109 protein-coding genes, 3 tRNA genes, 1 other RNA gene and 1 pseudogene (1 of these 114 only partly in view) are annotated in these 113,133 nt (G+C 53.6%); 52 read left to right on the top strand and 62 right to left on the bottom strand.

The window, feature by feature from the left end; translation table 11 throughout:
* The 3 genes in view from rapZ to AC9UEO_RS00880 are tightly spaced (each overlapping or abutting the next) and all read right to left on the bottom strand, a layout consistent with a single transcriptional unit that may run on beyond the window.
* Positions 1–466 carry the 5' portion of an RNase adapter RapZ gene (gene rapZ / locus AC9UEO_RS00890; protein WP_509528672.1) on the bottom strand. 404 nt of this gene lie to the left of the window's left edge, so 466 of the gene's 870 nt are visible here — the first part of the coding sequence; the start codon lies at positions 464–466; the stop codon falls past the left edge of the window.
* The gene (gene recN / locus AC9UEO_RS00885; protein ID WP_509528670.1) at positions 463–2,142 is read right to left on the bottom strand and encodes a DNA repair protein RecN; all 1,680 of its coding nucleotides are present in this window, start codon (positions 2,140–2,142) and stop codon (positions 463–465) included. Before recN ends, rapZ begins: the two co-directional genes overlap by 4 nt.
* Positions 2,139–3,038, bottom strand: coding sequence for an NAD kinase (locus AC9UEO_RS00880; RefSeq protein ID WP_509528668.1), 900 nt, complete (start codon positions 3,036–3,038; stop codon positions 2,139–2,141). The genes recN and AC9UEO_RS00880 overlap by 4 nt, the downstream gene beginning before the upstream one ends.
* A gap of 40 nt (positions 3,039–3,078) precedes the next feature.
* Here AC9UEO_RS00880 and hrcA point away from each other — a divergent pair, with 40 nt between their 5' ends.
* From hrcA to AC9UEO_RS00860, 4 genes are all read left to right on the top strand, one after another.
* Entirely contained in the window at positions 3,079–4,086 is a 1,008-nt protein-coding gene (hrcA, locus tag AC9UEO_RS00875) for a heat-inducible transcriptional repressor HrcA (protein ID WP_509528666.1), read from the top strand.
* 148 nt (positions 4,087–4,234) lie between these two features.
* Positions 4,235–6,619 (top strand): TerB family tellurite resistance protein, encoded by a 2,385-nt coding sequence (locus AC9UEO_RS00870; RefSeq protein WP_509528663.1) that lies wholly within the window; start codon positions 4,235–4,237, stop codon positions 6,617–6,619.
* Between the two features lie 4 nt (positions 6,620–6,623).
* Positions 6,624–7,109, top strand: coding sequence for a hypothetical protein (locus AC9UEO_RS00865; protein ID WP_509528661.1), 486 nt, complete (start codon positions 6,624–6,626; stop codon positions 7,107–7,109).
* 51 nt (positions 7,110–7,160) lie between these two features.
* Positions 7,161–7,237: transfer RNA gene (locus AC9UEO_RS00860), tRNA-Ile, on the top strand.
* 57 nt (positions 7,238–7,294) lie between these two features.
* Here the strand turns inward: AC9UEO_RS00860 and AC9UEO_RS00855 are convergent.
* Positions 7,295–7,882: a Fic/DOC family protein gene (locus AC9UEO_RS00855; RefSeq protein ID WP_509528659.1), complete on the bottom strand. Its 588-nt coding sequence runs from the start codon at positions 7,880–7,882 to the stop codon at positions 7,295–7,297.
* Positions 7,860–8,054 carry an antitoxin VbhA family protein gene (locus tag AC9UEO_RS00850; RefSeq protein ID WP_509528657.1) on the bottom strand — a complete coding sequence of 65 codons (195 nt, stop codon included), beginning with the start codon at positions 8,052–8,054 and terminating at the stop codon, positions 7,860–7,862. Before AC9UEO_RS00850 ends, AC9UEO_RS00855 begins: the two co-directional genes overlap by 23 nt.
* Before the next feature lie 268 nt (positions 8,055–8,322).
* On the opposite strand from AC9UEO_RS00850, the gene AC9UEO_RS00845 reads away from it, so the two are divergent.
* The 3 genes from AC9UEO_RS00845 to greB all read left to right on the top strand — a co-directional run bounded on the left by AC9UEO_RS00845 (position 8,323) and on the right by greB (position 9,320).
* Complete coding sequence (locus AC9UEO_RS00845; RefSeq protein WP_509528655.1) at positions 8,323–8,628, top strand: hypothetical protein; 306 nt, start codon at positions 8,323–8,325, stop codon at positions 8,626–8,628.
* 40 nt (positions 8,629–8,668) lie between these two features.
* Positions 8,669–8,745 (top strand) — tRNA-Arg (locus tag AC9UEO_RS00840).
* Positions 8,746–8,756: 11 nt separating this feature from the next.
* Positions 8,757–9,320, top strand: a complete 564-nt coding sequence (gene greB, locus AC9UEO_RS00835; protein WP_509528653.1) for a transcription elongation factor GreB — start codon at positions 8,757–8,759, stop codon at positions 9,318–9,320.
* Between the two features lie 17 nt (positions 9,321–9,337).
* Here the strand turns inward: greB and AC9UEO_RS00830 are convergent, their stop codons facing one another.
* The 4 genes from AC9UEO_RS00830 to AC9UEO_RS00815 form a co-directional block, all read right to left on the bottom strand.
* Positions 9,338–11,581 (bottom strand): RelA/SpoT family protein, encoded by a 2,244-nt coding sequence (locus AC9UEO_RS00830; RefSeq protein WP_509528651.1) that lies wholly within the window; start codon positions 11,579–11,581, stop codon positions 9,338–9,340.
* A 108-nt stretch (positions 11,582–11,689) separates the two neighbouring features.
* Positions 11,690–11,893: a DNA-directed RNA polymerase subunit omega gene (gene rpoZ, locus AC9UEO_RS00825; protein ID WP_509528649.1), complete on the bottom strand. Its 204-nt coding sequence runs from the start codon at positions 11,891–11,893 to the stop codon at positions 11,690–11,692.
* A gap of 16 nt (positions 11,894–11,909) precedes the next feature.
* On the bottom strand, positions 11,910–12,536 hold the full coding sequence (gmk, locus tag AC9UEO_RS00820; protein ID WP_509528647.1) for a guanylate kinase: 627 nt from the start codon (positions 12,534–12,536) through the stop codon (positions 11,910–11,912).
* Positions 12,533–13,441 (bottom strand): YicC/YloC family endoribonuclease, encoded by a 909-nt coding sequence (locus tag AC9UEO_RS00815; RefSeq protein ID WP_509528645.1) that lies wholly within the window; start codon positions 13,439–13,441, stop codon positions 12,533–12,535. The genes gmk and AC9UEO_RS00815 overlap by 4 nt, the downstream gene beginning before the upstream one ends.
* A 152-nt stretch (positions 13,442–13,593) precedes the next feature.
* On the opposite strand from AC9UEO_RS00815, the gene rph reads away from it, so the two are divergent.
* The 4 genes from rph to AC9UEO_RS00795 all read left to right on the top strand — a co-directional run bounded on the left by rph (position 13,594) and on the right by AC9UEO_RS00795 (position 16,227).
* The gene (rph, locus tag AC9UEO_RS00810) at positions 13,594–14,265 is read left to right on the top strand and encodes a ribonuclease PH (RefSeq protein ID WP_509529082.1); all 672 of its coding nucleotides are present in this window, start codon (positions 13,594–13,596) and stop codon (positions 14,263–14,265) included.
* Complete coding sequence (gene rdgB, locus AC9UEO_RS00805; protein ID WP_509528643.1) at positions 14,262–14,879, top strand: RdgB/HAM1 family non-canonical purine NTP pyrophosphatase; 618 nt, start codon at positions 14,262–14,264, stop codon at positions 14,877–14,879. The genes rph and rdgB overlap by 4 nt, the downstream gene beginning before the upstream one ends.
* Complete coding sequence (gene hemW / locus AC9UEO_RS00800) at positions 14,876–16,084, top strand: radical SAM family heme chaperone HemW (protein WP_509528641.1); 1,209 nt, start codon at positions 14,876–14,878, stop codon at positions 16,082–16,084. The genes rdgB and hemW overlap by 4 nt, the downstream gene beginning before the upstream one ends.
* A gap of 55 nt (positions 16,085–16,139) precedes the next feature.
* A tRNA-Ser gene (locus AC9UEO_RS00795) sits at positions 16,140–16,227 on the top strand.
* A gap of 83 nt (positions 16,228–16,310) precedes the next feature.
* Here AC9UEO_RS00795 and AC9UEO_RS00790 read toward each other — a convergent pair.
* Positions 16,311–17,084 (bottom strand): SDR family NAD(P)-dependent oxidoreductase, encoded by a 774-nt coding sequence (locus AC9UEO_RS00790; RefSeq protein WP_509528639.1) that lies wholly within the window; start codon positions 17,082–17,084, stop codon positions 16,311–16,313.
* A 176-nt stretch (positions 17,085–17,260) separates the two neighbouring features.
* Here AC9UEO_RS00790 and AC9UEO_RS00785 point away from each other — a divergent pair, with 176 nt between their 5' ends.
* From AC9UEO_RS00785 to AC9UEO_RS00690, 20 genes are all read left to right on the top strand, one after another.
* The gene (locus AC9UEO_RS00785; RefSeq protein ID WP_509528637.1) at positions 17,261–18,910 is read left to right on the top strand and encodes a class I adenylate-forming enzyme family protein; all 1,650 of its coding nucleotides are present in this window, start codon (positions 17,261–17,263) and stop codon (positions 18,908–18,910) included.
* 35 nt (positions 18,911–18,945) lie between these two features.
* Complete coding sequence (locus AC9UEO_RS00780) at positions 18,946–19,392, top strand: MaoC family dehydratase (RefSeq protein ID WP_509528635.1); 447 nt, start codon at positions 18,946–18,948, stop codon at positions 19,390–19,392.
* Between the two features lie 39 nt (positions 19,393–19,431).
* Positions 19,432–19,965, top strand: a complete 534-nt coding sequence (locus tag AC9UEO_RS00775) for a hypothetical protein (protein WP_509528633.1) — start codon at positions 19,432–19,434, stop codon at positions 19,963–19,965.
* 30 nt (positions 19,966–19,995) lie between these two features.
* Positions 19,996–20,787, top strand: coding sequence for an enoyl-CoA hydratase/isomerase family protein (locus tag AC9UEO_RS00770; protein ID WP_509528631.1), 792 nt, complete (start codon positions 19,996–19,998; stop codon positions 20,785–20,787).
* A 214-nt stretch (positions 20,788–21,001) separates the two neighbouring features.
* Positions 21,002–22,636: a flavin-containing monooxygenase gene (locus AC9UEO_RS00765; RefSeq protein WP_509528628.1), complete on the top strand. Its 1,635-nt coding sequence runs from the start codon at positions 21,002–21,004 to the stop codon at positions 22,634–22,636.
* Positions 22,637–22,647: 11 nt separating this feature from the next.
* On the top strand, positions 22,648–23,283 hold the full coding sequence (locus AC9UEO_RS00760; protein ID WP_509528626.1) for a TetR/AcrR family transcriptional regulator: 636 nt from the start codon (positions 22,648–22,650) through the stop codon (positions 23,281–23,283).
* A complete protein-coding gene (locus AC9UEO_RS00755; protein ID WP_509528624.1) occupies positions 23,273–24,145 on the top strand; it encodes a 3-hydroxyacyl-CoA dehydrogenase family protein in 873 nt (290 codons plus the stop codon). Before AC9UEO_RS00760 ends, AC9UEO_RS00755 begins: the two co-directional genes overlap by 11 nt.
* Positions 24,146–24,182: 37 nt before the next feature.
* Positions 24,183–25,358: an acyl-CoA dehydrogenase family protein gene (locus AC9UEO_RS00750; RefSeq protein ID WP_509528621.1), complete on the top strand. Its 1,176-nt coding sequence runs from the start codon at positions 24,183–24,185 to the stop codon at positions 25,356–25,358.
* 10 nt (positions 25,359–25,368) lie between these two features.
* Entirely contained in the window at positions 25,369–26,904 is a 1,536-nt protein-coding gene (locus AC9UEO_RS00745) for a long-chain-fatty-acid--CoA ligase (protein ID WP_509528620.1), read from the top strand.
* Positions 26,901–27,701: an ester cyclase gene (locus AC9UEO_RS00740; RefSeq protein WP_509528618.1), complete on the top strand. Its 801-nt coding sequence runs from the start codon at positions 26,901–26,903 to the stop codon at positions 27,699–27,701. Before AC9UEO_RS00745 ends, AC9UEO_RS00740 begins: the two co-directional genes overlap by 4 nt.
* Positions 27,698–28,468, top strand: coding sequence for a crotonase/enoyl-CoA hydratase family protein (locus tag AC9UEO_RS00735; protein WP_509528616.1), 771 nt, complete (start codon positions 27,698–27,700; stop codon positions 28,466–28,468). Before AC9UEO_RS00740 ends, AC9UEO_RS00735 begins: the two co-directional genes overlap by 4 nt.
* Complete coding sequence (locus AC9UEO_RS00730; protein ID WP_509528614.1) at positions 28,468–29,445, top strand: alpha/beta hydrolase; 978 nt, start codon at positions 28,468–28,470, stop codon at positions 29,443–29,445. The genes AC9UEO_RS00735 and AC9UEO_RS00730 overlap by 1 nt, the downstream gene beginning before the upstream one ends.
* Entirely contained in the window at positions 29,442–30,671 is a 1,230-nt protein-coding gene (locus AC9UEO_RS00725; protein ID WP_509528612.1) for an ABC transporter substrate-binding protein, read from the top strand. The genes AC9UEO_RS00730 and AC9UEO_RS00725 overlap by 4 nt, the downstream gene beginning before the upstream one ends.
* A 31-nt stretch (positions 30,672–30,702) precedes the next feature.
* Positions 30,703–31,569, top strand: a complete 867-nt coding sequence (locus tag AC9UEO_RS00720; RefSeq protein ID WP_509528609.1) for a branched-chain amino acid ABC transporter permease — start codon at positions 30,703–30,705, stop codon at positions 31,567–31,569.
* A 15-nt stretch (positions 31,570–31,584) separates the two neighbouring features.
* Positions 31,585–32,664 carry a branched-chain amino acid ABC transporter permease gene (locus AC9UEO_RS00715; protein WP_509528606.1) on the top strand — a complete coding sequence of 360 codons (1,080 nt, stop codon included), beginning with the start codon at positions 31,585–31,587 and terminating at the stop codon, positions 32,662–32,664.
* Positions 32,661–33,419: an ABC transporter ATP-binding protein gene (locus tag AC9UEO_RS00710; RefSeq protein WP_509528603.1), complete on the top strand. Its 759-nt coding sequence runs from the start codon at positions 32,661–32,663 to the stop codon at positions 33,417–33,419. The genes AC9UEO_RS00715 and AC9UEO_RS00710 overlap by 4 nt, the downstream gene beginning before the upstream one ends.
* Positions 33,420–33,427: 8 nt before the next feature.
* Positions 33,428–34,186, top strand: coding sequence for an ABC transporter ATP-binding protein (locus AC9UEO_RS00705; RefSeq protein ID WP_509528601.1), 759 nt, complete (start codon positions 33,428–33,430; stop codon positions 34,184–34,186).
* Positions 34,187–34,230: 44 nt separating this feature from the next.
* Positions 34,231–35,415, top strand: coding sequence for an acetyl-CoA C-acyltransferase (locus tag AC9UEO_RS00700; protein WP_509528599.1), 1,185 nt, complete (start codon positions 34,231–34,233; stop codon positions 35,413–35,415).
* Positions 35,416–35,446: 31 nt separating this feature from the next.
* Positions 35,447–36,241: a cyclase family protein gene (locus AC9UEO_RS00695; protein ID WP_509528597.1), complete on the top strand. Its 795-nt coding sequence runs from the start codon at positions 35,447–35,449 to the stop codon at positions 36,239–36,241.
* Between the two features lie 23 nt (positions 36,242–36,264).
* On the top strand, positions 36,265–36,687 hold the full coding sequence (locus AC9UEO_RS00690; protein ID WP_509528594.1) for a hypothetical protein: 423 nt from the start codon (positions 36,265–36,267) through the stop codon (positions 36,685–36,687).
* Here AC9UEO_RS00690 and AC9UEO_RS00685 read toward each other — a convergent pair.
* From AC9UEO_RS00685 to gyrA, 23 genes are all read right to left on the bottom strand, one after another.
* Positions 36,684–37,700, bottom strand: a complete 1,017-nt coding sequence (locus tag AC9UEO_RS00685; protein ID WP_509528592.1) for a pirin family protein — start codon at positions 37,698–37,700, stop codon at positions 36,684–36,686. The genes AC9UEO_RS00690 and AC9UEO_RS00685 overlap by 4 nt on opposite strands.
* The gene (locus AC9UEO_RS00680) at positions 37,697–38,071 is read right to left on the bottom strand and encodes a surface-adhesin E family protein (RefSeq protein WP_509528590.1); all 375 of its coding nucleotides are present in this window, start codon (positions 38,069–38,071) and stop codon (positions 37,697–37,699) included. The genes AC9UEO_RS00685 and AC9UEO_RS00680 overlap by 4 nt, the downstream gene beginning before the upstream one ends.
* Positions 38,068–38,934 carry an SDR family NAD(P)-dependent oxidoreductase gene (locus tag AC9UEO_RS00675; protein WP_509528588.1) on the bottom strand — a complete coding sequence of 289 codons (867 nt, stop codon included), beginning with the start codon at positions 38,932–38,934 and terminating at the stop codon, positions 38,068–38,070. Before AC9UEO_RS00675 ends, AC9UEO_RS00680 begins: the two co-directional genes overlap by 4 nt.
* Positions 38,931–39,578, bottom strand: a complete 648-nt coding sequence (locus AC9UEO_RS00670) for a response regulator (RefSeq protein WP_509528586.1) — start codon at positions 39,576–39,578, stop codon at positions 38,931–38,933. The genes AC9UEO_RS00675 and AC9UEO_RS00670 overlap by 4 nt, the downstream gene beginning before the upstream one ends.
* On the bottom strand, positions 39,571–40,929 hold the full coding sequence (locus AC9UEO_RS00665) for an ATP-binding protein (RefSeq protein ID WP_509528584.1): 1,359 nt from the start codon (positions 40,927–40,929) through the stop codon (positions 39,571–39,573). Before AC9UEO_RS00665 ends, AC9UEO_RS00670 begins: the two co-directional genes overlap by 8 nt.
* 8 nt (positions 40,930–40,937) lie before the next feature.
* The gene (locus AC9UEO_RS00660; RefSeq protein WP_509528582.1) at positions 40,938–41,276 is read right to left on the bottom strand and encodes a protein tyrosine phosphatase family protein; all 339 of its coding nucleotides are present in this window, start codon (positions 41,274–41,276) and stop codon (positions 40,938–40,940) included.
* Between the two features lie 18 nt (positions 41,277–41,294).
* Entirely contained in the window at positions 41,295–41,753 is a 459-nt protein-coding gene (locus AC9UEO_RS00655; RefSeq protein WP_509528580.1) for a surface-adhesin E family protein, read from the bottom strand.
* Between the two features lie 73 nt (positions 41,754–41,826).
* Positions 41,827–43,566: an exodeoxyribonuclease V subunit alpha gene (gene recD, locus AC9UEO_RS00650; protein ID WP_509528578.1), complete on the bottom strand. Its 1,740-nt coding sequence runs from the start codon at positions 43,564–43,566 to the stop codon at positions 41,827–41,829.
* Positions 43,563–47,165, bottom strand: a complete 3,603-nt coding sequence (recB, locus tag AC9UEO_RS00645; protein WP_509528576.1) for an exodeoxyribonuclease V subunit beta — start codon at positions 47,163–47,165, stop codon at positions 43,563–43,565. Before recB ends, recD begins: the two co-directional genes overlap by 4 nt.
* Entirely contained in the window at positions 47,162–50,623 is a 3,462-nt protein-coding gene (recC, locus tag AC9UEO_RS00640) for an exodeoxyribonuclease V subunit gamma (RefSeq protein WP_509528574.1), read from the bottom strand. Before recC ends, recB begins: the two co-directional genes overlap by 4 nt.
* A gap of 23 nt (positions 50,624–50,646) precedes the next feature.
* A complete protein-coding gene (locus AC9UEO_RS00635) occupies positions 50,647–50,937 on the bottom strand; it encodes a ComEA family DNA-binding protein (protein WP_509528572.1) in 291 nt (96 codons plus the stop codon).
* A gap of 86 nt (positions 50,938–51,023) precedes the next feature.
* Positions 51,024–52,028 carry an ADP-glyceromanno-heptose 6-epimerase gene (rfaD, locus tag AC9UEO_RS00630; protein WP_509528570.1) on the bottom strand — a complete coding sequence of 335 codons (1,005 nt, stop codon included), beginning with the start codon at positions 52,026–52,028 and terminating at the stop codon, positions 51,024–51,026.
* The gene (gene rfaE1, locus AC9UEO_RS00625; protein ID WP_509528568.1) at positions 52,025–52,957 is read right to left on the bottom strand and encodes a D-glycero-beta-D-manno-heptose-7-phosphate kinase; all 933 of its coding nucleotides are present in this window, start codon (positions 52,955–52,957) and stop codon (positions 52,025–52,027) included. The genes rfaD and rfaE1 overlap by 4 nt, the downstream gene beginning before the upstream one ends.
* Positions 52,957–54,099, bottom strand: a complete 1,143-nt coding sequence (gene lapB, locus AC9UEO_RS00620) for a lipopolysaccharide assembly protein LapB (protein WP_509528566.1) — start codon at positions 54,097–54,099, stop codon at positions 52,957–52,959. Before lapB ends, rfaE1 begins: the two co-directional genes overlap by 1 nt.
* Positions 54,100–54,104: 5 nt before the next feature.
* On the bottom strand, positions 54,105–54,419 hold the full coding sequence (locus AC9UEO_RS00615) for a LapA family protein (RefSeq protein ID WP_509528563.1): 315 nt from the start codon (positions 54,417–54,419) through the stop codon (positions 54,105–54,107).
* Between the two features lie 33 nt (positions 54,420–54,452).
* Positions 54,453–54,764 carry an integration host factor subunit beta gene (locus AC9UEO_RS00610; RefSeq protein WP_509528561.1) on the bottom strand — a complete coding sequence of 104 codons (312 nt, stop codon included), beginning with the start codon at positions 54,762–54,764 and terminating at the stop codon, positions 54,453–54,455.
* A gap of 103 nt (positions 54,765–54,867) precedes the next feature.
* A complete protein-coding gene (gene rpsA / locus AC9UEO_RS00605; RefSeq protein WP_509528559.1) occupies positions 54,868–56,547 on the bottom strand; it encodes a 30S ribosomal protein S1 in 1,680 nt (559 codons plus the stop codon).
* A 149-nt stretch (positions 56,548–56,696) separates the two neighbouring features.
* Entirely contained in the window at positions 56,697–58,685 is a 1,989-nt protein-coding gene (locus AC9UEO_RS00600) for a bifunctional 3-phosphoshikimate 1-carboxyvinyltransferase/cytidylate kinase (RefSeq protein WP_509528557.1), read from the bottom strand.
* A gap of 6 nt (positions 58,686–58,691) precedes the next feature.
* Positions 58,692–59,060 (bottom strand): type II toxin-antitoxin system PemK/MazF family toxin, encoded by a 369-nt coding sequence (locus AC9UEO_RS00595; RefSeq protein ID WP_509528555.1) that lies wholly within the window; start codon positions 59,058–59,060, stop codon positions 58,692–58,694.
* Complete coding sequence (locus AC9UEO_RS00590; protein WP_509528553.1) at positions 59,047–59,277, bottom strand: antitoxin of toxin-antitoxin stability system; 231 nt, start codon at positions 59,275–59,277, stop codon at positions 59,047–59,049. Before AC9UEO_RS00590 ends, AC9UEO_RS00595 begins: the two co-directional genes overlap by 14 nt.
* A 72-nt stretch (positions 59,278–59,349) precedes the next feature.
* Complete coding sequence (locus tag AC9UEO_RS00585) at positions 59,350–60,228, bottom strand: prephenate dehydrogenase (protein WP_509528551.1); 879 nt, start codon at positions 60,226–60,228, stop codon at positions 59,350–59,352.
* Positions 60,225–61,325, bottom strand: coding sequence for a prephenate dehydratase (pheA, locus tag AC9UEO_RS00580; RefSeq protein ID WP_509528549.1), 1,101 nt, complete (start codon positions 61,323–61,325; stop codon positions 60,225–60,227). Before pheA ends, AC9UEO_RS00585 begins: the two co-directional genes overlap by 4 nt.
* Positions 61,322–64,018 (bottom strand): DNA gyrase subunit A, encoded by a 2,697-nt coding sequence (gyrA, locus tag AC9UEO_RS00575; protein WP_509528547.1) that lies wholly within the window; start codon positions 64,016–64,018, stop codon positions 61,322–61,324. Before gyrA ends, pheA begins: the two co-directional genes overlap by 4 nt.
* Before the next feature lie 158 nt (positions 64,019–64,176).
* Here gyrA and ompA point away from each other — a divergent pair, with 158 nt between their 5' ends.
* The 6 genes from ompA to AC9UEO_RS00545 all read left to right on the top strand — a co-directional run bounded on the left by ompA (position 64,177) and on the right by AC9UEO_RS00545 (position 73,569).
* Positions 64,177–64,887 carry an outer membrane protein OmpA gene (gene ompA, locus AC9UEO_RS00570; protein WP_509528544.1) on the top strand — a complete coding sequence of 237 codons (711 nt, stop codon included), beginning with the start codon at positions 64,177–64,179 and terminating at the stop codon, positions 64,885–64,887.
* Between the two features lie 73 nt (positions 64,888–64,960).
* Positions 64,961–65,668 (top strand): bifunctional 2-polyprenyl-6-hydroxyphenol methylase/3-demethylubiquinol 3-O-methyltransferase UbiG, encoded by a 708-nt coding sequence (gene ubiG / locus AC9UEO_RS00565; protein WP_509528542.1) that lies wholly within the window; start codon positions 64,961–64,963, stop codon positions 65,666–65,668.
* A 1-nt stretch (position 65,669) separates the two neighbouring features.
* Positions 65,670–66,332 carry an HAD family hydrolase gene (locus AC9UEO_RS00560; RefSeq protein ID WP_509528540.1) on the top strand — a complete coding sequence of 221 codons (663 nt, stop codon included), beginning with the start codon at positions 65,670–65,672 and terminating at the stop codon, positions 66,330–66,332.
* 14 nt (positions 66,333–66,346) lie between these two features.
* Positions 66,347–66,735: a transfer-messenger RNA gene (gene ssrA, locus AC9UEO_RS00555) on the top strand.
* A gap of 265 nt (positions 66,736–67,000) precedes the next feature.
* Entirely contained in the window at positions 67,001–72,649 is a 5,649-nt protein-coding gene (locus tag AC9UEO_RS00550; RefSeq protein WP_509528538.1) for a beta strand repeat-containing protein, read from the top strand.
* Between the two features lie 305 nt (positions 72,650–72,954).
* A complete protein-coding gene (locus AC9UEO_RS00545) occupies positions 72,955–73,569 on the top strand; it encodes a twin-arginine translocation signal domain-containing protein (RefSeq protein WP_509528536.1) in 615 nt (204 codons plus the stop codon).
* Here AC9UEO_RS00545 and AC9UEO_RS00540 read toward each other — a convergent pair.
* Together AC9UEO_RS00540 and AC9UEO_RS00535 are read right to left on the bottom strand one after the other, a co-directional pair.
* Positions 73,566–74,714 (bottom strand): alpha/beta fold hydrolase, encoded by a 1,149-nt coding sequence (locus tag AC9UEO_RS00540; protein WP_509528534.1) that lies wholly within the window; start codon positions 74,712–74,714, stop codon positions 73,566–73,568. The genes AC9UEO_RS00545 and AC9UEO_RS00540 overlap by 4 nt on opposite strands.
* A gap of 25 nt (positions 74,715–74,739) precedes the next feature.
* Entirely contained in the window at positions 74,740–77,037 is a 2,298-nt protein-coding gene (locus AC9UEO_RS00535) for a xanthine dehydrogenase family protein molybdopterin-binding subunit (RefSeq protein WP_509528532.1), read from the bottom strand.
* Positions 77,038–77,093: 56 nt separating this feature from the next.
* Here AC9UEO_RS00535 and AC9UEO_RS00530 point away from each other — a divergent pair, with 56 nt between their 5' ends.
* From AC9UEO_RS00530 to ntrC, 4 genes are all read left to right on the top strand, one after another.
* Complete coding sequence (locus AC9UEO_RS00530) at positions 77,094–77,924, top strand: competence/damage-inducible protein A (protein ID WP_509528530.1); 831 nt, start codon at positions 77,094–77,096, stop codon at positions 77,922–77,924.
* A gap of 196 nt (positions 77,925–78,120) precedes the next feature.
* Positions 78,121–79,536: a type I glutamate--ammonia ligase gene (glnA, locus tag AC9UEO_RS00525; protein WP_509528528.1), complete on the top strand. Its 1,416-nt coding sequence runs from the start codon at positions 78,121–78,123 to the stop codon at positions 79,534–79,536.
* A gap of 114 nt (positions 79,537–79,650) precedes the next feature.
* On the top strand, positions 79,651–80,706 hold the full coding sequence (gene glnL, locus AC9UEO_RS00520) for a nitrogen regulation protein NR(II) (RefSeq protein WP_509528526.1): 1,056 nt from the start codon (positions 79,651–79,653) through the stop codon (positions 80,704–80,706).
* A 45-nt stretch (positions 80,707–80,751) separates the two neighbouring features.
* Positions 80,752–82,269 (top strand): nitrogen regulation protein NR(I), encoded by a 1,518-nt coding sequence (gene ntrC / locus AC9UEO_RS00515; RefSeq protein ID WP_509528524.1) that lies wholly within the window; start codon positions 80,752–80,754, stop codon positions 82,267–82,269.
* 10 nt (positions 82,270–82,279) lie between these two features.
* On the opposite strand, the gene AC9UEO_RS00510 is transcribed toward ntrC, so the two are convergent.
* From AC9UEO_RS00510 to AC9UEO_RS00490, 5 genes are read right to left on the bottom strand one after another with little or no spacing between them, the layout of a single operon-like run.
* The gene (locus AC9UEO_RS00510) at positions 82,280–82,675 is read right to left on the bottom strand and encodes a hypothetical protein (protein ID WP_509528522.1); all 396 of its coding nucleotides are present in this window, start codon (positions 82,673–82,675) and stop codon (positions 82,280–82,282) included.
* A complete protein-coding gene (gene xth / locus AC9UEO_RS00505; protein ID WP_509528520.1) occupies positions 82,672–83,445 on the bottom strand; it encodes an exodeoxyribonuclease III in 774 nt (257 codons plus the stop codon). The genes AC9UEO_RS00510 and xth overlap by 4 nt, the downstream gene beginning before the upstream one ends.
* Positions 83,445–83,930 carry a dihydrofolate reductase gene (locus AC9UEO_RS00500; RefSeq protein WP_509528517.1) on the bottom strand — a complete coding sequence of 162 codons (486 nt, stop codon included), beginning with the start codon at positions 83,928–83,930 and terminating at the stop codon, positions 83,445–83,447. Before AC9UEO_RS00500 ends, xth begins: the two co-directional genes overlap by 1 nt.
* Before the next feature lie 52 nt (positions 83,931–83,982).
* Positions 83,983–84,927 (bottom strand): DMT family transporter, encoded by a 945-nt coding sequence (locus AC9UEO_RS00495; RefSeq protein ID WP_509528515.1) that lies wholly within the window; start codon positions 84,925–84,927, stop codon positions 83,983–83,985.
* Positions 84,891–85,733, bottom strand: a complete 843-nt coding sequence (locus AC9UEO_RS00490; protein ID WP_509528513.1) for a thymidylate synthase — start codon at positions 85,731–85,733, stop codon at positions 84,891–84,893. The genes AC9UEO_RS00495 and AC9UEO_RS00490 overlap by 37 nt, the downstream gene beginning before the upstream one ends.
* Before the next feature lie 171 nt (positions 85,734–85,904).
* Here AC9UEO_RS00490 and AC9UEO_RS00485 point away from each other — a divergent pair, with 171 nt between their 5' ends.
* From AC9UEO_RS00485 to AC9UEO_RS00475, 3 genes are read left to right on the top strand one after another with little or no spacing between them, the layout of a single operon-like run.
* Positions 85,905–86,345, top strand: coding sequence for a hypothetical protein (locus AC9UEO_RS00485; RefSeq protein ID WP_509528511.1), 441 nt, complete (start codon positions 85,905–85,907; stop codon positions 86,343–86,345).
* A gap of 34 nt (positions 86,346–86,379) precedes the next feature.
* A complete protein-coding gene (locus tag AC9UEO_RS00480; RefSeq protein ID WP_509528508.1) occupies positions 86,380–86,682 on the top strand; it encodes a type II toxin-antitoxin system RelE/ParE family toxin in 303 nt (100 codons plus the stop codon).
* The gene (locus tag AC9UEO_RS00475) at positions 86,679–86,972 is read left to right on the top strand and encodes an addiction module antidote protein (RefSeq protein WP_509528506.1); all 294 of its coding nucleotides are present in this window, start codon (positions 86,679–86,681) and stop codon (positions 86,970–86,972) included. The genes AC9UEO_RS00480 and AC9UEO_RS00475 overlap by 4 nt, the downstream gene beginning before the upstream one ends.
* A 20-nt stretch (positions 86,973–86,992) precedes the next feature.
* On the opposite strand, the gene AC9UEO_RS00470 is transcribed toward AC9UEO_RS00475, so the two are convergent.
* Complete coding sequence (locus AC9UEO_RS00470; RefSeq protein WP_509528504.1) at positions 86,993–88,492, bottom strand: FAD-binding oxidoreductase; 1,500 nt, start codon at positions 88,490–88,492, stop codon at positions 86,993–86,995.
* Complete coding sequence (locus AC9UEO_RS00465; RefSeq protein ID WP_509529079.1) at positions 88,489–88,914, bottom strand: DUF2069 domain-containing protein; 426 nt, start codon at positions 88,912–88,914, stop codon at positions 88,489–88,491. Before AC9UEO_RS00465 ends, AC9UEO_RS00470 begins: the two co-directional genes overlap by 4 nt.
* 85 nt (positions 88,915–88,999) lie before the next feature.
* Here AC9UEO_RS00465 and AC9UEO_RS00460 point away from each other — a divergent pair, with 85 nt between their 5' ends.
* Together AC9UEO_RS00460 and AC9UEO_RS00455 are read left to right on the top strand one after the other, a co-directional pair.
* Complete coding sequence (locus tag AC9UEO_RS00460; protein ID WP_509528501.1) at positions 89,000–90,124, top strand: YihY family inner membrane protein; 1,125 nt, start codon at positions 89,000–89,002, stop codon at positions 90,122–90,124.
* Between the two features lie 26 nt (positions 90,125–90,150).
* On the top strand, positions 90,151–91,401 hold the full coding sequence (locus tag AC9UEO_RS00455) for an NAD(P)/FAD-dependent oxidoreductase (protein WP_509528499.1): 1,251 nt from the start codon (positions 90,151–90,153) through the stop codon (positions 91,399–91,401).
* On the opposite strand, the gene AC9UEO_RS00450 is transcribed toward AC9UEO_RS00455, so the two are convergent.
* Positions 91,398–92,204 carry an alpha/beta fold hydrolase gene (locus AC9UEO_RS00450; protein ID WP_509528497.1) on the bottom strand — a complete coding sequence of 269 codons (807 nt, stop codon included), beginning with the start codon at positions 92,202–92,204 and terminating at the stop codon, positions 91,398–91,400. The genes AC9UEO_RS00455 and AC9UEO_RS00450 overlap by 4 nt on opposite strands.
* A 10-nt stretch (positions 92,205–92,214) precedes the next feature.
* The gene (locus AC9UEO_RS00445) at positions 92,215–93,534 is read right to left on the bottom strand and encodes an O-acetylhomoserine aminocarboxypropyltransferase (RefSeq protein WP_509528494.1); all 1,320 of its coding nucleotides are present in this window, start codon (positions 93,532–93,534) and stop codon (positions 92,215–92,217) included.
* A gap of 87 nt (positions 93,535–93,621) precedes the next feature.
* Here AC9UEO_RS00445 and AC9UEO_RS00440 point away from each other — a divergent pair, with 87 nt between their 5' ends.
* The 5 genes from AC9UEO_RS00440 (at position 93,622) to AC9UEO_RS00420 (ending at position 99,020) form a co-directional block, all read left to right on the top strand.
* Entirely contained in the window at positions 93,622–94,080 is a 459-nt protein-coding gene (locus AC9UEO_RS00440) for a CBS domain-containing protein (protein ID WP_509528491.1), read from the top strand.
* A 78-nt stretch (positions 94,081–94,158) separates the two neighbouring features.
* Positions 94,159–95,259, top strand: coding sequence for a chorismate synthase (gene aroC / locus AC9UEO_RS00435; RefSeq protein WP_509528489.1), 1,101 nt, complete (start codon positions 94,159–94,161; stop codon positions 95,257–95,259).
* A 4-nt stretch (positions 95,260–95,263) separates the two neighbouring features.
* On the top strand, positions 95,264–96,457 hold the full coding sequence (locus AC9UEO_RS00430) for an MFS transporter (protein ID WP_509528487.1): 1,194 nt from the start codon (positions 95,264–95,266) through the stop codon (positions 96,455–96,457).
* 78 nt (positions 96,458–96,535) lie between these two features.
* A complete protein-coding gene (locus AC9UEO_RS00425) occupies positions 96,536–97,171 on the top strand; it encodes a response regulator transcription factor (protein WP_509528484.1) in 636 nt (211 codons plus the stop codon).
* Between the two features lie 4 nt (positions 97,172–97,175).
* Positions 97,176–99,020, top strand: a complete 1,845-nt coding sequence (locus AC9UEO_RS00420; protein WP_509528482.1) for a sensor histidine kinase — start codon at positions 97,176–97,178, stop codon at positions 99,018–99,020.
* Here AC9UEO_RS00420 and AC9UEO_RS00415 read toward each other — a convergent pair.
* The 18 genes from AC9UEO_RS00415 to AC9UEO_RS00330 form a co-directional block, all read right to left on the bottom strand.
* On the bottom strand, positions 99,017–99,856 hold the full coding sequence (locus AC9UEO_RS00415; RefSeq protein WP_509528481.1) for an energy transducer TonB: 840 nt from the start codon (positions 99,854–99,856) through the stop codon (positions 99,017–99,019). The two genes, AC9UEO_RS00420 and AC9UEO_RS00415, sit on opposite strands and share 4 nt — an antisense overlap.
* A gap of 10 nt (positions 99,857–99,866) precedes the next feature.
* Positions 99,867–100,310, bottom strand: coding sequence for a biopolymer transporter ExbD (locus tag AC9UEO_RS00410; protein WP_509528479.1), 444 nt, complete (start codon positions 100,308–100,310; stop codon positions 99,867–99,869).
* A 15-nt stretch (positions 100,311–100,325) separates the two neighbouring features.
* Positions 100,326–101,021, bottom strand: coding sequence for a protein TolQ (tolQ, locus tag AC9UEO_RS00405; protein ID WP_509528477.1), 696 nt, complete (start codon positions 101,019–101,021; stop codon positions 100,326–100,328).
* Positions 101,018–101,419, bottom strand: a complete 402-nt coding sequence (gene ybgC, locus AC9UEO_RS00400) for a tol-pal system-associated acyl-CoA thioesterase (protein ID WP_509528475.1) — start codon at positions 101,417–101,419, stop codon at positions 101,018–101,020. Before ybgC ends, tolQ begins: the two co-directional genes overlap by 4 nt.
* Positions 101,416–102,606, bottom strand: coding sequence for a pyridoxal phosphate-dependent aminotransferase (locus AC9UEO_RS00395; RefSeq protein ID WP_509528473.1), 1,191 nt, complete (start codon positions 102,604–102,606; stop codon positions 101,416–101,418). The genes ybgC and AC9UEO_RS00395 overlap by 4 nt, the downstream gene beginning before the upstream one ends.
* A 2-nt stretch (positions 102,607–102,608) precedes the next feature.
* Positions 102,609–103,106 carry a transcription antitermination factor NusB gene (nusB, locus tag AC9UEO_RS00390; protein ID WP_509528470.1) on the bottom strand — a complete coding sequence of 166 codons (498 nt, stop codon included), beginning with the start codon at positions 103,104–103,106 and terminating at the stop codon, positions 102,609–102,611.
* Positions 103,103–103,570 carry a 6,7-dimethyl-8-ribityllumazine synthase gene (gene ribH / locus AC9UEO_RS00385; protein WP_509528468.1) on the bottom strand — a complete coding sequence of 156 codons (468 nt, stop codon included), beginning with the start codon at positions 103,568–103,570 and terminating at the stop codon, positions 103,103–103,105. The genes nusB and ribH overlap by 4 nt, the downstream gene beginning before the upstream one ends.
* A gap of 1 nt (position 103,571) precedes the next feature.
* On the bottom strand, positions 103,572–104,693 hold the full coding sequence (gene ribBA / locus AC9UEO_RS00380) for a bifunctional 3,4-dihydroxy-2-butanone-4-phosphate synthase/GTP cyclohydrolase II (protein ID WP_509528466.1): 1,122 nt from the start codon (positions 104,691–104,693) through the stop codon (positions 103,572–103,574).
* Positions 104,690–105,331, bottom strand: a complete 642-nt coding sequence (locus AC9UEO_RS00375) for a riboflavin synthase (protein WP_509528464.1) — start codon at positions 105,329–105,331, stop codon at positions 104,690–104,692. Before AC9UEO_RS00375 ends, ribBA begins: the two co-directional genes overlap by 4 nt.
* Positions 105,332–105,348: 17 nt before the next feature.
* Positions 105,349–106,452: a bifunctional diaminohydroxyphosphoribosylaminopyrimidine deaminase/5-amino-6-(5-phosphoribosylamino)uracil reductase RibD gene (gene ribD / locus AC9UEO_RS00370; RefSeq protein ID WP_509528462.1), complete on the bottom strand. Its 1,104-nt coding sequence runs from the start codon at positions 106,450–106,452 to the stop codon at positions 105,349–105,351.
* A 31-nt stretch (positions 106,453–106,483) separates the two neighbouring features.
* On the bottom strand, positions 106,484–106,882 hold the full coding sequence (locus tag AC9UEO_RS00365) for a type IV pilin protein (protein ID WP_509528460.1): 399 nt from the start codon (positions 106,880–106,882) through the stop codon (positions 106,484–106,486).
* Complete coding sequence (locus tag AC9UEO_RS00360) at positions 106,879–107,502, bottom strand: hypothetical protein (protein WP_509528458.1); 624 nt, start codon at positions 107,500–107,502, stop codon at positions 106,879–106,881. Before AC9UEO_RS00360 ends, AC9UEO_RS00365 begins: the two co-directional genes overlap by 4 nt.
* A complete protein-coding gene (locus AC9UEO_RS00355; protein WP_509528456.1) occupies positions 107,499–108,197 on the bottom strand; it encodes a PilW family protein in 699 nt (232 codons plus the stop codon). The genes AC9UEO_RS00360 and AC9UEO_RS00355 overlap by 4 nt, the downstream gene beginning before the upstream one ends.
* Complete coding sequence (pilV, locus tag AC9UEO_RS00350) at positions 108,194–108,676, bottom strand: type IV pilus modification protein PilV (protein ID WP_509528454.1); 483 nt, start codon at positions 108,674–108,676, stop codon at positions 108,194–108,196. Before pilV ends, AC9UEO_RS00355 begins: the two co-directional genes overlap by 4 nt.
* Entirely contained in the window at positions 108,673–109,149 is a 477-nt protein-coding gene (locus AC9UEO_RS00345) for a GspH/FimT family pseudopilin (RefSeq protein ID WP_509528452.1), read from the bottom strand. The genes pilV and AC9UEO_RS00345 overlap by 4 nt, the downstream gene beginning before the upstream one ends.
* Before the next feature lie 135 nt (positions 109,150–109,284).
* The gene (gene nrdR, locus AC9UEO_RS00340; RefSeq protein ID WP_509528450.1) at positions 109,285–109,734 is read right to left on the bottom strand and encodes a transcriptional regulator NrdR; all 450 of its coding nucleotides are present in this window, start codon (positions 109,732–109,734) and stop codon (positions 109,285–109,287) included.
* 6 nt (positions 109,735–109,740) lie between these two features.
* Positions 109,741–110,985: a serine hydroxymethyltransferase gene (glyA, locus tag AC9UEO_RS00335; RefSeq protein ID WP_509528447.1), complete on the bottom strand. Its 1,245-nt coding sequence runs from the start codon at positions 110,983–110,985 to the stop codon at positions 109,741–109,743.
* Between the two features lie 60 nt (positions 110,986–111,045).
* Complete coding sequence (locus tag AC9UEO_RS00330; protein WP_509528445.1) at positions 111,046–111,870, bottom strand: lytic transglycosylase domain-containing protein; 825 nt, start codon at positions 111,868–111,870, stop codon at positions 111,046–111,048.
* An 87-nt stretch (positions 111,871–111,957) separates the two neighbouring features.
* Between AC9UEO_RS00330 and AC9UEO_RS00325 the strand changes: the two are divergent.
* Positions 111,958–113,133, top strand: a pseudogene (locus AC9UEO_RS00325) (DUF349 domain-containing protein); the annotation flags it as partial.

Below are 113,133 nucleotides of genomic sequence, written 5' to 3'. Positions count from 1 at the left end.
AGTCTTGCAGCTTTACTGCACGTAACAAACTGGTGTCGATGATGTGCGACTCTTCGCGCAAATCAGACAAAAGTTTGCGCTCGAGTTCAATTGCCGCGATTAAATCGCGGGTTGATACCGCCGCACCTTTATCGGCGCGTGAGAGGGGGTGGTTGCGTCGTGTTTCAGAAAAACGGTGTACCAGTGTGTCGGTGTTCGAGTCTAGGAACAGCAACCTGACATGCACCTGTTCATCGCGCAGTTGGGCCAACTGCGCGGGTACCAAATGCAAGGCGTGTGCGCTACGTACATCCATGGCAATGGCCATCTTGTCTTGGTGTGTTTGGTCTTCTAGGTGCACCAAAGACAGCAGCAACTCGGGCGGGAGGTTGTCAATGCAGTAGTAGCCTGCATCTTCAAGTGCGTGAAGAGCAATTGATTTGCCCGAGCCCGACATACCCGTGATCAAAATGAGTTCGCGGCTCATGTGCGTGTAGCCTTAGGTTTTGCAGAGGTCTTGGTCATCGCTTGCAGCATTTCACGTGCATGTGCATGGGTGGTGTCTGACAAGCGCTCACCCCCCAGCATGCGGGCAATTTCAGCCACTCTCTGTTCACCTGTAGCTGGGGTTACTTGACTGGCAACACCTTCTTTGTCAGCGTGTTTGGAGACCACCCAATGCTGGTCGGCGCAAGCGGCTACTTGGGGTAAGTGCGTCACAGCTAGCACTTGGCGGTCTTTGCCAAGTTGTTTCATGAGGCGCCCCACAGTTTCGGCGACTGCGCCGCCAACACCAGCGTCTACTTCATCAAAAATAAGTGTTTGCGCTGTGCCTAGCTGGCTGGTTGTCACTGCGATAGCCAAGGCGATGCGAGAGAGCTCACCCCCTGAGGCAACCTTGCCCACTGGTTTGGGGGTACTGCTGGCATGACCTGCCACTAAAAACTGCACTTCCTCTAAGCCATGGCTGGCGGGTTCGTCCAAGGCTTGCAGCTGTACTTGGAATTGACCGCCTTGCATACCCAAATTTTGCATGGCTTGGGTGATGCTGGTGGCTAATTTAGGTGCGGCTTTTTGGCGGGATTGAGTGCGTTTGCGCGCCTCAGCCATGAATGCGCTTTTGGCTTTTTGTTCGGCTGCTTCCAGTGATGCCAAATCGACTGCGGCATCTAGCTTCACAAGTTCTTGCTGCCAACCGAGGTAGAGAGACGGCAACTCCTGGGGCGTGCGTTTGTAGCGCCGTGACAAAGCTACCCAAAGCCCCATGCGCGCATCAATATCCGCCAAGCCTTGTGGGTCAAGGTCGGCTCGGCGCAACCACGCTTGCAGGCTGTGCGCCGCGTCCTCGGCTTGGGCCAGCGCAGAGCCAAGTTGGTCAGACAACTGTTGGAACTCGGCTTCAATATTGGCTTGCTCTTGCAATGCCTTGACTGCTTGAGCCAAGTGGCTGTGCGCGGCGTCTTCCTCTTGGAGGTGTGTGAGAGCGTTTTGTGCAGCATCCAAGAGGGTCTGCGCATGGGACAAGCGGGTGTGTTGGGCGTTCAACTCCTCCCACTCGTCTGCGCCTGGGGCGAGTTTGTCTACCTCTCCAATTTGCCAGCTCAGTCGCTCGCGTTCTTGTTGCAGTTGGTCTTGCGCCGAGCGAGCGTGTTCCAAAGTTTGCAAACTTTGTCGCCAATCGTTCCATAGCGTTTGCAAAGCTTGTGCAGGAAGTTGAGCGTAGGCGTCGAGTAAGTCACGCACCGCACTCGGGCGTGTCAGGCTTTGCCAAGCGTGTTGGCCATGAATATCGAGCAGTTGGTCGCCAATTTCACGCAACTGCGTGGCAGTGGCTGGGCTGCCATTGATCCATGCGCGACTTTTGCCCTGTACATCGATGCTGCGTTTGAGCAGCAGTTCATCGGTGGCATCAAAACCGTTGTCATGCAGCCAAGGGAATAGGTGGACAGGGGTGGAAAACTCAGCGCACAACTCGGTTCGCGCAGCCCCTTCACGTACCACGCTGGCATCTGCTCTGGCGCCCAATACCAGTTGAAGTGCGTCTATCAATATAGATTTGCCAGCCCCTGTTTCCCCGCTGAGTACGGTAAACCCAGCGCTGAACTCCAGCTCGAGTTGGCGAACAATGACAAAGTCACGCAGGCTGATGCGTTGCAAGCTCATGAACCACCCTCATTCCAATGAAGTTTATGGCGCAGTGTGTCAAAGTAATTCCATCCTTTGGGGTGAAGAAAGACCGCATGGTGTGGTGATTTGCGCACCAAAACCTTGTCCCCAATCAGCACAGAGGCCATGGATTGCATATCGAAATTGGCGCTGGCTTCACGTCCCCCCACCAATTCGATCGTCACCTCTGCGTGGTCCGCCAACACCAAAGGCCGATTGGAAAAAGTGTGCGGGGCAATTGGCACCATCAACAAGCCGCCCAAAGAAGGTTGCAACAGTGGGCCACCAGCCGACAAAGAATAGGCAGTAGAGCCTGTAGGGGTGGAGATGATCAGGCCATCGGCTCTTTGGTTGGCCACAAAATGTCCATCTACCGATACGCGCAACTCCACCATGCCCGATGAGGCCCCACGGTTGATCACCACATCGTTCAAAGCCAGCGCATCAAAGACACAGTCGCTGCCCCGCCAGACTTGGGCGTGCAACATACTTCGCTGGTCCTCTTCATAGTGACCCTGCAGCATGGGCTGCAAAGTGGCTTCCATGTGTTCCAGTGGGATGTCAGTGATGAAACCCAAACGGCCTTGGTTGATACCGATTAATGGAATACCATGCGGCGCGAGTTGCCTGCCAAAACCCAGCATGGTGCCATCGCCTCCCACGACCAAAGCAAGATCGCATTTCTTGGCAATACCTTCGATGTCCATGACTGGGCAATCCTGTGCACCTAAGTGCGCTGCGGTGTCTTTTTCTAGCACTACTTCGCAGCCTTGGCTGTGCAAAAAAGCCACCAAAGAGGCCAGTATGGGTTGAGCTGTTGGCGCAGCCGCACCATGGCTGGAAGAGGCGTGGGATTTGCCGATAAGCGCTATTTGGCCAAACTTAGGGTTCATAGGCCAAATTACATCATTAAAATGCCTCAAAAGGATGACCATGCTGGACGATCGCGCCAAGTTGTTGCTTAAGACCCTTGTAGAGCGCTATATCGCTGACGGACAGCCTGTGGGTTCGCGCACACTCTCCCGCGCCAACGGCATCGAGTTATCCCCTGCCACTGTAAGAAATGTCATGGCCGACTTGGAAGAAATGGGCTTGATTGTCAGCCCTCATACCTCTGCGGGACGTATTCCTACAGCGCGTGGCTACCGATTATTTGTTGACACCATGTTGACGTTTGATCGCCAACATTTGCAAGCGCCCAGTTTGGTGGCGGAGCAGCCGCAAAAAGTCATCACCAGTGCGGCCCAGTTGTTGTCCAATTTGTCCAATTTTGTGGGCGTGGTCATGGCGCCCAAGCGCAGTTCGGTGTTTCACCACATTGAGTTTTTACGGCTTTCCGATAAACGCGTTTTGGTCATCATCGTCACGCCTGAAGGCGATGTACAAAACCGCGTCATCTTTACTGACACTGATTTTTTGCAAAGCCAATTGGTTGAAGCTTCCAATTACCTCAATGCCAACTTTGCTGGCATGGGTATCGATCAGGTGCGTGAGCGTTTGCAAGCCGAGGTCGATAGTTTGCGAAGCGAGATTGCTGCTTTGATGCAAGCGGCGGTGAATTTCAGCTCTGAAGCTATGGTGCAAGGCGAAGACGAGGTGGTCATCAGCGGCGAGCGTAATTTGTTGTCGGTATCGGATTTTTCCAGTGACATGGGCCAATTACGCCGTGCTTTCGAGTTGTTTGAAGAAAAAGCGCAACTCATGCGTTTACTCGATATTTCTTCTCAAGCCGAGGGTGTGCGAATTTACATAGGCGGTGAAAGCCAAATTGTGCCCTTCGAAGAATTGTCTGTGGTGAGTGCCAATTACGAAGTAGACGGGCAAGTGGTGGGTACCTTGGGTGTCATTGGCCCCACCCGAATGCCTTACGAACGAATGATTCAAATTGTGGACATTACATCCAAGTTGCTTAGTAATGCCTTGAGTCACAAACCATCTTAATGATAACTATCTGAATATTGATAGCTGTAAACATAGTTTTTTTAAAATAGCACTTAAGGCCATGGGTTTGTATGTGTTTTGGTGTGAGGACGTGTGTTGACAACTCTATTTAGGGTGCAAACTAAGAAATCATTATTCTTAGACACCCATGAACGCCTCAATGTCATCGCTTGCTACGGTCGACGATGCCCTCAATCAAGTTAATTCTGTCGACGCTGGTGAGGCTGAGCCTGATGAACCTATAGAACTTACGCCATTTTTATCTTTGGCGGTGGCCTTGCTTTACATGCTCATGGCTGATGGGGAAATTGATGACCATGAAAGTAGTCAGCTGCAAGCTGTCATTGGCGGCAACCAAGATGTGCTGGAGTTGGCGTTTGAATATGTAGAAACCATCTCCTTGGATCAATTTCTCAAAGATGCACCTGCCGTTCTAAGCAACGAAGACAAGCTGTGTATTTTGTGCAATTTGTGCGATTGCTTGCTGGCAGACGGTGTGTGTCAGCAAGTAGAAGAAGAATTGTTTCAAAAAATTTGTATTTCATTCGGTTACAGCGCCAAATCTTTCACCACCTACTACAGCGCCATAGCGCTAAAAAACGAAAAATCTCTGCTAGGCCCCTACGATCCGGAGCTTTTGGACCAGGAAGTGGTTACGCCGCATTTGGCGATGGCAGCCTCTTTGCTTTACATGATGTCAGCTGACGGCGATATCGCAAAAGAGGAAATTGGACAGTTGCAAGTGGTTATTGGTGAATTTGAAAACTTGCAAGCCTTTGCGATGCAATATGTGCGCAATATCAAAATGAACCAATTCTGTAGAGAAGCGGCCTCTGCGTTAAATGCCGATCAAAAATTGCTGATATTGGCCAATGTATGTGATTGCATGATGTCTGATGGCAAAGTAGTAGAAATTGAAAAACGGTTATTCGGTAACTTGTTGGCAGCCTTTGATGTCTCAGATAAACAATTCAGTTCCTACTACGCCCCCTTAGAGATCAAGAACTTCAAGCCCTTTGGGACGGATGAAGAAATCAAGTCTTTGCATACCCGCAGAAGAACCCGAAGAAAGGGCAGGGGCCAATCATTTGGAATGAAGCTGAGCCATAAGCACAGCAATGCAGTGCATGGCAAAAGAGAAGTCAATGGAGCGGCCAATCAAGGCGAATGGCAAAGTGAGGAGTTGCAAGGCAGTTTGAGCGATCTGGTCACCCGCACCATGCAAGAAAATATCCAGCAGGTGAGCGAAACTTTCCAAGATGAAAATGACGTTGATCGAGTCTCTAACAATGCCACAGAGAAAATTCGAGAGGCTGTGATTGGCCAAGCAAGCGTCGATGGCAATTTGCAAAAAGTTCAAGAAACCGCTGCACTGTCCAATGTTCAAAAAATTGGTGCTAACGGATTCCGTAAACAACAGCAAGGCATAGGCGAGGGCGGATATGCTGACAACTTTCAGGGTTTGGATTTTTCTGGGTTCAATCTAACCCCGCCCAATTTAGTATCTGAAATCCGCATAGATGATTTGCAGAAAAATATCGGGCAAGTGCATGAAAAATTAAACCAATTTTTCCCTAAGCGAAATGAAAAATCTGCTTTTGCAGCACAACCTAAAGAGAAGTTTACAAGTAATCGCGCGTCCAAAGAAGTTGATAAGAGCCTGTCCAATATTGCGCCTGTGCCAGCAACGACACCAACCCGAAATGGCTATCCTTCTGTAGAGTTAACGCCTGACTCTTTGCCCTTGAATCTATCGGTTTCTGAAGTTGATCGACAAAACAAGGTCAACTTGAAAAACACTTGGCCAGAGCTAAATTTTCAAACAGTGGAAGTACCTCCGTCTGTGCGCCTATCTAGAAAGCCTGTTCCCTCTGATGGACTGGGCTTGCAAGGCGCTAAGGAAGCTAACCAAGCAACAGAAGTCAGTGTCAGCGGCAATTCCAGCGAATCAGTCCAGATGGACGAGTCACTCGCATTACTGAATAGATCGTTGGAATATACAAATGGTCAAAGCCAAACCAAAACCGCTTCAGGCAGTGTGCCTGTCAAGTCAGCAAGATCACTAAAGTATTTTGCAATGGCGACAGCGCTTGTTATTTCGATGCCCATGGGAGTTTATGGGTACGGCCAACTTTACCCCTCCCTCAGTTGTCAGGGCCAAACCCAGCAATCACGTTTTTGGACTACGCAAGGAGAGCCCAGTTCGACATCGGTTTTGCAAGAAAACAAAATACCCGAAATGCATAAGATTGAAATTCGGCGTGGTGAGGTGTACCTAGACAATCACCGCTTTCCCTTGTACAAAGAACTTAACAGAGAAAACCATTTCGCCGCTCAGACCTCTGTTGGCTTTGATGGAAGCTACACCTCCCATGCTGTAGAAAACACATCTTATGCATTCGAATTCAATGCAACTACTCAGGCTTTGCAAGTCTTCAGTCAATCTTCAGGTATGCGATTTATGGATGGTGAAGTTGGGCAGATGAGGGTGGTCACCGTTTTTACGGGTCAATGCGCCAAACCTTGGTTTTGATACTGTGACATTTAGAAGCATCATTGCAGTTTTATTTTTAGGTTTTTTATCTGCTTGTACCCCCCAAAAAGGGCAAGAATTTTTTTGTGAAAGTTATGCGCAAGAGAGCATGACCAATGTATACAAACAACAAATTGTTCGGCTCACAGAGCAAGACTTTTGTGTAATTTGGCCGGTTGACTCCTCTCAATGTGGGACCCCCAGACAACCAACCATGACCCAGTGGTTTGAAGCTAAAGAAGCCACGAACCAAGTTCGTGGTCATTTACAAGCCAGTTTTTCTCTTAACCAAGCTGCCTTGGATATTCTTCCTTTTGTCCGTGAAAAAGGAAACCTTACTAATGGCGAAGCAGTTCCAACCGAGCAAATGCATTTTGTTTTTCGACCTTCAGATGCCATTTTGCAATTGACAACAGGCAATTCAGATAGTCAAACCATAGAGTTTGTTTGCAAACCATGGGTTAAGCAAAAATGGTGGGACATCTATTGATTTTTGAAACGGCATTAGACTTCAAAGTCTAGCAATTACAATGTTTCCCAAGGGCCTATAGCTCAGTTGGTTAGAGCAGAGGACTCATAATCCTTTGGTCCCTGGTTCGAGTCCAGGTGGGCCCACCAAATTGATAAGCCACTGATTTTTAAAGTCAGTGGCTTTTTTACTGTTTGCCATTTCATCTAGCAAGTGATTATTTTCAAAATCAAATCAGCCAGTGGTTTTTCATTTCCAAGAAAAGAAGACTGCATCACTGAGTAGATCTCTTCTTGACCTAAAGCTGAATAATCTAATTTGTATCCTGCTTGCTCTGCAAGTTGCGAAATGAAAAGTCGCTGAACACGCCCATTACCTTCGCGAAAAGGGTGGATGGCATTGATTTCAGATAAGTAATGAGCCAATCGGCGGGCTAATGCTGTGGACTCAAGATTGTTTAAATATTCCTCAGCAGCAAGGGCGCTAAAAACCGTATTTGAATACGATTGAATTTGCCTTACATTGCAAAAACGGCTGTCGCCTCTAATGATATCGACGCTTCTAATTTCGCCTGCCCATTCATAAACATCCTGAAAAAGATATTCGTGAATTTTGCAGAGGTGAGTTAAGTCAAAATTGCCTTCAACAGGCGTGTGTGCGAGCTCAAGAATACGAACAGCAGTGAAGTCTGCTTCGTATTCGTCTAGGAGATCTTGATTTGTAATGCCTGCTTTGTTCTTCAGAACAGCAGTGCCTGGGATGCAGTAGACGTCATCCGCCTCGTAACGAGACATACTTTGCTTTGACTTCGTTGAGCAAATCGGCTGTCGTTTTTTGCCCGTCTACATAGGCTTGAAGTGCAGGTTTGAGACTGTCGCTAGGTTCCAACTTTTCAATGCGCAACGTGGCCAACATATTGGCGACGTTTCTTTCACGTGCGGACTGATTGAGGGGCGGCGTTGGCATAGAAATATCGGTTTAATTAATGGTCAATTTTAGCGGTCGAGGGTGCGTTTGTCACCCATTAAATGCATTGATTTGAAGTTCCACATTTGTTTCTACACCTCTGTAGACTACTTTTAACTATTGATTCCATTGGGGTTTTATTTCTTGAAGCTGCTCATAATCCTTTGGTCCCTTGTTCGAGTCTAGGTGGGCCCACCATTAATCTCCGCTACTTTCTGTAGTAATTTAATTCAAATAGCTGATTCTGCTATTCCTCGATAATGCATTCATGGAATACACACTACCTGTTTGGTTGCTTGATTTGGTTATTGTATTTTTTCTATTGGAATGGGCCTATTTTTATTTTCATTTCGAGCGGCATCAACTAGGCCTGAACCTATCAGAAATGAGTTTTTCTCTGGCACCCGGTTTTTTTCTGGTGTTGGGATTTCGATTCACCGCTGAAGAATCCATATCAATTTACTCACTCATTTGTCTATTTTTGGCAGGTGTGTTGCATGGATTTGATTTGTATTTGCGTCACCAAAAAGTCAAATCCAAAGAAAATTTCAACGATAACCAAGGCTCAGTATGACTTGGGCCTTGGTTCGTACATGTTATGATCTGCGCCCAGTGCGGCTGTAGCTCAGTTGGATAGAGTACTTGGCTACGAACCAAGGGGTCGTGGGTTCGAATCCTGCCAGCCGCACCATTTATTCATATATGAGCAAAGCCTTTACCCGCGAGTCTGACAAAGACGACGAAGACGAAGACGCATCACCGGCTTTGCCTAATGGCAGCAAAAACTACATTACCCCTCAGGGCTATGCCCGTATGCGTCAAGAGTTGCTGGGGCTTATTGACGATGAGCGCCCTAAGGTTGTTGAGATCGTGCATTGGGCAGCCAGCAATGGCGACCGCTCTGAAAACGGTGACTATATTTACGGAAAAAAGCGTTTGCGTGAAATTGACAAACGCATCCGCTTTTTAACCAAGCGCCTTGAAATAGCGGTAGTGTCAGACCCTAGCGTTCATTTCAGCGGTAACCAGGTTTTTTTTGGTGCCACGGTCGACTATGAGGATCAGCACGGCGCTACCAATACCATCACTATTTTGGGTGTCGATGAGGCTGATAGTTTGAACGGACAGGTCAGTTGGGTGTCTCCCATTGCGCAAGCTTTGCTTAAAGCGCATGTCGGTGATGTTGTGAAGTTGCAAACACCCAAAGGTTTACTTGAAATCGAAGTTCTCAATGTGGCTTATCCCTCTCCTAATGGCCAGCCATAGCAGCTTGGTTTGGCCTATCAGGATTGTGCGCGCTGTGAAAAAGACCGACTGGCTTTGCTGACAGAGGGAAGTCGCTGCAAACTGCCCAGTACCGACTGCAGATGCGCCGCATCCTGCACGGCGATCAAGAACCGCAAATCGGTAGCCTCTTTGCCGCTGACTTCATCGATCATGCTGACCAGTTTGATGTCTGCTTCAGCAGACGTGATGGACGAGGCCACACTGGCTAGTACACCTTTGCCATTTAAAACTGTGACCACAATGCTTGCTTCAAAACTGCGCACGGGTTCATCAGACCATTCAACCGCAATAAAACGTTCGCTGTCTTTGGTTTTAAGGCGTTGTGCGACATGGCAGGTGTCTAAATGAACGACCAAGCCTTCTCCATGGCCCAAGTAACCCAAAATGGCGTCGCCTGGTAAGGGGTGGCAGCACTGGGCATATTGCACTGAAGCATTCGCGCTGCCATCCACCACCACACTGCCTTGCGATAAAGTTTCGTGAGCAGTAAAGCGCTCAAGGCTTAACAACAAGGGGTCTGGGCGTTCACCCAAATCAGCCAGCAGTTTTACCAAGCGTTTGGCCACGATGGTAGCCACGCGCTTTCCAAGGCCAATATCGGTTAACAACTCAGTGAGAGTTTTGCTGCCCGTGAAGCGCAAGAGTTTCTCCCACAAAATGCGGTGGGCCTGATCTGAGGCTGGTAACTGTGCAAACCCCTCTGCTCGCAAGGCTTGCGTCAAAAGTTTTTCCCCTAAGTCTTGCGATTCAGACTGTGCACGGGTTTTCAAGTAGTGGCGAATTTTTGATCTTGCGCGCCCCGTTTTGACAAACCCTAGCCAAGCAGGGTTAGGCGTTGTTTCTGGTGAGGTGATGATTTCCACCACGTCACCATTGCTGAGTTCGCTGCGCAGTGACACGGGTTGCCCATTGACATTGGCGCCCAGTGTTCGTTCGCCAACATTGGTATGCACTGCATAAGCAAAGTCAACCACAGTAGCCCCACGAGGTAAGGCCATGATATGACTTTTAGGGGTAAAAACATAAACTGCATCAGGGAATAAATCAACTTTGACATGATCCCAAAACTCAGCGGCATCGCGTGTTTCATCTTGTATGTCAAGCAAGGACTGCAACCATTGTGTTCCCAAGCGCTCAGCGCGTTCATGCAGGGGGTCGCTGGTCTTATACATCCAGTGCGCAGCAACCCCAGACTCAGCGACCACATGCATAGCATCTGTGCGCAATTGGAACTCGACGTTGATACCTGCTGGCCCCACCAAAGTGGTGTGTAAAGACTGATAGCCATTAACCTTGGAAATAGCGATATGGTCTTTGAATTTGCCTGGCACGGGTTTGTAGAGTTGGTGCAAGATTCCTAAGCCGGTATAGCAATCGATGATGTTGGGAACCAAGATACGCATGCCATAAATATCTGTGACCTGCGCAAAACTCAAGTGCTTTTGCCCCATCTTCTGGTAAATGGAGTAAAGGGTTTTCTCTCGACCAAAAATATGGATAGAGAGATTGGCATTTTTAAAAGCGCCCTCTACATCGCGTTGCAATTTTTGTAATAAGTCACGCCTTCGACTGCGGGCCTTCATGACAGCTTTTTCTAGCACTTGGTAGCGCCAAGGTCTAAGGTAACGAAATGCTAAGTCTTGTAACTCGCGGTACGTTTGGTTCAGACCTAAACGATGTGCGATAGGTGCATAAATTTCCAAAGTCTCGCTGCTGATGGATTTCCAACGTGTTCGAGGCATTGCCTCCATGGTGCGCATATTGTGCGTACGGTCTGCCAACTTGACCAAAATCACCCGAACATCACGCGCCATGGCAAGCAGCATCTTGCGAAACGATTCAACCTGTCCTTCTTCTTTGGTTTCAAAGCTCAGTTTGTCGAGCTTGGTCAAACCGTCTACCAATTCGGCCACATGAGGACCAAATTTTTCGATCAAGTCGATCTTGGTGACACCACAGTCTTCCATCACATCGTGCAAAAGTGCTGCCATCAGCGCTTGGCTATCGAGCTTCCATTCAGTACATTGCAAGGCCACAGCAATGGGGTGGGTGATATAGGGTTCGCCACTGCGCCGCGTCACGCCCAAATGGGCTTCATCAGCAAAACGATAAGCACGCTTGACGTGTTCAATACCATCAGTTCCTAGGTATTCAAGTTTGGCTTCAAGCAAAGCAAAGCTTGCTGCTGCCGCATTGCTAGCAGGAGTAGGAGTTGTCAGGGTTTTTTCCGCATAAACCATAGGCTTAACTGTAGCGTTTTGTCAGCATGATGGCTCAAAGGGCGAAAAAAAAGCATTGCAAGGGCAATGCTTTGGTGTGTTTTGAGGCCCAAACCTCGTAAAAACAACTTAGCCAGGTACTTTTTTCAGCATTTCGATGCCGATTTTGCCTGCGGCAATTTCTCGTAATGCAGTCACACCTGGCTTATTTTTGCTTTCAATTTTGGGCGTGTGGCCTTGCGCCAGCATACGTGCGCGGTAGGTGGCGGCTAAAACCAACTGAAAGCGGTTGGGGATTTTTTCGAGACAGTCTTCAACAGTGATGCGTGCCATGGTGGTGCTCCGGTGATCAGATGAGTTTCAAGGCTTGGAAAATATCGCTTCTGAATCTGCGTTGCGACGCGTACTTGAGGCGCTGCGCATGAACAATAGCTTTAAGATCGAATAAGGCTTTGTCAAAAAGTTGATTGATTATAACGAAGTCGAACTCATGGGCCTGAGCCATCTCAGAGGCAGCGTTGGCCAAGCGAATTTCAATGACTTCAGCGGTGTCTTCACCGCGGCGCTGTAAGCGAGCGCGCAACTCTTGCCAACTGGGTGGCAATATGAAAATCAACACCGCATTGGCAAACAGGCGCTTGATTTGAACCGCGCCCTGAAAGTCAATTTCCAAAATGACGTCAAGGCCTTGCGAGATACGTTCCTCGATGGTCGATTTGCTGGTGCCGTAGCGGTTACCGTGGACATGGGCCCACTCTAAAAATGCATTGTTAGCTACCATGGCGTCGAATTCAGCATCGTCGATGAAGAAATATTCACGGCCATGAAACTCTTGTCCTCGTGGGGCGCGGGTGGTGTGCGAGACCGATGGCTGCACACCTGCATCTAACTCCATCAAGGCTTTGACCAAACTCGATTTGCCTGCCCCACTCGGCGCGGCCACTACGAAGAGGTTTCCTGGGTAGATCGTCATCATTCAAGGTTTTGAACTTGTTCGCGCATTTGCTCAATCAGCACTTTCATATCCAAAGAGATACGCGTCATCTCGATAGCGCTGGCTTTAGAGCCAAGTGTATTTGCTTCACGGTGCAATTCTTGAATCAGGAAGTCCAACCTTTTGCCTACCCCTTCTTTGTGGGTAGAAAGTTGTAGCAATCGGGTAATTTCATCTAAATGGGTTTTCAGACGGGTGACTTCTTCTGCAACATCCGCGCGAACCGCAAAACTGGCAGCTTCAGCCAAGGCGCGCTCGTGAATGGTGTCTGGCAAGGCCTGTGTATCAACCAAAGCCATGGCTTCACGCCAGCGCTCTAAAAAGCGCAGTCGCTGGTTTTCAACGGTTTTGGGCACCATCGGCAGGGCAAGGTCTGCCAAGTCTTGAAGTTGCTGAGCACGCTCAAGCAAATCGACTGCCAGACGCTCACCTTCACGCTGTCTGGCTTCGCAAAGTTGGGTAACCACCTGCTGACCTAAAGCCATGACTTGTGGCAACCAATCTTGGCTTGGTGTGAAGGGGCCATGGCTTAGGCGAATAACCTCGGCAACAGAAAGCAATGGCGCATCGTGCATGGTGCTGCGCACCAGTTGTTGAATCTCCATGAGGTTGCGCAGCAGGGCTTTGTCAGGCATGGCCAGTGAGCTGGCTTGAGAGGCTTCTAAGTGAGCGCGTAGTTCGACTTTGCCGCGTTTGATGTGCTGACCTATCAGTTCGCGCAAAGTTGGTTCGTGCTGGCGCAATTCATCTGGTAAGCGAAAGCTCACATCTAAGAAGCGGCTATTGACGCAGCGAATTTCTAAGCCCAAACGCGCACCTTCAGAGGTGCCCTCTGTTGCCAGCGTGGCTTGGGCGCTGGCATAACCGGTCATACTTTGTAAGGACATAGGTGGCTTTTCTGTAAAGACTCATTATCTCTGCCTAGCTTGGCTGGCTTGAAGGACAATAGCCTTTATCTAAACACAAGGTTTGTTCCCCTTCCATGAGCACTATTTCTTCTCGTCTAAAGCGTGCCAACGATGCATTACGCCCAGTACGCATTACCCGCAACTACACAATTCATGCTGAGGGTTCAGTATTGATTGCCTTTGGCAACACACAAGTCTTATGCACCGCTTCTGTGGAAGAAAAAGTGCCGCCCCATAAACGTGGCAGTGGTGAGGGTTGGGTTACAGCCGAGTACGGCATGTTGCCGCGTGCCACCCACACCCGAAGTGACAGGGAAGCTGCCAAGGGTAAGCAAAGTGGCCGCACCCAAGAGATACAGCGCCTCATTGGTCGTTCAATGAGGGCGGTATTCGATTTAAAGAAACTGGGTGAGCGCACGATTCAGCTCGATTGCGATGTGTTGCAAGCTGATGGCGGCACCCGAACTGCTGCCATCACTGGTGCGTTTGTGGCAGCGCAAGATGCAATCAATGGCTTGATTGCCAAAGGTCTCATTACATCAAGTCCTATTACCCACCATGTCGCAGCCATTTCAGTGGGACTGCTGCATGGCCAAGCATTACTAGACTTGGAATACACCGAAGACTCTGTGTGCGACACCGATATGAATGTGGTGATGACCAGCGATGGCGGTTTTGTTGAAGTGCAGGGTACAGCTGAAGGCGTGGCCTTCACCAGAAGTGAAATGGATGGCCTGCTGTCTTTGGCAGACAAGGGCATTCGTGAATTGATTCTTTTGCAAAAAGCGGCTCTTGGCGCATGACTATGTCCCCCACTCGCTTGGTACTTGCGTCAAACAATGCGGGCAAGCTTGCAGAACTTCAAGCGCTATTTGCCCCTTTGGGGGTGGCGTTGGTGGCGCAATCGTCTTTGAATATCCCCGAGGCCGAAGAGCCATTCCACACCTTCGTTGAAAACGCTTTAGCCAAGGCTCGTCATGCCAGTTTGCACAGCGGTTTACCCGCTGTTGCCGATGACGCAGGTTTGTGTGTGGATGCCTTTGGTGGCTTGCCTGGCGTGCAAACGGCTTTTTACTGCATCCAATTTGGCTACCCCAAAAGCGACGACAACAACCGCAAGGCATTGCTTGAGCAAATGGTGGGCGTGACACAACGACGTGCTGCCTTGGTCAGTACCTTGGTGGCTGTTCGCAGTCCGCTAGACCCGGAACCGCTGATCGCCACGGGCCGTGCGGTCGGCGAAATTGCCACTGAACCCATGGGTGACAAGGGTTTTGGCTTTGATCCCGTGATGTGGATTTCTTCTGTAGGTAAAACTTTCGCCCAAATGCCAGACGAAGAAAAAAATGCTTTAAGCCATCGGGGGCAAGCTGCAAGGGCTATGCTGGAATTGATGCATGCACGTTGGTTTGCATGAGCCTTGATATTCAGCATTTGATGCGTGCAGGCACCTTGTCCCTGCCGTCTTTGCCGCCTTTGTCTGTCTATGTGCACCTGCCTTGGTGCTTGAAAAAATGTCCCTATTGTGATTTCAATTCCCATGAAATGCGCAAAGCCGAGTTGCCAGAGTCTGCTTACCTTGACGCACTGTGTGCCGATATTGAAGCCAGTTTGCCTTTGGTGTGGGGACGGCAAGTGCACAGCGTGTTCATTGGTGGTGGTACCCCCAGCTTGTTTTCAAGCCAAGGCATAGCGCGATTGGTCAGCGATTTGCGTGCACGTTTGAATATGGTTGCAGACTGCGAAATTACTTTGGAAGCTAACCCTGGCACGTTTGAGAAAGAGCGTTTTCATGCCTTCAGACAAGCAGGTGTAAATCGCTTGTCTGTGGGGGTGCAAAGTTTTAACGACCAGCATTTACAGGGCTTAGGGCGTGTACATAACGCCGATCAAGCAATCGCTGCAGTAGAGGAAGCTGCACTAGCTTTTGAGACCTTCAATATTGATTTGATGTACGCCTTGCCCAGTCAAACCATGGCGCAATTGGATGAAGACTTAACGGTTGCCTTAGCGCTCAAGCCTCCTCATCTTTCTATTTACCATCTGACGATAGAGCCCAACACCCTGTTTGCCAAGTACCCACCAACAGACCTTCCCGTTGAGGATTTGGCTTATGACATGCTCGATCGCATTACCGAGCAAACACAAGCAATTGGTATGCAACGCTATGAAGTGTCAGCCTATGCCAAGTCGGGACATCGCTGTTGGCACAACACCAATTACTGGCAATTTGGCGACTACCTGGGTGTGGGTGCAGGTGCGCACACCAAGCTGAGCTTTGCCCACCGAGTGGTTCGTATGGTTAAGCACCGCGAACCTAAGTTGTACATGGAAAAAGCTATGGGCGAGGGTGCAACCGCGTCGTTTGAAGAGGTTTCACGCGAGAACCTGCCCTTTGAGTTCATGCTGAATGCCACTCGATTAAAGGACGGTTTTGAATTGCAGTGGTTCACCGAGCGAACCGGACTCCCCGTTAATGCAATTGCCCCGGCTTTGGACAAGGCGCAGTCCTTGGGATTGATTGAGCGCGATTTGCAAAAGGTACGCCCAACTGAACGTGGTTTTGATATGTTGAGTGATTTGCAGGCTTTGTTTCTGCCGCATGAATCGTTGAGCGCCTAGGCTTTGCTAACGGCAAAGCTGGTTAGAATCTTGTTCGCTAAGACACACACGACAAGGAAGCGTGGCAGAGTGGTCGATTGCACCGGTCTTGAAAACCGGCAACGGGCAACCGTTCGTGAGTTCGAATCTCACCGCTTCCGCCAATATCACAAGTAAAAAAACATTTAACTCTCTAATTTAGCCACGTTGACAAAGTCTGAGGTGTGGCAGACAAAGATGATGGTCATCAGTAGTTGCTGCCACCATTGATTTGAATGCCCTGGCCAGTGATATGGCTTGACAAATCAGAGGCAAGGTAAAGCATCAAATTCGCTACCTCAGCAGGATTCGCATACCGTCCATCAGGTATGGATGCCATTCGTTGATCACGCAGTTGTGCGGTAGAACCCGTCGCTTGTGAGGCTTCAATTTCGCGCAACATCTCTGTGTCGACAGGCCCAGGGCACACAGCATTGACGCGGATACCTTTGCGAGCAACTTCAAGCGCAGCAGTTTTTGTCAGTCCCATAACTGCGTGTTTGCTGGCAGTGTATGGACCCAGTTTGCGGGTAGCCAAGAAAGATCCCAGCGAAGCGGTATTGACGATAGCTCCTTTGCCTTGTTTAAGCATGACGGGCAAAACATATTTAAGTCCTAAAAATACGCCTCTTACATTGATATTCATGACTTTTTCAAAAACCTCTAAGGGGTAGTCCACCAAGGAATGGATTTCTCCTTGCCATGCTGCATTGTTCATAAAGATATCAATTCGTCCCCATTTTTGTAATGCAGTATCGACATAGTTTTGAACCTGCCCCGGATCGCTGACATCGGCTTGGACAAACAAGGCATCCCCACCGCCACTCTTTAAAAGTGATTCGGTTTCAAGTCCGGCTTCTTTGGCGATATCAATCAGCACCACTTTTGCGCCAACCTGACCTAATGCCAAAGCTACTGCGCGACCAATGCCACCCGATGCGCCTGTTACCAAGGCGACCTGATCCGAGAAATCAATTTTCATTTGATGTACCCAAAGGGAAAACCCCTAAATTCAAAATATATTTACAGGTAGATAATTCTACTAGTCAGTAAATATATCAGAGAAATGCTTTGACAACCAATTTAAGCGTCCCAATCTGGCCTTCGCTCAGCGATAGGCAGGAGACGATACGTCAAAGGTTTCCAATATGGCACCCTATGACATTAAGTGATTTGCTAGAAAAAAACGCCCAAGAATTTCCGAATAGGCCTTTTGTTATGACCAATAACCAAAATTGGACATATTCAGAGTTGTATTCATGGGTCAAGCGATTGGCCGCAGGTTTAACCAGCAGTGGTGTGAAACCTGGTGACCACGTAGCGATGTTGATGGCCAATTTCCCAGAATTTATCGCCATTAAGTTTGCTATAGCAATGGTAGGTGCCGTTGCAGTACCCATCAATTTTTTAAACAAGCGAGATGAATTGGGCTATGTGCTCAAGCAGTCAGACGCTGTTATGTTGATCACCATGGACAGGTTCAGAGACTTGCCATATTTAAAATTCTTGGATGAACTAGCACCTAATTGGGAAGTTCAAGGCGGTGGTAATGCATTTCCGTTATTGAAAAGGGTAGTTGTTTTTCATACAGGAGAGTGTGGCGAATCAGAAAATAGAAAAGGTCTGGTCAATCTTCATCAATTTGGTTCGCATGCTGAACTTCTTAATGTTGATCACCCTGGACCCTCAACACCAAGTGACATCATTTACACCTCTGGGACCACAGGTTTTCCAAAAGGAGTGATTCTGACGCATGACATGATGTTGCGAACTGCGTTTGGTAGCGCATGGGCACGTGGTTTTCAAGATGGCCGACGAATTTTATTTTCACTTCCTCTCTACCATGTGTACGGCTATGTTGAAGGTTTGCTTGCTTGTATGTTTGTGGGCGGCGCCATCATTGCCCAAACCAAATTTGATGCTGCGGACACTTTGGCTGCCATTGACACCCATCAAGCCAGCGATATCTTGCTGATTCCTGCGATGACATTGGCCTTGATTGAAGCGCAGAAAAAGCTCAACTGTCCATTGCATTCATTGCGTTCGGTTATCTCTTCGGGTGGAAGAGCCCCATCCACAATTTGGCAGCAAATCATGGACCATTTGCATCCGATCGAAATCACCACAGGCTATGGCATGACCGAAGTGACTGCATCCAGTACGGTTACTCGGCCAACGGATGGAATAGAGCGGTGGCTTAATTCCAATGGTCGCTTGCGAGAAGTCGGACCCGCAGGCGATCCAGCGCTGGGTGACCGGTTGGTGATTTACCGCGTTGTAGATCCTGATTCAGGCCTGATATTGCCAAGAGGCATGGTTGGTGAATTGCAAGCCAAGGGGCCTGGTGTGACAAGTGGCTACTACAACAAGCCAGAAGACACAGCAGCTGCTTTCACCAGCGACGGATGGTTACACACGGGTGACTTAGGGCGACTGGATGAAGACGATTACCTTAGCTTGGTGGGCAGGCTTAAGGAGTCTTACCGATGTGGTGGCGAACAAGTCATGCCTAGCGAAGCAGAGGACCTGCTAATGACACACCCATCGGTGCTGCAAGCCCATGTTGTGCCTGTGCCTGATGAGCGAATGGGCGAAATCGGTGTGGCATTTTTAGTACTGCGTATAAAGTCAACATGCCAAATATCTGAACTGCAGTTACTTTGTAATGAGCGTCTGGCAAGGTTCAAAATACCAAAGCATTTTTTAGTTATTGATGCGACAGAAATTCCTGTGACGCCGTCTGGTCGTGCTCGCAAATTTCTACTCTCCAAAATTGCTTGTGAATCCTTAGGTTTGACCTCGCATTAAAAAAATCTCTCTCACTTCAATATAAAAGGTTTTCTATGTCTAATCAAGCGAATACAGCCAACAGTCAAGGTCTGATAACCATTGACACACCTGTGGGTTTTGAGCTCGAAGGCGTTAAAAAGAAGGCAGCCATTCAACTTATGGGATCTAGATTGTGGGGACGTTTCAACCCCAATCACTGGGATCCTGTATACGCCCATCAAACCGGGCTTGCAGCACCCATTCAAACTGGCGAAATGTCTTCTGCCTACATTTCTGAAATGTGTGTGAATTATTTTGGTTCGAATTTTTTCAAAAATGCACGTTTCGTTTGTAAATATGTGGCTTCAACTTTGGCAAATGAAGTCATCACGACCTATGGTGTCGTGAAAGAAAAAACGCCCAAAGGAAATGGTTTTCGTTTCAAGGTTGAATTTTGGGCCTCTAACGAAGAAGGACAAACCAAAACTATAGGCTGGACAGAGGTTGATGTTGGCGTTTAAAGCATGAATAAAACTGAATCACAAAAATAAAGGAATACGATGTCACAAGAAATTCGCACTGACAGTTTGCGTCCTATGACCAATATTCAAATACAACAAACAAGAGAGTTTGTGAAAAGTTTGGATGAGGTGTGCCAAACCTATTGGGACATGGTGAATGTGGGTGATGTGCTGTCAAGAGAATTGCACATTACGCCCGAGTTGGTGATTCTTTATGCAGATGCAGTTGAAGACTACAACTCTTGGTATGAGGGTTGGCGCATGAACACTTGGTATATCCTTGGTGAATCGCCTTTTGGAACCGCAATCGTGCCGCCATTGATGGTGTCGCATTTTGTGTTGTCTGTTCAATTCGATCACACCAAACCTTTTGCCATTGGATCTATTCATACTTATCACGATACTGAAATTTTTGAGCCCATACCTGTTGGTGCCAAAGTTCGCATAAGTGCAAAAGCCATTGATAAATTTATCAAACGTGAGCGGCGCTATGTTCGACATGAAGTCACCGTTGAAGACGTGACATCAGGCTTGCTTTACTTGCGTGAAACCAGAGATATTTTGTCTCTTTGATGGATGTTGATGTAATCTTTAGAAACGACCATGGACTTCAGTAATTACAAAACAATTAAGTTTGAAAGACAAGGCAAAGTCCTTGAAGTGATTTTTAATCGCCCAGATAAATTAAATGCAGTTGATGAGCAAATGCATGGTGAGCTTGCCTGTTTATTTGCTGATATTTCTAATGACTCTGGATGTGAAGTTATTATTCTGACGGGTGCCGGTCGTGCTTTCTCTGCTGGATGCGATATCGATTGGATGCAAAAAATGATCGATATCCCAAATTCATTTGAAAAAACGGCCCGCGAGGCCAAACAAATTATCAATACGCTTTTGGATTGTCAAAAACCAATCATTGCCAAAATCAATGGTCATGCCACTGGCTTGGGCGCTACGATCGCCCTGTTTTGCGATGTTATTTTTGCAAGTGAGGCCGCAAAGATTGGCGACCCCCATGTCAGCGTAGGACTTGTCGCTGGAGATGGAGGGGCTGTCATTTGGCCTCAGTTAATCGGATATGCCCGTGCAAAGGAATACCTGCTAACTGGAGATTTGATATCAGCATCTGAGGCAAGTCGAATCGGACTCATCAACTATGCAGTCCCTACGACAGATCTTGACGCTAAGGTGAAGGAATTCGCCGATCGACTAGCTGCAGGCGCTACTAAATCGATTAGCTGGACAAAGGCATCTATCAATATTGGATTAAAACAACTGGTGCAGTCTGTACTGGAAACTTCTCTTGCTTACGAAGCCATGTCAAGCAGAACCGCTGATCACCAAGAAGCCGTCAATGCTTTTCGTGAGAAGCGAACAGCTCAATTTAATGTCTGAAAGTTATTGTCTGATCATTAGGCAATGACCGTGTATTGTTTAAGCCGATTAAATTTTGACTCGGGGCTATCGATGTCGCGGTGTCAGTGGTCATGCAACTAAATCTAGGGTTTTTACTAATAAAAAACCACACACTTATATATTTCAAAGCATTAGACTATCCAAAATACTGATCAGTATTTAAATTTACCAATTAGAAAGAGCAGTGATTTGCATGGATCAAGTTGATGTTTTGGTCGTTGGGGCAGGTTTTGCCGGTTTGCGGGCCCTGTACCGGTTTCGTTCTCAAGGTCATAAGGTTTTGGTGATTGAGGCCAGCGCAGATATTGGCGGCGTTTGGTACCACAACGGTTACCCAGGCGCTCGTTGCGACGTGGAAAGCTATGACTACTCTTACAGCTTCTCTGCAGAATTAGAGCAAGACTGGCGGTGGAGCGAGCGCTACGCCACACAGCCCGAAATTCTTCGCTATATCAATCACGTGGCAGATCGTTTTGACTTGCGCAAGGATATTCAGTTCAACACCCGCATGATGAATGCAACGTATGAGGAAGCGTCCGCGACATGGGTCATTGCGACCGGAGGTGGCCACTCGGTTCGCGCCAAGTACCTGATGATGTGTGTAGGGCAGTTATCGGCCACGAAGTCACCCGACTACCCAGGCCTATCAAGTTTTAAAGGCGAGGTGATTCACAGCGGTGTTTGGCCCAAACACAAAGTGGACTATGCCGGCAAACGAGTCGCCATCATTGGCACGGGTTCCTCTGGAATGCAAATGACACCCGTCATTGCAAAAGAAGCCAAGCATCTGACGGTGTTTCAACGGACTGCAAATTTCAGCATTCCTGCAGCAAATGCGCCTGTGTCTGATGAAGAAGACCGCACGGTCAAGGCGAATTACCGCGAGCGACGTGAGCGAGCTTGGAATTCAGCAACAGGCTTAGGTTTCATGCCCAATAAAACTTCCGCATTAGATGTGTCTGCTGAGGAAAGAGAAAAAGCCTATGAGGCTGCATGGAACCGATTGGGCTTTGGTTTTGCGCTGACCTATTTCGACATCTTGCTGAAAAAGGAAGCCAACGACACCGCTGCTGAATTCATACGCAAAAAAATTGCCTCTGTGGTGCAAGACCCTGTGCTGCGTGAGAAGCTCACGCCCAAGGGTCATCCCTTTGCTTCGCGCAGGCCGTCAGTCGACAGTGGCTACTTTCAAGCCTTCAACCGCGATAACGTAGAACTGGCGGATGTACGTGAATCACCCATTGTTGAGTTCACCCCTGAAGGTATTCGTACACAGGCGAAGTTACATGCCTTTGACATGATTATTTTTGCAACTGGTTTCGATGTATTCACGGGTTCATTGTTCAAGCCTGACATTATTGGGCGCCATGGCATGACGTTGAAGAAAAAATGGGCCGATGGGCCTGTAACGCACTTAGGCGTTGGTGTTTCTGACTTTCCCAATATGTTCATCGTTGTTGGCCCTGGGAGTCCGTCATTGCTGAGTAATGTGATGGTGTCTACCGAAGAGCAAATCGACTGGATGGCAGCGCTGGTGCAAAAAATGCAAATTGAGGGTTTGGTGGAAGTAGAGGTTCAAGCTGAGGCCGAAAAAATGTGGGGTCAGCACATCAATGACCGCGTGAAAGAAACGCTTTACCTCAGTACCGATTCCTATTACAACGGCGCCGAAGTCAAAGGTAAACCTCGCGTTTTTATGCCTTACTCGGGAGGTGTCCGCGGCTATCGACGTATTCTTCATCGCTGTGCTGAGGAAGGGTATTCAGGATTTACTTTCTACAAAACACCTGCGGCGCTTGAAGTCAGCGCTCTGTTTGACAAAGTCTAAGGGCAGCTCCAATGGTAAGCACCACAGAACCCCACGATATGCGTGAAGCGATTTCACACCTCAAGCGTGAGCGTATTTTGGCGGCGGCCGTCGACCTTTTCTACCGCCAAGGCTATGGCAAAACCACCTTGGAGCAAGTCGCTAATGAGTTGCAAGTTACCAAGCCTTTTATCTATGCACACTTTGCATCGAAAAATGAGTTGTTGGTGGAAATTTGCTCTCGAGCTATTCTTCTGGCCCATGAGTCTCTGAACCGTGCCATGGGGCAAGATGCATCGGCCACCGAGCGTTTGCAAACCGTGGTGCAGGACTTTCTGACCGCCGTATTGACGCATCAGCCGCACGCCATGATTTACAGCCGAGAAGAAAAAGAGTTAGAGCAAAAAGACCGTGATGCGATCAACCAACTGCGCCGTGGATTTGACCGGCGTTTGGTGGAGTTGATTGAACTGGGCGTGAAATCTGGCGAGTTCCATGCTGACGATGTGCAACTCACCGCTTTGGCGATAGGCGGTATTGTGGGTTGGGCACCTGTGTGGTTCCGTGCCAATGGGCGATTGAGTCTTGAGCAAGTCACTTCTTATTTGGCCTCCTTAGCCTTGGCGATGGTGCGTGTCAAACCCATTGCAAATTCCCATGTCAATTGATTCCTCGACACCTACTTTAACCATGGCCGTCGTTGGCGGCGGCACCATGGGCGTGGGCATTGCGTATGTGTTTGCTGTTGCAGGTTGGTCAGTGAGGGTTGTTGAACCCGATGACAAGCGAAGCATCGTGATGCGGCAAACCTTGAAGGATGCAGCTGCAGGGGGGGTGAAGCGTGGCAAGTTGACTTCGCAACAAGCGCTGGCCGCCTCCGAAGGGGTGCAAAGCGTCAGAGCTATTGACCTATTACCCATGGGTTTAGATTTGGTGATCGAGTCGGTGCCTGAGCGACTGGAATTGAAACTGAAAGTCTTGGCCGATATTGCTTTGCGCAAACCTCGCTTAATAGCCAGCAATACCAGTTCCATGTCGATTGATGAACTTGCCTCAGCCGTACCTGATGCCAGCAAGTTTTTGGGAATGCATTTCTTTAACCCTGTGTGGTCTTTGCCCATGGTGGAATTGATCCGTGGCAAAGACACCAGCGAAGACTGCTTGGCACTGGCCAAGTTGTGGGCGCAAAGCACCGGCAAGACCACCATCACAGTGCGTGATGTGCCAGGCTTTGCCACCAGTCGCTTGGATTTGATTGCCTCCTTAGAGGCCATGCGTATGTTGGAAGACGGTGTGGCAAGTGCACAGGATATAGATCACGCCATGGTGACCGCATACCGCCACCCTATGGGACCTTTGCGTTTGAGCGACATCGTCGGGCTGGATGTTCGTTTGGACATTGCTCGACAGCTTAGTCAGTCCCTTGGGCCTCGCTATTGCCCCCCGCGCCTGCTTGAAGAAATGGTGGCCAAAGGTCACTTAGGGCAAAAGTCGGGGCAAGGTTTTTTTGAGTGGCCCATCAGTCGTTGATGAACTTTTTTTTCACTACATCACTTTCATAAACACCATGTCAAATATATTTGGTTCTACTCTGGTTGATACCGCTGAACACCACCCCATGCTGCGTGACAGTGTGGGGAAATTGGTCGGTAGTTTTGGCCGTGCCTACTTTCAAGATGTTGTCAAACGAAAAACCAAGCCCACAGAGCTTTGGAACGCCATGGGAGAGGCAGGTTTTTTGGGTGTCCATATTGCAGAGGAGTATGGCGGTGGTGGCAGCGGTTTGGCCGACTACAACGTCATCGTGGAAGAAACGGCTGCACAAGGTTGCCCTATGTTGTCGCTGGTGATTGGTTCTATTTGTGCGCCCATCATTCAAGCCCATTGCAGTGAGGCTTTAAAAAATGAATGGTTGCCTGGTTTGGCGTCTGGTAAAAAACGCATGTCCTTCGCCATCACCGAACCGAATGCGGGAACCAATACCCATAAGGTCACAACGACAGCGAAAAAGCATGGCAACGGTTGGTTGCTCAACGGCACCAAATATTGGACTTCGGGGGTAGATGAAGCCGATGCCATCATGGTGGTGTGCCGCAGCGAGATGGTTGATGCACAAGGGCGGCATCAACTGTCTTTGTTCATTATTCCCGCCAATGCACCTGGCATCACCAGCACACCGATTGAAACCACTTTGCATGTACCCGAAGTTTCGTTCACCATGTTTTTTGACAATGTGGAAATGGGCCCTGAGTGTTTGGTGGGTGAAGAAGGCAAGGGCTTGCGCAATGTTTTTGCAGGCTTGAATCCTGAGCGTGTCTGTGCTGCTGCCATCAACAACGGTATTTCTCGCTTTGCAATTGAAAAAGGGGCGCAACAATCCAAAGACCGTTCGGTGTGGAGCACACCCATTGGCGCACACCAAGGCATTGCCCATCCATTGGCCAAAGCCTATATCGCGGTTCAGCAAGCACGCTTGATGACCGCACGTGCTGCGGCCTTGTCCGATGCCGGTTCGCCTGATGCGGGCGAAATCGCCAATATGGCAAAGTTTGCTGCTGCTGATGCATCCTTGGAGGCGCTTGACCAAGCGATTCAAATTCATGGTGGTAACGGACTGGCCATGGAATATGGCTTAGCCGATTTGTGGTTCATTGCACGTTTGCACAAAACCGCACCGGTTAGCCGTGAAATGATTCTCAACTTTGTGGCACAGCACAGCTTGGGCTTGCCTAAGAGCTATTGAGCCTGAACCCATGAAGACCAGCTTTGCCGATATTCTTCGACAACTAGCAACAAGCCGCGGGTCGTTGCCTGTCTTGACTTTTGAAGACCAGACTTGGTCGTTTGCGCAATTGCACGAAATGAGTTCTCGCTCGGCCAATGCCTTGAAGGCGGCGGGTGTGGGTGTGGGCGACCGAGTGGCTTTGCTAACCAAAAATTGCGCCGAATGTTTTGAGTTGATGTATGCCTGTAACAAGATTGGGGCAATATTTACTGGTTTGAATTGGCGCTTGGCTCCCGCGGAGATTCAAGCGATTGTGCAAGACGCGCAACCCAAGGTCATCATCGTCGCAGCAGGTGAAGAAGCTTTGCTGACAGACACCAGTCGCAACCTTGCTTTCATACAGCGTATTGTTGTATTGGGTGAAGACTTTGATGGCTGGCGTAATGCGGCCCCTGACAGCGACCCCGGTCATTCGGGTGCGCCAGATGAAGTGGCTTTATTACTCTATACCTCCGGCACCACTGGTTTACCCAAAGGCGTCATGCTGACCAACCAAGGCATGTCATTCACGCCGCGTTTGGCGGCAGAGTCGTGGGGCATGGATGCGGACAGCGTGAATTTGGTGGCCATGCCCATGTTTCACATAGGTGGTTGTGGTTACGGTTCAGGCACCATGACCGTGGGCGGACACACCATTTTGCTGCGCGAGGTCAACCCATCTCGCATCATTGATGTGATCGCCAAGCATAAGGTTACTCACACTTTTTTGGTGCCCACCGTGGTTCAAGCCTTGCTGGAAGTACCGAATGTCAAAGAGGCTGAACTTGGTAGCTTGGCCTTGTTGATGTATGGCGCAGCACCCATGGGGGACGTGTTGTTGCGCAGGGCGATGGATGTGTTGGGATGCCAATTTATGCAAGCCTATGGCATGACCGAAACTGCGGGCACAGTCGTGGTACTGCCACCCGCAGACCATGAACCCGAAGGCTCACGTGCATCCCTTCTCAGTTCTGTTGGTCGTGCATTGCCTTGGGTGGACTTGCGGGTGGTGGACCCTCACACCATGAGCGATATGCCCATAGGGCAGGTGGGAGAGATTTGGTTGCGTAGCGAGATGCTCATGCAAGGCTATTGGAACAAACCCCAAGAAACCGCTGAAACATTGCTTGAAGGCGGTTGGTTGCGCTCGGGCGACGCGGCTTATCTGGATGCCGATGGCTACATCTACCTCTTTGACCGTTACAAAGACCTGATCATTTCAGGGGGTGAAAATATTTACCCAGCGGAAGTTGAAAACGTTTTGAATGGACACCCCGCTGTTTTGGAGGTGGCCGTCATTGGCATACCTCACGCACGTTGGGGCGAGTCACCGCGAGCGGTGGTGGTATTGCGTCAAAGCATGCAAACCACCGAGCAAGCATTGATCAGCTACACCCGCGAGCATTTGGCGCATTACAAATGCCCCACCTCCGTGGTGTTCATCAATCAATTACCGCGCAATGCCTCGGGCAAATTGCTCAAGCGTGAACTCAGGCGTATTTACTTGGAAGAGTCGTCGACATGAGCGGCGTATCCCTTGTCAACAGCACGCCCGTGCAATTGATGCGGCGCTGGGTAGTTGACTATTTCAATAGCCATGATGCTTCGGTCGCCCATGAATTCATTGTGCCTAGCTATACCTTGGAGATTGGCGACTACACCTTTGCAGGCCGCGATGAGCAGTGGTTGCCCGCGGTGCAACAGCAAATGCAAGCATTCCCCGGCATGGGTATGACGGTGCATCAAGTGGTTTGCTCGCATGACCGCGTGGCTACCTATTTCAGCGAACACGGCACCTCTGGTGGACGTACAGCGGTTTGGTCGGGTGTGGGCATTTACCGCAGTAACGGCAACCAACTCACCGCTTGTGTGGCGCAAGAAGACTATATGACGCGGCAGCGTCAACTCAAAAGCGGGGTAACAGATCCTGTGGAGTCGCCTTCTCCCAATCCGTGGGATACCGAGGCACTAGCGCCCAACCCTGCAGCTGAAGATGCGGTGAGACAGTACTTGCTGCACCCTTGGCCAAGTAGCTTGCCTTGTTTGCGATGCGACGATGAACACATCATCGGCACCCCATTGAAGTTTGAAGTCACAGGGGTTGAATTCACTGAGCTTTTTTCTTCGGGTGAGCACGTGGCTTTTCATGTGCGACAAACAGGTCTTTACCGTGGCGGTTTTACTGGTTTGGCTGCTGACGAAAAGCCCATGCTGCTCAATACCAACGGCATTTTGCAAGTGCAAAACGGACGCGTGGTATCGGGGCGTGTGGTTAGGGACAGGTTGGGTTTGAAGGCCCGTTTACAAAAGGCTGCAACATGAGCGTTGAACCTAGTGTGCGTGTAGAGCAAGAAGGCAAGCTGCTTGTCATCACACTTTGCCGCCCCGCAGTGCGCAATGCGATTGACCGCGCCACCTCGCAAGCCTTGGCAGACGCCATGGACAGACTCGACAGCGATGACACTGTCACTGTTGGCATTTTGACGGGTGAGGGTGGGCATTTTTGTTCTGGTATGGACCTTAAAGCATTTGTCAAGGGCGAGCGCATAGAACTGCCTGGGCGTGGTTTGGGCGGCATCATTGAAACACCGCCTCAAAAGCCAGTCATTGCTGCTGTCGAAGGTTTTGCTTTGGCTGGTGGTTTTGAAATTGCGCTGGCCTGCGACCTGATCGTCGCAGCAGACAACGCGCAGTTTGGCTTGCCTGAAGTCAAGCGTGGCTTGATCGCAGGGTCAGGTGGGCTGATACGGTTACCCCAGCGCATCCCCCGACAAATCGCCATGCAATACGCTCTTACAGGTGACATGATGTCGGCCAATGAAGCCCGTCAATGGGGTTTGGTTAATCTGCTGACTTTGCCTGGAGAAGCTCTCAGTGGTGCCAAGACCTTGGCCCACAAAATTGCGGCCAACGCCCCTATGGCAGTCAGTGTCAGCAAGCAAGTGGTGAGCGATTCCTTGCATTGGCCCACTGATGAGCGTTGGCAACGGCAAAACGCCTTGCTTGAAAGCATCATCCATTCCAACGACGCAAGAGAGGGTGCCACTGCCTTCAGTGAGAAGCGTTCTCCCATTTGGACAGGGACCTGATGTACACCGCGCTTGACCCTGACGCCCAAGCACTGTTGGTTCGTGCCAAGGAGGCTGCGTATCCCCCCTTTGAGGCCTTGACACCTGCTCAATGCCGCAAAGCCTATGCTGCCAGTTGGGACATCATGCAGTCACCAGGTGGCGAGGTGGCTTCTGTGCGCGATATACAAATCGAAGCTGAGGCGACCCTGACGCTGCGGGTTTACCGAGGTGCTCAAACACAAGACACTGAAGTTTTACCTTGCATGGTGTTCCTGCATGGCGGCGGTTGGGTGATTGGCAATTTAGAAAGCCACGACCGCATGTGCCGACAACTGGCCAACACAGCGGGTATTTGCGTGGTGGCAGTGGACTACCGTTTGGCGCCAGAGCACCCTTATCCCGCCGCTTTGCAAGACGCGGCTGCTGCCTTGCAATGGGTAGTGGCCAATGCAAACGAGTTGCAGATTGACCCGCATGCAGTGGGTGTGGGTGGTGACAGTGCGGGGGGCAACTTGGCTGCTGTCTTGGCATTGATGTCGCGGGACGGCGATGTGCCAAAACTTTGTTTTCAAGCCTTGCTCTACCCAGTGACGGATTTGACTTGCCGATTTCCCTCTTATGAGCGTGTTCGAAGTGACTTGCCCTTGACCTCATCGACCATGCGGTATTTTATTGACCATTACATTCCGTTTGGCGTCGATAAAACCAATTGGCGCGTCTCGCCGCTGAATGCTTCTACATTGGCTGGCGTGGCCCCTGCCTTGGTGTTGACCGTGGCGCATGACCCCTTGTGTGATGAGGGCCGTGCCTATGCCCATCGATTGGACGAAGCGGGGGTGCGTGTGGCTGCATTGCATTTCAACGACCAGATGCATGGATTGCTCAGCCAAGGTCGGTTTATTTCCATGGCCAACACCGTTGCCCATCATGTTTTCAGCTTGGTGGGTCATGCCCTTCATCAATCCTTAAAAATACATTCACAGGAGACACCATGACAATTCAATCTAAACCACAAAAAACCTACTTAGCCCAACTGAGTTTGTTGCTTGCTGCAACTTGTATGAGTTTGACCGCTTGGTCACAAGATGCGCCGCAAGACGGCGTTTACAAAGACCGTATCGATTGGGGCGTGCTCATGGACATGAGCGGCCCAACATCCGCATCACAAGGTATCTGGGTCAATGGTTTTCGCGACTACATGCGCCGTGTCAACGAAGGTGGGGGTGTCTTTGGTCGCAAGATCAACGTCTTGGCTGAAGACAACCGTTTCAATGCAGCCACCGACAAAATTGCGTTTGAAAAATTGGTCAGTCAAACCCCTGTGATTGCCATTTCTGGCATGGGCACTTCCGTGTCGCAAGTGGCTTTGGCTCCCACCATCAAGGCGGGCAAAGTGCCGATTGTGGGCACCTACACGACCACCAAGGCGCTGTCTGAGCCGGTCACGCCCATGGTCTACAACGGTTTTTGCGGCTACAAGTCCATGGCCCAAGCAGGTGTGGGCTACCACGTCGATACGCTCAAACTCAAAGCCCCCAAAGTGGTGACTTTGGCGATTGAAACCGCTGGCGGCAAGGAATACCACGACTATGTGGCCGAAGCTGTGACCAAGTTGGGTGGTACTGCTAGCCATCTGACCGTGAAAGTCACTGCGGTGGATGTCACGCCGCAAATTTTGGAAATCATGAACCTCAAGCCCGACTTCATCACGATTTATGGCGTTTCCAATACGGCTATTTTGACCATGAAAGCCTTGGCTCAATATGGCTTGAACATCCCCACCTTTGGTATCACCTACTTGGGCGCACCGCAAATGTTTCAAAGCATGGGCGCACAGGCAGCAGCGAACTACAAGTTCATCAGTTGCTTTACCCCAGGTGGCGTTGACCAGTCGGCTGGCAACAAAGCCATGTCGGCTTATGCCGACAGCATCGGTCGTGGCGACATGAAGCAAGACATCAACTACGTAGCGGGTTGGGTAACAGGACAAATGGCGACAGAGGCCTTGACCAAGTTGGGCAAGAACCCCACACGTGCTCGTTTGATTGAATCCCTGTCCAAAGGCTTTACCGTTAACAGCCAAGGCTTGGCTGCACCCTTTACCTATTCTGTTTCCAACAACACCGGACCGGTGGTGTTCAAGTTGTTCGGCTTCGATTTTGCTGCTAACAAATTCAAGTCTTACGGTGACTTTGCTGACTACGAAAAATACACCCGCTGAACCGATTCACATAACTTAAGCGAACCCAACCATGTTTGAACAAGTTTTTTTCAGCGGCCTGGCCTTGGGCAGTATTTATGGCCTAGTAGCGTTGGGTTTTGCTGTTATTTTCAAAGCCACGGATGTCTTCAATTTTGCACAGGGCATGTTTGTGGTGTGTGGGGCTTATTTGGCAGTAACAGCCATTTCCGTTTTGCAACTGCCTTTTCCGCTGGCCATTGTGTTCATCGTCGGTGCAGCAGCCTTGTTAGGTGTCTTGATCCATATGGCGCTAATCCAACCCTTGTTGGGCAGGCCCATGTTGTCGGTCATCATGCTGACCATTGCGTTGTCGATCGCTTTACGCTCTTTGATTGAAATGATGTTTGGCCCACAGGGGCGTTCTTTAACCACGCCCATGCCCATGGGTGTGCTTATGCTGGGCAGTGTGCGTATCTCTTATTTACATCTGACAGCTGCTTTGGTCAGTTGGGCTTGCATGGCTGGGTTTGGTTTGTTTTTCCGCTTTACCTCGGTGGGTTTGCTCATGCGGGCATCTGCTGACAGCCATGAAGCAGCCGTGGTCTCTGGAGTGAATGTCAACACCATGAACCGCTTGGCTTGGGCCATTGGCAGTACCTTGGCAGCCGTAGGCGGATTGTTCTTAGGGCAATTACAAATAGCCTCAACCGAGCTTGAGGGCATTGGTTTGTTGGCGTTGCCTGCGGTGGTGATTGGTGGCATGCAAAGCATTCCTGGCGCCATTGTGGGGGGCTTGTTGGTAGGCATCATCGAGCAGATGGCCTCTACCTATATATCCCCCAAGTCCAGCGACATCATTATTTATGTTTTGTTGTTGCTCATACTCATGGTGCGTCCTTGGGGTTTGTTTGGACAGCGAGAGCTTGGACGCGTTTAAGCGACTACAGCGTATATGAACACGACAAGTACCAAACAATCCACCACCCACTTCAGCGCTTGGGTGTGGTTAATTTTTTGGGCCAGTGCACTGGCTTATTTGCCCACACTACTCACTGAACGTGCGTTGTTTGGCGTGGCTTTGTCCAACACGCAATTATTGAATTTAGGACTCACCCAAATCAACCTGATGCTGATCTCTATGCTGGGTGCACTGTCTTTGAACTACTTGACGGGTTGCGCAGGTTTGATCTCTATAGGGCATGCTGCTTTTTTTGCGACCGGCGCATTGGCGGCGGCCATTTTTGACAACCAACTCGGCTTACCTTTCCCATTGGTGTTGTTGGCTTGCGCAATGGCCGGCGCGTTGGTGGGCACTTTGGCTGGCTTGCCTTCTTTGCGGGTAAGGGGTTTGTATTTCGTACTCTCGACATTGGCAGTGCACTATGTGGTGACGTATGTGTTTTTAGAGTACCAGTTCAAGTTCTTTGATGTGGTCGGCATTCCGTATGCCGCGCCTCGCATTGCAGGTTTCGAGTTAAACACGCCATCTCGCTGGTACGCCTTCTTGTTGCCCTTGGTAGTCTTGGTCTATATGGGGTTGAAGGTCAGTTTGCAAAGCCGTGAAGGCTTGGCCATGCGGGCCATGCGTGACCATGAGTTGGCCGCCACCTCTGTGGGCGTTGACGTTCGCATCCTGCGATTGAAGGCCTTTGGTTTGAGTTCGGCCATCGCATCTGTGGCTGGTGCGTTGTTCGCCTATTACCTGACCAATGTCACCTCGGAAGCTTTTAATATCCAATTTGCCATTCAGTTCATCGCCATGATCATCATTGGCGGCATGGGTTCGTTGTCGGGTTCCTTGGTGGGTGCAGCCATTTGGTTGTTATTGCCCTCCATCATCGGTGGTCTGTCGCCTCAGTCCAGTGAGGATGGCGGCTTCATAGGCAAGCTGCTGGTGGAAAACCGCGCCCAGTTGGTGCAACTGATTTTCAGTCTGTTAGTCATCGTGTTTTTGATTTTTGCGCCAGACGGTGTCGCCGGTTTGGTGCGCAATTTGAAAAACCGACTCGCTGCGTGGAGGCAAAGTCAATGAGCTTGGTTTTAGACATTCAGGGTTTGAGTGTGGCCTACAACCGAAAAGGCTTGGCCTTGGAAGACGTCAGTATGCGTGTACCCAGGGGCGGAATTGTTGCTTTGTTGGGCGCCAATGGCGCTGGAAAAACCACGCTCATTCGAGCAGTGACGGGATTGCTGGATTTGCACCATGGTCATGTCACTGCAGGACAGGTTCGACTGTCTGGAGAAATTGTTTCGGGTTTGCCTGCACACCGTTTGGTGCGTTTGGGCATGGGGCAAGTACCGGAAGGGCGTTTGGTTTTCAAGCACCTGAGTGTTGAAGACAACTTGCGTGTGGGGGCAGCTGTGTTGCCACGTGCGCAGGTGCAAGACGGCTTGGATGCTGTCTACCATTTGTTCCCACGTTTGTTGGAGAGACGCCAGCAGGCAGCAGGTTGGATGTCAGGCGGAGAGCAACAAATGCTGGCCTTGGGCCGCGCCATGATCGCCAAGCCTAAATTGTTGTTGGTGGACGAGTTGTCGCTTGGATTGGCACCTCTTATCGTGCGCGAAATTTACAAGCAGTTGCTGGTGATTGGTGAAACCTTGGGGACCGCCATGTTGGTGGTAGAACAAAACGCTAATCTGGCTTTGTCTTTCGCACAGTCTGCTTATTTGCTCAAGCAAGGGCGGGTTGTACTGTCTGGCTCAGCTGCCGAGGTATCTGCCAATCCTTTGATGAAATCGTCCTATTTAGGTGAAGCCAAAGTAGCAGGGGAGTCTTCACTATGAAGCCTGCCATGTTGAGCATCTCCCATTTGGCCATGCGTTTTGGTGGCATCACCGCCTTGGACGACGTGTCGTTTTCCTTGAAGCAAGGTGAAATTACCTCGCTCATTGGTCCCAATGGCGCTGGCAAAACCACTTTGTTCAACTGCATCACGGGCATGTACACACCTAGTCATGGACAGGTGTTCTTCAAAGGCACAGACATTACTGGCATGGCCGCGCACCAGATCGCTCAGCAGGGCATGGCCAGAACATTTCAAAACTTGGCTTTGTTCGGTGGACTTACTGTGATTGAAAACCTCATGACGGGTGCTTATCTGCAAGGCTCAAGCGGTTTGTTACAAGGTTTTTTCACCTCTCCAAAGGCAAGACGTGAAAAACGTGAAGCCCATGCAGCAGCTTTGAAGATGCTGTCTTTTCTGGACATGCAAGCAGATGCAAATGCTTTGCCTGCAGAGCTGTCCTATGGGCGGCAAAAGCAGGTGGAGTTTGCCCGCGCCTTGATGCAAAAGTCCTCGTTGGTGTTGTTGGACGAACCCATGGCCGGCATGAGTTCTGCAGAAAAAGACAGCATGTCTGCGCTGATTCAAAAAGTGCGTCTTGACTTGGGCGTCAGTTTCCTGATCGTCGAGCATGACATTCCTGTGGTGATGGATTTGTCCGACAAAATTGTGGTGCTGGATTTCGGTCGAAAAATTGCCGAGGGTCCGCCCCAACAAATCCAAAACGACCCCGCTGTGATCGCCGCCTATTTGGGCGCTGAGCACTGATTTTTTCCCTTTCCTTTTATTCAATTCAGAACGGATATATACCCATGAGAGAAGCTGTCATCGTGTCTACCGCCCGCACAGGTATTGGCCGAGCCTTCAAAGGCTCTTTGAACCACACCAAGTCGCCCAGTCTGTTGGGTCACGTCATTGCCCAAGCTGTACTGCGTGCTGGCATTGAAGGCTCTGAAGTGGAAGACGTGGTCATGGGTACCGTGCTCACTTCAGGCACTGCTGGCATGAACTTGGCGCGAAACGCTGCTTTGGCTGCAGGTTTGCCTGTCACGGCCCCAGGTCAAACCATGGATCGCCAATGCGCTTCTGGCTTGATGGCAATTGCCACTGCGGCCAAACAAGTGATGGTCGACGGCATGGACGTGGTGGTGGCCGGTGGTCAAGAAAACATCACCGCTGAGCAAAAAGCCTATTTTGAAAGCGCCATGGCGGGAAAAGACGCAGCACTTGAAAAACGTGTTCCCCATGTGTATATGCCCATGTTGCAAACCGCTGAGTTTGTTTCTCGCAAGTACAACATCAGCCGTGAAGCACAAGACCTGTACGCATTGGAGTCGCAGCAGCGTACTGCAGCAGCACAACAAGCGGGTCGGTTTGACCAAGAGATTGTGCATTTTTCAACTCAGATGGCCGTGGCTGACAAAGCCACCGGCGTCATCAGTTACAAAGATGTGGTGCTGAATAAAGATGAGAGCAACCGTCCTGACACATTGCTAGAAGGTTTGACTTCACTCAAGCCTGTGATCGAGGGTGGTGTGGTGACTGCAGGCAACGCCAGCCAGTTGTCCGATGGCGCCAGTGCTTGCGTGGTGATGGAAGCAGGTTTGGCGCAGCGCCGTGGCTTGCAAGCCTTGGGTATTTACCGCGGCATGACAGTGGCGGGTTGTGCGCCTGAAGAAATGGGCATAGGCCCCATTTACGCAGTGCCTAAATTGCTCAAGCAGCATGGCTTAAAGATTGACGACATTGGCCTATGGGAATTGAACGAAGCCTTTGCCTGCCAAGCTATTTACTGCCGCGATCAATTGGGCATCAACCCCGATATTTACAACGTCAACGGCGGCAGTATCTCCATTGGACACCCCTATGGCATGACTGGCGCACGTTTGGTGGGCCATGCCTTGATTGAGGGCAAGCGCCGCGGTGTTAAATACGTGGTGGTCACCATGTGCGTAGGCGGCGGTATGGGTGCGGCAGGTTTGTTTGAGGTTGCTTGAATACGTCAGCGTTTGAATAAAGGGGTTTGCCATGCCACGACGTTTTGTTGATATCTCCATCTACCTTGAAAACGATGTGGTGAGCGACCCTCCTGCGTATGCGCCGCAGATCGAATACCTCACTCACCAAAATACGGTGTCACAAATCGAACCATTTTTCCCTGGTTTGAAAAAAGAAGACCTGCCCGACGGCGAAGGCTGGGCCGTGGAGTTCGTCAAACTGTGTACCCACAACGGCACGCATTTGGATGCACCCTACCATTACCACTCGACCATGGACAAGGCCAGTGGTCAAGCCAAGCCTGCCATCACCATCGACGAGGTACCGCTGGAGTGGTGTTTCCAGCCGGGGGTCAAGCTCGACTTTCGTCATCTGCCCAATGGCCATGTGGTGACGGCCAAGGAAGTAGAAGCTGAACTTCAACGCATACAGCACACACTCAGCCCATTGGAAATTGTGGTGGTCAACACCGCAGCAGGCAAGCGTTATGGCCAAGCCGACTATGTGGCGACTGGTTGCGGCATGGGCTACGAGGCCACCATGTATTTGCTCGAGCGAGGAGTGCGTCTCACCGGCACCGACGCGTGGAGTTGGGATGCGCCGTTTGTGCACACTGCGCAAAAATATGCCGAGACGGGCAACGCCGCTTTGATATGGGAAGGTCACAAGGCGGGGCGCGATATTGGCTATTGCCACTTAGAAAAGCTGCACAACTTGGAAGCTTTGCCGCCAAGTGGTTTTTACATCAGCTGCTTTCCCCACAAGATACGTGGTGCTTCAGCGGGATGGACCCGTGCGGTGGCAATATTTGATGAACTAAGATAGGCGCTTAGATTTCGGAGCAGTAGATGGAATTTCACGAGCCAGATTGGTGTCAGGTGCTGGGTCGCTTGGAAAAAAGACTTTTTCACATCATGGCCTGGGGCATGTTTGTGGCTTGGTGCATTTACCTTTGGCGAGAAGGCTGGATTGACCAATGGTCAGTTTTCCCATTACCTGAAGTTTGGCAAGATGAAAACACGTGGGCTTTAGGTTTGCAAGCTGCAGGAATGGCTGTCAGCTATCTCTTAAGCTATTTGGGTGTTTTGTTACTTTTTTTAGGCTTGCCGCGCTCCAAAGACCGTACCGATTGGTTGCTGTTCCAAACAGCCGCGCGTGAAGACATCTTGGCTCGGCGCAAAGCGGTACTGCAAGCCCAAAGAGATTTAGAGGTCTTGGAGGAGGTGACGCTCACCGAAATTTCTTCAGCCCAAAACGTTGGTAAAACTTAACGTTCTTCGAGCTTTCCATCGGAGTGCAGGGCAAAACGCCCCTTGTCGTGGGCATGTACGGGGTCGGGTGTCTGCCAAGGCCAGCCGCCAAATTGTGTACGGCGGTAGTCCTCAAACGCTTGCTCTATTTCATTCCGGGTGTTCATCACAAAAGGGCCGTGCTGCGCCACCGGTTCATTAAGAGGGCGGCCTTGCAGCATCAGCAGTTCGCTGGGGCTGTTGCCATTGATAATTTCAATTTCCTCTTGCGCTCTAACCTCAACCGCTGATTTCACATCAATGAGCTGCCCCTGCATGTGCAAGCCCTCACCTTGAAACACATACCACTGGCGACGGGTTCCCACCTGCGCAGTCGGTGGTGTCCAGCGCGCACCTGCAGCCATGCGAACCGTGAAGATGGCCACATCCGCGCTGGGCTGACTGGCCCAAGAATCGGGGGGCGGGGGTAAGCCCTTGGCGTCTTGCAAGCTGCCTGCGACCACACGGATGTCGGTAGCCAAGCCTTGGGTGTCAAGGTGTCGCACATCTTGAATTTGTTCACTCCACAGCATGGTGAAGTGCGGTTTAACCATTTTGTGGCTGGCAGGCAGGTTGAGCCAAATTTGAAACAACTCGGCAGTATTGGCTTGGTCGGTATGGCGTAAGGGAAACATTTCGCAATGCACGATGCCTTGGCCTGCAGTGAGCCATTGCACGTCGCCTGGGCCAAAGCGGGCGGTGGCGCCCAGCGAATCGGAGTGATCGATATGTCCTTGGCGCACGATGGTGACTGTTTCGAAGCCGCGGTGAGGGTGTGCGGGAAAACCTGGAATGGTCATGCCGTGGTACATGCTCCAGCCATCTTTGCCTGCAAAGTCTTGGCCTAGATTGCGCCCAGACAAAGAGGCTTGTGGCCCCATGGCAGCATTACCTTTGGGATAGTGGTCTAGGTGGTGAACGCAAAACAAAAAAGGGTCTATGGTTTGCCAAGGAAAGCCCAAAGGCTGTATGCGAAGAATGGGGGAGGTGCTCATGGTTTGCAAAGTTGGGTCATGAGTTGCTCGAACACGCTGCCAGGTGGGGGATGAATCAACTGCGTGCCAGGGTAGGTGTTGCGCAGTATGGAGCCGCCAGCCATGTGGTCGTTGAAGACAACGATATTGATGTCTCGCATACGCTGTTGCGCACAATCGAACTCGTGCATGGTCTTGACCGACAACACACCAAAGGCACCCACGGGGGCATGGTGGTCAAACAAGGTCCAAGCGCGGACCATGGGGCTGGTTTGCACCAACTGGCTTTCAAGATACCAATCGCCATCGTTGGCTTTGGAGAGGCTTTGCCATTCAGCCTGCGCTAGGCCGCACAGACAACACAGGAGGAGCATCGACAGGTGTTTTTTCATGATTGCGCTTTCACCCATTGCAGGGATTGGTTCCACAGTTGTTCAGCCAATTGTGCATCTTGTGCAACGCGAGATGGGGTTTTGACGCGGCATTTATCGTAGTACAAGCCGCTTTCACTCGCCGATGCTTGAAAGGCGCAGTAGAGCGTGGTTTGCGCCCCTTCTTCGGGTGTGAGCAGTCCACGCAGGCGTAACAAGGGCCTGAAAAAACCAGGCACTTCACGCCACACCTCGGTATCAACCACGCCGGGGTGCAAGGAATACGTCGACACCCCAGAACCTTCCAAGACCTTGGCCAAATGGGCGCTGAACAAAATATTGGCCAGCTTGGACACACCGTATTCGCGGGTACCAGTGAGGCTGCGCGTGGGTTGTTGCAGGGCAGGCCAATCCAAGCCTTGGTAAGCCATCAAGTGGGCGCGACTGGCCACCGTCACCACCCTTGCTGGCGCAGAGGCTTTAAGGGTATCGAGCAACAAATGGGTCAGCAAAAAATGCCCTAGGTGATTCACGCCAAAAGCCATCTCGAAGCCTTGGCGGGTTTGCCCCTTGTCACCTGCCAAACCCGCGTTGTTGATCAGCAAGTGCAAAGGCAGTTGACGCGACAAAAACAGTGCTGCACATTCGCGCACCGAGTTCAAGTCGTCAAGTTGCAGTGGCAGGTAAAAAGCTTTGTGGGTGGTTTGGGTGGTGGCATGAATTTCGTCGATCACGGCTTGTGTGCGCTGTGCTGAGCGACCCGCCAAAAAAACGGTGAAGCCCGCTTGCGCCAAGCGCAAAGCAGTGACTCGACCTATACCGATATTGGCACCGGTGATGAGGGCGACGCGTTCTTTGTGTGAAGCGAAAGGGCTGGGGTTCATGGGGCGGTGTCGTCAAGCAAACCGTGGCGCATGGCTAGCAAGGTCATTTCGGATTGGTTGCTAAGTTGAAGTTTTTGTTTGACCTTGTACAAGTGAGTGCCAACCGTTGAAGCAGACAAGCCCAAAGCTTGGGAAATGTCCAGTACCGAGCGCCCTTTGGCCAGCAATATAAAGACTTCGAATTCACGCGGGGAGAGTTTATCGATGTCTTGCGTATCGCTGTCGTTGCGCTGGTTCGCCATGCGCAGCGCAATGATGGGGTCGATAAAGCGCTGGTTACGTGCCACCATGCGCAAGGCGTCAATCAAGACCTCGGGGGCTGTTCGTTTGGATAAATAGCCCAAAGCACCCGCCTGCAAAGCACGTTTAGCGTAGCTGCTGTCCTCATGCGCCGACAGGGCCAAGACGCGAACCTGCGGGTCAAGCGCAAACAAGCGTTTGGTTGCTTCAATGCCGCCCATGCCCGCCATGGCGATGTCCATCACGACCACCTCGGGTCGGTGCAGGGTGTAAAGCGCCAAGGCCTCCTCACCGCTATTGGCCTCTGCCACCACTTCCACATCGTCCCAAGTCTGTAACAGGACTTTGAATCCGCTGCGCACCACAGCGTGGTCGTCTACCAAAAGAAGTGTCAATTTAGCCATGTGACAGATTGTGGCCCAGCGGCAGCACCGCCCACACCCGTACGCCAGAGGGGTGCAAAGATTCAAAGCGAAAAGTCCCGCCCAGGCCTTGGGCTCGCTCGCGCATACCAATGACGCCGAATTGGCCGGAGTCTGCCCAGTCGGGGGTGGCCCCTATGCCGTTATCGCTGACATCGATGTGCAGTTGTTGGTCAATCACAGACAGCAAGATGGTGATCTGGCTGGCCTTGGCATGGCGCAAAGCGTTGTTCAGTGACTCTTGCACGATGCGGTAAGTGGCTGTGGCCAAACTGGGTTCAATATCTTCCAGTGGCGTGTGCAACTGTAAATGGATGCGCGTGTCGGTATGTCGGCTACGCGCATCTTCCACCAAATCTTGCAATGCATCTTGCAGCCCAAAGCGGTCCAGCGCAAGTGGGCGCAGCTGGCTGACGAGTTGGTGTACTTCTTCGTATATCGCGTCGGCACTTTCAATCACCATGCGAGCAGCGTTTTCGGTATGGGCGTCGACTCCTTTGGCACGCAATGCCATGGCTTGCCCCAAGCTTTTGATGGCTGTGACTTGCTGGCCAAGTTCATCGTGCAGTTCTCGTGCGATTTGGCCGCGCACTTCTTCAATGCGGGTTTGGATGACTTGGGTGAGTTCGCGGTTTTGCGCCAGCGCTAAGGTGGCTTCACGCGCTTGGGTTTGTGCTGCAATGCCTTCTTGTACCGATTGCGCCATCGCATTGAAGGCTTCTCCCATGACCTTAGCCTCTTTGCCGTGCATGGCGGGCAGTCGGGTGCCGTAACTGCCACTCTCCATGGCTTGCAGACCTTGTAAAACCTTTTGCAGGGGTTGCATAGCCCGACCGACCAACACAAACACCAGTGCATTACCCAACAAAAAACCTGCAATCACTGTCAGCACCATGGGCTTGAAGTCATCCCAGCCATCCAAAATAGCTCTAGAAGGGTCGGCTCGCAACAACAACAGGCCATCGGAGACAGGTATTTCGCGGGTATGTACCGAGGGCGAAACAATCCGTGAATACCATTCGGGCGCATCGCGTCCGGCTTTGTAAACAGGTGGAGGCGAATGGTAGACCACATCATCTTGTGCGTTGCGAAGTTCAATTTCGTTGGCACGTATACGGCCGACTGTGGCGAGAAATTGCGCCATATCCTCTAAAGAACTGTTGCGTGAAACGGCTTGCAAGCGCGACAGCAGTTGGGTGGCAACGATGCTGGCGCCCTCCATCTCCTCACGAACACTTTGACGGGTGTTGTCGAGTTGCAGGTAAATCAGCAAGGATGCAAACGTGGCCAGAAGCACGCCCATGATCAGGTTGATTTGCAGGCGCAGTCCCATGGGGATGATCAGTCGATGGCCGTGCCCATCATCCACAGCTGGGTTGAGCGTGCGCCGCTGCGGCAAAACGCCAGTACGGGGCTAGGAGCAGACTTGACCAAATCGGCCATCTGTACGACTTGCTCGGGGGTGATGCTGCCGCTGATGACAGGTAAGTAGTGGTAGGTAAGGCCAGCCGATTCGGCAGCCGCTTGCATTTGTGCAGAGGTGGGCTGATCGGGGCCGCCCTCCATATCAGGGCGGTTGTTGATGACGGTACGAAAACCATGGTTGGCAATCGCCACCATGTGCTCAGGAGCGAGTTGGGGGGCGGTGGAAAAATCGGCGTTGTGTTGGGTGACTTGCATGAAAGATTCCTGTGATTGTCAATGATGACCATCGCTTTTGGCGGGAGCAGCGGCAGGAGCTTCTTTGCTTTCCTTGCCCTTGTGGCCTTTGGCACCTTTGCCAGCATTGTGACCGCACAGCATACCCAAGACTTTTTCAGCCACGGTGTCTCCCGAGACGGGTTTCCAAGGCGTCGACACCGCACTGGTGAACAATGTTTTGCCTTCGCCCATGGCTTCGGACTTGGAAGAAAAAGCCAGTGTGCGTCGGCGTTGATCGTGGCAGTCGTATTCCATCAAGGCCAAGCGCGACATGGCGCCGGTCTTGGCGCGTTCGCGCAGATCGATCAAGTGCCATGCTTGCGGGTAAACGCTGCTGGCACGTACTTTATCGGGGTCTATATAGACCACCGCAAGGTAGTTTTCATCAACGGCTTCCCATTCGGCCAAGGCCAACCATGGCTGAAGGGCTAACCACAGCAAAAGCATCCATTTCATACAACGCATCGGACATCCTTTGGGCATTTCAAGCAAATTACTTGACTGATTTTGCCACTGAAGCCAAAAAGCGCTAAAGCAGCGGTTCGCTCAAGCCGCCACTTCTCACCACAGCTTGGGTGACAGCGTTCATCAGCAAGGGTGGGGCAGGTGCCCAAACGCACAAGCCTTGGCGGGCACGTGTGATGCCGGTGTAGACCAGTTCACGTGTGAGCAACAGCGTGTCAGTGTCGGGTAGTATGAGCAGCACTTGCTCAAACTCGGAACCTTGGGATTGGTGTACCGTCATGGCAAACACGGTATCGATGGCCTCGAGACGGCTGGGTACCAACCATCGCACCCCCCCTAGACCGTCGGGAAACGCCACCCGCAAACGGATGTCACCGTTGACCAGCACCGGCAAACACATGCCCAAGTCCCCGTTCATCAAGCCGATTGCATAGTCGTTGCGTCGCGCCATCACTGGGCGACCGATAAACCAGTCTGTGTTGGTAAAACCCATGGCTTGCTGCAACTGTTGGTTGAAGTGTTTCACCCCCCAAGGTCCTTCGCGCAAGCCACACAGCACGCCAATGCGGCCAAAGTTTTGCAACAAAGCCAAGGCCTGAACATCGTCACAAGCTTGCCCCTGCTGGTGAGGTTGGAGCAATTGGCGCCAAGGCGTCCAAGCCAAAGCAAGGGCTTGCAAGATATCTGGGCTGTTGCTGTTTGCGCTGTTGAGTTTGGTGACAGCAGTCGACTCAGACCAACAGGCCTCAGGCGCTGTTTGCCAAAGGGCTTGCAAAGCCGCGCTGTTACCTGCGTTGCAAGCTTTGGCCCATGCACCAATGCCAAGGTCTGGGTCAAAGCGATGGCTGTGGGTCAGCACCATGGTGTGCGCCTGTAACCAAGGCGCTTGGCAGAGTTGTGACATGACGGCACCGGCCTCGACCGACGCAAGTTGGTCTTTGTCGCCTAAGAGCACCAAACGCGATTGGGCTGGCACGGCTTTGAGCAAGCGGGCCATCAACTCCAAATCGATCATTGAGGCCTCATCGACCACGATGACGTCGGCTTGTAAAACGGGAGCAGTGTCTTGGCTTGTGTAAAGCAGTTTGTGCAAGGTATGAGCGGTTGTGGGCAAGCAAGCCGCATCGCTGTCGCTGAGCGTGGCACGGGCTTGCGCCATGGCCTGACCTAAACGCGCAGCAGCCTTGCCAGTAGGCGCGGCCAGCAGGGTGCGTAAAGGGCTTGTGGCACCAGACTGCAACAAACGCAGCAGTTTGACCACCGTAGTGGTTTTGCCCGTGCCAGGCCCGCCGGTGATGAGGGTGAGAGCGCTTTGCACGGCATGGGTGCAAGCCAAGCGTTGCCCGTCGTTGGAGTCTGTGCCAAACAGATGGTCGAGTTGCTGCGTCAAATCGGCTGGAGCCACACGGTTTTGCTGCAGGGCCACAAGCCTTTTGCGAATGTCTTGCTCAGCCGCCCAAGCGCGGCGTAAATACAAGCGCTTGTCTTCCACAACCAAAGGCGAGTGTTCGCCTTGCGTCCATGGGATATTGGACAAGCCAAGCGCCAGATTGACGGGTAAGGCAGCCAAGGCTTGAGGTGACCAATCGAGTAAAAAACCTGCGTTGTCAGGCCAAGCATTCAGATCAAGGCAGGCGTGGCCGCGTCCCCATTGGTGACTCGCCAACGCTGCCAACCACAAGTGACGCTCGTCGCTGCTGGCTTGCAGGTTTTGCAAAAGCTGCACTAAAGCGATGTCCAAATCGCTCAAGGGTGTCAGGCTGGTGCCGCGCCAACCGCTGGCAAGCAGGTTTGCAATCTTCATGGCAAAGCCTCGGCAAAGCGTTGGTCTAGCAGGTCAATCAAGGTCCACGCAGGGCGCAGGGCATGCACACCAGCGTTGGGCGAGTTGACGCCGCGCAAAAACAGGTAGGCTGCTCCGCCCATGTGTTGCTCATAGCGGTAATGGGGTAAGCGAGATTTGAGCAAGCGATGCAAGGCCAAGGTGTACAACACATACTGCACCTCGTAACGTTTAGCCAAAATGGCTGTACTTAAATGCGATGCTTGGTAGTCTGTAAGGAGATTGGATTTGTAGTCCAGCACCCAATAGCGGCCATCGTGTTGCAGCACCAAATCCATGAAGCCGCTGAGCATGCCTTGCAAGACATTGTTTTGCAGGGCAGGGCGCTCAAGGCCAGGCAAGATATATCGCTGAATATGTGCATCAAGCTCGTTGCTGCTGAGTTGACCCACAGGCAGGCTGAATTCCATTTCTGCCCATAAGGCGTTGGCAGAGACTGTTTGTAAGACCAAGGCAGAGCCAAGGGACTGCCCAGGCGCATCGGCAGCCTGCAGTGGCAGCGGTGTGGACACGATGGTTTTCAACCAAGGTTGCAGCAGGACTTGCGCGTCGCTTGGCAGTTGCAACCAGTCTGCTTTGCGTTGCAGCAGTTGTTGCCAGACCAAGTCTTGCCCGTTTGAACCTGCGTGAGCGAGCGGCCAAGCTTGTTCAGCTTGGTACTGCAATAAATCGTGTAGCAAGGTGCCATAGCGCGCACCAGCTGGAAAGTTTTGCCAAGCCAAGCTTGCCGAGCTTTCAGAGGTCTCAGTGTCTTGCGTTGAGTCGACTGTTGCATCGTTAAGACTGTCTGTATAGGCTTCTTCTCGCAGGGTGCCAGCCTCTAAGCCCCTTGTGAGGCTGCTGAAACTCGCGGTCCACCAAAGCTTGTGGCTTGTGCGCTTGGGTACACGCGCAGTTTGTGTAGTCGTATTTGCGTTCAACCCTTGGTAGGTATGGTGGTGCGGTTTGGGCATTTCGTGGATGGCGATGTCTTCACACTCTCCCCACGCAGCCTGCAAGCGTGTTGTCAAATCGTCTCGTGACTGGCGTTGCAGCAAGCGCGACACAGCGCTGAGCTTGAGCTCTTTGCCTTTGCCACCCATGACAGCGTCGCGTGTTGGGGCGAGCCCTAGCCAAAGGCCACGCTGGGCGCGGGTGAGGGCAACATAGAGCAAACGCATGTCTTCATCCACCGTGGATTCGGTAAGTTCTGGCGCCTCCTCATCGTCGTCGCTTGGTTTGGAGGAGCCCTTTTCTTTGGCGGAAAAGCTGCCCAAAAACGGCACAAACACCAGTGGGTATTCCAAACCTTTGCTCTTATGGATGGTGATGATTTGTACGCATTGAGCGTCGGTTTCCAAGCGCATTTTTTGGGCTTCAGGGCGGTCGTTGTGCTGCCCCAAGTTGTCGCCGAGGTGTTGAAGCAAAGCCTGCGGCCCTTGCACATGTTGGCTGGCGTTTTGCAGCAATTCGCCCAGGTGCAGCAGATTGGTCAAGCGGCGCTCACCTTGGGGCAGAGCCAGCAAGCGAGACGCAATACCCTGCTCGTGCATCCAGCTGTAAAGCATGGGCAAGACGCCTTGCTTGTGCCACTGCTGTAACCAGCGTTGGCAAGATTCAGCCAAGCTATCGGCATGGGCTTCGTCATGCAAAAACGCAGGCAACTGAGAGAGCGAAAACCCCCATAGGCGAGAGGCCAAGGCACTGCGCATCCAACTGCTTTGCCTTGGGGTTGCAATGGCGCGTAACACCCGCCATAAGTCGAGCGCCTCCTCGCTTTGGTAGACATGGGCGTGGTCAGACAAAAATACACTTGCCAAATTTCGTTGGCGCAACGCTGCTTGCATGGCTTTGGCATGGCTGTGGCTGCGCACCAGAACCGCCATGTCGCCTGGCTTGACATCGGCGTGCTGCCCAAGCACGTCCACCATGGTGGACGCAAAACCTTCGGCCATGTGTTGCAGATGTTGGGGGGAGGGCCAATAGCTTTGTTCGCCGCCCTCGGGAACAGGCAGGTACAACACATTCAAAGGATGCAAAGCCTGACCCTTGGGGTCGGTCAGAGGTTTTTCTTTGCTTTGGCTGTTGACCGCCACATAGTCAATTTGACCCAACGATGTGGCAAACACATCGGGTACTTGGCTAAACACATGGTTGAGGGCGTGCACCAAGGTTGGCGTGGAGCGAAAGTTGCTTTGCAAGCTGTGCACAGCGTTGGCATCAATTGCCAGCGCCTGATCGCGAGCTTGGAGGTAGGTTTGCAGGTCGGCGCCTCGAAAGCTGTAAATCGCTTGCTTGGGGTCACCAATCATCACCAAAGCGTTGAGTTGGGGGTCTACCAGGGCTGTGTCGTAAATGCGGTTCAGGCTTTGGTATTGCCATGGATCGGTGTCTTGAAATTCATCGATCATGGCCACGGTGTATTGCTTTCGTATGGCAGAGGCCATTTCGCCTTGGTCAGTATGCAAAGCGGTGTGCAGTCGCTGCAACAGATCTTGAAAGTCGAAGGCCGATTGCTGCAATTTGGCTTCGCGGTAGGCTTGCCTGACTTCAAAGGCGGCATGCTCGACGAGCCTGTCTTTGCAAGCGGGTTCTTGTCGCCACAGTTCAAGTAAGGCGTCGATGAAACCAAACACAGGAAAGTCTTGAGCCGCTGCCCAGCCTTTGTCTTGTAGCTCTTTCAAACCAAAACGCTGGAAAGTCTCTGGCTTGATTTGTTGGGCGTTTTCAGCCCAGACTTTAAGTGCCATCACCCACTTCACAAAGTTGAGGGTAGTGATGCCTCTGCCTCGAATCAATCTATCCGCTTGCGCCGTCAACAAAGCATCTGCCACGCTGGGTTGCCAAGACTGTCTGGCTTGGTCTTCGAGTAATTTGCATTGGTTTTGCCAATCCAGAAAAGGTGCAAGCACAGTTTGCGCATCGCCAGAAGGTGTCGCTCGCTCAGGTTGTGGCTTAAGGTCTTGAACCTGCCAAATGGCTTGGATATCTACTAACAGTTTTTGCGGATCGCCTTGCCACGCCTCATGCAAAACCACTTGAGCTGCCAATGGCAAGGGGTAGTAGCAGCGCCGCCAGTAATCGTTGACCAAGTCGTGCAGCAACTCGTTGGGGTTGTCTAGGTGGGTTTGCTCGAACAAGTCGCGGCTTTGTAAAGCAAAACTGCCCAGCATGCGCCGACTCCAAGCATGAATGGTGAAGATCGCCGCATCGTCCATGTTTTGTGCTGCAGCATGCAGCAGCGACGCAGCATGCGCCCATTGCGCAGGGGACAGGTCATTGCACAAGTCGTGCAAAAAAGGGTCGCCTTGTGGGGTGCGGTTTGCCAGAAGATCATCCAAAAACAGGGCAGCCTCTTGCAATCTTTGCCGGATACGCTCACGCAACTCGGCAGTGGCTGCTTCGGTGAAGGTCATCACCAAAATTTGCGAAGGCTTCAAAGGCGTGGCTTGGCGTCGCCCATGGCCAATCACCAAACGCAAGTACAGTGCCGCCAAGGTCCAGGTCTTACCCGTGCCTGCGCTGGCTTCAATGACTTGCCGCCCATGCAAGGGTATGGTCAATACGTTGAGTCGACTCATGGCTGCGACTCCTCGAAGGTCTGTGCAGCATGAACTGACTCCACGCTGCTGGCTTGCAGCAGGGGGAGGTAGATACGCTCAGCCCATGGTTGCATGTCTGGCCATACATCGTCAAAGCGTTCGAAGGCTCGCCGCAGATAAGGCGACTTTTGCAATTCGCCCATACTGAACCCGCCTTCGAAGCTTGTGCGTGCCGCCGCCAGCGCTTGCTGAGCGGTTTTGGTGGGGCTGTTGTTGTCTGGCGCATACGCTTGGGTGACCAACCAAGCACACGCAGTTTCACAAGCCAGTGGCAAGGCTTTCGTCCAAGCAGCTATATAGACCTCAGCGAGGTCGCGCAACAAGGCTTGTGCCTGTTCTTGTGGCAGAGGTAATAACCTGAGCACACCGTCGCTGCCACACAGCAAGCTGGTCGTGCTGTGGCCGGCGGCGTTGGCACTCAAGTGGTCAACCCAAGTGTCGGTAAGAGTGTGCAGGCGCGGTTTTTTCTTGTTCATCACATTGCCCGCCCGCAAGACGATATGCAACACGCTGTCGTCTGCCCGTTTAAGCCAGCGGTTGGGTTTATCGCCCCACAACAGTTGCAGGGTCAAGCCATCGGCATACAAGGTGAGACTTTGCACCCCATGCGCAGTGTCTGTGTCGTCAAGCCAAGGAGTAAGGCTCTTCAACATGGCTTCTCGCACTTGCAGCATCTGCGTTTGCTGCAAATGACCTGACTCACCCAGTGCCAATTCCCCCTGCATCCGCCACTTCTTTAAAGTGTTGTTTGGTGTATCGCTGTGCAAGAGTTCTTGTTGCAGATGAAAGCTAGTGAGGGCATCGAGTGCGAAAGGTTCGTCTGCGGGGTCAGCCGTGGCTGGCTGGTCTAGGCGAGCGTGCAGGTGGTGCAGGAAATAAACCTCTTGCGGGCGACGCAACAATAACTTGAGTGCCTTGTTGTCCAATTCCTTGGGAAGCTGGGCGCTAGATGCAGTTGAAATAGGTGAGAGGGGTGAGGCAGGGGTTTGGCCTGGCGCCAACCTCGCGCTTGACCAGTCGTTGGCGTAGGTAAAAAAGTCTGAATCGGCATCAAAGTATTGCGTGGAAAACGGCTGAAGTGGTTGCAGGCGGGCTTGAAAAACAGGCTGGGTCTGTTGGGGCAGACGGTGGCATTTTTCCAGATGGTCCATCAGTTGACCTACCAACACCGAGGGGGGTAATTTGGCATGGTCGCTGGCGCGACGCCCCTGCCACGACACATACAAACGCTGTCGAGCCGACAGCACAGCTTCTAAGAATAAATAGCGATCATCTTCACGTCTGGCACGGTCCCCAGCGCGCCCCAAATTGGGCTGACTCATCAAGTCAAAGTCGCGCGGGGCAGGTGCACGCGGGTAAGCGCCATCGTTCATTCCTAAGAGACACACCACTTTGAAAGGAATGGCACGCATGGGCATGAGGGTGGCAAATTGCACACCGCCCCCCATAAAGCGACGTTGCAAGCCCGTAGCGTCCATTTGAGCTAACCAATGCGTACGCACCACTGACAAAGCCATTGGCGAATCAAAACCTGCCAACTGGCAGTCGCTGAGCCAGTCTTCTAAAGGAGCCAGTAAGCGGTCTAGCAAGCGTTGGGTAGCGTCGTCTGTGGCTTTGAAAAAGCGCTGTACCAAGGCCTGTAACAACTGTACCCATTCGCTGGGCGTGTGCATTTGCGAGAGTTGCTGCAAGCTTTGGTTCATGGCTTGAAGCCAGCGCAGCAAACCAGCCACAATTGCTACGTCCAGCCCATCGATGCCTGCTTGCCCTATGCGATCTTGCCACTGAGAGGGTGTATCACTTTGCCCGCCTTGCGCATAGCCCAAGAGCAGGCGTTGCAAACCAAAAGACCAGGTGTTTTGGTTGGCGTCAGGCAAATCGCTGGACATACCCCATGTTTGTCGGTGCTCGTCATCTAAGCCCCAGCGAACACCAGCGTGTGATAGCCATTCATGCAAGGTGGCGACATCGCCTGAGCTCAAGTCAAAGCGCTCGCGCATTGCCTCAACTTGGAACAAGCTTAGCCAGTCGTTCAGGTTAAAACGCAGTTGAGGTAGTTGCAGCAAGGTTTGCAGGGCTTGTACCAAGGGGTCAGCATGGGAGGTGGTGTCTGCCACCGCATAAGGAAGATGGCGTGATGCACCTTGACCCTCAGCAAGCAGGGGTTTGAATCGACCAAACACCGCATGAATATGTGGCGCAAAGGAGGCCATGTCAGGGACCATGACCATGATGTCGCAGGGGTGTAAATGGGTGTCTTCATCCAGCCAAGACAAGATACGGTCGTGCAGCACCTCGACTTCACGCTGCGCAGAATGTGCTTGTACAAAGCGGATGCTGTCGTCTGCAGAGGCTAGTGGAATGGGTTCGGTTGGTGGCTCTGCCATATGCAGCACGGCCGACTGCAAGCGTTGTAATGCGTTTGGGGCTTGGCCCGCCTCATCGGCTTCATTCAATGGGTCAATGAAGACATTCACCCGCTGCAGGGGCACACCCAGTTCATCCTTGGTTTGGAAATCGTCAACCGCCTGAATATAGTCACGCCCATGTTTACCCCAGGAAGCGAGCAGCGGGTGGCCAACAGGCACCAAGCTTTCGGTGAGGTGCCCCCAATGCTCTTGACTGGGGTTGTGCACAAACATCAACACAGGGATAAAGCGCGCCAAGGCCGCCAAGGCTTCCAAGGTGTGCATGGGCAAAGCGGTGATACCAAACACCATTAAGCGGGGTGGCAAACCTGGGATGGTTTTGTTCTCAGGCCACGCCGCCAGCGCCTGCAAAAAAGCGAGGTGCACATCGCAGCGCGATACAAATGCGCGGTGCGCTGGGGGCAAACCTGCTTGCACATCGGCCAGCAAGTCGCGCCACATCGCCGCTTGCCAAGCTTGGGTCGTTGGTATAGGACGCTTGGCGTCTAAAACATCATGGCCTTTGGCCCACTGCTGCAACCAGTCGACGCGGTAGTTTTGGTAGCCGTCAAGTACATCGGCTAACTGCTGCGCCAAGCCAAAGGCACGGGTGCTTTGTGTGTCTTCTCCCAAGTAATGGGCAAGGGGTGCAAAGCGTGGGTCATGCAGCCAATGGCCAAGCCGACGCATGATGCGCCACACCAAGGGCGCTTTGTCCAAGGGCATGCGGGCGGGCAGACGCTCTGCACCCAACACGGTACGGTAGATTTGCCACAACTGCGCAGAGGGCAAAGCCAAGCGGGTGGCCGCGCAAATGCCAAAAGCTGAAGCGTCCGCCAAGGCCAGTGTCAACCAATGTTTCATGCCATTGCTTTGCACCAAAATGGTTTCGCTCTCAAAGGGTGAAAGCGGGCGATCTTTCACATACTCCACCAGAAGATCGCGCAGACCTTCCATGCGGTTACTGTGAAAAACCATGAAACCTGAGGATGTAGGCGAGGTCATGTGTGGGTTGAGGTGGGCACACATGAGAGCTTAAGTCAGGACCAGGCTCAAGGTGTGAGCTTAGGGGTATTTTTATCAATGACCAAGCCTTGGCCATCAACAGTCAAACCCTGCGCTGACAGTCTTTGCGCGGTCAGGCGCCCCATGCCTGAGATGCGGCGCATCAGGTCCGACCAATCGCTAAAGGGGCGAATGTCTCGCTCGCTCAGGACGCGCCGCGTAAACGCTGGCCCCAAGCCACGCAAGCCATCGAGCTCGGCCTCGGTGGCGAGGTTGACCTCTAGCGCTGATGCGGGGGCAAGCAAGCCTAGCAGTAAAAGTAAAGCAGTTTTGCCCATACGGTGTCGCTTGCAAAAACACCTATTAAAGCAGCGTGAAGTCTTTAAGTGAGGAAGTAACGCCTAGAAAAAAACCAAGCAAGGCTTTATGCGTTATGCGCTAACCAGTGCATATAGCGCATGACGCCAGTTTGTACATCGGCAAATACATGGTCGCAGCCGCTGGCGCGAAGTGCGCTCAAGTCGGCTTGGGTGAAGCACTGGTACTTGCCGCGCAGCGCATCGGGGAAGTCGATGTAGCGGATGCTTTGGGCTTTGACCGCTTGCGCCAAAGGCAAGGGTGGTTCTTTCTTCTCGTCACGAGCGGCATTCACCACTGCCAGTGCCACGTCGTTGAAAGCTTGAGCTCGGCCGGTGCCTAAATTGAACAAGCCGTTTTTACTGGGGTGATCGAAGAACCACAGGTTCACCGCCACCACATCATCGATGAACACAAAGTCGCGCTCTTGTTCGCCAGCAGCATAACCGCCGTAGTCAGCAAATAATTTCACATGGCCATCTTGGCGCAGTTGATGAAATTGGTGAAACGCCACGCTGGCCATGCGCCCTTTGTGCTGCTCGCGCGGACCGTAGACATTGAAGTAGCGAAAACCGACCACTTGCGCGGTGTTCTTGGCGAAATCCGACCCCATTTCGCGGCGCATTCGTTGATCAAACAAGAGCTTGGAGTAACCGTAAACATTCAGCGGCTTTTCATGCTCGGGACTTTCGATAAAGCTGCTCGAGCCACCATAGGTGGCCGCTGAAGAGGCATACAACAAACGAACACCTTGGGCCTGACAAGCGGTCCACAATTGGCAAGACACACCATAGTTGGTGTTCATCATGAATTGACCATCGGTTTCCATGGTATCGCTGCAAGCGCCTTCGTGGAAAATCGCCTCTACTTTGCCGAACTCGCGTTTGGCAAAGGCCTCGTAAAACACCTTGTGGTCGATGTAGTCGGCAATTTGCAAGTCTGCCAAATTACGAAATTTGTCACCATCGCGCAAATCGTCCACCGCAATGATGTCGGTGATGCCGCGCTGGTTCAAGCCTTTAACGATGTTGCTGCCGATAAAGCCCGCAGCGCCAGTGACGACAATTTTCATGCGCACAACTCCTGGTAAGTCACCCCTGCGGTACCAAACTTGCCCACCACAATGCCACCGGCCTTGTTGGCCCAAGGCAGCGCCTCACGCAGCGTCATACCAGCACCTAAAAGCGTGGCCAAGGTAGCAATGACGGTGTCACCCGCACCTGTGACATCAAACACCTCTCGTGCCTGTGCCGGTACGTGGGTGACGCCTTGGGCGTCAAACAAACTCATGCCCTCTTCGCTACGGGTAAGTAGCAAGGCGTCTAGCTTTAAGCTTTCGCGCAGGTTTTGCGCCATACCCAGCAAACTGGTTTCGTCACGCCAGCGCCCAATGACTTGCTGCAACTCGATGCGGTTTGGGGTGATGACGGTGGCTCCTGCGTAACGCGAATAGTCGCTGCCTTTGGGGTCAATCAACACTGGCAACTTGGCCGTTCGTGCCGCCGAGATCATGTCGGCGATGTGCGTCAAGCCGCCCTTGCCATAGTCGGAAAACAGCACTGCTTGGTGTTGTCCCAAAAGACTGAGGAATTGGCGGGTAAGGCTGGCCAGTACCTCTGACTGCGGCTCGTTTTCGAAGTCTGCACGAAGGAGTTGCTGCTGACGACCGATGATGCGCAACTTGACGGTGGTCTGCAGTTGGGCATCACGACCCAAATGGGGGTGGATGCCGCTTTTCTCTAGCTGCTTGACCAATTTGTTGCCGTTGTCGTCTTCGCCCACCACGCTCAGCAAAGAGGCTTGCGCACCCAGGGTGACCACATTGAAAGCCACATTGCCGCAGCCGCCCAAGCGCTCTTCTTCACGGGTCACACGTACAACAGGCACAGGTGCCTCGGGGCTGATGCGGTCTACCGCGCCATACCAATAGCGGTCGAGCATGACATCGCCTACGACAAGCACTTGGGTGCGTTGCAGGTGTTCAGGGGTACAAAGCGTCATCACAGTTCTTCAATTCTTCGAGGAGGATAACTGTCCCAAGCTTGGCAGCCAGGGCATTGCCAAAAATGGTGCAAGGCCTCAAAGCCACAGGCCGCACAGCGGTAGCGGCGCAGGGGCTTGACCGCATGATCTAAAGCTCGTTGCACCTGCGGTTGTTGTTGCGGGTCAAGATCCGCGCCTGCCAGCCATTGGCTGGCCGCGATCAGGGAAGGATGGTTTTGCAAATGCGCTGCGTAATGCGCCCGTCCTTGCGATTGACCCATGTGCGCCTCAAGTGCTACCAAGGCGTCTAGCACATCCAAGCTTTGCAATTGTTCGTAACCTCTTTGCAACAGTTGCAACACCGCCTGCTCGCGCTGTACCTGCGGGGCGAGTTGGGCGAGTTGGGCTGCGATCAATGGCAGAGCAGAAGGGATGTCGCTAGCAAGTTGCTGCAGTTGGTCGCAGGCTTGACCCATTTGTCCCTGTGCCTGCATACAGTTCGCCAAAGCCACCCGCGGTCTGGCATGAAGAGGGGCACAAACCAAAGCCTCATTTAAGAGCACTTGCACTTCCTTGCTGTCATTGCTTTGTGCAGCCAACTCGCACAGGTAATGCGCACGGCGGGTATCAAATTTTCCTTGCCCCTGTTGCAGGTCGAGTTGAAGTGACACCTCGGCAGCTTTGCGCCAGTCACGAGCACGTTCATAAATACTTAAGAGTGCCAGCAATGCCTGAGCAGCCAAAGGTGTGTCCAACAAGGCGCGAAGTGCGGTTTCGGCACGGTCCAAAATACCCGCCTTCACAAAATCCATGGCCAAATCGTATTGAGCGCGTTCTCGATCTGACTGGCTGATGTCCCCGCGCGAGAGCAGGTGTTGGTGAACCCGTACAGCCCTTTCGTACTCGCCGCGGCGGCGAAACAAATTTCCCAAAGCGAAATGCAATTCGGAGGTGTCGGGGTCGCGTTGCACGGCTTCAATGAAGGCGTCAATGGCCTGGTCTTGTTGCTCGTTGAGTAAATGGTTTAAGCCTTTGAAATAGGCCTTGGGATTGCTGCGATTTTCCATTCGCAACTGGCGCAAATCGAAACGCGAGGCTACCCATCCCAGCAAAAACGCCGCAGGGAGACCAAGAAAAATCCAGCTGAGGTCCAAATCCATCGTCGTCAAGGACCGTAAGGGATGTCAGGCGCGGACGGCGTGGCGACGGGCTTCACATAAGGTTGGGGCTCATGGGAAGCAAGCATGGCCTGTTTGGCCAAACGTCGTTGATGCCACCAACGCGGCACCATGCCCAGCACGCCAACCACCACACCAGCGGCAAAAAAGCCTAACAACACCAGCACCAGTGGTGAGCGCCATTGCAAGCCCCAAAAGAAGCGTACCTGCACATCCTCTTGGTTGTACAAGGCGAAAAAAAACAGCATCAAAAAAATGGCTGCTTTCAGTGTCCACTGCAGCAGCCATAGTAATTGTTTCAAAACGAGCCCCTGTGAATCAAGCCATTCTAGGCTTTAAGGTTTGTTGCCTTTGAGAAGCTGCTCGGTACGCAAGTCCACCGCTTCGCGCAGGGCTTTGCCAGGCTTGAAATGTGGCACTCTTTTTTCTGGGATGGAAACGGCTTCGCCAGAGCGGGGGTTGCGGCCCATGCGGGGTGGACGCCGGTTAACCGAAAAGCTGCCAAAGCCACGCAACTCAATGCGGTGGCCTTTCACCATGGCGTCACTCATCGCGTCAAGCAGAGCTTTGACGGCAAATTCAGCATCACGGTGACCCAGTTGAGGAAACCGAGATGCCAACTCTTCTACCAAATCACTTCGGGTCATAGTTACAACTTTGTATGAACCTTGAAATGACCACCTGCAAGTTGTAAGTACTCGCAAGTGGCGCCGGAGTCACACAGAGGCCGATAAATAGCCGCCGTGGAGATTACTTCTCGCCTGTATCGAGTTTGGCTCGCAACAGGGCGCCCAAACTGGTGGTACCTGCATTGCCAGAGTTTTGGCTTAGGGTCTGCATGGCATCGGCTTGATCCGCAGCATCTTTGGCCTTGATGGACAGTTGGATGTTGCGTGTTTTGCGGTCGACGTTGACCACCACAGCAGTGACTTCGTCACCGACTTTGAGCACAAGGCTTGCATCTTCCACGCGGTCGCGAGAGATTTCAGACACGCGCAAGTAGCCAATGATGTCTTCGCCGAGATCGATTTCAGCGCCCTTGGCGTCCACGGTTTTGACCGTACCCGTGACGATTTGACCTTTGTCATTGACCGACACAAAGTTGGTGAAGGGGTCAGAGTCAAGTTGCTTGATGCCCAAGGAAATGCGCTCGCGCTCCACGTCCACAGCCAGCACCAAGGCCTCAACTTCTTGACCTTTCTTGAAGTTACGCACGGCGGCTTCGCCGGTTTCGTTCCAAGACAGGTCAGACAAATGCACCAAGCCGTCGATACCAGCGGCCAAGCCGACAAAAACACCAAAGTCGGTGATGGACTTGATGGGCCCTTTGACTCGGTCGCCACGCTTGGTGGCACCTGCAAACTCTTGCCAAGGGTTGGCTTTGCACTGCTTCATACCCAAAGAAATGCGGCGCTTGTCTTCGTCGATCTCAAGGACCATGACTTCGACTTCGTCACCCAAGGCAACGATTTTGGAAGGGGCAACGTTTTTGTTGGTCCAGTCCATTTCAGACACGTGCACCAAGCCTTCGATGCCGGGTTCGAGTTCCACAAACGCACCGTAGTCGGCGATGTTGGTGACCTTGCCGTGCATACGGGTGCCTTGGGGGTAGCGGCGGTTCACGCCCATCCAAGGGTCGTCGCCCATTTGCTTCAAGCCTAAAGAGACACGGTTTTTGTCGGTGTCGAACTTGAGGATCTTGGCGGTGATTTCTTGGCCAGCGACCACCACCTCGGAGGGGTGACGCACACGGCGCCAGGCCATGTCGGTGATGTGCAGCAAACCGTCGATGCCACCCAAGTCGACAAACGCGCCGTACTCGGTGATGTTTTTCACCACACCGTGGACGATGGAGCCTTCTTTGAGGTTTTCCATCATCTTGGCGCGTTCTTCGCCCATGGAAGCTTCGATGACCGCGCGGCGTGACAACACCACGTTGTTGCGCTTGCGGTCGAGCTTGATGACCTTGAATTCCATGGTCTTGTTCTCGAAGGGAGACAAGTCTTTGATGGGGCGGGTGTCGATGAGCGAGCCAGGCAAGAAGGCGCGGATACCGTTGACCAACACGGTCAAGCCACCTTTGACTTTGCCACTGGTGGTGCCGGTGACGAATTCGCCGGAATCCAAGGCTTTTTCCAAACTCATCCATGAGGCTAAGCGCTTGGCGGTGTCGCGGCTGAGGATGGTGTCGCCGTAGCCGTTTTCAACGGAACTGATGGCCACCGACACAAAGTCGCCGGCTTGGACTTCGATTTCGCCCAAGTCGTTTTTAAATTCTTCGATAGGCACATAGGCTTCGGATTTCAGCCCCGCATTGACCACCACGTGGTTGTGCTCGACGCGGATGACTTCAGCGGTGATGACCTCACCGGTGCGCATCTCTGAGCGTTTCAGGGATTCTTCAAACAGGGCTGCAAAAGATTCAGACATTCAATTTCCTAAATTCGTCGGCCAAGCGGCCTACCCAAGCAAGGGGCAGATAAAAACTTGATCGACTGTTGTCGCGGATGGTCCGCCGTTAAGTGAAACAACCTCAGCACCAAGCGCCATGCAGCGCGAGAGGGATGCCGAGGAACCTGTCAGGTACGGCCGGAGCCAAACACCTGTTTGCTTTGCCACCAGTCCAACACTTGCGCCACCGATGCGTCGATGGAAAGTAAGGAATTGTCCAAGTGCTTTGCGTCTTGCGCGGGCTTCAAAGGTGCAACGCTGCGTTGTGTGTCGCGGGCGTCGCGCGCTTCTAAGTCTGCGCGAAGAGCCGAGATTGTAGTGGAAAAACCCATTGAAATCAGTTGCTTGTGCCGCCGTTCGGCTCTTTTTTCTGCACTGGCGGTCAAAAATACCTTCAAGGGGGCGTCAGGGAAGATGACGGTGCCCATGTCGCGCCCATCGGCCAAGAGGCCAGGCAGGCGGGCGAAACGGTGTTGCAAGTCCACCAAAGCTTGGCGCACCGCCGGCAAGACCGACACTTTGGAGGCATTCATCCCCGCCTCTTCGGTGCGGATGGCCTCGGAAACGTTGACGCCAGACAGAAGCACCTGCTCACCTTCAAAAGTCACAGGGAGGCGGCGCGCCAAGTCGGCGATGGGCGTTTCGTGGGCAGCGTCCAGCGCCAAGCCGGCTTGCAAAGCGGCGTAGGCGGTCACGCGGTAAAGGGCGCCGCTGTCCAGGTAGTGGTAACCCAGTTGTTGCGCAACCAGCGCGGCCAGCGTGCCTTTGCCCGAGGCGGTGGGGCCATCGATGCAAATGACGGGAACCTTTTCAGCGTGCGACAAAGCAAACAAGGCCTCGAAGTAATCAGGGAAGGTTTTGGCCACGCATTTCGGGTCTTCGATGCGCACCGGCAAGCCAGCTGGGTTGAAAGCGGCCAGCGAAAAACACATGGCGATGCGGTGGTCATCGTAGGTATGGATGCTGGCGGCCAGCCATTGGGGGACGGGGTGGACGCGAATCCAGTCTGGGCCTTCTTCCACGTGGGCGCCTAGTTTTCGCGCCTCGGTGGCCATGGCGGCGATGCGGTCGGTTTCTTTCACCCGCCAGCTGGCGATGTTGCGCAAGGTGCTGGGGCCGTCGGCGTACAAAGCCATCACAGCCAAGGTCATGGCGGCGTCGGGGATGTGGTTGCAATCCAAGTCGATGGCTTTGAGCGGCCAAGCGCCGCGTCGGGTTTGCACCCAGTTGGGGCCGCTTTCAATCACCGCACCCATGCGTTCGGCGGCCTCCATGAAACGGATGTCGCCTTGGATAGAGTCCGCGCCCACGCCTTGGATGCGCACCCCTTGTTCAGATGCGATGGCGCCCAAAGCAATGAAGTAACTGGCCGACGAAGCATCCGCCTCCACATGCAAAACCCCTGGCGAGGTGTAGCGGCTGCCAGCGGGAATGGTGAAACGCTGCCAACCCTCGCGCTGCACCGCCACGCCAAAGCGTTGAAGCAAATTGAGGGTGATGTCTATGTAGGGCTTGCTGATGAGTTCGCCCACCACTTCAATGACCACATTTGTTTGGGCAACCAAAGGCAGTGCCAACAGCAAAGCGGTGAGGAACTGGCTGGAGACATCGCCACGCACTTGAATGGGTTTGTCCAATTTCAAGCCGCTATGGCCTTTTAGGTGCAGCGGCGGAAAACCTTCTTGGCCGGTGTAGTCGATTGCGCAACCGAGTTGGCGCAGCGCATCGACCAAGTCGCCGATGGGGCGCTCGTGCATGCGTGCCACGCCATGCAAACGAGCACTCGCACCCATCAGCGCCAAGGCGGCAGTGAGCGGGCGCATGGCGGTGCCCGCATTGCCCATGAACAAATCCAACTCCGTGGCGGGTGCTTGCCCGCCCAAACCGGTGATGCTGACCGTGCTGCCGTGCGCCACTACAGCGCAACCCATTTGGCGCAAAGCATTCAGCATGACGCGGGTGTCGTCCGAGTCCAGCAGGTCATGCAAAGTGGTCGTGCCTTCGCAAAAAGCAGCAAGCAACAGCACGCGGTTGGAGATGCTTTTCGAGCCGGGCAGGGTGACCGTGCCTTGGGCGCTTTGCAGGGCGGGGAGGTCGAGGAAGGCGGTGGCGAACATGATTTCTTATTTGCCAATCAGCAGTTTGAGTGCGTCTTCAACGCGTTGCAGTTGGGTTGCACTCAGGGTTGACAGGGGTTGATCACCCACGAAGCGACGGTTGGAAATGGATTGAACTTGGTCAATCAACAAATCAGTGTCTAAAGCTAATCCTGCTTGCTTGGGTAAGGCGACCCGCAGCGGGAAATAGTCTTTGTCTCGCCGCAGTTGGCTGGTACCTACCACCACGATGGTCGTCGGGTGACCGCTGGCGTTGAGCAAGTCGGTTTGAATCACCAAAGCATGTCGCTTGCGTTTGCCGGGTTCTTCTTTGTGGGATTGAGGTTCGAGGTCGACTTCCCAGATCTGGCCACGCTTGAACTTAGTCGATGCCATCAGACAGCGTGCCCTCTAGCGATTCGTTCATCCGAAGGTGTTCTTGAGCCAATTCTTTGGACAGGGCGGCAATGTGTTGCGCCATGATTTGGGCGTTTTTTTCGGATACGGCTTGGCGGATGTAATCCGAGCTTTTTAAGCCCAGTGCTTGGGCCATAGCGCGGGTTTGCTCGGAGAAAACCCCGTCAGCCCGAAATGAAAAAGTAGATGCTTGCATCAGAAATCCTAGCTGATTTTGTAATTCGTATTTGTATTACAAATTGTAATGCAAACAGAATGTATTTAACTTTCAATTTTCATCGCCGGCTTGCATATGCCAGCTTGTACGACTTTGACTGGCTCTGGTAATTAGCTGCTGTAGTGCTTGCAAATCATTGTTTTCAATGCATTTTTCAAATTCATTGAGTGCAGTATGAAAGTGACTCAATTGTGCCAACACCTCCGTGCGGTTAGCGCTCAAGATGTCTCGCCATACGGCAGGGTCGCCTGCAGCAATACGGGAAAAATCTCTGAACCCAGGTCCGGCCAACTTCAAGAACGACTCTCCTTGAGCTTGCTGCAACAAACCGTTGAGTTGCGCAAAGGCCAGCAAATGCGGCACATGGCTGACCGCGGCAAAAGTTTGGTCGTGCGCCTCGGGGGTCATGGTGTGCACCCGGCTGCCTAAACCCTGCCACAGCATGGTGGCCAGTTCAATTTGCGCAACTGTGTTGTGGGCCAAGGGTGTGAGGATGAGGGCGCGGTCTTGGTAGAGCGAAGCTTCGGCATGGTCCACACCCGCTTGGGCTTTGCCAGCAATGGGATGGGTCGGTAAAAAACAGTTCAAGCGTTCGCCCAAAGTGGCTTGGGCGGCAGCGACCACATCGCATTTGGTGGAGCCCACGTCCATCAGCAGACAATGCTGGTCTAAATGCGCCGCCATGGCTTGGAAACATACCGCGGTTTGGCTGACGGGCACAGCCAACAGCACCAAGTCTGCACCCGCTACGGCCTCGGCCACCGAGTGGACTGCATGGTGGACCACGCCATGCTGCAAAGCTTTTTCGCGGGTGCTGGCGCTGGGGCTAAAGCCCACGACTTTGTCCACCAAGTGTTTGGACTGCAACGCCATGGCAAACGAAGCGCCCATCAAGCCGCAGCCGACCAAGCCGAGTTGCTTGAACTTCATGCGCTGACCGGGTAGGAGCCAATCACTTTGTAAAAGGCGCACAGACCTTGCAACTCTTTGAGCGCTTGGGCCACATGGGGTTGGCTGATGTGGCCGTCTAAATCGATGTAGAAATAGTATTCCCATTGGCCAGATTTGGCGGGGCGCGACTCAAAGCGGGTCATGGAGACGCCATTTTCTTTGAGCGGCATCAGCAGGTCATGAACAGCGCCGGGTTTGTTGGGCACCGACACCACCAACGAGGTGCAGTCTTTGCCAGAAGCTGGCGGTGTAGCCAAGGTTTGCGGCAAGGTGATGATGGCAAAGCGGGTGCGGTTATAAGCCTCGTCTTGGATGGCGTGTGCCACCACATGCAAGCCAAATTCGCCAGCTGCACGCTCGCTGGCCAAGCCCGCCCAAGCGGGGTTGGTTGCGGCTAAACGTGCGCCTTCGGCGTTGCTGGCAACTGCTCGGCGTTCAGCGTGGGGAAGGTGTTTATTGAGCCATTCTTGGCATTGGCCCAAAGCTTGTGGATGTGCCAACACCACTTCTATGCCTTCGAGCGACCCCGACTGGCGCAACAGGTTGTGGCGCACTAAGAGACTGACCTCGCCAATCACATGAACGGGGGTACGCAAAAACAAATCGAGTGACCGCGCCACTGCGCCTTCGGTGGAATTTTCAACGCCCACCACGCCGTACTGCGCAGTCCCTGCGCTGGTGGCGTGGAACACCTCGTCAAAGTTATTGCAGTAAATCAACTCAGCGGCAGAGCCAAAGAATTCAATCGCTGCTTGCTCGCAAAACGTCCCCACAGGCCCCAGCACGGCCACACGCTGAGGTGCTTCCAAGGCCAAACACGCCGACATGATTTCACGCCAAATAGCTGACACATGCTGGTTTTTCAGAGGCCCTGGGTTGAGCGTTTGGATTTTTTCCAGCACCTGCGCCACGCGGTCGGGACGGAAAAAAGGCGAACCTTCGGCACGCTTGATATCGCCCACCGCCTCAGCCAGATGGGCACGTTGGTTGAGCAAGCTCAGCAACTGCGCATCGATTTGGTCGATATGCACCCGCAAATCGGCCAAGCTGGGGGAGGGTTGGGCGCCTTGTGTCATGAGGCGTCGTCGGCGGCCGCGTCGCTGTCATTGGCGCTGTCGTCAGCGGCATCGTCGGCAGCTGCTTGGGCATCGTTTTCCACGATGCGTTGCATACCGCTCAATTTAGCGCCTTCGTCCAAACCGATGAGGGTCACGCCTTGGGTGGCACGACCCATTTCGCGGATTTCGCTCACCCGTGTGCGCACCAACACACCGCGGTCAGTGATGAGCATGATGTCGTCGTCGCCATGCACCAAGGTGGCAGCCACAACTTTGCCGTTGCGCTCGGACTGCTGGATGGCAATCATGCCCTTGGTGCCGCGTCCGTGGCGGGTGTATTCATCGATCGGTGTGCGTTTGCCGTAGCCGTTTTCGGTGGCGGTCAGCACGCTGGTGCGGGCCATGTCGGGAGGAGCGCTGCCGTCGGGCAGGGCAGACACGTCTTGGGCAGCGACCAGCATGGCGATCACGCTTTGGCCGTCTTCGATCATCATGCCGCGCACACCACGGGCGCTGCGACCCAAGGGGCGCACATCGTTTTCGTCAAAGCGCACCGCTTTGCCGCCATCAGAGAACAACATGACATCGTGTTTGCCGTCGGTCAAGGCAGCGCCAATCAGGAAGTCGTTGTCGTCCAAATTGACTGCGATGATGCCGCCCTTGCGCGGGTTGTTGAACTCGTCCAGCGAGGTCTTTTTGACCGTGCCCATGGAGGTGGCCATGAACACGTACTGATCTGCAGGGAAGGTACGAGCCGTACCGGTAAGGGGCAGCACCACATTGATTTTTTCGCCCTCTTGCAAGGGGAACATATTGACAATAGGGCGACCACGTGAACCGCGTGAGCCCTCTGGCACTTCCCACACCTTGAGCCAATACAAGCGCCCACGGTTGGAGAAGCACAGGATGTAATCATGGGTGTTGCCGATGAAGAGTTGCTCGATCCAGTCGTCTTCTTTGGTGGCAGTGGCTTGCTTGCCACGACCGCCACGTTTTTGTGCACGGTATTCTGAGAGCGGTTGGCTCTTGATGTAGCCGCTGTGGCTGAGGGTGACCACCATGTCGGTCGGCGTGATCAGATCTTCGGTGGCCAGGTCTTGGGCGTTGTGCTCAATATGGCTGCGACGCATACCCACTTTGCTTTGGCCGAATTCTTGGCGGATAGCGGATAACTCGTCGCTGATGATGGTGGAGACGCGTTCTGGGCGGGCCAAGATGTCGAGCAAGTCATCAATTTCGGCCATGACTTCTTTGTACTCGTTGACGATCTTGTCTTGCTCCAAACCGGTCAAGCGTTGCAAGCGCATCTGCAAAATTTCGTGGGCTTGGGTATCGCTTAAGCGGTACAGGCCGTCATTTCCCATGCCGTATTGCTTTTCTAAGCCATCTGGGCGGTAGTCGTCAGCGTTGATGACGCTGCCATCAGCCTTGGCGCGGGTGAGCATGGTGCGCACCAACTCGCTGTCCCAAGGCTTGCTCATCAACTCAACTTTGGCAACGGGCGGCGTTGGCGCATTACGGATGATGGCGATGAATTCATCGATATTGGCCAATGCAACCGCCAAACCTTCCAGCACATGGCCGCGTTCACGCGCTTTGCGCAGGTTGAAGATGGTGCGACGTGTCACCACCTCACGGCGGTGCGACAAGAAAACGGACAGCAGGTCTTTCAAGTTGCACAAACGTGGCTGACCATCGATAAGCGCCACCATGTTCATACCGAAGGTGTCTTGCAGCTGGGTTTGTTTGTAGAGGTTGTTCAGTACCACTTCGGGCACCGCGCCGCGCTTTAATTCGATAACCAAGCGCATACCGGATTTGTCCGACTCGTCTTGAATGTGGCTTATGTCCTCGATTTTCTTTTCGTGGACTAACTCGGCCATGCGCTCTTGCAGCGTCTTTTTATTTACTTGGTAGGGCAACTCATCCACGATGATGGCCTGACGTTGGCCTTTGTCGATGTCTTCAAAGTGGCATTTGGCTCGCATGACCACGCGGCCGCGACCGGTGCGGTAGCCTTCTTTCACGCCGCTGATGCCGTAGATGATGCCCGCAGTGGGGAAATCGGGGGCGGGCACGATGTCCATCAAATCATCAATAGAGGCATCGGGGTGGCGCAGCAAGTGCAGGCAAGCGTCGACCACTTCGTTGAGGTTGTGTGGCGGGATATTGGTCGCCATGCCCACGGCGATGCCTGCCGAACCGTTGACCAGCAAATTGGGGAATTTGGCTGGCATGACCAACGGCTCTTTTTCGCTGCCGTCGTAGTTGGGGCCAAAGTTAACCGTTTCTTTGTCCAAGTCGTCGAGCAGTTCGTGGGCGATTTTGGATAAACGGATTTCGGTGTAACGCATAGCGGCCGCGTTGTCACCGTCGACCGAGCCAAAGTTACCTTGCCCATCCACCAACATGTGGCGCAGCGAAAAATCTTGCGCCATGCGAACGATCGTGTCGTAGACCGCGCTGTCGCCGTGCGGGTGGTATTTGCCAATCACGTCACCCACGATACGCGCCGACTTTTTATAAGGACGGTTCCAGTCGTTGTTCAACTCGTGCATTGCAAATAGTACACGGCGGTGGACGGGTTTCAAGCCGTCCCGAGCATCGGGTAGGGCTCGCCCAACGATCACGCTCATGGCGTAATCGAGGTAGCTTCGTCGCATTTCCTCTTCTAAGCTGGTGGGAAGTGTTTCTTTGGCAAACTGGGTCATTAGGGAGTCCATTCAGGACAAGGTAAACCGCAGATTTTAGGCTTAAGCGTCTGTAATCTAAAGGATTAGAATCTGTGGCACAATCCAACTCAAAGGGTAATCCCCAAGCTTTCTAATTTTTGGTTGCCTAATTTAGGCAATCTTACATAAGGACCATCATGAAAAACATTAAATCTCTCTCACTGGCTTTGGCGCTAATGGGCTTTGCAGCAGCAACGTCTGCCCACGACGTCGGCAACTGGTCTTCGTCTGCGGGCGAAGTTTGGAAAAATACCCCTGGCGAATGCTGGCGTACCGGTTTTTGGACCCCCGCCAATGCTTTGCCAGGCTGCGATGGTGCAATTACCGAAAAACCCAAGGTCATGGTTCAGCCTGATCCCGTGGCACCTAACCCTGAAATGACGCCAGTACCCGCACCTGCCGCTGCACCCGCACCTGTAGCAGCCCCTGCACCTGCACCTGCACCTGCACCTGCACCTGCACCTGCACCTGCACCAGCTGCTGCTGCGGTTTCTTCCAAAGTCACTTACGCTGCGGATGCCTTCTTCGACTTTGACAAATCTGTCATCAAGCCCGAAGGCAAAGCCAAGCTCGACGATTTGGCCGATAAAGTCAAAGCCATTAACCTTGAAGTCATCATTGCCGTGGGGCACACCGACTCCGTAGGCTCTGACGCGTACAACCAAAAATTGTCTTTGCGTCGCTCACAAGCGGTCAAAGCCTATTTGGTCAGCAAAGGCATTGACAAAACCCGCATTTACACAGAAGGCAAGGGCGAGAAGCAGCCTGTGGCTGACAACAAAACCAAAGAAGGTCGCGCTAAAAACCGTCGCGTTGAAATCGAAGTTGTGGGTTCACGCAAGAACTGATAACCTCGCTTTGCGCGAAACCCCGCCTCGGCGGGGTTTTTTTATGCCTGCCATTTGACAGACAATCTGCCTCATGAACGCAACTAACGTAGACCCAGCAGAACTCTCCAAGTTTTCAGACCTTGCCCACCGTTGGTGGGATGTGAACAGTGAATTTCGCCCCTTGCACCAAATCAACCCACTGCGTTTGGATTGGATACAAACGCTAGCCCCTTTGAAGGACAAGCAAGTGCTCGACGTAGGCTGTGGCGGCGGCATTTTGTCGGATGCCATGGCGCGTGCGGGTGCACAAGTCATCGGTATTGACTTGGCTACCAAGTCCCTCAAAGTGGCGCAGTTGCACGCACTGGAAACCCAAACCCCTCATGTGAGTTACCGCGAAGTCAGTGCCGAGGCCTTGGCCGCCGAGCAACCCGCCAGTTTTGATGTGGTGACTTGCATGGAAATGCTCGAGCATGTACCCGATCCCGCCTCTGTGGTGCAAGCCTGCGCCACTTTGGTCAAGCCTGGCGGTTGGGTGTTCTTTTCCACCTTGAACCGCAATCCCAAATCATTTTTGTTTGCCATTGTGGGTGCTGAATATGTTTTGAACTTGCTACCCAAAGGCACCCATGAGTACGCTAAATTTATTCGTCCCAGCGAGTTGGCTGCGTTTTGCACAGACGCGGGTTTGCAGACGCAGGCCTTGCGCGGCTTGCAGTACAACCCACTGACGCAGCGCTATTGGCTCGATGCCAACACCCGCGTGAACTACATGCTGGCTACCCAGCGTGAGGCTTGAGATGCGACTGCCGCAAGCCGTGTTGTTTGACTTGGATGGCACCCTGATTGACAGTGCGCCAGACCTTGGCGCTGCCGCCGACAAAATGCGTACCGACAGAGGCTTGGCCTCGCTTGACTATGCGTTGTACCGCCCCATGGCAGGCTCTGGCGCTCGCGGCATGCTTGAAATTGCCTTTGGTATGGGCCCTGAGCACCCCGACTACGAAGACTTCAAGGAAGAATTTTTAAGCAATTACGAGCAAGCGATGACGGTGCATTCGGTAATTTTCGAGGGGGTACAGGATTTGTTGGTACAACTCGAAGGTCAGGGCTTAAGGTGGGGCGTGGTCACCAACAAATCGCAGCGCTTCACCTTGCCTTTGACGGCTCAAATTCCGCTGTTTGCTTCTGCACAAGCCATTGTGAGTGGCGACACCACGCCACACGCCAAACCGCATCCAGAGCCCTTGTTTGAGGCTGCTCGGCGTATGCAACTGCCCCCTGAGCATTGCTGGTACGTGGGCGACGACGAACGCGACATCGTGGCTGGCAAAGCCGCCGGTATGACAACGGTGGCCGCCCACTATGGGTATTTGGGTAGCCAAGCCGAGGTGTTGCGCTGGGGCGCCGACCACATCATCCATTCACCCTTGGCGCTGGTGGATTTGCTGGTACAGGCGTAGAATCCACCCCTCTTGGGGCTGCATTGGTTTCGACATGGGTTCGGACGCGGCGCAGGGCATGTCGAGGTTCTGTCACCTCGTAAATCCGCAGAAAAAAACTAACTGCAAACGACGAACGTTTCGCACTCGCGGCTTAAACCCGCTAGCCTTGCAACAGTTGGCCAATAGGCTGGGCAAGGGGGCAACAGGTGTCAAAACCTGCGGCTTCCAGGCTGCAAGGTAACTCATATCGGCTGGCTTCTCATCGGGTACCTTGGTGGGGGGCGAGAAAATAGGGTACTGGCTGGGTGCATAGCGTGTCGCTGTGCGATGCATCCGGTAAGACACAAACCAGACGACTACACATGTAGAACTGTCCGAAAAAGGCTTGTGGACGCGGGTTCAAATCCCGCCAGCTCCACCAAATGCAAGTTTAAAGGCCGCTAACAACATACAGTTAGCGGCTTTTTTCTTTGAAAATAATTAAATATATATATCTATATTTACTTTATTATTAATTCTAAATTTTTCAAATTAAAGTTTTTTTTCTTGGTGCCGATACATATTGGGCATAAAGGAAAATCATGACGACCATATCATCACTGTCGAACACATTAGTTAAATCGTTAGATTTTTCCGCAATTAGCAGCGCTGATATTGCTACTTTGAGCAGCGCGCAAGTTTCGCTTTTGTCCACATTACAAGTCAGCGCTATCACGACAGATGCAATTTCATCTGTTTCGACCAGCGCCATTTCACAGTTGAGCGTCAATCAAGTATTTGCATTGATTTCTAGTCAAATTGCCTACCTGTCCACTGATCAATTGGTAGCGCTCACTACAACTCAGGCAGCCGCGCTGTCGACCCTACAAGTGTCCGCCATAGCGGCGGAGAACTTAGCAACAATGGAAACGGCTGATATTGCCGCATTGAGCACCGCTGTGGTTGCCAAACTCACCACTGCTCAGTTGGCTGAGTTAACGGTAGACCAGTTGGTGGGATTAACCACCAAGCAGGTGGCAGCCTTCACCACAGCTCAAATAACGGCGATTGCCTCAGATGACTTGGCGATGATGGAGACGGCCGATATTGCGGCATTAAGTACTGCAGTGATTGCCAAGCTGAGTACATCGCAGGTGAACGCATTGACGACTGAGCAGCTCATCCGATGGAGTACTTCTCAGATAAACGCATTGACAACTATGCAGTTTGATGCACTGAGCAGTGACCAGTTGATCGGTTTGACCGCTAAACAGGCGGCGGCATTGACAACAGCGCAGGTGGCTGTGATTGAAGCGACTGATATGGCAGAGATGGAGACCGTCGATATTGCCTCCTTGAGCACGGCTGTGATTGCCAAGCTGAGCACGGCACAAGTAGATGCGCTAACGACAGCTCAGTTGATAGGCTTGACCTCCGCTCAGGCGGCTGCGTTGACCACCACGCAAGTGGCTGTGATTGCTGCCGAAGATTTGGCACTGATGGAGACGGCTGATATTGCTGCTTTGAGTACCGCGGTGATAGCCAAATTGTCGACTGACCAAGTAACGGCTTTGACAACGGCGCAGATGGCCAATTTGACGACCAAGCAGTTGGCTGTTGTGACAACCGCGCAGATCGCAGTTTTGACAACTGATCAGTTGGTTGGATTGAGTTCCAAGCAAGCTGCAGCGCTCACCACCGCACAGGTGGCTGCTATTGCGTCATATGACTTGGCAGCGATGGAGACGGCTGATATTGCGGCATTGAGTACCGCGGTGATTGCCAAGTTGTCGACGGGTCAAGTAAGTTCATTGTCAACGGCGCAGGTGGCGAATTTAACGACCAAACAGTTAGCTGCCGTGACGACTGCCCAGATAGCAAAATTAACGACGGATCAGTTGATAGCTTTGAGTACCGCCCAAGCCGCTTCACTCACCACCGCACAGGTACTTGCCATTGCCTCAGATGACTTGTCGTTGATGGATACGGTCGATATCGCAGCATTTAGTACCGCTGTGATTGCCAAGCTCAGCACGGCACAGATTTCTTCATTGACGACGGCGCAGTTATCGGGTTTGAGTACCCTGCAGACGTCAGTCTTGACCACCGCACAAATTGATAAATTGACGACGGATCAGTTGATCGGCTTGAGCGTCAAACAGGCGGCTGTGTTGACGACTGCGCAGGTGGCTGTCATTGATGCAACTGACTTGGCGCAGATGGAGACCGCCGATATTGCAGCATTGAGTACCGCGGTGATTGCCAAGTTGACCACAGCGCAGATGGCAGCGCTAACTTCAGATCAATTGATTGGCTTGAGTACCAAGCAGGTGGCGGCGTTGACGACTGCACAGGTGGCTGTGATTACCTCTGAAAATTTAGCGACGATGGAGACAGTCGACATAGCCGCATTGAGTACCTCGGTGGTTGCCAAGCTGAGCACTGCACAAATCTCTGCCTTGACGACTGATCAGTCAATTGGCTTGACCTCCAAGCAGTTGGCTGTATTGACAACTGCACAAATTGCTTCCTTGACTACCGATCAATTGATAGGTTTGAGTACCTCGCAAGCGGCTGCGTTGACAAGTACACAAGTGGCTGCCATTGCGTCAGGTGATTTGGCGGTCATGGAGACGGCAGATATTGCGGCTTTGAGCACCGCACTGATTGCGGCTTTGACAACAGCGCAAATCGCTGCGTTGACAACAGATCAGCTGATCGGTTTGAGTACAGCTCAAGTGGCGGTGTTGACAACCAAGCAAGTGGCTGCCATTACCTCAGTTGACTTGGCAACGCTGGAGACAGCGGATATTGCAGCACTCAGTACTGCTGTGATAGCTAAATTGACATCAGGGCAAAGTTCTTCGTTGACGACGGATCAATTAATAGGTTTAACGACCTCCCAAGCAGCTGCATTGACAACATTACAAGTGTCTGGCATTGCGGCAGCCGATTTGGCGCAGATGCAAATAGCAGATACGGTGGTGTTGAGCACCGCGGTGATTGCCAAGTTGTCGACTGATCAACTCAGCGCCTTATCGACAAAACAAATAGCTAACTTGACCACCAAGCAATTAGGGGTGGTGACAACTGCGCAGATATCGGCGTTGACAACAGAACAGTTGATGGGATTGAGTACCAATCAGTTGGCGGTATTGTCAACAGGACAGATAGCTAAGTTGACGACGGACCAGTTGATAGGTTTGAGTACCAAACAGGCGGCGGCATTGACAAGTGTGCAGGTGGCTGCAATTACTGCGGCGGATTTGGCAAAGATGGAGACGGCCGATATTGCTGCATTGAACACGTCTGTGATCACAAGTTTGACAACCGAACAAATTGACTCTTTGACGACAGATCAGCTGATAAGCTTGAGTACCAATCAAGCTGCTGTGTTGACGACCATGCAGGTTGCCGTTATTGACGCAACAGACTTGGCCGTGATGCAGACAGCTGATATCGCGGCATTGAGCACTGCAGTGGTTGCGAAGTTGACTACAGATCAACTTGAAGAATTGACCACCAAACAGTTGGTGGCTATGAGTACCACGCAAATATCCGTGTTGACTTCCGCACAAATAGCTGCTTTAACGACGGATCAGTTGGGTGGCTTGAGTACCAAGCAGGCCGCTGCTTTATCGGTAGCGCAGGTAGGCGGGATTGTTGCGGCAGATTTGGCTGCAATGGAGACTGAAGACATTGCGGCATTGAGCACCGCGGTGATTGCCAAGCTGACCACTGCACAGATAGCTGAGTTGACGACGGATCAGTTGGTGGGCTTGAGCACCGCTCAGGCGGCTGTGCTAACCACTGCGCAGGTGGCAAAGATTGCCAGTTCAGACTTGGCTGCGATGGAAACGGCTGACATAGCAGCTTTGAGTACGGCAGTGATTGCCAAGTTGACCACTGCACAAATTGTTGCTTTGACGACAGATCAACTCGCTGCCTTGAGCACCAAACAAACAGTCGCATTGACGACTGAGCAAATTGATGTGTTGACGACAGATCAGTTGATTGGCTTGAACACCAAGCAAGCGGCGGTTTTGACAAGCAGTCAAGTCAATGCCATTGCTACTGCTGATTTGGCGCTGATGGAGACAGAAGATATTGCTGTATTGAGCACGGCAGTGATAGCAGGTTTATCCACAAATCTGATTACTGCGTTGACGACAGATCAACTCGCTGCATTGAGCACCAAACAAACGGTCTCCTTGACGACTGAGCAAGTTGATGTGTTGACGACAGATCAGTTGATTGGCTTGAGCACCTCGCAAGCGGCAGCATTGACAACCGCACAGGTTGCTGTCATTGATGAGGCAAAGTTGGCTGAGATGGAGACCGAGGACATTGCGGCATTAAGCAACTCGGTTATCGCTAAGTTGACCACTGCACAGATAGCTGAGTTGACGACGGATCAGTTGGTGGGCTTGAGCACCGCTCAGGCGGCTGTGCTAACCACTGCGCAGGTGGCAAAGATTGCCAGTTCAGACTTGGCTGCGATGGAAACGGCTGACATAGCAGCTTTGAGTACGGCAGTGATTGCCAAGTTGACCACTGCACAAATTGTTGCTTTGACGACAGATCAACTCGCTGCCTTGAGCACCAAACAAACAGTCGCATTGACGACTGAGCAAATTGATGTGTTGACGACAGATCAGTTGATTGGCTTGAGCACCAAGCAAGCGGCAGCATTGACAACCGCACAGGTTGCTGTCATTGATGAGGCAAAGTTGGCTGAGATGGAGACCGAGGACATTGCGGCATTAAGCAACTCGGTGATCGCTAAGTTGACCACTGCACAGGTTGCAGCACTGACGACGGATCAGTTGGTGGGATTGAGCACCAAACAGACCGCGGTTTTAACGAGCGTACAAATTGCCAGCTTGACAACGCAACAGTTGGTGGGATTGAGCACCAAGCAAGCGGCGGCTTTGACAAGCAGCCAAGTCAATGGCATTAGTGCTGCTTATTTAGCGCTGATGGAGACTGAAGATATTGCTGCTTTAAGCACGACTGTGATCAAGAATATGGGTACAGAGCAGATTGAAGCGTTAACGACAGACCAGTTGGCCAACTTGAGCACCTTACAAACGACAGTGTTGACTACCGCACAAATGGCCAATTTGACGTCTGCCCAGTTGATCGGCTTGAGTACTGACCAAGCGGCGGCCTTGAGCAAAACACAGGTAGCAGCCATTGCGTCGGAGGACTTGGCTGTGATGGAGACGGACGATATTGCGGCATTCAGCACATCGGTAGTGGCGAATTTGACAACTGCTCAGATTTCCGCCCTGACCACCGATCAGTTGGTGGGCTTGAGTACCCCTCAGGTCGCTGCTTTAACGAGTAAACAGGTGGCTGTCATTACGTCGGACGACTTGGCCGCGATGCAAGCTACTGATATTGCTGCATTCAGCACCTCAGTCATCGCCAAGCTGAGTACAGATCAGATTACTGGATTGACGACATCTCAGTTGGTCAGTTTGAGCACCCTACAGATATCCGTGCTGACCACTGCACAGGTTTATTCAATGACGACCGATCAGTTGATTGATTTAAGCACCAAGCAAGTTGCTGCCTTGACGTCTGCGCAGGTAGCGGTCATTGCTTCAGCTAACTTGGCGGAAATGGAGGCAGATGATATTGCCGTACTGAGCACTGCGGTGATTGCCAAGCTGAGCACCGAACAGATAGCTGCCTTGACGACCGATCAACTGGTGAGTTTGACCACCAAGCAGGCAGCAGCTTTGACCAGTAAGCAGGTGGCGGCCATTGATGAAGCGGCCTTGGCTGTGATGGAAACAACCGATATATCAGTTTTGAGCACGTCGGTCATAGCCAATTTGACGACGGATCAAATTTCTTCGTTGACGACAGATCAAGTAAGCGCTTTGAGCACAGCGGCGATTACCAAGCTAAGCACAGCACAAATGGCTAAATTGACTTCGGATCAGTTGATTGGTTTAAGTACCAAGCAAGCGGCGGCCTTGAGCAAAACACAGGTAGCTGCTATCGATGCGGATGACTTGTCTGTGATGGAGACGGACGATATTGCGGCATTCAGCACGTCTGTGGTGGCGAATTTGACAACCGATCAGATTGCTGCCCTGACCACTGATCAGTTGGTAGGGTTGACCACCTCTCAGGCTGCTGCGTTGACGACTAAACAAGTAGCTGCCATTGCGTCAGACGATTTTGCCGCTTTGGATTCTGCCGATATTGGGGCTTTAAGCACCGCGGTGATTGCCAAGTTGAGCACTGATCAAATTTCTGCCATGAGCACTGCTCAGCTTGGTGCTCTAACAAGTTCGCAAGTGGCAGTTTTAACGACGGCCCAAGTAAATGCAATGCCGTAGATTCCTAAAGCTGGTCAATTAACGAAAGCCAACAAGCCATTCTTGTTGTTTGTTTTGACCTGGGGCTGTCCGGTATCTTTCAAACAACTCTCACTTACTTTCAAAATGCCAAACGATTGCGAAACGCATCGTCTGGCAGGACTTCGCCTTTAGGATCGTAGGGGTATGAACTTATGGCGTAAAAAAGAGGGATTGGCACTGAAAATTCGATAAATAAAAAATATTTCGCTAAAATTTTGTCAAAATCATCCGATACGTCAAATTCCACTGATTTATTTATTAATTAACCTCTCGGAGCTTTTCCCATGCCATACGAAACCCTTCCCGCCGTCACTGCACAGATGACACCCACCTGCGCTTGTTGCGCCCCCGTGCCTTTGCGCTCTGGTCTTGGCGTGAATCGCCGTGGCTTTTTAAACCTCGGCGCAGCAGGCGTGGCCGGTGCGGCTTTGGCCAGCATGGCACCTGGCAAAAGTTTCGCCGCCAGCGGGAATTACGAAGCCATGTTGGTTAACTGTATCGACCCTCGTTTCACCACCCTCAGCTGGCAGTACATGGGCTTGATCCAAGGTGTGAGCCGCGACAAGCTAGAAGACAACTACAGCCACTTTGTGATGGCGGGTGGCCCCATCGGCGCGGTTCACCCCAAGTTCGCAAGCTGGCACGCCACTTATTGGGACAATCTGGACGTCACCGTGTCTTTGCACCATATCAAGCGCGTCATTGGGGTTTCTCACCGCGATTGCGGCGCTGCCAAATTGGCGTTTGGCGCTGACGCTGTGTCTGACAAGGACAAAGAAACCGAAGCCCATTCCGAATCCTTGGCCATGTTCCGTAAAGAAGTGAACAAACGCCACCCCAAACTGAGCGTGATCACCGGCATCATGAACACCAATGGCCGTGTCGATTTGATCGGCTAAGTCAAGCTTTTTAAAAAGCCTAGCAATAAGGCGTTGACCTCATCGGGGCGCTCTTGCTGTACCCAATGGCCTGCATGTGGAATGAGCTGACACCAGCCCATCTTGCTGCAGGCTTTGGTTTGCATGGCCTCAAAAGCGCCTGGCATTTGGTAGACCCCCCAATCGGCTGCACCGGCGATAAACGCTGATGGCACATCGATGGTTTTACCGCCCCATTGCTGTCCCAGTTGGGCAAACATAGCGGCATCGGTACCGCAGCGGTACCACTGCAAGCCCCCCTGAAAACCTGTGCGTTGGTACTCGCCCACGTACACAGACAATTCGCGGTCTGGCAGCCACTTACAACTGGCGATGTCCTTGGTTGAAGGCATGAAAGGCGCGACCGCTTGTGCCATGGTGTCGTTCGCACCCATGATGTAGTAGTCGGGCAATTCAGCCCAAGCTTGCGCGGTCCAACCCGCCAGCGGATGGGGTTGGTTAGGCGTCCAGTCGGCACTTTTAACATGGTAGTAGGCGCGTAAAAAAGCATGCAAGCCTTGCGGGGCTTGCCACATGTCCGCGTTGGCCTTGGGTCCAGAGTAATACCACTGGTAATGCTGGCGCGGCGGCTGCAAGCGGCCCAAGTCGTGAACCACTTCGGTGATCTTTTGGTGCACGGCAGGCGCATCAGCGCTGGGAGGCGGCCCAGCAAACGGCGCGCTCATCATCACCACCGAATGAAACACATCAGGGCGTGACAGCGCACACCAAGCAGCCACGGGCGAGCCAAAGTCGTGGCCAATGGCGCAGGCCACCGCTTTGTGCCCAAGGGCATGGACCAAGGCCACCGCGTCCGCCACCAGTTGCAGCATGTGGCTGGCCTGCCAGTCGCCATCGAAGCGGTCGTCCCCGCCTCTGGTGCGGCCATAGCCGCGCTGATCAGGAGCCACCACGTGGTAGCCCGCTGCCGCCAACACCGGCAATTGGTGTCGCCAACTGAAAGCCAGTTCTGGGAAGCCATGCAACAGCAACAGCAACGGTTTGTCAGTCGCGGCCCCCTCAAAGCCCGCTTCCAAGACATGCATGCGCAGGCCCTGATCGGTCTCAATATGGCGAGCGCGCACACCGTCGGGCAAGGGCAGGGGGGGGAGTGGTGGGCTGTTCATGGCAACGGTGCTTTCAAGTGGGTGCTTAGGCAGGCATGCGCAGTGGCAATTGACGCAAACGCTTACCCGTTAGCGCAAACAAAGCATTCGCCACTGCCGGTGCCACGGGTGGTGTGCCAGGTTCGCCCACGCCTTCGGGGTGCGAATCACTTTCGATGATGTGGGTGTCCACCACCGGAGCTTGAGGCATACGCAGCACAGGGTAGTTGTTGAAGTTGCTTTGTTGTACGCAACCCTTGTCGATGGTGATTTCACCAAACAAGGCGGCGGACAAACCAAACACCACCGAACTCTCCATTTGTTGGGCAATCAACATCGGGTTGACGGCGGTGCCGCAATCGATGGCACAGACCACGCGGTGCACCACGATTTGCTTATTCTGCACCGACACTTCTGCCACCTGCGCCACGATACTGCCAAACGATTCATGCAAAGCAATGCCTAACGCCCGCTGTGCGCCATCTGCGCCCACCGCAGGCGCTTGTCGCCAGCCGCTTTTGTCGGCGGCGGTTTGCAGTACCTTGGCGTGGCGGGGGTGGTTTTTCAGCAGCCCCAAGCGAAAGTCCAAGGGATTTTGGCCAGCAGCAAAAGCCATTTCATCGACAAAACTTTCTTTGAAAAACGCTTGGTGTGAGTGACCGACCGAACGCCAAAAGCCCACGGGCAGGGGCAGGTCTACCGCCACATGGGCAATACGGGCATTGGGCCACTCGTAAGCTTGGTCGAAAGCGCCTTCAGCAGTGGTTTTATCGGGGCCTGCACCCGGCAGGCCAAACGAACGCGCCATGACTTGCGGCACGATGGCTTGGCTGGCCGAGGTGTTTTGCCATGCCACCAACTGGCCTTGCGCGTCCAAACCTGCGCTGAAGCGACTGATGCACACGGGGCGGTAGAAGTCGTGTTGCATGTCTTCGCTGCGGCTCCACAAAGTTTGCACCGGTGTGCCCTCCATAGCCTTGGCCACGACTGTGGCTTGGGCAATGATGTCCATCTCTAAGCGACGGCCAAAGCCACTGCCCAGCATGGGGATGTGCAGCTTCACTTTACTCACCTCGATACCGAGTTGCTTGGCCACCACTTTGCAAGCCAAATCGGGCACTTGGGTCGATGCCCACACTTGCGCCTCGCCGTTCTTGAACCACACGGTACAACCCATGGGCTCCATGGTGGCGTGTGCCAAATAGGGTGCGTGGTATTCGGCTTTCAAAGTGCGCGACGCTGTTTGCAATGCATCCGCAGCGTTGCCAGCAGAAAAATAAGCAAACCCAGTGTCGCTGTCTAACGCTTTGCGCAACTGTGCATCGATGGTGTCGCTGGACCAAGCAGAAGACGCCGCGATGTCCCACTTCACGTCCACTTGTGTGAGCGCTTTCATGGCTTGGTAGGTGGATGCGGCCACCACCGCCACCCCCGCGCTGGCGCCATGCAAGGCCTCGATGGACAGTACTTTTTTTACCCCAGGCATGACCAGCGCTTTGCTGTCGTTAAAGCTTTGCAGCTTGCCACCCAAGTTAGGGTTCATGCGCACACAGGCAAACAGCAAACCTTCGGGGCGAATGTCGCTGGCGAAAAGAGCCGAGCCGTCGCTTTTACTGTCGAGGTCTAAGCGCGGCAGACTTTGCCCAATGAGCTTGAAATCGATGGGCGACTTCAGGGTGATGGTGGGCGGCAAACCGACTTTGGCCGCTGCGGATGACAATTCGCCAAAAGTGGCTTTTTTGCCCGAGCTGTGTGAGACCACGCCGTCTTTCACATCGCACTCATGGGTGGGTACATGCCACTGTTGCGCGGCCGCACCCACGAGCATTGCTCTAGCGCTGGCACCTGCTTCGCGCATGGGTAGCCACAGGTCTTTGATGCTGGTCGAGCCACCTGTGAACATCAGCCCCATCTCACGCATGGCTTTGCGCACCAGCCACTGAGCGCTACTTTTCACCATGCCTTGGTTGTCAGGATGAAACGGCAAACCATCGGCCACGCCAGCGAGGTTGTTGTAGATGTTGTCGTTGGGCGACTGCTCAAAGCGCACTTGATCCCAGCGGGCGTCAAGCTCCTCGGCCAGCAACATCGCTAAACCGGTGAACACGCCTTGCCCCATTTCCGATTTGCTCATCACAACAGTGACGCTGTCGTCATCGCCAATGCGGACCCAACCATTCAAAGCGGTGGCTTTATCAATGCTGGCTAAAGGTTTGGAGGGGTTTAAACGCTGGCGCGGGGGCATGACGCCCCAGCCAATCGCTAAAACGCCGCTGCCTGCGGCAAGGGCGGCCAGTACATGTCTTCTTTTCACTGCGTGTCCTCTGGGGGTTGAGGTTGTCATTATGGCGAGTGTGCATGTGCCTCCCTCGCGTTGTCTGTGCCGTTAGCATTGAGCGCATGACATCACCCACTTTGCCCCCCACCTTTGGCATCATCATCATTGGTGATGAAATCCTCTCTGGCAAACGCCAAGACAAACATTTGGCCAAATGCATAGAGCTCTTGTCTGAGCGTGGCTTGGGCCTTTATTACGCCGACTATGTAGGCGACGACCCCGAACGCATCACCGCTACCCTGCAACGTGCTTTTGAAACCAGCGGCGTGGTGTTTTCGTGTGGTGGCATTGGTGCCACGCCTGACGACCATACACGCCAATGTGCGGCCAAGGCGCTGGGCCGTGAGTTGGTGCTACACCCCCAAGCCGAGACTTTGATTCGTGAACGCACCCGTGAGGTGGCGCTTGAAAACGGTTTGCCGTATGAACCCGACCGCCCTGACAATCTGCACCGTTTGAACATGGGGCGCTTCCCCAAGGGCGCGAGCATCATTCCCAACCCCTACAACAAGATCGCTGGGTTCACCTGCCAAGGCCGCCAGGGGATTGTGCACTTTGTGCCAGGCTTTCCGGTGATGGCGTGGCCGATGATGGCGTGGGTGCTAGACAACGTGTATGCCGACCATTTCCATGCTGTCAAGCGCATTGAAAAATCGGTCATTGTCATGGGTTCTATGGAAGCCACACTTACCCCCTTGATGGAAGCCATCGAGGCGCGGTTCAATGGCGTGAAGGTGTTCAGCTTGCCAAGCGTGGATCACCCCGAGTTTGGCCGCCACATCGAATTGGGCGTCAAAGGCACGCCAGAGCAGGTGCAAGCATCTTTTCCTGAGTTAATTTCAGGTCTGCATGAATTTGGTGCAAAATTAGGCCCTGAAATGGTGCGATCCTAGTTTTGCACTTTTTTAGTGCATAACCAGAGCTTCAAGCTTGCCAAGCCTGAGCAAACGCTGTGCTTGAAAAGCCAAACGCATCAAGTAATCAATTGGTATCTATGAAGAAAAATCTTGCTTCAGGTGCTGCGTGGCACAAATCATGCAAGACAATGGAAATCCCGTTTTTTCAAACCAACCTCTTTAGGAGAAATTGATGGCCAAGACCGTCGCCGACGTCATGAAGGACGTGAAGGACAACGAAATCAAGTTTGTCGACTTCCGCTTTACCGATACCCGAGGCAAAGAGCAGCACGTGAGCGTGCCGATTTCTGCGTTCAACGAAGAAAAATTCTCTGAAGGCCATGCGTTTGACGGCTCCTCTATCGCTGGTTGGAAAGGCATTGAAGCCTCTGACATGTTGCTCATGCCGGACGCCAACTCTGCTTTCATCGACCCCTTCTTCCAAGAGCCCACACTGGTGTTGTCTTGTGACGTGTTGGAACCCGGTGACGGTAAGGCCTATGACCGCGATCCCCGCTCCATCGCCAAGCGCGGCGAAGCCTATCTCAAGGCCTCTGGCATTGGTGACACCGCCTACTTTGGTCCCGAGCCTGAGTTCTTCATTTTTGACAATGTGCAATGGGGCAATGAAATGTCCGGCGCGTTCTTCAAGATTGACGAATACGAAGCCCCTTGGAACAGCGGCGCCAAACTCGAAGGTGGCAACCGCGGTCACCGTCCCACCGTCAAAGGTGGCTATTTCCCCGTGCCTCCCGTGGACAGCACCCAAGACATGCGTGCCGAAATGGTGTTGCTGCTCGAAGAAATGGGCATTCCCGTTGAGGTGTTCCACCACGAAGTGGCGGGTGCTGGTCAAAACGAAATTGGTACCAAATTCAGCACCTTGGTTGAGCGCGCTGACTGGACCCAGAAACTGAAATACGTGGTGTGGAACGTGGCCAATGCCTATGGCAAAACCGCCACCTTCATGCCCAAGCCCATCGTTGGCGACAACGGCTCGGGCATGCACGTTCACCAGTCCATCTGGAAAGACGGCAAAAACCTGTTTGCTGGCAAAGGCTACGCTGGTTTGAGCGACACCGCCTTGTTCTACATCGGCGGCATCATCAAGCATGCACGTGCTTTGAACGCCATCACCAACCCCACCACCAACAGCTACAAGCGCTTGGTGCCTGGCTTTGAAGCGCCTGTGAAACTGGCTTACTCAAGCCGCAACCGCTCTGCGTCTATCCGCATTCCCCATGTAGCCTCAGACAAAGCACGTCGCATCGAAGCGCGTTTCCCCGATCCCATGGCCAACCCTTACCTGTGCTTCACCGCATTGATGATGGCGGGCTTGGACGGTATCGAAAACAAAATTCACCCCGGCGAAGCTGCTACCAAAGACTTGTACCACTTGCCCCCCGAGGAGGACGCATTGGTCCCCACCGTCTGCCACAGCTTGGATCAGGCCTTGGACTACTTGGACAAGGGCCGTTCGTTCTTGACCAAAGGCGGCGTGTTCACCGACAGCATGATTGATGCTTACATTGAACTGAAAATGCAAGAGGTCACTCGTTTTCGCATGGCCACCCATCCGGTGGAATTCGACATGTACTACTCACTCTGAGCCAGACAGGTCGATCACACCACAGCCAAGGGTCAACAACCTTTGGCTGCCCGAAGGACGGCCTAGCGCCGTCCTTTTTTTTGGTTTTTGAAAACATGAGCATAAAGCCGCACCATGCCTGTTGAACGCTTTGCCGCCCTCGACTTGTTAGCCACCTTGGTGCTGGTGGTACAGGCTGACGACCGCGTGTTGTTTGTCAATGCCTCGTTTGAAGACGTGATGGGTTTGTCCAGGCGTAGCCTGCACGGAGTCGATGCGGCGGAACTGTTTGTGGATGTGTCGGCGATGCGCCAAGCCATTGCAGGCGCCAGACGCCACGATTTTTCAGCCTTGCGCTTTGACGACCAACTCAAGCGCCAAGGTGCCGAGCCTTATGCGGTGCATGTGGTGGTGGCAACCACCGAAAGCCCTGACGAGGTGGTGGTGGAGTTGCTGCCCCAAGAAACCCAGACCCGTCAAGACCGTGAAGAGCGGCAAATGGAACAGGCGCAGGCCAACAAAGAGCTGATTCGTAACTTGGCGCATGAAATCAAAAACCCTTTGGGTGGCATACGCGGTGCGGCGCAGTTGCTGCAATTGGAGTTGGATTCAAGAGACTTAACCGAATACACCCAAGTCATAGTGCGAGAGGCCGATCGACTGCAAACCTTGGTCGACCGCTTGCTTGCACCTCATCGCCGACCACAGGTGGTGGGTAACGTCAATATCCATGAGGTCTGCGAACGGGTTCGCACCCTGATCTTGGCTGAATTTCCCAAAGGTTTGCAGGTGCGGCGCGACTATGACACCTCGCTGCCCGAATTCCGCGGCGATGTCGAGCAATTGATACAAGCCGTGCTCAATATTGCCCACAACGCGGCCTTGGCCTTGAAAGACCGTATCGCCATGGGGGATGGACAAATCATTTTGGCCACCCGCATCGCCCGACAAGTGACTTTCGTGAAAAAACGCTTTCGCTTGGCACTGGAATTGCATGTGATTGACAACGGCCCCGGCATCCCCGAAGACATTCGGGAACGGCTGTTTCATCCCTTGGTCTCGGGGCGCGATGGCGGTTCGGGTTTGGGTTTGAATTTGGCGCAATCCTTTGTACAACAACACCAAGGATTGATTGAATGTGAAAGTCAGCCAGGGCGCACGGATTTCAAGATTTTGATTCCGCTGCCCTGACCAGAGTAAAGCGCTGTGGCGCATGTGACAAGGTGAAGTACTGCGATGAAACCTATTTGGATTGTTGACGACGACCAGTCCATCCGCTTCGTGCTCGAAAAAGCCTTGATGCGAGAAGACCTACCCACGCGCAGTTTCACTCACCCACGTGAAGTGCTGCAAGCACTGGATGGGGTAACACCCGAGGAATCCCCCCAAGTGCTGGTGAGCGATATCCGTATGCCCGGTGGTTCAGGCTTGGATTTACTCTCGCAAGTCAAGGCACGAATGCCTGGTTTGCCCGTCATCATCATGACGGCGTATTCTGATTTGGACAGCGCGGTCTCGGCCTTCCAAGGCGGCGCCTTCGAGTACCTGCCCAAGCCGTTTGACCTGACCAAAGCGATTGAGTTGATTCGCCGTGCAGTTGAAGAAAGTCAGCGCGAACAAACCAGTGCCACCAATGTGGACAGCACGCCTGAAATGCTGGGTCAAGCACCCGCCATGCAAGACGTGTTTCGTGCCATTGGGCGTCTGAGCCAAAGCAATGTCACCGTCATGATCACCGGCGAATCGGGTTCGGGCAAAGAGCTGGTCGCCCGAGCGTTACACAAACATTCGCAGCGTGCGGATGGACCTTTCGTTGCTATCAATACCGCGGCGATTCCCAAAGATTTGTTGGAAAGCGAACTCTTTGGCCACGAGCGTGGTGCGTTCACTGGTGCACAAGCCATGCGACGTGGGCGTTTCGAGCAAGCCGATGGCGGCACGCTGTTTTTGGATGAAATCGGTGACATGAAGTTCGATTTGCAAACCCGCTTGCTGCGGGTGCTGTCAGACGGCAGTTTTTACCGCGTGGGGGGCCACAGCGCCATCAAAACCAATGTGCGCGTCATTGCCGCCACGCACCAAAATTTGGAACAACGTGTCCAAGAAGGTGCATTCCGCGAGGATTTGTTCCACCGTCTGAACGTCATCCGTTTGCGTCTGCCACCCTTGCGTGAGCGCCGTGAAGACATTCCCGTTTTGACCCGCCACTTTTTGCAACAAAGCGCACAGCAACTGGGGGTCGAGGCCAAGCGTATTTCTGACTCGGCCATCGAGTTGCTGCAAAACTTTGCCTTTCCAGGTAATGTGCGGCAACTGGAAAACATTTGCCATTGGCTCACCGTGATGGCGCCAGCACAAGCCATTGAAGCCAAAGATTTGCCCCCTGAGGTGCTGGCCCCCAGCAGCCATGCCAACTCAGTAATGGCCATGGTTTCAGCTGGCTTAGCCGCCAGTGAGTTTGCCGCACCTGCGCCGATGGTCAATGGTGCTACGCCAGCCACACCTTTTGTGGCCAAACCCGTTGTGCTAAATGCACCTGGCGAGAACTGGCAAGCTGGCTTAGAGGCAGAGGCCATGTCCTTGTTAGCTTCTGGAAGGGTCGATGTGTGGGATGAGATGACGAAGCGCTTTGAAGCCTCGCTGATTCAAACTGCTTTGGCGCATACGCGTGGACGGCGTATCGATGCGGCGCACAAACTGGGCATTGGGCGCAACACCATCACCCGCAAAATTCAAGAACTGGGTTTAGAGTAAATCCCCGCTTTCAAGGCTTGGGTGTTGCCTCTGATGGCGGTAATTTGCAATCGGTATTGCCGTAGGTTTGAAAGCAACTTTGCTGCGCGCAACTGCGCACATACTCGTTGCGGGCTTTCTGGTTCAGGTCGATGGTTTCCAAGCGGGGCATGGCCATCAAGGGCATCAAATTGCATTCATTGCGCACACGGTCTTTACCGTCTTTGTCTTTGTAGCTCACCTGCACACATCGCTGCATAAACGGTACGGGCTGCAATTCATGCACCCAGCGCTGTTCGGTGGCGACAGGAAAAATAGGCATCGCTTGCATTTGGCATTGCGCCTCTGCTGCCTTCCATTGGTCGGTGGCACAAGCGCTCAAGGCCAACAGGGAAATTAATTGGAATCTGACCCCGATTAATTTCATAAGGTAACGATGACGGGTGTGTGGTCGCTAGGGCGCTCGTTCTTGCGCGGGGTTTTGTCGATCACGCAGGCTGCCACGCAGGCTTTCAAAGCAGTAGACACCAAGATGTGGTCGATGCGCAGTCCGCGGTTGCGCTTGAAGCCGAACTCGCGATAGTCCCACCAAGAGTAGCTTTTGGGGGCTTGTTCGAACAGTCTGAATGCATCTGTCAGACCGAGGTCAAGCAAGGCCTTGAAGTGCGCACGTTCTTCGTCGGTGCAGTGGATGGTGCCGGCCAAGGCAACGGGGTCCCACACATCCAAGTCGTCCCATGTGATATTGAAGTCACCCATCAACACCAGTTTGTTGTGGCGACTGAGTTCATCTTTGATGAAAGTTTGCATGGCCGTCAACCACGCCATTTTGTAGACAAACTTGTCGCTGTCAGGTGCTTGGCCATTGGGGAAATACGCACCCACGACACGCACTCCGTTCACCGTGGCGGTGATGAGACGGGCCATGTCGTCGGTGAAATCTGGGATGTTGTGTACCACCTCGTTGATGGGATGCCTGGCAATCAGTGCCACGCCGTTATAGGTTTTTTGGCCGAAGAAGGCAACGTTGTAGCCAGCGGCTTCAATCTCGGTTTTGGGAAATTTGTCGTCGGTGGTTTTGGTTTCTTGCAATGCAAGCACATCGATGCCGCCCTCAGCGGTTTGTGCTGACAGCCAGTCCAGCACCTGCGGCAAACGCACAGTCAAGGAGTTGACGTTCCACGTAGCAAGTTTCATCACTGTCTTTCCAAAGTGACCAAACTGTAAGCCAAACCTTGCGCTGACATATATTGGCTGCGTTGGGATTCTTTCCATTCAGCAGTTAAGTGCGGTGCAAACGCGTCGCCTTCAAAATCGGCGTCAATCTCGGTGACCACAATCTGCGCAGCCAAGGGCAGGGCTTGTGCATACAGCTGCGCCCCGCCTATCAACCACACCACCTCATCCGCAGGAAACAAGGCCAGTGCAGCTTGCAATGAAGTCACCACGGATGCACCTGTGGCGGCGTAGTTGGCTTGCCGAGAAACAATCACATTGCGTCGCCCTGGCAGAGGTCGAAATTTTTCGAGGATGGATTCCCAAGTGATGCGCCCCATGACCACCGCTTGGCCCAAGGTGGTGCGTTTGAAATGAGCCAAGTCCTCGGGCAAATGCCAAGGCAAGTCGCCGTTTTTGCCGATGACATTGTTGCGTGAGCGAGCGTAAATCAGGTGCAGTGGCATGGTGAGTAAAAAGTAACTTAGCTTTGACTGTAGCAATAGCCTTGGGGTGAATTCAAGTGGCTTGCGTTGCGGGGATGCGTTGGGGCAAAAGCACCGCTGCAATCGCCAACACCACGCAGACCATGGCCGCGTAGTCTTGCCAATGCGGTAACTCCCCAATCAGCAAGCTGGCGCTCAAGGTGCCCACCACGGGCACGGCCATGATGCTCATGGCGCTGGTGGCGGGGGGTAAATCTCGTGCCATGCCAAACCAAATGATTTGGGCAAAGCCATAGTTGATGAGTACCGCATAGGCCAAGCTGCCCCATGCCAGCGGCGAAAGTTCCCATGTGGGCCATGTCTCGGTGCTTGCACCCACCAGCAAGATCATGGGACTGCTGATCAGCATCATCCATACCGTCAAACTTTGCACGGGCATGCTGAAGCTGATACGGCGCATCCACAAGGTGCCGACTGCCCAGCTGAGTGCGCCCAACTCCATCCACAAAATACCCATGGGCTGGCCTTGCAAGGCGGTGAATTCATGCGAGATCAGCAAGCCAATGGCAGCCAAGGTGGCGATCACCGCCGCAATGATGCGCGGGGTGAACTTCGCGCCCATGAACATCACACCTATCACCACCGTCCACACCGGCATGGTGAAGCCCAAGATGGACGCTCGTCCTGAGGGCAGGGACATCACCCCCAAAATGGACAAGGCGTGCCATAAAAACATATTGGGAATGCCCAGCAACACAATGTCTCGCCATTCACGCAGCGTTTGCGGCCACAGTCGCAGGCCTTGAAGGCGAAAGTAGAACAACAGCCACAGACCACCCAACCCCATGGTGACGCCACGGAAATACATGGGCGAGACTTCGCGCAAAGCAATCTTCATCATCGGCCAATTGATGCCCCACATCAGCGTGATGCCCACCAAGCCGATGAGCTGCTGGCGGCTGATGACGCTGCGACTGCCCGTCACACCGCCACCGGCGCCTTGATGGCGGGGTGGCATTGGTAGTCACGCACCTCGAAGTCTTCAAACAGGTAGTCGAAGATGGTTTCAGGTTTGCGCTTGATGTGCAGCGTGGGCGCGGGGAAGGGCGAGCGCGAAAGCTGCAACTCGACCTGCTCGTGGTGGTTGCTGTAAATGTGGCAGTCGCCGCCGGTCCAAATGAAGTCGCCAACCTCCAAGTCGCATTGCTGCGCCACCATGTGGGTCAGCAGCGCGTAGCTGGCGATGTTGAAGGGCACGCCCAAAAAAATGTCGGCGCTGCGTTGATACAGCTGGCAACTTAGCTGGCCCTTGCCGCCAGCGGTGGTGGGCGGTGCCACATAAAACTGGAAGAAGGCATGGCAGGGCATGAGCGCCATTTTGGACAGGTCGGCCACGTTCCAAGCACTCACGATGATGCGGCGTGAATCGGGGTTGCTCTTCAAGGTCTTGATGACCTCGGTGATTTGGTCGATGTGCCCGCCCTCGGGCGTGGGCCAGCTGCGCCACTGCACGCCGTACACCGGACCCAAGTCGCCGTCCGCGCGTGCCCATTCGTCCCATATGGTGCAGCCGCGCTCGGTCAGCCAGTTGTTGTTGCTCGACCCCGTGAGGAACCACAGCAACTCGACGATGATGGATTTCAGATGCACCTTCTTGGTGGTGACCAGCGGAAAACCTTGGCGCAAATCGAAACGCATTTGGTGGCCAAACACGCTGCGCGTGCCGGTGCCGGTGCGGTCGGACTTTTCTACCCCATGTGTGTAGACATGGCGCATGAAATCTTCGTAGGGCGTGGGGATGGGGTGGGGGGCTGGGGAATACATGGGAGGAGAGTTTAAAGGGCTTGCTTCTCGTCACTGCGAGGCCCGCAGGGCCGTGGCAGTCTCTGCTTAGTCATTTAAACGAGTGTTTAGATAGTATTTAAATGAGGTGTTTAATGGTATAAATAGTACTTATTAATTTAAATTAAATTAATTTATTTGACGGGTGAACAAATGAACCATTGGCTTTTGACTTTGCACTTGGCACTGGTGGGCCTGTGGCTGGGCTGTGTCCTCACCGAGGCTTTGTTCGAGCGAGCCTTGCTGGGAAAAGGGCGAGACAAAGAGTTGATCCTTACTGCTTTGCACAAGCGTGTTGATGTATTCATTGAAATACCCGCTTTCACTTTGGTGGTAGTGACGGGGTTGCTGCTCATGCCCCAAGCACCGATGAGCATGGTCTTTGTGGCCAAGTTGGTATTCGCTCTGTTGGCGGTCGCCACCAATGTGTTTTGCGTCTATCTGGTTTTCAAACGCCATCAGCTGGCCGCTTCGGGCGATTGGACGGGCTTTGAAGCGACAGACCATTTGCAGCACAAGTGGGGTGCAGCGGTATTGATAGGAATTTTGGGATCAATGATTGCGGGCGTTGTGCCTGTTCACTTCACAAGCTAGGCTTGACTTTTGTATCCCATTTTATACAATCCAAATGCCAACGATCTACACAACTGAAGGATTTGACAGGTGGTTTGCGGCTTTAAAAGACAAACAGGCGGCCCGTCGAATTCAAGTGCGTATCGATCGCGCAGAAGACGGCCATTTGGGGGACCACAAGTCTGTTGGGCAAGGCGTTTGGGAGATGCGCTTGCACCTTGGGCCTGGATTTCGGGTGTATTTCATGTGGCGCGGCGAAGAAATGGTGATTCTTTTGGCGGGCGGCGACAAATCGAGTCAGGCCAAAGACATTGAAACAGCGCAAGGGCTTGCGCGACAACTGAAAGACCAATCATGACAACACTCAAACTGCGCAAATGGGACAGCGCCGAACACCTCAAAACCGATGAAGACATGGCGGCTTACCTTGAAGCTTGTCTGCAAGAGGCGGGCGATGATGCCGCCTTCATCGCCAAAGCCCTTGGCAACATCGCAAGGGCCAAAGGCATGACGCAGTTGTCCAAGGACACAGGGCTTGGGCGCGAAAGTTTGTACAAGGCTTTGTCTGGCGAGGGCAACCCCAGTTTTGCAACGATTTTGAAGGTGACCCATGCTTTGGGCTTGAAGTTTCATGTTCAGTGCGGTTGATATTCAATACTTGGTTGGTCTCAATCGCCTATCTCGTTCCGAACAGTACGAACCATTTCTTCCGTAATTGTGTTTTGTCCTATCGCAACAATCGGTTTAATAGATGCATTGACCAACACCCTCCCCGGATTCATCACATTCTGCGGGTCAATCGCCTGCTTGATGCTGCGCATGAGTTGCAGCGCCACGGGGTCTTTGTATAAGTGCAGGGTGTCAGCCTTTAGGCTGCCCACACCGTGCTCGGCGCTGATAGAGCCACCAAACTTCATCACCGCGTCGTACACCAAGGTGTTGATGAGGTGCTCTTGTGTCGACAAAAAGACCGAGGCGTCTGTTCCTGCGGGGCATTGCACGTTGTAGTGCAAATTGCCGTCGCCCAAGTGGCCAAAATTCACCAAGCGAACACCTTCTACCTCCCGAGCCAACAGGGCGTCTGTGTGTGCCACAAAGTCGGGAATGGCGGAAACAGGGATGGAAATATCGTGCTTGATGTTCAAACCTTGCGCCGCTTGCGCGGAGCTGATGCTCTCGCGCACCTGCCACAACTGCCGCCCTTGCGCCAAGCTGCTGGCCACCACCGCGTCAAGGGCACACCCATCCGTCAGCGCGGCTTCCAGCAAGCGCTCAAGCTGGGCATTGCCATGCGCCTCGCTTTCGGTATCGCTGTGCGACAGCAACACGCAGTAAGGCGCGGTTTGCCACAGCGGCACATTGAGCGTGGGGAAATGGGTGGTGACCAACTGCAAAGCAAACTGACCCATTACCTCAAAACCGGTGAGGCCTGCCCCTAAATGCTGCTGCGCCAAACCCAATAACTGAACCGCAGCTTGCATAGAGGGCACGGCTGCCCAAGCGGTGAGTTCGGCCGCGGGTTGGGGGTAGAGCTTCAAGGTGGCGGCGGTGATGATGCCCAAGGTCCCCTCGCTGCCAATGAACATATCCCGCAAGTCGTAGCCAGTGTTGTCTTTGCGCAGACCACTTAGGCCATGCCACACCTCGCCTTGGGGCGTTACCACTTCTAACCCCAAACAAAGGTCTCGCGCATTGCCGTAGCGCAGCACTTGCGTGCCACCGGCGTTGCTGCCCAAATTGCCGCCAATGGTGCAACTGCCCTCGGACGCCAAGCTCAGGGGAAACAACAGGCCCGCATCGGTAGAGGCCTGTTGCACGTTGAACAAAATGCACCCTGCCTCAGCGGTGAGGGTGAGGTTGGCTTTGTCCACTGCACGAATACGGTTCATGCGTTGCAAGCTGAGCACCACCTGTGTACCCGAGGTATCAGGCACTGCGCCCACCACCATGCTGGTGTTGCCACCTTGCGGCACGATGGCCACGCCTGCAGTTGCGCAGGCTTTCACCACCAGCGCCACTTCTTCGGTACTGTTGGGTTTGACCACGCACAAAGCCTTGCCTTGCATGCGACCGCGCCAATCGCGCTCGTAAGCAGACAAATCCCCGCTGGACAGCACATGGTCGGTGCCGACGATGGTTTGCAACTGGGCAAGCAAAGCGCTGCTCATGGCTTGGTCTCGTCGCCACCGTTTTCTTGGGAGGCAGCCAAGGCTGCGTCGCGCAGTCGCCAACGCACATGCAATGCGCTGGCTGTGAAGAGCATCAAGCACAACAAAATCTCCACCGCAGCAAACGCATTGCTTGGCCAGGCGTCCCCTTGCAAACGGATCACGCCCTCGGCGAAATACAGCCACACCACCAAGCTGACCCAACGGTAGGTGTACATGCGGTTTTTCAGCAAACCCGCCAAGGGAATGCACAAAGGCAAGGCCTTTAACACCAACCAAGAACCACCTGGGCGCAAAGGTGCCAGCCACAGCTCCCACACCAGTGAAAGCAACACCAGTCCAACGAGGCTGCTGACAGCCAAGGCGCGGCTGAGTTGCACATGTTGGTGAGCTTGGGGGGTGAGAGAAGGTGTCGATGGCATGATAGAGGGCATGATTGTCTCGCAACTCCTTCTGCTACCGCAAAAACTCCTGCATTTCCCTTGGAGAAGGGCGGCAAGGCGCTTGATGCACCGTTTTGCTGATGACCGTTTGGGCCAAACCGCGGGTGCTTTGACTTTTACCACCTTGATCGCTTTGGTGCCGCTGTTGACGGTGGCTTTAGCGGTGGTAACAGCGTTTCCAGTGTTTGACCAATTTCAAACCGTACTGCAACGCTGGTTGGTGGAGAGCCTGATTCCCGAGTCCATTTCACGCCAAGTGCTGGGCTACTTGACCCAGTTCACCACCAAGGCCAGCCGCTTGGGCAGTTTTGGTTTCGCCGCTTTGATGTTGTCTGCGCTGGCTTTGATACTCACCATAGACCGCAGCCTCAACACCATTTGGCGGGTGCGACAACAACGCCCATGGGGCCAGCGCTTATTGCTGTATTGGGCTGCGCTCACCTTGGGGCCTTTGTTGGTGGCGGCAGGTTTGGTAACCATGGCCTCCGTCATCACTTGGTCGGGTGGCTCTTTGCGTTACCAAGGGCCTGGCGTAAAAATGGCCTTGGGAGTGCTGGAGTTTCTTTTGCTGTGGGGTGGCATCAGCGCTTTGTACCGCTTTGTGCCCAACACCCAAGTGTCTTGGCGCCCTCTGTTGCTGGGCAGTTTTTTCACCGCGTTGGTGCTAGAGGCTGCACGAAGCGGATTGACGTTTTATTTGGCCAGTATGCCCACCTTCTCGCTGGTTTACGGCACCTTTGCCACCGTGCCGATTTTGCTGGTGTGGATTTACACCACTTGGGTGGTGGTGTTGTTAGGCGCCGTATTGGTAGCGAGTTGGCCTGCCTTGGCGAACGATTTGTCTGATACCTATGAAGAGCGAGCGGGTCGTGGCTTCGCTCTGGCGCTGGGTTGTTTGCGCTTACTCCAACAAGCCCGTTTGCAAAGTGCGGGCGGTTTGGATGTGACAAGGCTTGCGCAGCAACTAGGCGTTGAGTCCTGGGAGATAGATGAGGTGATGGGCTTGTTGACGCAACTGGATTGGGTGGGGCGTTTGAGCGAGTTCACCGCACCGCGTTATGTTTTGCTCATCGATTTAGCTACCACCCGTGCAGCCCCTTTGATGAACCTGCTTTTATTGGCTGACAACGCACATACCCAAGCCGTTTGGGCGCGGTGGCAGGACTGGCGTTTGGCTGAGCTCATTTAATCGGGGTCAGATCCCAATTAATTTTTATGCAAAACAAATCTGCTGATGTGTTGGTGCTTGGCGCAGGCATGGTGGGCTTGGGCTTGGCGCTGAAGTTGCAAGAACGCGGCCGCGAGGTGGTGCTCATAGACCGTGCCCAAGCTGGAGCGGCAACCAGCTTTGGCAATGCGGGGCTGATCGAGCGCAGCACGGTGTTTCCCTATGCATTCCCGCGTGACCTCAAAACCTTGCTGGCCTATGCGATGGGTCTGCGCACCGCTGCCCATTACCACTGGAGCGCCTTGCCTTCTTTGCTACCTTGGATGTGGCGCTATTGGCAGCATTCATCGCCTGCTTTGTACCCGCAGGCCATTGCTGGCGCCTTGCCCTTGATCGAGCACAGCTGGAGCGAACACCAGCCGCTGATCGCTGCCGCCGGTGTGCAAGATTTGGTGAACGAGCGTGGCTGGATCAAGGTTTTTCGCACCGAAGAAAGTGCCAAGCAAAGCCTTTCTATGGCCGAGCAAAGCCGCGCCTTTGGTGTGACAGCAAACGCCTTGTCACCCTCACAACTCTTGGCGATAGAACCTGCACTGAAAACCGCCTTGCTAGGTGGTGTGCACTACCCCGAGTCGCGGCAAATCCGAGACCCACAAGCGCTGTCAAGCGCCTATCTGCTTTTGTTCGAGCAACGCGGGGGGCGTTTTGTGCAAGGCGATGCGCGTACTTTGCAAGCCGAAAGAAAGTCGTGGTCTGTGCAAACTGAAGAGGGACGTTTAATTGCCCCGCAAGCTGTGTTGGCCTTGGGGCCGTGGGGCGAAGACATGGCAAGGCAACTTGGCTACCGCTTGCCGATGGGTCGCAAGCGGGGTTACCACATGCATTTCCAGTCGAATGAAGTAACGCTGAAACACACCATTGTCGATGTGGAGAACGGCTATGCCATCGCACCCATGCAGCGGGGCTTGCGCTTGACCACTGGCGCGGAGTTCGCCTTGCGTGATGCGCCTGCCACCCCCGTGCAACTGCAGCGCATCGAGCCTATTGCGCGGGGCTTGACCCATCTGGGTGAGCGACTGGACGCTCAAGCTTGGTTGGGTTCTCGCCCATGCACCCCTGATATGTTGCCCTTGGTGGGCTCTGCGCCACGCCACACTGGTTTGTGGTTCAGCTTCGGCCATGCGCACCATGGGTTGACGCAAGCAGCATCGAGCGGGAGGCTGCTTGCCGAGTTGATGTGTGGCGAAACACCCTATATTGATCCAAGACCTTATCGGGTCGAAAGGTTTGGTACCTAGAGCAAAAAGCGCTTGATGGCATCTAAAGTTTCGTCAGGCGACTCGGTCATTTGGTGATGTCCATGAGGGATGGTCACCACTTGCAAGGACACGCCGCTCTCTTTGGCTTGGGCTATCAGCGGTTGTGCGTTCTTGGGCATGGTCATTTGGTCAGCTTCACCCAACACCATCAGCACGGGGCAGGTAACGCACGCCATGGCTTGCAGACCTTGGTCGTAGCTGTTGCAAGCATTAAAGCCCGTGTGAAAAACGTTCACGGTTTTGTTGCTGGCCAAGACACGTCGCCCCAATGCCAAGCTCGCACCGAACACCCAAGACCCGGCGCCTGAAGGTGGTGCCAAAGTGGCACGTGAAAACACATTGGTCATGTGCAAGGCTTTGTCGGGTTCATTCAAAGAGGCATCTAGCAGCCCTTGAGAGACCTTCATGGGGTAGGCCGTGCCCACCATTGCCAAATGGCTGATGCGCTCGCCCAAATTGGCCGCGGTTTGCAAGGCAATAAGGGAGCCAAAACTGTGGCCCACCAAAGCGGCTTGCTCGACGCCTTGCGCATCTAGCAAATCCTGTATGAACTGAGCAGCTTCTTGCACTGTAGCAGGAGGCGCACCCGCGCTTTTGCAGTGGCCTGGCAGGTCGATGGCCAGCACATTCCAGCCATGGTTGGCTAAGTAGCGGCTTTGCAGCGCCCACACGCTGTGGTCACACAAGACCCCGTGAATCAACACCACCGTGGGCAGGGAGGGGTTGAACTCTTTGCCGCCTGTGTAGGCGTAGGTCTTGTGGCCGTTCACATTGATGTACATGGTGGCCCCTTCAAGTTGCTTTTTCAGCGGTTTTTTCAGCAGCTTTAAGGGCGCGCTTCAAGTCGTCAATCAAATCGTCTGCGTCTTCCAAACCCACCGACAAACGAATGGTGCCGGCCCCAATGCCCGCTTGGGCCAGCGCCTCATCGCTCATGCGGAAATGCGTGGTGCTGGCGGGGTGGATCACCAACGATTTGCTGTCGCCCACATTGGCCAAGTGGCTGAAGATCTTCAGCGCTTCAATGAACGCACGCCCTTGGGTGCGAGAACCCTTGATATCAAAACTGAACACCGAACCAGCACCGCGTGCGCCACCGCGCAAGAGTTTTTCGGCCAATGCATGGCTGGGGTGGTCGGGCATGAGCGGGTGACCGACCCGCGACACCATGGGGTGGGCCGCCAAAAACGCCACCACTTTTTCGGTGTTGGCCAAGTGGCGTTCCATGCGCAGCGGCAAAGTCTCCATACCTTGCAAAATCAACCATGCCGAATGCGGGCTTAAACAGGCACCAAAGTCGCGCAAGCCTTCTCGTCTGGCTCGCAGCAAAAACGCACCCACCGTGCTCTCTTCGGTGAACACCATGTTGTGAAAACCAGCGTAGGGCTCGGAGAGTTCGGGGAATTTACCGCTGGCCTCCCAGTCAAAGGAGCCGCCATCGACCACCACGCCACCAATCACCGTTCCGTGGCCGCTCAAAAACTTGGTGGCCGAGTGGTAGACCAAATCCGCGCCCAAGGACAAGGGTTTCATTAAATAGGGTGTGCTGAGTGTGGCATCCACCAACAGCGGCAAGCCTTTGTCGTGGGCAATCTGAGAGATGGTGGGAATGTCCAGAACGTCTAGCCCTGGATTACCTACCGTCTCGCCAAACAGCAGCTTGGTGTTGGGCTGGATAGCGGCCCGCCAAGCTTCAATATCGCCTGGCTTAACAAAAGTGGTTTCAATGCCAAAGCGGCGCAGCGTGTAGTGCAGCAGGTTGTGCGAGCCGCCGTACAGCGCCGAGCTGGACACAATGTGCGAACCCGCGCCCATGAGCGTGGCCACACTCAGGTGCAATGCCGCTTGACCGCTGGCAGTGGCGATGGCACCGATGCCGCCCTCCAACGCAGCGATGCGCTGCTCGAACACCGCGGTGGTGGGGTTGCTGATGCGGCTGTAGACATGGCCGGCGCTTTCTAAATTGAAAAGTGCTGCGGCTTGGTCGGACGATTCGAACACGTAGGAGGTGGTCAAGTGAATCGGCACCGCGCGAGCGCCGGTGGCGGGGTCGGGTTGGCTGCCTGCGTGCAGCGCAAGCGTATCAAAATGGGGATCTGCGTATCCGGTCATGGTGTTCTCGTTCCTACGGTGTACCAGAAGCAGATTGTGGGCTATATTGAAAGTCATGCCAGCCGCACTGGCCTTGAGAGGAACCCCATGAAAGTCAGCGACATTCTTCGCCTCAAAGGCACCACGCTCTACACCACCACGCCGCTGGCACCTTTGGCTGAGGCGGTGCAGACCATGGCCGACCACGACTTGGGCTCCATCTTGGTCATGGACCACGGGGACTTGGTGGGCATACTCACTTTTCGAGAGGTGATTTTGGCGCTCAATGGCAATGGCGGCGCCTTGGGACAGGCCACCGTGCGAAGCGCCATGGACGACCATCCCCTCACCTGTTCGCCCGACACCGAACTCGACGAAGTTCGCCGCATGATGCTCGAGCGCCATGCCCGCTATTTGCCTGTGTTGAATAAGCGCGAACTCATGGGCGTGGTGAGTTTTTACGATGTGGCCAAAGCTGTGGTGGACAGCCAAAACTTCGAGAACCAAATGCTTAAAGCCTATATCCGTGATTGGCCCTCGGAGGAAGAGGGCGCCAAGGCTAATTAATTGGGGTCAGATTCCAATTAATTAATCGGGATCTGACCCCGATTAATTCTCCGATTTCTCTCAGAGATAATCCCCCACATGAGCGGCAACACCTTTGGCACCCTTTTCGCAGTCACCAACTTTGGTGAATCCCACGGACCAGCCATTGGCTGTGTGATTGACGGCTGCCCACCGGGCATGGCGCTGAGCGAGGCCGACATCCAGCACGACCTGGACCGCCGCCGCCCTGGCACCAGCCGCCATGTGACGCAACGCCAAGAGCCCGACCAAGTGCAAATTTTGAGTGGCGTGTACCAAGGCGTGACCACCGGCACCCCTATTGCGCTGATCATTCAAAACACCGACCAGCGCAGCAAAGACTACAGCGACATCTTGCAAACCTTCAGACCCGGCCACGCCGACTACACCTACACCCAAAAATACGGTGTGCGCGACCCGCGTGGTGGTGGCCGTTCATCGGCACGCTTGACAGCACCTACGGTAGCGGCTGGCGCAGTGGCCAAAAAATGGCTCAAAGAAAAATACGGCACCACATTCATGGGTTGCATGACGCAGTTGGGCGAGCACCCCATTGCGTTTGAAGACTGGGCGCATGTGCCCAACAACCCCTTCTATGCGCCCATGGCCGATGTGGCACACCTCGAGGCCTACATGGACAGCCTGCGCAAAGCGGGTGACTCCTGCGGCGCGCGCATTCGTGTGGTGGCGCGGGGCATGCCCGTCGGTTTGGGTCAACCGATTTATGACCGGCTCGACGCCGACATCGCCCACGCCATGATGGGCTTGAACGCGGTCAAAGGCGTCGAGATGGGCGCAGGCTTTGCCAGCGTGGCGCAACGCGGCTCCACCCACGGCGACAGCTTGACGCCCGAGGGTTTTGCCAATAACAACGCCGGTGGCGTGTTGGGCGGCATCAGCACGGGGCAAGATTTGGAGGTGAGCATCGCCATCAAGCCCACCAGCTCTATCCTCACACCACGCGACAGCATCGACAGCGCAGGCAACGCAGTGCAGGTGCAAACCAAGGGTCGCCATGACCCTTGCGTGGGCATACGCGCCACACCCATTGCCGAGGCGCTCTTGGCGCTGGTGGTGATGGACCATGCGCTGCGCCACCGCGCACAGTGCGGCGACGTGGTCATGCCGCTCACGCCCATTCCCGCGCATCGCAGCGAGTGAAACCATGACGACAGACTCAGCGCCGCGGGTTTCGCGGCGTCAACTGGTGCCGTTTGCCGCGCTTTCTGCCAGCTACTTTGCCCACATCGGTTTCTTCAATCCCTATTTGCCTTTGTGGTTAAAGCACTTGGGTTTGAACCTGTGGATGATCGGTTTGCTCACCTCCATGCAAGCAGTCACCCGCGTGTTTGCGCCCTATCTGTGGGGGTGGCTGAGCGACCGCAGCGGCGAACGAGTGCCCCTCATGCGTTGGTGTGCAGGCATGGCCTTGTTGTGCTCTATTGGATTGTTGTTCAGCAATTCGCCGTGGTGGTTGGCAGCAGTTTTGTTTTTGATGTTCACCCACACCAGCGCCATGATGCCCATGAGCGAGGCGGCGATGGCACATTTGGTCAGCCACCAAGGCACGTTGGATGTACGCCGCTATGGGCGTATCCGTTTGTGGGGATCGGTTGGTTTTTTGGTGACGGTGTTTGTTTCAGGACACTGGTTTGAAGTGCATGGCATGGTTGACTTTCCTTTTTGGACGGTCCTCACCTTGGTGGCCATTAACTTGAGCGTGTGGAGTTTGCCCAATATACGAGAAGCCACGCACTTAACGGCGGGTCAGTCGGGTTTCACCGCTGTGCTGCTCAAGCCCCCAACCCTGTGGTTTTTTGCGACGCTGTTTTTCCATGTGCTGTCGCATGTGGCTATCTATACGTTTTTCTCTTTGTACCTAGATGAGCTTGGCTACGGTAAAGACATGATTGGCGTGTTGTGGGCGGTGTCGGTCATTGTCGAAATCATTGGCTTCTTTTCCCAAAGCCGCTGGTTGCACTGGTTGAGCTTGCCTGCTTGGCTGTGTGTATGTACCGGTTTGATGGCCATGCGAATGGGACTCACCGCTTGGTACGGCCAACTTCTGCCCGTGCTGTTGTTGGCGCAGTGCCTGCATGTCTTTACCTTTGCTATTCAGCACACCGTGTGCATCGCTTGGTTGTCGCAGCATTTCCCAGGTCGCTTAAGGGGCAGGGGGCAGGCCTTGTATGCGGTGATTGGCTATGGCTTTACCGGTGTTCTGGGGGCTTTGGGGGGAGCTGCGCTCAGCACCCATTGGGGTTTACAAACGGTGTTCATGGCGGCTATTCCCGTGGCCGTGCTGGCCTTGTTGTGTGCGGTTGGTCTGCTCAGGGTCTCCCGCCTACAGTCTGCATAACTGAAATATTGCTCAATTTCTTAGTACGGGTCTTGTCGACGTTGGAGAAATTGCGTACATCTCGCTCAAGGAGATGTCATGCCTCACCCGCGCATCTTGATCATCGAAGACCACCCTTTGATGGCCGACGCCATTGCTGTGTCGGTGCAAAGCTGTTTGCCACAAGCGCAGTGTGTCTTGGCGCACCGTCTTGAAACCGCACTTGAGTTTTTGTCTGACCCACAGTCATGGGATTTGGTTTTGGTCGATTTAAATTTGCCAGATTCCCATGGTTTGCAAACTTTCTATGCGGTGTGCGAGTTGCGCAGCCAAGGCGCTTTGATGGTGCTCTCAGCCTTGCAAGACCCCGAGGTACAAGAGGCTTGCACCGCCAATGACGTGGTGTTTCTAAACAAAGCCTTGCCCTCCAGTGCTTTTATGGCCGCATTGCTGGCGGCCTTGCATCAGGTCTTGCTTTCCCAAGCTGCGCCTTTGTTGGCGCAGCTTGCACCTGTGTCGCAAGGTGTGCCAAGTTTGTCGACGCAGCAACGCTTGGTGCTGGCGCAGTTGTCCAAGGGTTGGACCAGTCGCCGCATAGCGCATCAATTGCAACTCAGTGAGGCCACCGTGCGCAGCCACACCCGAGAAGTCTTGCGCAAGCTGGGGGTTGAAAACCGCACCCAAGCCAGTCAGTTGTACCTGCAATGGCTGCAACAGAAAGCTACCGATGTTTAGGGCCGTGCTTGTTGCCTTTGTGTGGCAAGGCCTAGCCTGTGCGACAGCCTTGGCGCAGATGCCGTCATGGCCAGCTATGCAAGCTGTATCGCAACAGGTAAGTGATGAAACGCCAGAGGCCATTTGGCAGCGCATACAACAGGGCCAAGGGCAGGCGCTTACGCGTCCTCACCAAGTCGTCCCCGCTTCCTCAGAGATTGCGCATTGGGCTGGCTTTCATCTGGGTCCCACAAAGGAGTCAACAAGTTATTGGCTGAGTTTGCAGTCCCCCACACAGGACAAAGCGCAACTTTGGTGGCGCCGCGCCGATGGTCCATGGGTGGCACAACCGCAACTGCAAGACACCCGAGCGCTTAGCTTGGGCAGTGGGCATTTGTTTGCGGTGTGGCCCATCGAAGTATCAGCCGAGCACAGCACACATGTGTTGGTGCGCATAGCGGGTGTTAACCGCGTGCAATTCCCCCTTGTTCTGCAAACACCTGCAGAGGTTTCACAACAACAGCAGTGGCTGTTTTTGTTGATGGGTGCGGTATTGGCGGTGCCTTGGGTAGTGGTGTTTTATGTGCTGACCTTGATACGCTCTTTTTACAACCCATCGCTACCCATTTTCTTGGCCATGGCTGTTTGCGAAACCTTAGGTGCTGTTTGGGTCAGTGGTTTGATGAATTGGTTGTTTCCTTGGCTGGACAGGTTACAAACCGCTTGGGTTGGCAGCGTCTCGTATGGGGTGTTGATGGCGTTGAGTGTGCACCATGCAAGAGCATTTTTACGCACCCCCCAGTATGACCCCTCGTGTGACAAAGCCCTGCGTTGGGGAGCATGGTGTTGGTGGGTGGGCTTGCCCTTGATGGCATGGTTTTACAGCAACTGGATGCGCAACGCCCTGCTGTACCTAGGGGCGGGTCAGTCGGTGTTGATGTTGTTATTGGCTTTGCGTACTTATCGCCGCTACCGGCGTTCCTATATCGCCATGTATGTGGCCGTGTGGGTGGTCTATTTGCTGTCGGTTTCTGTGTATTGGTTGTTTCGATGGTTTGAATGGCCATTGGTCACCACCTTGGGTGCGCAGTTTGTGCAAGGGGCAGTGGTAGCTACTTTGCTGGGCTGGTCGGGCTGTATGCAAGTCTTGCAACTGCGTCAAGGATTACAACTGCGCTTGCAACGCCACAAAGAGCAAGGACGCTTGTATGCAGCGGCACAGCATGACCTGTGGCAGCCACTGCAAAGCATGCAGCTGTATGCAAGATCGCTGACAGTCGCAACGCCGGCCCAGCAAGCGCATTTACTGCAAGGCCTGCAACTCGCATCGTTTTATGTGGACGACTTCATGCACAGTTTGCGGCATTTGGCCGACGACAAGGCAAGGGTTTTAGAAGATAGTCACTTCCAAGCTCACTCGCTCGCTCATTTGCTGAAAGACTTGTTGCAAGAGTTTGCGCCGATGGCGCAACTGCGCCAAGTCTTGCTGCGCAGTCGCATCAGCGCTCAGCCGCTATGGGTGCACCCCCCCACACTGCAACGCATGGTGCGCAATATGCTCTCCAACGCTTTACGCCACGGCGCAAGCGGGGGAAAAATTTTGCTTGGAACCCGCCGTCAAGGCGACAAGATGTGGCTGTGGTGCATAGACAAAGGTGAGGGCATGTCGCCAACGCAGCGGGATGCTTGCTTTAAAGCGTTTGCAAGCTCCGGCCAAGAGCAGCAAATTCCACAAAGTTTAGGCTTGGGTTTGTACAGCATCAAGCAACTGTCGGTGCAAATGGGTGCATCCATAAGCTTGCGCAGTCAAGCAGGCAAGGGGACAGCCATTGGCATAGGCTTACGGTTAACACCGCCACGGCAGGCTTAATCTCTAGGGCGAAAACTGAACACCAATCGTGTTGGCACACTGCCGTCAACATCGCGGGGCAACACCGCAGTTTTACGCAGACCGTTGAGCACAGCTTCATCCCAAGCACTGTTGCCACTGGATTTGACCAAGTCGACTGATTCAATTTTTCCGCTAGGGCTACAGGTGACTTCAACGTCAGCCATGGGGTTTCCCGACACGGTTTGCAAAAAGTTGTCGGGAAAGGTGATATTGGGTTTGACTTTGGCTCTTAAGCGACCGATGTAAGTGGCAGACGGGCCACTGGCTTTGGGGGCTACGCCGGTATCCACAGGCGTGCCTGCTGACCCCGCCATGGATTGCAAGCGCTTGACGGCTTGTCGATGTCGTTCCTCTGCCTCCTTGGCTTCTTGTTTTTCTTGCGCTTTACGTTTGCTTTCTTCTTCCTTCTCAGCTTTGAGTTTGGCTTTTTTCTCTTCTTGCGCTTGCTGTTTTTCCTCTGCCTGTTTCTTTTTTAACTTGTCAATGGCGATTTGCGGCTCGACCACAGGCGGTGGGGCTTTAGCAGGTTTGGCTGGGGGCTCAACTGGCAAAGGTGGTTCAGGTAGCGGTTCGGGTTCTGGCGTGGGGGCGGCAACTGGCTCAGTAAGCGCTTGCGCTTTAGGTGCAACTGGCTGGGGTATGGCTGACCACAACTCTGCCTCGACACTCATGTCTTGTGGCTGTTGAGACCACAAGGTCCCCCAGTTCAAGGCCAACAACAGCAAGGCATGCACACCCACAGCCAATACCAGCGCACGACCATTACCGCCATCAGGCGCTGGTGCAAATTCCAAGTGAGCGTCGCTTGAACTCATACGGCTTGAGTCAATTGTTCAGATGAACCGACAAACCCACACGCTGCACACCAGCGCGTTGCAAGCTGTCCATCAGCTTGACGACATTTTCATAAGCAATTTGTTTATCTGCACTGATGACCACCGGCGTGGCGGCATTGCCAGCTTGCAGTTGCAAGGTCAGGGCGGCAACGTTATCCATAGATGCGGTTTGTTTGACATCAGTGCCAGGCGCGTTTGATGCGCTGCGTGACTTGACCGTGATGCTGAGTTTTTTGTCTATCTCTACAGTGATGACCTGCTCGGGTGCAGCGCTTGCCTTGCCCACGGTAGGAATGTCAATCACACTGGGCGCCATCAACGGAGCCGTGACCATGAAGATGATGAGCAGTACCAACATCACATCGATGAAGGGCACCATATTGATATCGCTCATGGTGCGCCGTCGCATGCTACGAGGGGTGGAGGAAGACATGGGTCTGGCCTCGCTTTAGCGTGTCAATGTGGTGGCTTGCGCACCCACATTGCGTTGCAAGATATTGGAGAACTCTTCAATGAATGTTTCAAGCCGGTTGGCCACACGGTCAATGTCGCGTGAGAAACGGTTAAAGGCCAGCACCGCAGGAATGGCAGCAAACAAACCGATGGCGGTGGCAACCAATGCCTCGGCAATGCCAGGAGCTACCTTGGCCAAGGTGACTTGCTGCATTTGCGCCAAGCCCGTGAACGCATGCATGATGCCCCACACGGTACCAAACAAACCCACATAAGGGGAGACCGAGCCTACCGAGGCCAACATGGACAAATTCGATTCAATCGCATCCATTTCGCGCTGCAGGCTTGCACGCATGGCGCGGCGTGCGCCGTGCATCAACAAGCCGCTGTCGGTGATGCGGCGCTCGCGCAGTTTTTGGTATTCGCGCATGCCACTGGCAACGATGCGCTCCATGGGGCCAGAGAGTTTGGCATTTTGCTGCGCTGCTGCAAACAACTCTTGCAGACTTTTGCCAGACCAAAACTCTCGCTCGAATTCATCGTTCAAACGACGCACATCGCCCAGCGACAAGAGCTTGCGAAAAATCGCCGTCCAACTCAGCAATGACACCAACAGCAACAGCAGCACAACCGCCTGCACAACCCAGCTTGCATTCAACAGCAAGTGAACAATGGAAAACTCTTGGTTCATATCAAACGCTCCAAAATGGAAGGGGGAATGCGGTCGGGTTTGAGGCTGGCGGCTTGCACCCAGCCAATGCGAATAGTACCTTCGCACAGCAACACAGGCGAGTCTGCGTGTCGCCAAGCTTGTTGGGCGATAACCAAGCTAGAGCGACCTTTGTTGAGCAAACTGGCGTTGACGGTCAATAAGTCGTCCAGTTGAGCAGGTCTATGGTATTTCAACTGGGTTTCAGCCACCACAAACATGCCGTTCGTGGCGTCCCGCAATGCTTGCTGCTCAATGCCCAAATGACGCAGCCATTCGGTGCGAGCGCGTTCGAAAAATTTTAAATAGTTGGCATAAAACACGATGCCACCCGCATCGGTGTCTTCCCAATACACTCGGATGGGAAATTCAAAACTCATGCGGCCTCCAGCAAGTGTTGTATGCGTTGGGCTGCGGTTTGCAAGTCCTGCAGAGTAGACGCAGTTGACAAGCGCACATAGTCGCCTGGCGAATGTGTGCCAAAGTCGCGTCCAGGGGTGACTGCTACATGGGCATGTTGCATCAGGTGTTCTGCAAAGGCCCAACTGTCCTTCAAACCGAGGCGACGACAAGCATCGCGGCAATCGGCCCAAGCGTAAAACGCGCCATCAGGCATGACCGGCACTGTCAAACCCATGGCGTTAAGCTGGGGAATGAAACTGTCTCGCCTTGTTTTGAAGGCCGAACGGCGTTCTTCGTAGAGGCTTAAGCTCTCGGGTTCAAAGCAGGCCAAAGCTGCGAGCTGAGACACGGTACTTGGGCAAATAAACAGATTTTGCGCCAAGCGCTCTACGACTGCTACCAAATCGTCTGGCACCACCAACCACCCCAAGCGCCAACCGGTCATGTTGAAGTACTTAGAAAAACTGTTGATGCTGATGATCTGATCGTCAATCGCCAAAGCTGTTTGCGCGAAAGCGTCGTCATAGCTCAGACCCAAGTAAATTTCATCCACCATGGTAATGCCGTCGTGTTGCTGCACCAAGCTGTGAATCGCTTTGAGTTCTGCAGCAGCGACCGATGTGCCAGTCGGGTTGGACGGAGAGGCCAGCAACACGCCGCGTGTTTTCTCACCCCAGTGTGCCTTGACCTGTGCTGCACTCAGCTGAAAGCGTTGCGCAGCGTCCGTAGGTAACAGCACTGCACGCCCAAGTGCTGCGCTGACAAAGTGTCGATTGCATGGGTAGCTGGGGTCAGGCATCAAAACCTCGTCGCCGTCTTCAATCAAGGCCATGCAGGCCAATAACAACGCTCCTGAAGCACCGGCTGTGACCACAATACGCCGCGCTGGCACTTGCACACCAAAGTGCGATGCATACCAAGCGCTTATACGCTCGCGCAGAGCCTCTAAACCTAGGGCATTGGTGTACTGGGTGCGTCCATCTCGCACTGCCCGTTGGGCAGCCTCTTGCACCAAGGGCGGGGCAGTGAAATCGGGTTCACCGATATTGAGAAACACCATCGGTTGGTCGCTGTGCTGAACCTCAGCAGCAATACGCTGCGCCGCTTTGGCCATTTCCATCACATAAAAAGGCTCGATGCGTTGAGCGCGTTGGGTGATGCGCATATTTATTCGGTAGCAGCGGTTGGCAAGTCGGTTGTAGCTGTTTTGCGATCGGCTTCTACCTCAGGGGCGCGCAATTGCAGTGCCAGTTGGTTGAGTACCGCGTTCACGTATTTGTGACCGTCGGTACCACCAAACTCTTTGGCTAAATCGATGCATTCATTCAACACCACACGCCAAGGGATATCGATGCAATGTTGCAACTCATAAGCGCCAATCCACAGAACCGCATGTTCGATGGGTGAGAGCTCTGTTAATTTGCGGTCCAGCATGGGCACAATGAGTGCGTCCAGCGTGGCGGCATGTTCGGCACAGCCATGCAGCAGGGCATCGAAATGCACTGCGTCAGCTTTATTGAAACCGCTTAGATCGCGGGTAAAGATGTCGACTTCATCGGCAGGGTTACCACCTACCATCACTTGGTACAGCGCTTGCAATGCAAAACCGCGTGCGCGGGTGCGGGCGGCACGCGCACTGGCACGGCGTAAGTTACGGTCGGTCATGTCAGGCTTTGCATCAACAATGCCATTTCCACTGCAACCCGCGCAGCATCGCGCCCCTTGTCGGTTTGACGCGCCACCGCTTGGGAAAGGTTTTCGGTGGTAAGAATTGCATTGGCAATTGGCAAACCATGGTCTAGTGCCAACTGTGTAATGGCCGATCCTGATTCATTGGCCACCAGTTCGAAGTGGTAGGTTTCGCCCCGAATAATGCAACCCAAGGCAATCAGCGCATCGAACCGCTGGGTTTGCGCCAAGGCCTGCAAAGCCACAGGCACTTCCAAGGCACCCGGCACTTGAACGTGGTGAATGTTGTCAGCGGGAATTTTTAAAGACTGCAGCTCAGACAAACAGGCCTGCGCCAATGCGTTAGTGATGTCTAAGTTAAAGCGTGCTTGAACGATGCCAATGTGCAGGTTGCTGCCGTTTATGTCGGTACGTGTGGCGCTTAAATCGGGGTGGTGCATTTCATTCCTTGGAGAGGTAGCCGGTGATTTCCAGCCCGTAACCGGTCATGCTGGGCATGCGTCTTGGGTTGCCCATGAGGCGCATTTTGTGCACGCCGCAGTCGCGCAAAATTTGCGCGCCTATGCCATAGGTGCGTAAATCCATACGTCCGCGCTCGGGTGCTTGTGCCGATCGCGCCACGCCTTCAAATTGCGCTAGAAGGCGCTCGCCATTTTCGCCACAGTTGAGCAGCACCACCACTCCCGTACCTTCGTGTGCTACTCGCGCTAAAGCAGCATCCAAGGTCCACGAGTGCATCACCCGCTGTGGTTCAAGCGCATCCAGCACAGACAAAGGCTCGTGTACCCGCGCCAATACGCAATGGTCTGCGCTCCAACTGCCACGCACCAAGGCAATGTGCACGCTGTCACTGGGCAGGTCTTTGTAGGCATGGGCTAGGAATTCACCGTGAGCAGTGGTCATGGAGCGGCTGCTGATTTTCTTGACCAAGGATTCAGTGCGGCTACGGTATTCAATCAAATCTGCAATGGTGCCAATTTTCAAGCCGTGCTGTGCTGCAAATGTCATCAAGTCGGGCAGTCGCGCCATGGTGCCGTCGTCTTTCATGATTTCGCAAATGACTGCTGCCGGCGAGCATTGCGCCATGGCAGCCAAGTCGCAACCTGCTTCGGTGTGGCCCGCACGCATCAGCACGCCGCCATCCACCGCTTGCAAAGGAAAGATATGGCCGGGTTGCACCAAGTCGCTGGCGGTGGCGGTTTTTGCAACAGCCACTTGCACGGTACGAGCGCGGTCAGCGGCGGAAATACCGGTGGTCACGCCTTGGGCAGCTTCAATCGACACTGTGAAAGCGGTGCTGTACACCGTGCCATTGCGCTCGACCATGGGCGGCAGTTTCAGGTGCTCGCAGCGTTCGCGCGTGAGAGTCAGGCAAATGAGGCCGCGACCGAAACGTGCCATGAAGTTGATGGCTTCGGGCGTGACATGATCGGCTGCGAGCACCAAGTCGCCTTCGTTCTCGCGGTCTTCCTCATCCACCAAAATCACCATGCGACCCGCTTTCATGTCGGCCACGATGTCGGCCAAAGGCGAAATGGCAACAGGCTTTAAAGGGCTTGTCATGGGTTTGCTTTCAATGAAATGTCTAGGCTAATCATGCGATCCACATAGCGAGCTACTGTGTCGATTTCTAGATTCACCTCGCTGCCTGCTCTTAAGTGTCCCAGTGCGGTGTTTTCAATGGTGTGGGGAATCAGGTTGATGGACACCAAGCAACCCTCAGAGCTGTCTTCAACGCGGTTGACGGTCAAGCTCACGCCATTGACGGTGATAGAGCCTTTGTAGGCAAGGTATTTGGCAAGGGAGAGCGGGGCCAGCACTTGCAACAACCAGCTTTCGCCGATTTGCTCAAAGCGATGGATCAAGCCCATACCATCGACATGTCCAGAGACGATATGTCCACCCAAGCGGTCGTTGGCGCGCAGGGCTTTTTCCAAATTGAGGACAGTACCGATGTGGTCTAAGCCTGCGGTTTTGGCCAGCGACTCGGCAGAAATATCGACGGTGAAAAGGTTTTGTGCAGGGTTGAAGCTGGTGACGGTCATGCAGGCGCCGTTGAGGGCGATGCTGTCTCCAAGACCCACATCATCTAAGTAATGCGCAGGTGTGCTGATCTCAAGGCGTTTGCCATGATCCAAAGAACGACCCAGGTCGTGTACAGCGGCGATGCGCCCCACGCCGGTGATGATGCCGGTGAACATAAGCCTATTTTGGCAGATCAGCGAAGGGGTCTGGCTAAGACGCGTAAATCAGCACCAACAAGCGTGTGGTTGGTGAATGTCCAAGTTGTGGCGTCATCGATTTTTTCTAGAGGAGGCAGGGCAGCCATAGGCTGTCCTGCGCCAAGCAAAACAGGGGCTATGTAGATCAGCAATTCATCGACCAAACCTGCACTCAAGAGCGAGCCATTGAGTTTGTGTCCTGCTTCGATATGCACTTCGTTGTAAGCACGATGCCCCATGTCTTGCACCATGGCGCTCAAGTCTACTTTGTGGCCAGCCCCAGGCAAATACACGAGTTCAGCGCCTTGAGCTTTCAGTGCTTGCTCTTTAGAAGAGTCACGCTCGGCGTGGTAGATCAGCACTTGTCTGGGGGTCTCCCACAAACGGGCATCAAGCGGAGTTTGCAAGCGTGAGTCGACCAGCAGCAGAGGCGGTTGACGCGGGGTGCTGACGCTGCGGACATTCAGCAGGGGGTTGTCTTGTAACACCGTGCCAATGCCTGTGAGCAGCGCACAGGCACGGGCGCGCCAGTGGTGGCCATCCTGCCTTGCTGCCTCTGAGGTGATCCATTGGCTTTGCCCATTGAGAAGAGCGGTTTGACCATCTAAGGATTGCGCCGACTTCATGCGCAACCACGGCGAGCCGTGCTTCATGCGTTTGAAAAAACCAATGTTCATCTCCGTCGCCTCTTGAGCACTCAGACCGACATCGACTTGAATGCCTGCCGCGCGCAACCGCGCCAAGCCCGAACCTGCCACTTGCGGGTTGGGGTCTTGCACGCTGGCTACAAGCTTGGCGATACCGGCATCCATCAGGGCATCACAACATGGGCCGGTGCGCCCATGGTGGGCGCAGGGCTCCAGCGTCACATAAGCCGTCGCACCTTGCACATCGTGCCCCCGTGCTTGCGCGTCGCGCAAAGCCATGATTTCGGCGTGTGCAAGGCCAGCGGCTTGGGTATAGCCCTCGCCCAGCACTTCACCCTCTGAAGAGGTAATCACACATCCAACGCGGGGATTGGGCGTGGTGATGAACAGGGCTTGCTTGGCCAAGGCCAAGGCTTGGTTCATTCGAGCGGTGTCGGTGGCAGACCAAATCATTTGGGTGATTATCCGAGTCTTCTTGTAAGTCTTACCTTTCCCAGCATTGGGTGGCGCTCAATACGGCGTTTTGCACCCCGCGTTCACCGGTGTGGCCAAGGGTGAGGCTGCCGCAAGCGTCTTGGGTTTGTGCGCCTAAAGGGATGGCAGTCAATGAAAAGGATTGGGCTTGACTTTGCACTTGCAAGCGATAGCGCAATTGCGCGCTTTGCCAAACGCTGTCGGGTATGCCTGAGGGGTACTGGCCCGTGATGCTGGCTGCTCGCTCAAGCCAATGCGCGGTTTTGGCCAAGGCGAGTTTGGCCAAGGTGCGCTGACCTTTTTGTTGGGTGTGTTGGTAGCTGGGCAGAGCTAGACTGCTGAGTATGGCGATGACCGCCATGACAAATAGCAACTCGATCAGGATGAAGCCAGCAAAGACGCGCTTCATGGTGACAAGGGCAGCAGGCGCACCCACTCCGATGACGAAAGTAAAGAGGTGGGGGGGTGACTTACGTCGACTGAACTTGGCCGCCATAAGGCTTGCCAACCAGACTGAGCGCCACTCTCACCGTTTTGAGCCAAGGCCGTGATGCGGTAAAGAAACGGGGAGTCACCCGTGTTTGCATTGGACAGGGGAAGAACCTCCACCCAATATTTTGCGCTTTGGCCCGAGGCCGACGGCGCGTTTTGCGCTTGCTCAAGCCGTGCTAGCCAAGGTGCGAGATTTGCGTTGTCTGTGCCAAGGGGGCGGCAAATGCCTGCCTGACACCCATTAGACGCCAAACGAGATTGCAACACCTGCCACTGCTGCGTGGTGGTTGGAAAAAAAGCATGGCTGTCCGAGTAAGCCCCCATTTGGTGTCTTGTATCTGCTGCGCTGAGACGGATATCGTGGACGGCTAAGCGCAAAGTGTCTAAAGCGCTGTGCTTCAATTGCCAACGAAGCCCAGCACTTTGCCCCAAAGCTTGTGCTGTGGCCAAGTTGCGCCATTGCGCCAACAACAACACACTGCAAAGACAGGACAGCACCACCACCATGGGCAAGGCCAAGCCGCGTTGTGCCTTCATGGTTTGGCATGGCGTAAAAACGCCACCCCCCGCCACGCCAGTGCTGGTGAAATTAAAGGCAGACCGCTGCTACAAGATGGGCTGGCAGGCACTGCGCCCAGGCCTGCCATCTTCGTTTGCAAACAGCTTTGCACGCCTCGCACCGCTTGCCAGTTTGAAACGGAGGTCGCGCTGCGCCACTGCATTCGTGCCTCGGCTCCAGGCAGCATTTCTGCATACAGAAAACCCACTTGGTCTATGTTGCCTACCAAGGCTTGGTAAGTGGTGTTGCTGCGAAAACTGTCTTTGCAGCTGAGTTCGTTGCGTGTGCTGCGTTTGAAGTCGTCTTGTATCCATGGCAAAGTCGAGGCTTGGTGGCCTTGGCAGTCTGAGGGGCTCAGATTGGTGTGGTGCATCAATGACAAAGTATGGTCACCGCCTTGCAGGCTGAATGTTGGTGACATGAGGCTGACCTTGTTGTGTGCATCAAATTGCAGGGCAGGCGCACCCGCTCGCGTGACCCGCTCTTGCAGCACAGACAGCGCTGTGTGCAAACGCTCTTGCAGATCAGCCCTGGCTTGCATGTGTTGGTGGTTGCTTTGCACCCAAGCAAAGGCAGCAAATGCCGCCATGATGACCCCCATCGACAGCACCATGCCAACCAAACTTTGAACCAAGGTGTGGCCCTGTTGCGGCTTGCGAAGACTGGGCGTCATAAGGACCAGTGGGTTTGCCAGCAGCGGTGGCGGCTTGGGCAGGCACTTGGCAAAGTGCCCCCTATGTCTGGTATTGAATTGTCTGGCCACGCTAGCAGCAAATGCACTTTGGCGGATGCGTTGGTGACCAACTGTGCTTGTGCACCCGGTAGTCGCTCCTGTACAGCCAGTTGCCATGCGGATAAATTCGACAGGGCCCATTGGCTTGGCGTACAGGCTTGAATGTTGCAGTCTGTATTGGGCGCTACTTGGCCAAGATCCAACTGGTAAGACATGGCTGCTTGCGGAAAAATTTGCATTCGCTCCCACAGGTCTTGGGCCAAGCCAACTGCCGATTGCATGGCGAGAGCATCTCGCTGCGCTTGCAAGGCTTGCAGTTGCATGGCGAGTACACCCACACACAGCAGGTTGAGAACCATCAAAGCCGCTAAAGCCTCAAGGGTGGAGAACCCCAGCGAAAGTCGGACCGAGGCTTTCATGCGCAAGTGCTTCCTTGGATGACACGCAAGCGCCCCGCCGTATTGATGCAAATGGCGCGAACCATAGAAGCGGTTTGGCTGCGTCTGGCTTGCACCACCACCCGCAAGCCTCCAGCCACTGGCTCGCCCAAGGCGTTGATCTCCAAGCTGTTTTGCGCAGGACTGATGTGCACCAGCACTTCGCCAGCCAACTGGGTAGTGATAAGCGCGGTATTGCTGCTGCCATGGGTTTTGAGTAACTGCCAGCCACAGCGCCAGTCCCCGTTTGCCAAAGGGCTGCTTTGGCACTGGCTTGAACGTTGCAGGCGCAAGGCTTGACCCGAGCGCAGGGCCTGCAAGCGAGCGGCTTGCAAGTCAGCGCTCCAAGACTGCACCACGCTCTCGACTTGCAGTCGCCACAGCCACTGCTGCAGCCAAGGCGTTGCCATGCTGACTAGCGTGGCCAATAAGCCCAACACGGTAAGCATTTCCATCAGCGTGTAGCCAAGGAAAACTGAAAGGGGTTTTCTGAATGAGGTAGCTGTGTGCATGGCCGTCATCTTGCAACGGCATGGGCAAAAAAGGGTGTGCGCTGTTCACCTTGAAAAGGTGAGGAATGAACCTAGGGGTTAGCGGCGGAACTCGTCTACCAAGGTTTTGAATTCGTCCACATCTTCAAAGCTGCGGTAGACGCTGGCAAAGCGCACATAGGCCACTTTATCCAGCTTTTTCAGCTCGCGCATGACCAACTCGCCTATGCGTGTGGAAGCAACCTCGCGTTGTCCCAAGGCCAGCAATTTTTCCTCAATACGCTCGATGGTCGCATCGATTTGCTCTGTGCTGACCGGGCGCTTGCGCAGCGCCAGATTCAGAGAACCGCGCAATTTGCTGCGGTCGTATTCGATGCGACGCCCATCTTTTTTCACCACTGCTGGGTAGCTGACGTCGGCGCGTTCGTAGGTGGTGAAGCGCTTTTCGCAGTGACTGCAAGAGCGACGTCGGCGAATCGAGTCACCCTCTTCAGACATGCGGGTTTCCATGACTTGGGTTTCCACATGACTGCAAAAAGGGCACTTCATGAGGTGTTACCCGTAGACTGGAAAACGGCTGGTCAGGGCGTGCACCTTGGCTCGAACCGCCGCGATATGTGCTTCATCATGGGGGTTTTCAAGCACATCGGCGATCAGGTGCGCGGTGGCACGCGCTTCTTCGTCCTTGAATCCACGCGTGGTCATGGCAGGGGTACCGATGCGCACGCCGCTTGTCACCATGGGTTTTTCTGGGTCGTTGGGGATGGCGTTTTTGTTGATGGTCATATGGGCACTGCCTAAGGCGGCTTCAGCCGCTTTGCCAGTGATGTTTTTGGAGCGTAAGTCGACCAACATCACATGGCTTTGGGTGCCGCCGCTGACAATGCGCAAGCCGCGCTCGGTGAGTGTTTGTGCCACGACTTGTGCGTTTTTCACTACCTGCTGCTGGTACTCCTTGAAGCCTGGTTGCAGCGCTTCTTTGAAAGCCACAGCCTTGGCCGCAATCACGTGCATCAAGGGGCCGCCTTGCAAGCCAGGAAACACGGCGCTGTTGATGGCTTTTTCATGCTCGGCCTTCATGAGGATGATGCCCCCACGCGGACCACGCAGACTTTTGTGGGTGGTGGAGGTGACCACATCGGCATGGGGCACAGGGTTGGGGTAGACGCCTGCGGCAATCAGTCCTGCGTAATGCGCCATGTCGACCAAAAAGATGGCGCCAATCTCTTTGGCAACTTTGGCAAAACGCGCAAAGTCGATATGCAGACTGTAGGCCGAAGCGCCGGCAATGATGAGCTTGGGCTTGGTGGCGCGGGCTTTGGTTTCCATTGCATCGTAGTCAATTTCTTCCTTGGCGTTCAAACCATAGCTCTCCACCTTGAACCATTTGCCAGACAGGTTTAAGGGCATACCGTGGGTCAAGTGACCGCCCTCGGCCAAGCTCATGCCCATAATGGTCTCGCCTGGTTTTAAAAAGGCCAAGAACACGGCTTGATTGGCAGAAGCGCCGCAGTGTGGTTGCACATTGGCGGCATCCGCACCAAAAATTTGTTTCACGCGATCGATGGCGAGTTGCTCGGCGACATCGACGTTTTCACAGCCGCCGTAGTAGCGCTTGCCAGGGTAGCCCTCGGCGTATTTGTTGGTCAATTGTGAGCCTTGCGCCGCCATGACTGCGGGGGAGGCGTAGTTTTCGCTAGCGATCAACTCGATGTGGTGTTCTTGCCTTGCGTTTTCAGCTTGGATGGCAGCCCACAGTTCGGGGTCGGCTTGTTCAACTAAGTGATTTCGGTGGTACATGGTGCAGGTCTTTCAAAAAAGAAGCGAAGCAGGCAAACAAAAACTGCCTTCAAGGGGAAATCAGTTCACAGGATCGGACTCAAAGGTGGCCAACTCTTTGGCTTTGTCCCAGAGCTTTTGCAGGCCTTGTTTATCGCCGTCAGCAGGTTTGGCGCTGCCTAAAGGCACCAGACGGCCTAAGGCGACTTCTTGCAAGCGGCTCTGCTCAGCCAACACTTTGCCGATGTAGCCACCGTCTTCTCCGCTGTTGGCCGCACCCACGTACTGGCGAAGACCGGCTTCCACAGAGCCGTTTCGAGAGATAGATTCTTTCAAAACCGCAACACCAACGTGCAAATTGGCAATTGGGTCGAAAGCTGCCAAATCGCCACCAAAGTCCTCATATTTATCGGTATGAATCTTGGTGCGCACTTGCATCAAACCTTGGGCGCCGACTGGGCTTTGGGCGAACGGATTGAAGCTCGACTCGACAGCCATCACAGCAAGAACGAGCGTGGGGTCTAGGCGGTTGCGCGGCGCAATATCGAAGGCCTCGGCCACCAAGGCGCTGATGGGTTCAGGGGCAACGCGGTATTTGCGACTTAACCATAGGGCGATATTGGCCTGATCTTGAGGTAAATCTCGCGGATCAGCAGCAGTGGCGCGGTCGACAGCATCTGCATTGCTTTGAAAGCTCAGATCGAAATCGTGTCGATTTTGCAGCCAGTCTATCAATTCAACTTCTGCGGCAGAGCGTAAATCGGCTTGGGTGCTAAAGAGCACCATGGCGCAAAAAACACCCAACCCCAGCAATGCTAAGCCGCTGTGGGTGATGAGGAAAAACCCATCGCCGACATCGGAGGCAAAAACTTTGACAGTTTGGCGAAACGATTCAAAAAATGACATCCGCTTATTTTAGCTTTTAGCCCTTGCGCCCTGTCACAATAGCTGTTTTGGCCCTTTTAAGGGCTTAACCAACCGATTTGAATTACTGTGACTACGTCTTTTGACAGCAACCCCGGCTTGCCCACTTTGGATGCCTTGACCTCTGGCGCCTTAACCGCCCCTACTTCCGGCGAGCGATCTGCTCGACTGCGAGATTGGTTGGCAAGCGACCCCTCCCCGGAATTACTGCAGCAAGTTTTCAAAGAAATGAGTGCACGCGACAAGGGCGCGGCCAAGCTCTTACGCGAAAAACTCGATGAACTCAAGCGGACCAAAACCCAGGACACTTTGGCCCAAGAGTGGGCAGACAAAGCCCAAAGTTTGCTCCAAGCCCACCAATTCAAAGTGGCAGACGCCATGGCGTGGCAACGCGACGCGGCCAAAGTTGGGGCCCCCTTGTCTCGTGAACCGCTGGCAGGTTTGCGCCAAGCCCTTACCGAGCGCATCAAGCATGTTGACGAACTCGAGCATCGCGCCCAAGTGCAACGTGAAACAGCGCTGTTGCTGACCCAGCGCATCGAGGTCTTGTCGACCAAGTCTTGGCAAGAAGCCCTTGAGCTACAAAATGCCTTACAAACCGATTTGAAACGTTTACATGATGAATTTGAGGCTTTGCAAAGCGATGCCCATTGGCCCAGCGTTGACCCCAAATACCCCTCCTTGGTGGCTGAAACCACCAAACATCTTCCCTTGGTTTGGGATGCGTTTTCAGCGGCCTTGGCCCAAACCCAAGCCGCCGCTCAAGACAGCAACTTGCCGTTGCCGGCTGTACCGGCCTGGGCTGACCAATTGCGGCACTCCAGAAGTGAAAGTACGGACGCCGCGCCCGTTGCTTCAGCCAGCAAAGCCAAAGCAGATGTCCCCCCTCAGGCCAGTCAAGTTGTTTCGCAAATCCCCGGCATGTTGTTGCAACTTGAAAAGGAAGTGGCCTTGGGGCACAGCAAAGCCATGTCGGGCGCTGCCTCTTTGTTGCGTGCAGCGCTCAAAACCAAGGGTCTGCAACTCGATACCGAGCTTGCCCAGCAGGTGCAAACCGCCTTGGCCGCTGCTAGCGAACTCGAAGGTTGGCAACGCAAGCGTGCGGATGAAATCCGCCTTCAACTCGTCACCAAAGCCGAAGCACTGCTCCAAGCGCCGGTTATTGATCCAGTAGCAACTGAAGTTGCCCACGCCCCTGCCGCGCTGGCTGTCCCCGAAGTCAACCCTGAAGTTACCCCTGAAGTT

Origin of the sequence: Limnohabitans sp. (assembly GCF_040401495.1) — a bacterium.
In the GTDB taxonomy this organism is placed as follows: domain Bacteria; phylum Pseudomonadota; class Gammaproteobacteria; order Burkholderiales; family Burkholderiaceae_C; genus Limnohabitans.
Note: the sequence above shows the minus strand (reverse complement) of the source record. Positions and strands in the feature narration are given on the sequence as shown.

Bases quoted from the DNA above. Each gene is read 5' to 3' on its own strand.
- AC9UEO_RS00450 (WP_509528497.1), bottom strand. From the start codon at position 92,204: ATGTACATCAATGTGAACGGCCACAAGACCTACGCCTACACAGGCGGC.
- AC9UEO_RS00540 (WP_509528534.1), bottom strand. From the start codon at position 74,714: ATGAACAGCCCACCACTCCCCCCCCTGCCCTTGCCCGACGGTGTGCGC.
- recN (WP_509528670.1), bottom strand. From the start codon at position 2,142: ATGAGCTTGCAACGCATCAGCCTGCGTGACTTTGTCATTGTTCGCCAA.
- AC9UEO_RS00610 (WP_509528561.1), bottom strand. From the start codon at position 54,764: ATGACCCGAAGTGATTTGGTAGAAGAGTTGGCATCTCGGTTTCCTCAA.
- AC9UEO_RS00475 (WP_509528506.1), top strand. From the start codon at position 86,679: ATGACAACACTCAAACTGCGCAAATGGGACAGCGCCGAACACCTCAAA.
- AC9UEO_RS00635 (WP_509528572.1), bottom strand. From the start codon at position 50,937: ATGGGCAAAACTGCTTTACTTTTACTGCTAGGCTTGCTTGCCCCCGCA.
- AC9UEO_RS00535 (WP_509528532.1), bottom strand. From the start codon at position 77,037: ATGACAACCTCAACCCCCAGAGGACACGCAGTGAAAAGAAGACATGTA.
- AC9UEO_RS00670 (WP_509528586.1), bottom strand. From the start codon at position 39,578: ATGGCTAAATTGACACTTCTTTTGGTAGACGACCACGCTGTGGTGCGC.
- AC9UEO_RS00685 (WP_509528592.1), bottom strand. From the start codon at position 37,700: ATGAGCACCTCCCCCATTCTTCGCATACAGCCTTTGGGCTTTCCTTGG.
- AC9UEO_RS00495 (WP_509528515.1), bottom strand. From the start codon at position 84,927: ATGCCACCCCGCCATCAAGGCGCCGGTGGCGGTGTGACGGGCAGTCGC.
- AC9UEO_RS00595 (WP_509528555.1), bottom strand. From the start codon at position 59,060: ATGGCATCGACTAAGTTCAAGCGTGGCCAGATCTGGGAAGTCGACCTC.
- AC9UEO_RS00665 (WP_509528584.1), bottom strand. From the start codon at position 40,929: ATGGGACTGCGCCTGCAAATCAACCTGATCATGGGCGTGCTTCTGGCC.
- tolQ (WP_509528477.1), bottom strand. From the start codon at position 101,021: ATGAACCAAGAGTTTTCCATTGTTCACTTGCTGTTGAATGCAAGCTGG.
- AC9UEO_RS00700 (WP_509528599.1), top strand. From the start codon at position 34,231: ATGAGAGAAGCTGTCATCGTGTCTACCGCCCGCACAGGTATTGGCCGA.
- hrcA (WP_509528666.1), top strand. From the start codon at position 3,079: ATGCTGGACGATCGCGCCAAGTTGTTGCTTAAGACCCTTGTAGAGCGC.
- AC9UEO_RS00710 (WP_509528603.1), top strand. From the start codon at position 32,661: ATGAGCTTGGTTTTAGACATTCAGGGTTTGAGTGTGGCCTACAACCGA.
- gmk (WP_509528647.1), bottom strand. From the start codon at position 12,536: ATGATGACGATCTACCCAGGAAACCTCTTCGTAGTGGCCGCGCCGAGT.
- AC9UEO_RS00850 (WP_509528657.1), bottom strand. From the start codon at position 8,054: ATGCCAACGCCGCCCCTCAATCAGTCCGCACGTGAAAGAAACGTCGCC.
- recC (WP_509528574.1), bottom strand. From the start codon at position 50,623: ATGTGTGCCCACCTCAACCCACACATGACCTCGCCTACATCCTCAGGT.
- AC9UEO_RS00770 (WP_509528631.1), top strand. From the start codon at position 19,996: ATGGACTTCAGTAATTACAAAACAATTAAGTTTGAAAGACAAGGCAAA.
- AC9UEO_RS00815 (WP_509528645.1), bottom strand. From the start codon at position 13,441: ATGTCCTTACAAAGTATGACCGGTTATGCCAGCGCCCAAGCCACGCTG.
- AC9UEO_RS00855 (WP_509528659.1), bottom strand. From the start codon at position 7,882: ATGTCTCGTTACGAGGCGGATGACGTCTACTGCATCCCAGGCACTGCT.
- AC9UEO_RS00395 (WP_509528473.1), bottom strand. From the start codon at position 102,606: ATGCGCATCACCCAACGCGCTCAACGCATCGAGCCTTTTTATGTGATG.
- AC9UEO_RS00375 (WP_509528464.1), bottom strand. From the start codon at position 105,331: ATGTTCACCGGCATCATCACCGGCGTGGGGCGCATCGCCGCTGTACAC.
- ompA (WP_509528544.1), top strand. From the start codon at position 64,177: ATGAAAAACATTAAATCTCTCTCACTGGCTTTGGCGCTAATGGGCTTT.
- AC9UEO_RS00365 (WP_509528460.1), bottom strand. From the start codon at position 106,882: ATGAAGCGCGTCTTTGCTGGCTTCATCCTGATCGAGTTGCTATTTGTC.
- AC9UEO_RS00425 (WP_509528484.1), top strand. From the start codon at position 96,536: ATGCCTCACCCGCGCATCTTGATCATCGAAGACCACCCTTTGATGGCC.
- AC9UEO_RS00725 (WP_509528612.1), top strand. From the start codon at position 29,442: ATGACAATTCAATCTAAACCACAAAAAACCTACTTAGCCCAACTGAGT.
- xth (WP_509528520.1), bottom strand. From the start codon at position 83,445: ATGAAACTTGCTACGTGGAACGTCAACTCCTTGACTGTGCGTTTGCCG.
- ribBA (WP_509528466.1), bottom strand. From the start codon at position 104,693: ATGACAAGCCCTTTAAAGCCTGTTGCCATTTCGCCTTTGGCCGACATC.
- AC9UEO_RS00440 (WP_509528491.1), top strand. From the start codon at position 93,622: ATGAAAGTCAGCGACATTCTTCGCCTCAAAGGCACCACGCTCTACACC.
- pilV (WP_509528454.1), bottom strand. From the start codon at position 108,676: ATGAAAGCCTCGGTCCGACTTTCGCTGGGGTTCTCCACCCTTGAGGCT.
- ribH (WP_509528468.1), bottom strand. From the start codon at position 103,570: ATGCACCACCCCGATTTAAGCGCCACACGTACCGACATAAACGGCAGC.
- AC9UEO_RS00790 (WP_509528639.1), bottom strand. From the start codon at position 17,084: ATGAAAATTGATTTCTCGGATCAGGTCGCCTTGGTAACAGGCGCATCG.
- AC9UEO_RS00490 (WP_509528513.1), bottom strand. From the start codon at position 85,733: ATGTATTCCCCAGCCCCCCACCCCATCCCCACGCCCTACGAAGATTTC.
- AC9UEO_RS00585 (WP_509528551.1), bottom strand. From the start codon at position 60,228: ATGAAGTTCAAGCAACTCGGCTTGGTCGGCTGCGGCTTGATGGGCGCT.
- AC9UEO_RS00880 (WP_509528668.1), bottom strand. From the start codon at position 3,038: ATGAACCCTAAGTTTGGCCAAATAGCGCTTATCGGCAAATCCCACGCC.
- hemW (WP_509528641.1), top strand. From the start codon at position 14,876: ATGAGCCTTGATATTCAGCATTTGATGCGTGCAGGCACCTTGTCCCTG.
- AC9UEO_RS00545 (WP_509528536.1), top strand. From the start codon at position 72,955: ATGCCATACGAAACCCTTCCCGCCGTCACTGCACAGATGACACCCACC.
- AC9UEO_RS00510 (WP_509528522.1), bottom strand. From the start codon at position 82,675: ATGAAATTAATCGGGGTCAGATTCCAATTAATTTCCCTGTTGGCCTTG.
- gyrA (WP_509528547.1), bottom strand. From the start codon at position 64,018: ATGACCCAGTTTGCCAAAGAAACACTTCCCACCAGCTTAGAAGAGGAA.
- recD (WP_509528578.1), bottom strand. From the start codon at position 43,566: ATGAAGATTGCAAACCTGCTTGCCAGCGGTTGGCGCGGCACCAGCCTG.
- AC9UEO_RS00750 (WP_509528621.1), top strand. From the start codon at position 24,183: ATGTCAAATATATTTGGTTCTACTCTGGTTGATACCGCTGAACACCAC.
- AC9UEO_RS00765 (WP_509528628.1), top strand. From the start codon at position 21,002: ATGGATCAAGTTGATGTTTTGGTCGTTGGGGCAGGTTTTGCCGGTTTG.
- AC9UEO_RS00845 (WP_509528655.1), top strand. From the start codon at position 8,323: ATGGAATACACACTACCTGTTTGGTTGCTTGATTTGGTTATTGTATTT.
- AC9UEO_RS00775 (WP_509528633.1), top strand. From the start codon at position 19,432: ATGTCACAAGAAATTCGCACTGACAGTTTGCGTCCTATGACCAATATT.
- AC9UEO_RS00870 (WP_509528663.1), top strand. From the start codon at position 4,235: ATGAACGCCTCAATGTCATCGCTTGCTACGGTCGACGATGCCCTCAAT.
- AC9UEO_RS00360 (WP_509528458.1), bottom strand. From the start codon at position 107,502: ATGAAGGCACAACGCGGCTTGGCCTTGCCCATGGTGGTGGTGCTGTCC.
- ybgC (WP_509528475.1), bottom strand. From the start codon at position 101,419: ATGAGTTTTGAATTTCCCATCCGAGTGTATTGGGAAGACACCGATGCG.
- AC9UEO_RS00460 (WP_509528501.1), top strand. From the start codon at position 89,000: ATGCACCGTTTTGCTGATGACCGTTTGGGCCAAACCGCGGGTGCTTTG.
- AC9UEO_RS00785 (WP_509528637.1), top strand. From the start codon at position 17,261: ATGACATTAAGTGATTTGCTAGAAAAAAACGCCCAAGAATTTCCGAAT.
- rpoZ (WP_509528649.1), bottom strand. From the start codon at position 11,893: ATGGCACGCATCACTGTTGAAGACTGTCTCGAAAAAATCCCCAACCGC.
- AC9UEO_RS00445 (WP_509528494.1), bottom strand. From the start codon at position 93,534: ATGACCGGATACGCAGATCCCCATTTTGATACGCTTGCGCTGCACGCA.
- AC9UEO_RS00740 (WP_509528618.1), top strand. From the start codon at position 26,901: ATGAGCGGCGTATCCCTTGTCAACAGCACGCCCGTGCAATTGATGCGG.
- ubiG (WP_509528542.1), top strand. From the start codon at position 64,961: ATGAACGCAACTAACGTAGACCCAGCAGAACTCTCCAAGTTTTCAGAC.
- AC9UEO_RS00355 (WP_509528456.1), bottom strand. From the start codon at position 108,197: ATGACGCCCAGTCTTCGCAAGCCGCAACAGGGCCACACCTTGGTTCAA.
- AC9UEO_RS00705 (WP_509528601.1), top strand. From the start codon at position 33,428: ATGTTGAGCATCTCCCATTTGGCCATGCGTTTTGGTGGCATCACCGCC.
- AC9UEO_RS00660 (WP_509528582.1), bottom strand. From the start codon at position 41,276: ATGCAAGTCACCCAACACAACGCCGATTTTTCCACCGCCCCCCAACTC.
- nrdR (WP_509528450.1), bottom strand. From the start codon at position 109,734: ATGAAGTGCCCTTTTTGCAGTCATGTGGAAACCCAAGTCATGGAAACC.
- glnL (WP_509528526.1), top strand. From the start codon at position 79,651: ATGCCTGTTGAACGCTTTGCCGCCCTCGACTTGTTAGCCACCTTGGTG.
- AC9UEO_RS00590 (WP_509528553.1), bottom strand. From the start codon at position 59,277: ATGCAAGCATCTACTTTTTCATTTCGGGCTGACGGGGTTTTCTCCGAG.
- nusB (WP_509528470.1), bottom strand. From the start codon at position 103,106: ATGACCGACCGTAACTTACGCCGTGCCAGTGCGCGTGCCGCCCGCACC.
- pheA (WP_509528549.1), bottom strand. From the start codon at position 61,325: ATGACACAAGGCGCCCAACCCTCCCCCAGCTTGGCCGATTTGCGGGTG.
- AC9UEO_RS00430 (WP_509528487.1), top strand. From the start codon at position 95,264: ATGACGACAGACTCAGCGCCGCGGGTTTCGCGGCGTCAACTGGTGCCG.
- AC9UEO_RS00720 (WP_509528609.1), top strand. From the start codon at position 30,703: ATGTTTGAACAAGTTTTTTTCAGCGGCCTGGCCTTGGGCAGTATTTAT.
- AC9UEO_RS00470 (WP_509528504.1), bottom strand. From the start codon at position 88,492: ATGAGCAGCGCTTTGCTTGCCCAGTTGCAAACCATCGTCGGCACCGAC.
- recB (WP_509528576.1), bottom strand. From the start codon at position 47,165: ATGAGTCGACTCAACGTATTGACCATACCCTTGCATGGGCGGCAAGTC.
- AC9UEO_RS00455 (WP_509528499.1), top strand. From the start codon at position 90,151: ATGCAAAACAAATCTGCTGATGTGTTGGTGCTTGGCGCAGGCATGGTG.
- ribD (WP_509528462.1), bottom strand. From the start codon at position 106,452: ATGATTTGGTCTGCCACCGACACCGCTCGAATGAACCAAGCCTTGGCC.
- AC9UEO_RS00735 (WP_509528616.1), top strand. From the start codon at position 27,698: ATGAGCGTTGAACCTAGTGTGCGTGTAGAGCAAGAAGGCAAGCTGCTT.
- lapB (WP_509528566.1), bottom strand. From the start codon at position 54,099: ATGGATTTGGACCTCAGCTGGATTTTTCTTGGTCTCCCTGCGGCGTTT.
- AC9UEO_RS00410 (WP_509528479.1), bottom strand. From the start codon at position 100,310: ATGTCTTCCTCCACCCCTCGTAGCATGCGACGGCGCACCATGAGCGAT.
- glyA (WP_509528447.1), bottom strand. From the start codon at position 110,985: ATGTACCACCGAAATCACTTAGTTGAACAAGCCGACCCCGAACTGTGG.
- AC9UEO_RS00500 (WP_509528517.1), bottom strand. From the start codon at position 83,930: ATGCCACTGCACCTGATTTACGCTCGCTCACGCAACAATGTCATCGGC.
- AC9UEO_RS00715 (WP_509528606.1), top strand. From the start codon at position 31,585: ATGAACACGACAAGTACCAAACAATCCACCACCCACTTCAGCGCTTGG.
- AC9UEO_RS00415 (WP_509528481.1), bottom strand. From the start codon at position 99,856: ATGAGTTCAAGCGACGCTCACTTGGAATTTGCACCAGCGCCTGATGGC.
- greB (WP_509528653.1), top strand. From the start codon at position 8,757: ATGAGCAAAGCCTTTACCCGCGAGTCTGACAAAGACGACGAAGACGAA.
- rfaD (WP_509528570.1), bottom strand. From the start codon at position 52,028: ATGAAAATTGTCGTCACTGGCGCTGCGGGCTTTATCGGCAGCAACATC.
- AC9UEO_RS00480 (WP_509528508.1), top strand. From the start codon at position 86,380: ATGCCAACGATCTACACAACTGAAGGATTTGACAGGTGGTTTGCGGCT.
- AC9UEO_RS00600 (WP_509528557.1), bottom strand. From the start codon at position 58,685: ATGTTCGCCACCGCCTTCCTCGACCTCCCCGCCCTGCAAAGCGCCCAA.
- aroC (WP_509528489.1), top strand. From the start codon at position 94,159: ATGAGCGGCAACACCTTTGGCACCCTTTTCGCAGTCACCAACTTTGGT.
- ntrC (WP_509528524.1), top strand. From the start codon at position 80,752: ATGAAACCTATTTGGATTGTTGACGACGACCAGTCCATCCGCTTCGTG.
- AC9UEO_RS00680 (WP_509528590.1), bottom strand. From the start codon at position 38,071: ATGAAAAAACACCTGTCGATGCTCCTCCTGTGTTGTCTGTGCGGCCTA.
- AC9UEO_RS00560 (WP_509528540.1), top strand. From the start codon at position 65,670: ATGCGACTGCCGCAAGCCGTGTTGTTTGACTTGGATGGCACCCTGATT.
- AC9UEO_RS00485 (WP_509528511.1), top strand. From the start codon at position 85,905: ATGAACCATTGGCTTTTGACTTTGCACTTGGCACTGGTGGGCCTGTGG.
- AC9UEO_RS00830 (WP_509528651.1), bottom strand. From the start codon at position 11,581: ATGGTTTATGCGGAAAAAACCCTGACAACTCCTACTCCTGCTAGCAAT.
- rfaE1 (WP_509528568.1), bottom strand. From the start codon at position 52,957: ATGACGCTTTGTACCCCTGAACACCTGCAACGCACCCAAGTGCTTGTC.
- AC9UEO_RS00530 (WP_509528530.1), top strand. From the start codon at position 77,094: ATGACATCACCCACTTTGCCCCCCACCTTTGGCATCATCATCATTGGT.
- AC9UEO_RS00345 (WP_509528452.1), bottom strand. From the start codon at position 109,149: ATGGAAATGCTTACCGTGTTGGGCTTATTGGCCACGCTAGTCAGCATG.
- AC9UEO_RS00655 (WP_509528580.1), bottom strand. From the start codon at position 41,753: ATGAAATGGATGCTTTTGCTGTGGTTAGCCCTTCAGCCATGGTTGGCC.
- rpsA (WP_509528559.1), bottom strand. From the start codon at position 56,547: ATGTCTGAATCTTTTGCAGCCCTGTTTGAAGAATCCCTGAAACGCTCA.
- AC9UEO_RS00690 (WP_509528594.1), top strand. From the start codon at position 36,265: ATGGAATTTCACGAGCCAGATTGGTGTCAGGTGCTGGGTCGCTTGGAA.
- AC9UEO_RS00745 (WP_509528620.1), top strand. From the start codon at position 25,369: ATGAAGACCAGCTTTGCCGATATTCTTCGACAACTAGCAACAAGCCGC.
- AC9UEO_RS00760 (WP_509528626.1), top strand. From the start codon at position 22,648: ATGGTAAGCACCACAGAACCCCACGATATGCGTGAAGCGATTTCACAC.
- AC9UEO_RS00330 (WP_509528445.1), bottom strand. From the start codon at position 111,870: ATGTCATTTTTTGAATCGTTTCGCCAAACTGTCAAAGTTTTTGCCTCC.
- AC9UEO_RS00465 (WP_509529079.1), bottom strand. From the start codon at position 88,914: ATGCCATCGACACCTTCTCTCACCCCCCAAGCTCACCAACATGTGCAA.
- AC9UEO_RS00730 (WP_509528614.1), top strand. From the start codon at position 28,468: ATGTACACCGCGCTTGACCCTGACGCCCAAGCACTGTTGGTTCGTGCC.
- AC9UEO_RS00755 (WP_509528624.1), top strand. From the start codon at position 23,273: ATGTCAATTGATTCCTCGACACCTACTTTAACCATGGCCGTCGTTGGC.
- rdgB (WP_509528643.1), top strand. From the start codon at position 14,262: ATGACTATGTCCCCCACTCGCTTGGTACTTGCGTCAAACAATGCGGGC.
- AC9UEO_RS00675 (WP_509528588.1), bottom strand. From the start codon at position 38,934: ATGAACCCCAGCCCTTTCGCTTCACACAAAGAACGCGTCGCCCTCATC.
- AC9UEO_RS00695 (WP_509528597.1), top strand. From the start codon at position 35,447: ATGCCACGACGTTTTGTTGATATCTCCATCTACCTTGAAAACGATGTG.
- glnA (WP_509528528.1), top strand. From the start codon at position 78,121: ATGGCCAAGACCGTCGCCGACGTCATGAAGGACGTGAAGGACAACGAA.
- AC9UEO_RS00780 (WP_509528635.1), top strand. From the start codon at position 18,946: ATGTCTAATCAAGCGAATACAGCCAACAGTCAAGGTCTGATAACCATT.